This is a genomic window from Limibacillus halophilus (assembly GCF_014191775.1).
GTDB lineage: Bacteria > Pseudomonadota > Alphaproteobacteria > Kiloniellales > CECT-8803 > Limibacillus > Limibacillus halophilus.
Genome location: NZ_JACHXA010000001.1, coordinates 170848 through 283937, shown reverse-complemented (window position 1 = coordinate 283937; position 113090 = coordinate 170848). Strand labels below are relative to the sequence as shown.

The window sequence follows — 113090 nt, the reverse complement described above, 5'->3', positions numbered from 1 at the left end:
CGAGTTCCGCTTCGATAAGGGCGCCGCCGGTCACGGACCCACCGGTCCCGACGACCGTGAGCCAATCCTCGCCCTCTTCCGTCGTAACGCCGCAGGCCTCCAGGCCTCGCGCCATGACAGCCAGGCGGTCGCTTTCCTTGACCCGCAGTTCGCCCAGCCCCTGCATCTCCGTACGCCCCTCGGCGGCAGCGGCGGCAACTGCCAGGATAGGGTACTCGTCAATCATGGACGCGGCCCTTTCGGCAGGAACGCAAATTCCTTGTAGCTTGGAGGCGCGGACCAGCAGGTCGGCCACCGGCTCTCCAGCCGCATCACGCAGATTCTCGATAGTGATGTCGCCGCCCATTTCACGAAGAACCTCGATCAGGCCGATGCGCTGCGGATTCATGCCGACGTTCGGCAGCCGCACTTCCGACCCTGGGAGTAAAAGTGCTGCCACCAAAGGAAAGGCGGCGGAGGAAGGATCCGCAGGCACCGCCACAGAACAGCCTTTCAACTCCGCCTGACCGACGAGCGTGATTCGGGTCCCGTTATCACCTGGCTCAACGGTAAGCTCGGCGCCGAAGGCGCGCAGCATACGCTCGCTGTGATCGCGCGTCGGCGTGGTTTCGATGACGCTGGTGTTACCTGCAGTATTCAGACCCGCGAACAAAATTGCCGATTTGACTTGTGCCGAGGGTACGGGAAGCGTGTATTCCACCGGAATCAAGGCGTCGCTACCGATCACCGTCATCGGCAGTCTGCCGCCTTCGCGCGTTTGGAATTCGCCGCCCATAGCCCGCAGCGGCTCGATGACGCGCCCCATGGGCCGCTTGCAAAGAGAAGCGTCGCCGGTGACGACGGCGGTCAGTGGATGGCTTGCAAGGATGCCGGATAACAACCGCGCCGACGTGCCTGAATTACCGAGATCCAACACACTCGAAGGCTCACGCAGGGATCCCACGCCCCTACCCAGAATGCGCCAGCTACCATCGGCTTGCCGCTCGACAATCGCACCCAGTTCACGCATGGCCGCCGCTGTCGCCATGACGTCCTCGCCTTCGAGCAGGCCTGTCACCGTGGTTTCCCCCAGAGCCAAGCCACCCAGCATTAGCGCCCGGTGTGATATTGATTTGTCACCCGGCACACGTGCGTCACCCTTCAAAGCTCCTGCAGGCGCCGCGTTCAACATCGTCATTTCCCGTCAAGCCTTCCTGGCAGGCGTCCCCGCCGCATTCATGGAAAGGATGGGCCGTCTAAAGCCTTGATTTAAGCGCTACCACGCTCCCGACCTCTGGCCGGCAAGCTGTACCCGGAAAACGCCAATCCGACAAGCTGCCCGCGACAGGTTGTGCGGAAGGATGGATTTATCTTTTGACAGCCGACGGAGATCATGGCAATTGGCCAAACTATCCGGGGCGTAAAACCGCTGGCAGCGATTGCCGGCCAAGCCGTGTCGGGAGCGTTCAAAAGAGACTGAGTTAAGGAGGGTATCCTCGTGGCGAAAGCAGATTGGGGAACCAAGCGAGTGTGTCAGTCGTGTGGCACCAAATACTACGACTTCAGCAAGACGCCAATCGTCTGCCCCAAATGTGAAACGGAGTTTGATCCCGACGCGTTCTTGCGCGCGCGCAGAGTCAAGCCGTCGACACCCCCGAAACCGAAGGTAAAACCGAAGGTGAAGGATCTCGACGACGAAGAATCGGATGAGATCGATGATCTCGAGGATGACGAGGACGAAGGCGACCTTTCTTTGGATGAGCTCGCGGAAGAAGAGCTCGACGACGATATCGCGGACGAGGACGAGGATGATGTCGAGGGCGGCGGTAAGTTGAAACCGACCCTGGACGCCGAAGATCCGGTCGATGACGAAGACGACGAGCTGGATGATGGCGATCTCGACGACGACGACGACCTCTTGGCCGACGCCGACGAGCTCGACGACGGCGACCTCGAAGATGATCTGGACATCGATCTGGATGATGAGAAAGAGGAACGATGAGCCCGCAGACGCTCGCCGGAATTTTTTCGCTTGAAGTGCGGCCTCACGCCCACTAGTTTCCGTTTCTCCCAACCTGCGGACCCCCGGTTCGCAGGCGTGAACCATAGGGGGCTGTAGCTCAGTTGGGAGAGCGCTACAATGGCATTGTAGAGGTCGTCGGTTCGATCCCGTCCAGCTCCACCATCAAAACCCCCGGGCCAAACCCGGGGGTTTTGTTGTCTCTGAAACGCTCCGGGCGCACGGCCGGATTGCTCGGTGGGTTATGGCAATGCCAACTTGCCGGACGTTGGAGGCGTCGAACCTCGCGTATCCCGGCCATCGGATTCTATGATTTCGTCATCACTGCTTTGCTCATCACTCTGATCTGCGGCGCCAGTATCCTGTGACGAGGGCGGTTCAAGTTCTTTGCTCTTGGACAGATGCCGGCTGCGACGAAGCAAAGCCGAGGCTTCGCGTTGACACAGCCCAGCGATCGTCACTGCAAGGATGATCAGGGCGTAGGTGTCGAATGCCGGATAGCCGAACCACTGGATCAGGCTGTCGTTGTTTTCAGCGCGCAGCACGGGATAAGGCATCGCACAAAGTATCCAGGCAAGCAGGATACGCTCTCGCCAGCGCCAATCGCGCGGTCGGCGGGCGCAGGCCTCCAAACCGATACAGAAAGCCGGTAGCAGGAGAACGAAATTATGGAGCCATCCGAGCGGCGACAACAAAAGCGCCAAAGGTAGGCACAGCGCGAAACCCTGGTCGAAGATAGGTACCGCGCGCTCCGTACCAAGTTTCTGTTCGATCGAAGTGACCATGCGACCGAACTTCCACAAGGCCCGAACGGCAAAGATTGTTGCGGCGAGAATCAGTAATGGCGTCAACCAGGCGACCTCAATCAGCGGCGCGTTGGCGGAGTTTCCAAATAGGGGTGCTAGAAAGCCCACCAAGGACCCGTTCCAACCCGCCCCAAACCAATTCACCGCACCGAGTGCCGTAAAATAACCCTGCAGCACGGCGATATCGATGATGACAGCAGGGATAAACAGCCCAACAAGCGTGGCCAGTATCGCGGTTGCCAGGATGCGCAGGCGACCTAGTGAAAGCAGATAGAATGCAAGGACAATGAGTGCGGGCATTAGCGATACGGCTAGACCGAGCGCAAATCCAGCACGCTCGTCGCGGCCATCGCGGGCCCAGCCCCAACCCAGCGTCAAGAACAGCAGGGTGACGAAACCAGTTTGTCCGATGACCAGGGATACCCACGTTGGATAGAAGAAAATCGTCGCCGAGAGCAACAACGCAAAGCGGTGCGGCCCGGCTTGTAGGTTGGTATCGGTATGAAATCCCCCGAGACGCTCTTCAATCAGCAATAAGCTCGCTATGCCCGCCAGAACGGAAATGGCGACCCAGATCAGGAATGCCGTCGCCGCCTCAAGGTGTACGAAAGGCGCTAGGAGCAGGAGCACCGTTGGAGATTCCAAGGTCTCATGCCGACCGGCTGTCGTGCGCGAAATGCTGGTGATTTGTTGGAGGTACTCTGCTTCGGCCAGGGGCGCGCTGTAAGGGTCCTGACCGGCAAGCATCTGTGTGCTGGCCAGGGTAAGGCGCATAAAGTCCGTGGTCCAAGGGGCCTGCAGGCTCGATTGCAGCGACGCGACGTAACCCCAGGCCGCAATTACCGTAAACATACCTACGATCAGGTAAAGAAATGGCCGTCGCGCGGTGGCCACTTCCGCCATCCGGGCTCGCTTACGGCTATCCTGACGTCCAGTAAGCACGATCACGGCTTGTTCTGGCTCCTCCATTTGCCGGCCCCCACCCCCTAATTCTGATGGGTTTTTGCCGATCTATAGAATTAGTCCAAGATTTCTAACAAAAGCTTAACAATGCCAATTTGAGGGCAATCGGATCGGACCTTGACCCGTTTAACCGGCTTCACCATCTCTTATTAGTCACCGCCGGTATGGGGTGACAATCGGTTGCTGCGTAGCGGACGTTGGTGCGTCGCCATAATCGTCAGAGCCGATCGGACCCACATCCTTGCTCATGCGGAGGAGGATTTTAGACTATGTCGCGCTTATCCTTATTTAATAGCCCGTTGTTGCTGGGATTCGACGAGTTCGAGCGCACACTGGACCGCATCAGCAAGGCGGCCGGGGACGGGTATCCGCCCTACAACGTAGAACAGGTTGGCGAACATCGACTTCGCATAACGCTGGCCGTTGCCGGATTCCAGCCGGATGAACTGTCAGTCCAGATAGAGGACAAACAGCTTGTGATCCGTGGAAAGCAATCAGATGACCAGGAGCGCATCTATCTGCATCGCGGAATTGCCGCTAGGCAGTTCCAACGCAATTTTGTTCTGGCCGAGGGGATAGAGGTTACGGGCGCCACGCTCGATAGCGGGTTGTTGCACGTAGAACTGTTGCGCCCATTGAGCGAGCCCGAGGTCAAAACCATCGAAATCAAGTCGAATCCGAAGACCAAGCCGCAGACGATCACCGGCAAGGCAGCGGAATGAGCGAGCGCTCACGAAGACGGCTAAAAAAGGAGCGTGAGATATGAGAATGCAATCGGAAGCCAAGCCAACCATGTCGCAGCACGAGCTTGCCACCCTTGGGCTTGAGTTTATTGCTTACATGAAGCCGGTGGTGGTCGAAGGGCAGCCGTTGGTTGCCATTCACTCCGCCAATGGGGAAATGGTTGGTCTTGTACCCACGCGCGAAGCGGCGTCCTTGGCAATTCGGGAGAACGAACTGGAGCCGGTTAGCGTTCACTGACTGGATCGAGAAAGGATCCCAGTCCGGTAAGCTTCGGCAATCCCAGGCGCTTGTGAAAATAGATTTGCCGCGCCAGCCAAACGAACGGCGGCGTTTCGAGCAGCAGATTCTGCGCCAGATCAGGCGGTGCCCGGTCTGCGATGAGACGCAAAAGGCGTTTGAAGGTAAAATTGGATAGGCGCCGCGCCATTATGCGTGACGGCTCGAGCCCTCCATCTTCGAGGTAATCGGCGACCGCCATTCCGGCTTGCCGCCCGCTGTCTAAGGCGAGATGTATGCCGCCTCCCGTGAGCGGCGACACCCAGCCCGCCGCGTCGCCGATCAGCATGACTTGTTTTGCCGCGAAAGGCGAAATGGGGCCGCCAGTTGGAATGATACCGGCGCGGCGGCCCACGGTCTTGGCTTGTGAAACATCGGCAAGGCTCTCAAGTTTTCTCATGATAAGACCCCAACGGTCTCGCGGCCGTTGCCCCCGTGGATCGCGAAAGGCCATTCCCACTTGCGTGACGCCGCCTACACCAGGTACGGCCCAGGCGATGTATCCTGGTGCTAGCCGGCGGTCCAGAAAGCAATGGAGAGCATCATCACCGATGCCGCTCAGGCCAGAAACATGAAGCTCCATGCCGGTGAGCCAGCGGCGGTTCCGAGCGAGGCCGAAGGCTTTGGCAACCTGCGAGCGGGCGCCGTCGGCCCCCAAAAGATAACGGCAGGTGAGCGGTATCTCGCCTTCAACAAGCAGGCCGCCGCCTTGGTATCGCGCTGTTTCGAACACGCGGCCGGGAATAATATCAACCCCGCCGTCCCGGGTGCGCTGGGCCATCCAGCGTAACAGGGCGCCGGTTTCGGTGGTCAGAAAGTAGTAGCCCGGTGCCGATAGCGCCAGTCGCTTCATGTTGGGGGCATAGAGAAGAACGTCGTGAATCTTATGAACCAGTTGTGCGGGCGGGCACAGCAGTTCAGCGGCCTCCTTCACCAGAATTCCGGTGGTGTGAGGTCGCGCACCCGGTTCTTTCTGCTTTTCGAGAACGGCTACCTGCAGTCCACGTTGAGCCAACGCCCGGGCGGCCGAAAGCCCGGCGAAGCTGGCGCCAACAACAATCACATCATAGTCTCGACGTCTTTTCATGGATAAACCTGCCTCGCGTCCTTTGGAAAGGGCGCAAGGTTGGCAGGTGTGTGTGTCGTCAAGAAGGTCGGCTTATGGCTAAACCGGGACGCGATCTTTTCGTGCTGCTACCGGCGTTGACGAAGCTAGGCGGCTTCGCTGCCTTCGGGCTGTGACAGGATCGCGAAAAGGCCATCACTGGAATCGGCTCCACGCATCTTCTCGCAAGTGCCCCTGTCGCGTAAGATCCGGCTGACCCTGGCGAGGGCCTTCAAGTGATCGGCGCCAGCGGTTTCCGGTGCGAGCAACACACAGATCAGATCGACAGGCTGTTCATCGATCGAATCAAAGTCGATCGGCTGCTCCAATCTGGCGAACAAAGCGTAAAGACGATCGAGATCGGGAAGCTTGCCATGCGGGATGGCAATGCCGTTTCCGACGCCCGTTGTCCCTAAGCGCTCGCGCTCTGTCAAAACTTCAAAAATCGCCCGTTCGGGGCGCCCTGTAAGCTGTGCCGCGCGTTTTGCAAGCTCTTGCAGGGCTTGCTTTTTGCTGCTCACGCGCAGGTTGCAGATTACACTATCGGGGCCAATCAGCTCAGTGAGCTCCATGGTTCGCGCCTTTGCTATAAAGGTTATTTCGAGCCATTTCCCTGTGGGTCGATCCATCCGATGTTTCCGTCTTCACGGCGGTGGACCATATTCAGACCCCCATGGCTGCTGTTGCGGAATAAAAGAGCGCCCAAATCACCCAGATCCAAACGCATTACCGCCTGACTCACGGTCAAGGTCGGAACTTCCGTCGTCATTTCGGCGACAACCAGCGGCAAATCCTCTGCCACCTCGTCGCTACCGTTCGTTCCGATAGACTCCTCGGCCTCGTCGCCAAGAAGAATGTAGTGCTGCGCCTGCAGCGTTTCCGTTGCTTCGCGATCCGTTCGACGATGGTCGCGCAGCCGCCGTTTGTGGCGCCGCAGGCGTTTGGCCAAGTGCTCAGCCGCCGCATCGAAGGCGGCGTAAGGCTGATCAGCCTCGGCCGTACCGATCGCATCGACCTCGTGACCAATATGCGCGGAGATGGTCACCTTGAAGAGGTGTGCCTCGCGGGAGATGGTCACCGCAGCTTCGATTGCGTCACCGAAGTACTTGTCGAGAATAGTGTCTAGCGCCTCCTCGACGTGCTTGCGAAAAGCATCGCTCACATCGACATGACGGCCCTGTACAGAGACTTGCATGACGTTTCCGGATTGTGGTGTTTGGCTCTCAGCAAATGAGGGTTCCAATGCTCCCCCTCCAAACGAGGCCGCGAACATAGGGGCGACCTTTCGATGAGTCAATACTAAGCGCTGACTGACCCCTCTGGTCAAGCCACAGTGCTCGATTCTTTACGATTGAGTTGTTCTCATCCTCTTCTCCCTTCGCCGCTGGGGCGCGCTTGGAATCCGCAGTAACTCTCGATATTTGGCAACGGTACGCCGTGAGATCAAGATACCGTCAGCACACAAGTGCTCGGTGATGGCGGCATCAGAAAGAACGCCATCGGGTCGTTCTTCCTCGACCAATCGCCGTAGCCGCGCCCGGACTGCTGTCGCTGAGATCGTCTCACCCTCGCTTTTTAGCCGTGCGGAGAAAAAGAAGCGGAGATCGAACAATCCCTGCGGTGTCTCAACGGTTTTGTCGGCGACGGAGCGGCTGACGGTTGATTCGTGAAGCGCGAGGACACCGGCAATCTCCTTCAAGGTCAAGGGTTGGAGGACCTCAGGGCCTTGATCCAGGAAGAGGGCTTGCCGTTGGAAGATAGCTTCCGCGACGCGCATCAGCGTCCGCATTCGCTGATCCAGCGCGCGGGTCAGCCATCGGGCATGGCGCAAGCGCTCGGCTAGATAGTCCTTGTCCCGGCGTCGCTGCGCCGCGCTTCTGATCTCGCGTACGTAGCTTTCGTCAAGCAGCACGCGCGGCAATACGGCGTCATTCACCCTGATCTGCCAAACTCCGTTGAGCCGTTCGACCAATAGATCAGGCGGCGGCGTAAAGCGCTGCGGCGGCTCAAAATCACTCAAGGGTTTCGGGTTCAAGCGCCGAAGCGCCGTGATGAGTGGCTTCAGCGCCGAAGTATCGAGGCCGCAAGTTTTTTCCAGGGCCTCGTAATCGCGTTTCGCCAGGAGGGAAAGGTTATCCAGCAATCTATCGGCGGCTGGCGACCAGTCGTCTCGCTCCTGCCATTGAAGGCGTAGGCACTCACCCAGATCGCGCGCGAAAACACCGGTGGGTTCTAGTTTTTGCAGGCGGCTCAATACACTTTCTACGTGCTTTGGCGTGCAAGAAAGATGGGTCGATGTGGCTCGCCAGTCCGGCATCAGGTACCCGCGTTCATCCAGGAGCGTCATAAGGTGAAACGCTATGGCGCTATCCCGTGATTCGCTGAACGAAAGCCTGATCTGTTGGGTCAGGTGGCCGTAGAGCGTAGGCGTGTCGGCAGCATTATCTTGCCAGTTGGAGGTATCTTGCGTCTGCCCGCCCCACGATTCCCGACGTGTGCCGCCGCCGCTTGATCGTTTTGGCAGAGCCTGGCGGAGAAAGGGGTTCCCCTCAACTTGGGCCGCGACAAAACCGGCGATCTCGAGGTTGTTCATGCGCAGCAACTCGACCGATTGGCGCATGCGGGGCGTCATTGCAAGCTGCTGACGCTGGCCTTGGGTGAGTGAAAGGGATTGGCGCGTCGCCATTCCGGTCAGAGGCTGAAGCGGTCACCCAGGTAGACGCGTCGCACATCCTCGTGTGCCACGATCTCCTCGGGCGCGCCTTCCATCAGGACCTGCCCTTCGTGGATGATGTAGGCCCGGTCGACCGTGCCGAGTGTTTCCCGGACATTATGATCGGTAATCAGGACGCCGATACCGCGGTCTTTGAGATGCAGCACAAGCTCTCGTATATCGTTGACCGCGATGGGGTCGATGCCCGCAAGGGGTTCGTCGAGCAGAATGAACTCCGGGTTGGACGCCAGCGCGCGAGCGATCTCAACGCGGCGTCGCTCACCGCCCGAGAGGGCCAGCGCGGAGGTCCGACGCAAATGAGTGATCGAGAATTCGGCAAGCAACTCCTCCAACCTAGCCTCCCGAAGGTCGCGGCTGGGTTCGACGACTTCAAGCACCGACCGGATGTTCTGCTCTACCGTCAGGCCACGGAAAATAGACGCCTCCTGAGGCAGGTAGCCCACGCCTAGCCGGGCGCGGCGATACATCGGCAAGGTGCTGATATCCAAGCCGTCCAACATCACCCAGCCACTGTCCGCCGTGATCAATCCGGTGATGATGTAAAAACATGTTGTCTTGCCGGCGCCGTTTGGGCCCAGCAGGCCAACCGCCTCGCCGCGGCGCAGCGAAACGGAAACGTCGCGTAGAACGGGGCGTTTCTTGTAGCTTTTTCCGATGTTGACGGCTTCGAGGCCGGACCCGACCTCCGATCCAACCCGCGATCCAATCTCTGCGGCGCGCGCTTCTGGTGCCTCCGCGCCGTTGCCGGCCTTGCCTGCGGGACTCTCGTGCCTGTCCGTCATTCGTTATCCCGTTCTTTTTTACCCGGCCCGCCGGGCCAATTTTATAACCTCAAGGGCACAGGCAAGCACAGGGTGCCCGGCCGGCGCTCAGTTTACTGAGTCCCGCTGGGGGCGGAACCCGGAATCAACAGACCCCGAACCTGGCCGGAGCCACTGGCCGAGCCTTTGAGTTTGCTTACCCCGGTTGCCAGATTGACCTCGGCGAAGCCCCCGTTCAACTGGTTGCCGTCGCTGGTAATCCGAACATTCCCCTCGAGTGTGGCAAGCTCATTGCGCGCGTAATATACGCCGCTATCGCCGCGCGCGAAATCCTTCGGTGTAGAGACTCTGACGTCGCCCTCTGCCTCTACACGGTCGATCACCAGATCCTTGCCTTCCTTGCCATGCTCGCTGGCTTCGACCAGGAAAGCCCGTAACAGGTCCGCGGCGACCCGCTGATCTCCCCTCACCACTGTTGCGTCGCCACGAGCAACGGCAATTTTGTTTGCCTCGTCGTATTCCAGGCTCTTCGTGGCCGTGATCAACTCGCTCTCTGTTTTCAGGGAAACGTCCGACCCGGATATGATGATGCTGTCCTTCTTTAGGTCGTAGACGGCTCTGTCGCCCTTGACCTGTTCGCGGTCCGTCGTAATACGCACGTTGCCGCGCGCCTCGATACGATAGATCTGGCTCGCGACCTGAACCGTTTTATCATCGCTCGCTTGATAGTAGGCGATCAGTTCGTCGGCTCGAACCTCGGTGCTGCCTTGCGCCGCGCGCGCGTTGCCGCGGGCGATATACTGCTTTTGGTCGCGATTCCACTCAATGCCTTGATCGGCGGTGATTTCCAGAGGGCCGCTCTGGCCGCCCAGCCCAAAGCTCTGTGCAACGGCATCGCCGGCTGTCAGGAGCAACAGGCCTATCAAAAGTCCCCAGGCAGTCCGAAGTGGGCCAGTCATTTTTTCTCGCTCTCCCCCGTGTCATAGAGAATCACACGGCTCTTCCCCAGCAGGAAAATGCGCGCGCCCTCATCCAGCAGTCTAAACCCCTCTCCCGTCAAGTTACCATCCGGGCCATGGCCTTCCACGGGCGAGTTACTAAAAGCTGTACCAGCTTTGATCCCAACCGACACCTCCTCGGTCGTCATGACGAAATCGTCTTCGTGGTTGAGATTTACCCGGCCTTTGAGATCCATGGTTTGCCGGCTTTGGTTGTAGACACCGCTTTGCGCATCAATGGTGACCCACTTGCCGTTCTCAAGCATCAGCTCCGCTTTGGGATTGTCGAGGTCGACAACCTCGTCGTTATCCGGCTTCTGGGTTGCCAAATCCGCGGTGACACTGAAGGGTCGATTTTCCTTGTCGAAGCCCTGGTACTGCGGATTGATCATCTGGCGGCTATTGAGATCGTCCGCGGTTATCCTTATCGACGGAAGGGTAAAGCGAGAATCGGAATCCCAGAACTGTGGCCAGACAACAATGAGCAAAACCAGGCCGACGGCGACGATCGGCAGGGCCAGCTTCATGAAGATGACGAAAGAGCTGTAACGGTTGCCGGGCGCATGGCGTCGCGGCGCCGAGTGCGCGTCCGACTGGTTCGCGCCAATCCGGCTATTAACAGGAATTCTGTTGGCGGTTTCGGCCAAGTCTCGCTGATGCTCCTTACTATGAACCACCGGGCTTTGAGTGGCGGCTTAGCTGTCAGGCGACGCCTGCGCGCAAGCAGTCATGCATGCGCACGATACCGATGGGACGATCGTCGCCCACCACGAACAGGCTGGTAATCAATCCGCGATTCATCACGCCCAGCGCCTCTGCGGCTAGCGCCTCCTTGCGGATGGTCTTGGGTGCGGCTGTCATCACCGCACCGGCAGCTTGCGATAACAGCGCATCGCCCATATGGCGGCGCAGGTCGCCGTCGGTAATGATACCTGTGAGACGCCCGGCATCGTCGACGACGCCGATACAGCCAAAAGTCTTCGTGGTCATGGTCACGATCGCCTCGCTCATGGGGGTGTCGCGGTTGCAAAGCGGCAACTCTTCGGGACCATGCATGATGTCGACGACACGCACCAACTTACGGCCCAGGCTTCCGCCCGGATGCAGAACATGGAAGTCATCCGCTGAGAAACCCCGTCGGTCAAGTAGCGCGACCGCCAAGGCATCGCCCAGCGCCAGCATCAAGGTTGTCGATGTCGTCGGCGCCAATCCCATCGGGCAGGCTTCGGCTGTCTTGGGAAGCAGCAAACAGGTATCCGACTGTTCGGCAAGCTGGGAATCGGCGCGCGCGGTCATGCCGATTAATGGAATGCCGAACCGTCGCGTAAAGGCGATAATGTCAGTGAGCTCCGCCGTGTTGCCCGAATTGGACAGCGCCAGGACCGCGTCACCCTGGGTTATCATGCCAAGATCGCCGTGGCTGGCTTCGCCGGGGTGTACAAACAGCGCCGGTGTCCCCGTGGAGGCCAGGGTGGCGGCAATCTTGCGTCCGATATGGCCGCTCTTACCCATGCCGGTCACCACCAGGCGACCGCTCAGTTTATGCAGAAGATCCACGGCGTCCGAAAAATGACTATCCAGGGAATCGGCAAGGGCGCGCAGTCCGTCGCATTCCGTGTGTAACACGCGGCGGGCTACTTCCAGATCGCCCTCGCGTGCGGCCGTATCACCGTTGTCCGCTTGATTGTGCGGCTCACTGTTCATGTTGGTTCCGTTCGTCATATTGTTTTTGCGCATTCGGATGTCCGTGACGCCACGTTGCCCGTTGCGCAGTTCTGGCGCCAGCTTACTCCAAGCACGGCGACTAGGCGAGATTTAGGCCGTTGGCCGTAGATTCCAATGCTTGATTGCAAAAACGAGGGGTCGTGAAGTCGGTTTCTCGGTAATCCAATGCCGTTCAAGCGTGCGCAAAAACATCCACGTCGGGCCAACCGGCAAGATCAAGCTCAGCGCGCCAGGGGAGGAAATCGAAGCAGGCTTGCGCGAGCGCCGCGCGGTCGTCGCGCCGCAACATCGCGTCCAGGTGTTCCCGCAAGGCATGCAAATGCAGGACGTCAGAGGCCGCATAGGCGACTTGGGCGTCATTCAGTTCGGCAGCGCCCCAGTCAGATGACTGCTGTTGCTTGGAGATCTCCACGCCAAGAATATCGCGGCAAAGATCGCGCAGGCCATGACGGTCCGTGAAAGTACGCACGAGCTTAGAGGCAACTTTGGTGCAGTAGACCGGTCGGCAGGTCACCCCCAGGTCGCGACGCAGAACGGCAAGATCAAAGCGCGCAAAGTGGAAAATCTTGGTTACGCCGGGGTCGCCCAGCAGTTTTTTGAGATTCGGAGCGTCGTATCGTGGCTCGGGAAAATGCACAAGGTGCGCTGTCCCATCGCCCGAAGACAACTGTACGACACACAGTCTGTCACGATTGAGGTTCAAGCCCAGGGTTTCCGTATCCACCGCCAGGCTGTTTCCGAAGTCTAGCCCTTCCGGGATATCGAAGCTGTGAACAGTGACCGACATGGGCGGGTTTTCCCCTCGACAAAGCCCCAACAAGGTCAAGAGACTAACATTCGCAGCGAGATAGCGAAATGAAAACGCCCCTCAATCGGGCTATCCTGAAGGGGCGTGACGAACTCTTGTAATTGGTGCCCAGGAGAAGACTCGAACTTCCACGACCTTTCGGCCACAGGTACCTGAAACCTGCGCGTCTACCAATTCCGCCACCTGGGCATCTAGCGAGGCAGGAAGATGTTCAAGGGCGGCGCTTCTGTCAAGCCTTGTTTCGGTAAATAAGCGCGCCGCCTCGCCGGTTGCTGCGCCTAGGGCCTTTTCCTAACCCGAACGGCTGTTGTATACCCACCGCACGGAATTGGTTTGCCAGAGACAGCGAACCGAAGGGTTATCCGGGCACTGTTTGGACAGGGAGTACAGGAATGGGCACGCGGCAGGTAACGGTCTTCGGCGGATCGGGCTTCATCGGCCGCTATGTCGTCGAGCGCTTGGCCGACCAGGGTTGGGTTGTCCGGGTTGCCGTACGCAATCCGCGTCGCGCCGATTTCCTGAAGCCTTTGGGAAATGTTGGGCAGATCGTCCCGATGCGGGCTCCTCTTCAAGATGGCAATGCCGTGCAGGCCGCCGTTGAGGGCGCCGACGCCGTCATCAACCTCACAGGCATTCTCTATCAGCAAGGTGCTCAAACCTTTGCGGCCGTGCAGGCTGAAGGTGCAAAGCTCATTGCCGACGCGGCGGTGGCGGCGGGCGTGGGCACTTTCGTCCATGTTTCCGCGATAGGGGCTGATGCGCAATCGGCCTCCGCTTATGCCCGGACCAAGGCGGCGGGCGAGCAGGCGGTGCGGGATGCCTTTCCTGAAGCGACGATTCTACGGCCCTCGATCGTCTATGGCCCAGAGGACGATTTTTTCAACCGCTTCGCTGTGATGGCGCGGTTGTCTCCGGCGCTACCCTTAATCGGCGGCGGCAGAACGCGCTTTCAGCCGGTTTATGTTTGTGATGTGGCAGATGCTGTCGTGACGGCGCTGACGTTGCCGGCGGCGCGGGGAAATCTCTACGAGTTAGGGGGGCCGAAAACCTACAGCTTCAAGGAGCTGTTGGCCTATATTCTGGAGGTTACAGGACGGCGTTGTTGTCTTGTGACCCTGCCGCGCAACATGGCGCTGCTCAAGGCGAGCGTGCTTGAGAGGCTTCCGGGCGCTCCCTTGCTGACCCGGGATCAGGTCAAGCTGCTCGACCACGACAATGTTGTCAGCGAAGGTGCGGCAGGTTTGACGGACCTAGGGATCACGCCGACGGCGCTAGAAGGTATTGTTCCCGAGTATCTCTTGCGCTACCGCAAAGGCGGTCGCCTGACGGCCGACGCCGCCTAGCCTGGCGGTGCTCTACTACACTGGCAATAGCCCGCTGTTGCCATAGACCAGCCAGAACAACAGGCCCGCGAGGCCAAGGCGATACCAGACAAAAGGTGTAAAGCTGAAGCGCTTCAGCCAAGCCATCATCGCCGCAATTGCAATGAGAGCCATAACGAAAGAAAGGCCCGCGGCGATCAAGGCATCGGCGGTTAGTTGCGCATCTTCGGCTTTGGCAAGATCCAGGCCTGCGAGTGTGCCGGCCCCCAAGATTGTCGGGATGGACAGCAAGAGGGAGAAGCGCGCTGCCTCTTGCCGTTCGTAGCCCAGAAATCGTGCGGCGGTCATCGTGATTCCAGATCGGCTGGTCCCGGGAACCAGCGCCAACACCTGCGCGAGTCCGATGATCAGGGCTTGCACTACGGTGATGTGCTCCAACCGCCTGACCGTCAGACCGATGCGGTCGGCGAAGTACAAAAGCAGGCCGAACCCGAAAGTCGTCCAGGCGATGATCTCTATGCTCCGTAGGCTATTGGCAACGAGGTCCTTGGCGACGAAACCGACCACCACGACCGGCAGGGTGCCTATGATAAGCGCCAGCGCCAAACGCGGCATCGGCCCGCGCCCCCCTGCAATCAGCTTGAAGAACCCCGCTATCGCGCCCGATAGGTCGCGCCAGAAGTAAAGGCAAACGGCACCCAGGGTGCCAACGTGGACCGCTATGTCGATGACGAGGCGATGTGCGTCGCTCTGAGACAGTCCGGGAAGGCCTTCGGCATCGAAGACGGCCCAGGCCAGGATTAAATGGCCTGAAGACGATATTGGCAAAAACTCTGTGATTCCTTGAACGAGCGCCAGGATCAGGAGATGCAGAATAGGCAAAAGATCACCTTTCGCTTCCTTGTAAAAATATACCGAGACCGCGGATGAAGCCCCCTTGCTGTCCCCAGGATCGGGCTCCGAGTCGCTATTCGGTCATTCGATTACACCACCTCCAAAGGCTTCGCTAGGCGGAAGAAAGTACCAAAGCGGGACTAATAGGGTAAATTTTCGTCAGTCGACCCGCTGAAGTCGATGATGACGGGGTGCGGCCAACAACAATTAGTCAACAATCATGACCTATTAAGGGATTTCTCCTGGATTTGACCACTTTCTTCCCTTATAGAAAGGCAGAGCGCCTGATTTGAGGCCACAAAGTTACGGATAACTCGAGGGCGGCGAACTCAAGCTCGCAAAGGGCTCAGATGCAGAGTTCGTGATGGCTCCGTTGACGCGCCGACAGCGTGTAGACCACCGCCGACAAAAAGGGGAAGGCCAAGAATGGCAAACAAGATGCTGCGCTTCGTTGATCTCGAAAAATCCATGCCCGACAAGCGCGAGGCCGATAGTCGCAGGCAGGATTTCGATGAAATCTATGAAGATTACATGCCCGCCGCCGCGGCAGAGCAGGCTGCCCGCTGTTCCCAGTGCGGTGTACCTTATTGTCAGGTTCATTGCCCGCTCCACAACAACATTCCCGATTGGTTGAAGTTGACGGCGGAAGGCCGGGTTCAGGAAGCCTACGAACTTAGTCAGCAGACTAACAACTTTCCCGAAATCTGTGGCCGCATATGCCCCCAGGACCGCTTGTGCGAGGGAAATTGCGTGATCGAAAAGGCTGGGCACGGGACGGTCACCATCGGATCAATCGAGAAGTACATTACCGATACGGCTTGGGAAGAAGGTTGGGTCAAACCAGTCCGCCCATTGGCAGAAAAGCCGCAGTCCGTCGGAATCATCGGTGCGGGACCGGCCGGGCTGGCTGCTGCCGAGGAGTTGCGACGCCAGGGTTACAAAGTAGAAGTATATGATCGCTACGACCGCATCGGCGGGTTGATGGTCTACGGCATTCCAAGCTTCAAACTTGAAAAGGATGTGGTCGCCCGCCGCGCGAAGCTGATCGCCGATGCCGGGGTGATCTATCACACAGATTGCGCTGTCGGGGAGACGCTCGCGTTCGAAGAGCTTCGCGAGAAACACGACGCCATTTTGGTAGCAACTGGTGTTTACAAGGCGCGGGACATGAAGGCGCCAGGTATTGGTCTGGACAATATCGTCCCGGCATTGGATTACCTGATCGCCTCGAACCGCAAGGGTTTGGGTGACGCGGTGCAGGCTTTTGATGACGGTAGCCTCAATGCTGCTGGCAAGCGGGTTGTTGTTATCGGCGGTGGCGATACGGCGATGGATTGCGTGCGTACCGCCGTGCGTCAAGGCGCCGAAGCGGTCAGCTGTCTTTACCGACGTGATCGGGCCAACATGCCCGGATCGCAGCGCGAGGTCGCCAATGCTGAGGATGAGGGTATTGATTTCCAGTGGCTGTCGGCACCCGAGGCCTTTCTGGGCGAGAGCGAAGTTTCCGCCGTGCGGGCGCTGAAGGTACGGTTGGGCGCGGCCGACGCGACCGGACGTCAGACTCCGCAGCTTGTTGAAGGGTCACAGTTCACGATCAAGGCGGACCTCGTGATCAAGGCGTTGGGTTTTGACCCGGAGGACCTCCCAAAGATGTTTGACGTTCCCGAATTGCAGGTCACCAAATGGGGCACGCTCAAGGCGGATTTCAGGACTTTCGAAACGAGCCTGGAAGGCGTTTTCGCCGCAGGCGATATTCTTCGCGGGGCATCGCTCGTGGTCTGGGCCGTGCGTGATGGGCGTGATGCGGCGGAACAGATTCAAAAGTTCCTGGAACGGAAGGCCAGCCGTCGCGAAGTGGTTGCGGCGTGAGGAACCAGGAAGGGATGGGATAGCAATGTATCGTCTCTACGACGACCCGATCTCAGGCAACGGTTACAAGGTGCGTCTGGCGCTGGCGCAGTTGCGCATCGACTATCGGTATCACGCTCTGGATGTCCTAAGGGGCGAGACCCGGCAGCCGACATTTTTGACCAAGAACCCGCTCGGCAAAATTCCGGTCCTTGAAACACCCGACGGCCGCTTTCTTTCAGAATCTAACGCGATCCTGTGGTATCTGGCAGGCGCCCATCCAGCCGGCCGGTCATTCGGCCCGGCGACGCCGGATGAAGAATATGAAACGCTGCGCTGGATGTTTTTCGAGCAATACAGCCACGAGCCGAATATCGCCGTTGCCCGCTTCTGGCGTCATCTCCCGGAGATGAGCGAGTTGCAGCGCAAGATGCTGCCCGAGCGTTTGGAAAAGGGCTACCAAGCCCTAGCGGTAATGGAGAAGCACCTAGCCGGCGCGGATTACTTCGTGGGGAACAGATACGGCATCGCAGATATCGCGCTTTATGCCTACAGCCATGTCGCCGAAGAGGGCGGGTTCGACCTTTCAGTCTATCCGGCGCTTGGCGCCTGGCTGAAACGAGTTGCCCGTCAGCCAAACCACGTCGCCATTACAGATGTACCAGCCGCCGCCGGAACCGCGGCTTAGTGTCCGGGAGGGACCAGAAGAGATGGAACAGAGCCAGGAAGTGAACCGGCCGATGGAACAAGGATCGCAGTTTGTCCAGCAATGGAAAAAGAATGCCACGGTATTGTCCGAGCAGGGCCTTTATGACCCTGCCGAGGAGCACGATGCCTGTGGCGTTGGCCTGGTTGCCGCCATTGACGGAAAGCCCCGCCGCGAGGTCGTTCAGGCTGCCATTGATGCGCTGAAGGCCGTTTGGCACCGGGGCGCGGTGGATGCGGACGGCAAGACGGGCGACGGCGCCGGCATTCATATCCAGATTCCGCAAGATTTCTTCCGTGAGCACATTTCCCGGACAGGACACGAGCATCATGGCGAAACCATCGGTGTGGGCATGGTTTTCCTACCGCGCACGGATCAGGCTGCGCAGGAGCGCTGCCGTGTGATCGTGGAGCGTGAAATTCTCAATTACGGCTACAAGATTTACGGCTGGCGTCAGGTGCCGGTGAACACCGATGTGATTGGCGACAAGGCGAATGCCACGCGCCCCGAGATCGAGCAGGTCATGATCTCGAACCGCAAGGGGGCACTGGACAGTCAGTTCGATATCGACCTCTATGTGATTCGGCGCCGGATCGAGCGGGCAATGAGCCATGAATCGATCAAGGAGTGTTATATCTGTTCGCTGTCCTGCCGCTCGATCATCTACAAGGGCATGTTCCTTGCCGAACAACTCGACACCTTCTATCCCGATCTTCGAGATGCCCGGTTCAAATCGAACTTTGCAATATTCCACCAGCGCTATTCGACCAACACTTTCCCGACTTGGTGGCTGGCGCAGCCCTTCCGCGTACTTGCCCACAACGGCGAGATCAACACGCTCAAGGGCAACGTCAACTGGATGAAGGCCCACGAATGCCGCATCGCCGCGCCGGCCTTTGCGGATACCATTGATGACCTGAAACCGGTCGTCCAACCGGGTAGTTCCGATTCAGCCGCGCTGGATGCCGTTTTCGAGTTGATGGTCAGGGCTGGCCGTGACCTGCCGATGGTCAAGACGATGATGATCCCGGAAGCCCTGCGACCGGACGATTCCATGCCGCAGGTGCACAAGGATTTGCTCAGTTACTGCAATGCGGTCATGGAACCATGGGACGGCCCGGCGGCGATCTGCGGATATGGCGGACGGTGGGCGATAGCCGGAATGGACCGCAACGGGTTGCGGCCTTTGCGCTACACGCTCACCGGCGATGGGCTGCTTTTTGCGGGCTCTGAAACCGGTATGGTTCGCATTGACGAGGCGACGGTAATCGAAAAGGGCCGTATTGGGCCCGGCGAGATGCTGGCGATTGATTTGAAACTGGGCAAGCTTTATCGGGAAGGCGACATCAAAGCCTATCTCGCGAGGCAAAGACCCTTCGGCGAGTGGACCAAGAACACGACGGCGCTCGATGACTTGGTGCGCCGCGCCGCAAAGGGTGAAAGTGCGGAATTGAGTCGCGAAGAGCTGCGCCGCCGCCAACTATCCTTCGGTCTCACCATGGAGGACATGGAGTTGATTCTTCATCCCTTGGTGGAGGACGCCAAGGAGGCGGTAGGCTCTATGGGCGACGATACGCCGCTTGCGGTTTTGTCGGATCGTTACAGGGGGCTGCACCACTTCTTCCGGCAGAACTTCAGCCAGGTGACCAACCCACCTATCGATTCTCTGCGCGAGCGGGCGGTGATGACGCTCAAGACCCGGCTTGGCAACCTCGGCAACATCTTGGACGAGGACGAAACCCAGTGTCGGCTGCTGCAGCTCGACACGCCGGTGCTGACCAATGCCGAGTTTGAGGCCATGCGCGGCTACATGGCCGAAACCGCCGCTGAGATCGACTGCACCTTCGACCCGAAAGAGGGCGAACATGCGTTGCCGGACGCCTTGGCGCGCATCCGCAAGGAAGCCGAGGATGCGGTGCGGGCGGGCAAGGAGCATGTCATTCTTTCCGACAAAACGATGAATGCCGAGCGCGCAGCCCTGCCGATGATCCTGGCGACTGGAGCGGTGCATACGCACCTGCTGCGCCAGCAATTGCGCACTTTCACCTCGCTCAATGTGCGTTCGGGCGAGTGCCTTGACGTGCATTACGTCGCCGTCTTGATCGGTGTCGGCGCCACAACGGTGAATGCCTACCTCGCACAAGAGGCGATCGCGGACCGTTTGAGCCGCGGTCTGTTCGGCGAGATGACTCTGAGCGATGCTCTGCAGCGCTATAAGAAGGCGATGGACGAAGGTCTGCTGAAGATCATGTCCAAAATGGGAATATCCGTTCTTTCATCGTATCGCGGCGGCTGTAATTTCGAAGCCGTTGGTCTGTCTCGTACCCTGGCGGACGAATACTTTCCGGGTATGACCAGCCGCATTTCCGGCATCGGCCTGACGGGCATTCAGCAGAAGGTCGCGGAGATGCACGCCCTGGCCTTCCGCAAGGATGTGGTCACGTTGCCGGTGGGAGGCTTCTACCGCTATCGCCGGGGCGGCGAGGCGCACGGCTGGCAGGGAAAGCTGATGCATACCCTGCAAAGCGCGGTGGCGAGCGATTCCTACACCGTCTTCAAGCGTTTCTCGGAGGGTCTGCGGGAACTGCCGCCGACGTCGCTACGCGACTTGCTTGATTTCAAGAATGAAGGTCGTCAACCCGTGCCGCTGGAGGAGGTGGAGTCCGTCACGTCCATTCGCAAGCGTTTCGTTACGCCGGGCATGTCGCTGGGCGCCCTGTCACCCGAGGCGCACGGTGTTTTGAACATTGCGATGAACCGCATCGGGGCGAAGTCCGATTCCGGTGAAGGCGGCGAAGACCCGGCGCGCTTCAAGCCGCACCCTAACGGTGACAACGAAAACTCTGCGATCAAGCAGGTAGCCTCAGGTCGTTTTGGCGTAACTGCCGAGTATCTGAACCAGTGCCGTGAGATCGAGATCAAGGTCGCCCAAGGTGCCAAGCCCGGTGAAGGCGGCCAGCTTCCCGGTTTCAAGGTTACCGAGATGATCGCCAAACTCCGTCATGCGACGCCGGGCGTCATGCTGATTTCGCCACCACCGCACCACGATATCTATTCGATCGAGGATCTGGCGCAGCTTATTTACGATCTGAAGCAGATAAATCCGGATGCGCGGGTCTGCGTAAAACTGGTCGCGCGTTCGGGCATCGGAACGATTGCGGCCGGCGTTGCCAAGGCAAAGGCAGACGTAATCCTCATTTCCGGGCATAACGGCGGCACCGGTGCCAGCCCGCAAACCTCGATCAAGTACGCCGGAATCCCCTGGGAGATGGGGCTTTCGGAGGTACACCAGGTGCTCACACTCAATCGTTTGCGCAATACCGTGCGCCTGCGTACGGACGGTGGCATCAAGACCGGGCGCGATGTCGTTATTGCCGCTTTGTTGGGCGCCGAAGAGTATGGTGTCGGCACGGCTTCCCTGATCGCCATGGGCTGCATCATGGTGCGTCAGTGCCATTCCAACACCTGTCCGGTTGGCGTCTGCACTCAGGATCCGCGCTTGCGCGAACGCTTCAGCGGCTCCCCCGAGAAGGTGGTGAACCTCTTCTCCTTTATCGCCGAGGAAGTGCGCGAAATCCTCTCATCCCTGGGTGCGCGGTCTCTCGACGAGATTGTTGGGCGAACCGATCTGCTCAAGCAGGTGAGCCGGGGCGCGGAGCACCTGGACGATCTGGATCTCAATCCTCTGTTGGTAACGGCGGAATCGCACGATCTGCCGGTGACCTGCACGATGGAGGGCCGCAACGAGGTCCCCGACACCCTGGACGCGCAGATTCTCAACGATGCGCAGCAACTCTTCCGGGATGGCGAGAAGACCCAATTGCAATACAACATCCGCAATGTTCAGCGGGCCATCGGGACCAGGCTTTCCGCCCACATCACCCGCAGGTTCGGCATGACCGGACTGCAACCCGGCCACGTGACACTGCGGCTGCGCGGTTCCGCAGGCCAGTCACTCGGAGCCTGGGCCGTTCAGGGCCTGAAGCTGGAAGTACTCGGCGACGCCAACGATTACGTGGGCAAGGGGTTGTCCGGCGGCACTATCGTAGTGCGACCGTTGGCCTCCAGCCCATTGGAGACCGAGCGCAACACGATCATCGGCAACACGGTTCTTTACGGCGCCTCGGCCGGGGAGCTCTTCGCTGCCGGTCAGGCCGGAGAACGTTTCTGCGTCCGCAACTCCGGCGCGACGGCGGTGATCGAGGGTTGCGGCTCCAACGGCTGCGAATACATGACCGGCGGTATGGCCGTGATCCTGGGTTCGGTCGGCTACAACTTCGCAGCCGGGATGACCGGCGGTATGGCCTTCGTCTATGACCGCGACAACGTCCTGCCGGTCCGCATAAACGATGAGAGTGTCATCATGCAGCGCATCGAGGTTCCGCATTACGAAGCGGTGCTAAAGGGATTGGTCGAACGCCACGCCACCGAAACTCAGTCGCGCTATGCCGAGCGCTTGTTGATAGACTGGGAGGCCGAGGTCGGGCATTTCTGGCAGATCGTGCCTAAGGAAATGCTGTCCCGGTTGGAAAAACCGGTGCGGGCCAGCGAGGTTGGCGAAGCGCGCGCCTGAACAAAAGCGTCCGGTGGTGAACCGCCGGACCTAAGGGAGGTGTTGCCATGAAGCTACAAGGGTCCTGCCACTGCGGCGCGGTGCATTTCCGCCTGCGATCTGCGCATCCCTATCCTTTCAATCGCTGTTATTGCTCGATCTGCCGCAAAACCCAGGGGGGTGGTGGCTATGCGATTAACCTCTCCGGACAGGCGGCCAGCCTAAGGGTCGAGGGTGAAGAGTTCATCTCGGTTTATCAGGCTCAGGTCGGCGTTGCCGCCGATGGGTCACCCGAGATAAGTTCTGCCGAGCGTCGCTTCTGCAAGCGTTGTGGAAGTGGTCTTTGGCTTTGGGACCCGCGGTGGCCGGACCTGATCCATCCCTTTGCTTCGGCCATCGACACCGAGCTGCCCGCCGCGCCGGAACACACACACTTGATGCTGGGCTCCAAGCCGGAATGGGTGCCCCTGGACAGCCGGCCCCAAGACCGCTGTTTCCAGGAGTACCCGGAAGAATCAATTGCCGACTGGCATCGGCGCCTGGGGCTGGAAGTGGAAGTCGGTTCCGGCAGCCAGTAGGTTTCCGAAAGCGGATTTCAGGCCAGTCCTCGCGCCAGGGCATCGGAGAGTCGACGGGCGAACTTCGCCGGATCGGGCAGGCTCTCGCCTTCCAGGATACGCGCTTGGTCGAGCAACAGCCAAGCGGCCTCCTCGACAGCGGCGCCGGCACCTTCGCCGCTGTCGCTGGCCACACGAGCGGCCAGACGCTCAATCACCGGGTGCTTGGCGTTGATCTCCAGAATCCGCTTGCTCACCTGATCCAACTGCTTGTGCTGGCGCAACAAGCGTTCCAAATGCATATCCATATCGCCTTCGTCGGCGACCAGACATACGGCTGACGACTCCAGCCTCTCGGAGGCACGAACGTCCTTAACCGCGTCCTTCAAGGTCAGCTTCAGGAATGCCAGAAGAGCGTCGAAGCCCTCGGGTGTCGCCGATTTTTCATCCGCCTCGTTCTCTTTCTCCTCACCGGCGATGCCGGAGAGGTCCGCACCGCCGCGGGTGACGGATTTTAGCGGCAGGCCCAAAACCTCACCGACGGCGGTCACCCAGAACTCGTCCACCGGGTCAGCCATCAACAGGACCTCCACGTCCTTGGCGGCAAAGCCTTCCAGCTGCGGGCTCTGACGGAGCGTCTCCACCGAATCTCCTGTGATGAAGTAAAAGGCTTTCTGGCCTTCCTTCATACGGGCCTTTACCTCGGCGAGGCTGGTCCAGCCATCGCCCTGGGTCGAGCGGAAGCGGGCGAGGTTCAACAGCCGCTCCCGGTTGGCGTGATCTTCGTAGAGTCCTTCCTTCAGGACGCCGCCGAAGGTCTCCCAGAAAGAGCTGTAGCTATCCGGTTCTTTTTCGGCCTTCTCTTCAAGGGCATCGAGCACACGCTTGGTGACGCTCCCGCGAATCTTGGACAGCACGGGCGAATGTTGAAGCATCTCCCGCGAGATGTTGAGAGGCAGGTCCTCGCAATCAATTATGCCGCGCAGGAAGCGGAGATAAGGTGGCAGCAAAGCCTCGTTATCATCTGTTATGAAGACGCGTTTCACGTAAAGTTTGACGTGCTGGCGGCGTTCGGGATGGAAAAGATCCATTGGCGGTTGGCTGGGAATGAACAGCAATCCGGCGTACGACAGCAGCCCCTCGACCTGGAAATGCAGCTTCATCCAGGGATCGTCGAAGGCGTGCGCGGTGTGGTGGTAGAACTCGCGGTATTGGTCGTCCGTGATTTCACTCTTGGGTCGCGTCCAGAGCGCCGAGGCGCTGTTTAGTTGACGCGGTTCCTCCTTGCCAGGCTCCCGCAAATGGATCGGCACGGCGATGTGATCGGAGTAGGCGCGAACGATGCGCTCCAGACGCAAGGGGTCGAGATACTCCTTTTCCTCGTCTTTCAGGTGCAGTGTGATGGTCGTGCCACGTTCGGGAGACACGTCGCTTTCGGCAACGGTAAAGCCACCCTTGCCGTCGGATTCCCAGCGCCATCCTTGCGCGTCACCGGCCTTTCGGCTCTCCACGACGACACGGTCCGCTACCATGAAGCTGGAATAGAAACCAACGCCGAACTGGCCGATCAGATTGACGGCTCCCTGGCCGTTCTCCTTCTTGGCCTGTTCCAGCCCGGCCATGAAGGCTGCGGTGCCGGAACGCGCGATGGTGCCCAGGTTGGCAACCAGGTCATCATGATTCATGCCGATGCCGTTGTCTGAGATCTTGAGCGAGCCGGCCGCACTGTCGGGATGTATTTCAATAGCCAGCGGATCGCTCCCCGCCGTCAACTCCGGCTGGGTCAGCGCTGCGTAACGCAGACGATCGCAGGCGTCGGAGGCGTTCGAGATCAACTCGCGCAGGAAGATCTCTTTGTTCGAGTAGAGCGCCCCGGCGACAATCTCCAGAAGTCGGGAAACTTCAGCCTGAAAGGCAAGCTTTTCCTCGCTCATGTTTTCCTTTCCCTCAAAGCGTTATGGTTGTCGAGCAATACGGTTGTTGGATAGAGGCTGATATGTGCGGTCTGTGCCGCGCATGCAAGGAGGGAGTTTTGAGATCGGTGGCCTTTTCCCAGCGTCGTGGCGAACGGGAAGCCCTACTGGCCGAGATAGAGGGCGATGTGCGGGAAACCGCCCGACAGACTGGCCTTAGTCGCTTGCCCGATGTTGTGCGCACTGCGATCGCAAGGGTGCCGCGGCACTGTTTTGTTCGGCCGAGCGATGATGCTCACGCCTATGAAAACCGGGCGCTACCCATCGACCACGGTCAAACCATTTCTCAGCCCTATATTGTTGCTGTAATGACAGCGCTCTGCGGCGCGGGGCCCGGCAAGCGTATCCTGGAGATTGGCACGGGCTGCGGCTATCAGGCAGCCGTGTTGGCGGAAACCGGGGCTGTCGTTTATTCGATTGAGGTCGTGCCACCGCTTGCGAGGTCTGCCGCGCAAACGCTCGAAGCGCTTGGCTATGGATCGCCCGATGTTGTGTTAAGGGAGGGCGACGGTCGTCAGGGGTGGCCGGAAGCAGCGCCGTTCGATGCGATCCTCGTCGCCGCCGCGGCGGAAAGAATGCCGTCTGCATTGGGCGAACAGTTGGCTGTTGGGGGGACGCTTGTGTTTCCGATGGGGCCTGCCTACCCGCGGCGGTCTTTTCCGAGCGGTCAGACTCTGTGCGCGGTAGACAAGCAATCGGATGGAAGCTTCCGAACGCGCAAGCTGATTCCGGTCGCGTTCGTTCCTCTCGTAGCGCCGGGACGCATAAGTTGATCTGCCTTACGACAAGGCTTGCGATCTAAGCGAGAAGTCTTGATCCTTTGGGCGTTATGACAGAATCCGAGCCCTCAAACCTTTCCCCAGGCGGTCGCGGTATTACCGCATTGCTTGGCCCCACCAACACCGGAAAGACTCATCTAGCCATCGAACGCATGCTGGCGCATCGATCCGGAATGATTGGGTTTCCTCTGCGTTTGCTGGCGCGGGAGAACTATGATCGCGCGGTCAGGTTGCGTGGGGCGCACCAAGTGGCGTTGATTACGGGTGAGGAGAAGATCTTGCCGCCGGGCGCCCGGTATTTCTTCTGCACCGTCGAATCAATGCCGACGGATCGGCAGGTCGAGTTTCTTGCAGTCGATGAAATCCAACTCTGCGGCGACCCGGAGCGCGGTCACATCTTCACCGAACGTCTGCTTCATGCGCGCGGTATTGCGGAGACGATGTTTCTGGGCGCATCGACGATAAAGCCGTTGCTTCAGCGTTTGGTTCCTGAAGCCGAAGTCGTTTCGCGGCCGCGCTTTTCAACGCTGTCCTATGCGGGTGAGCGCAAGCTGACCCGCCTGCCGCCGCGATCGGCGATCGTCGCCTTTTCGGCCGCCGATGTTTACCAGATTGCCGAACTGATACGCCGCCAGAGGGGTGGTGCGGCTGTGGTGCTCGGCGCCCTTAGTCCGCGCACCCGAAACGCGCAGGTTGCTCTCTTCGAAGCGGGGGAGGTCGACTATCTGGTAGCAACCGATGCGATAGGCATGGGTCTCAATCTGCACCTTGACCACGTCGCCTTTGCCCGGCTTGGTAAGTTCGACGGTCGCGAAATGCGGCGCTTGACACCGGCGGAGATTGGGCAGATTGCCGGCCGCGCCGGCCGCCACATGAGTGACGGCACTTTTGGAACAACGGCTGAGCTGGGCGGCTTGGACCCGGCGCTGGTGGAGGCTGTCGAGAGCCATCGCTTCGACCCATTGCGCTCTTTGGCTTGGCGCAATCGCAGCCTCGATTTTTCCAGTGTGACCAGGCTTTTGAGCAGCCTCGAGGCGCTGCCGGGTCGTGCGGGTCTTTACCGAGCGCGCGAGGCGGAAGATCAATTGCACCTCGCCGCCCTGCTCAAGGACCCGGCGGTTGTCAGCCTGCTTTCCGATGAGGCGACCATAGTGTTGCTGTGGGACGTCTGCCAGATTCCGGATTTCCAGAAAACCCTGACGGATCAGCACAATCGCCTGCTTGCGAGAATCTTTCAGACGCTGCTGAAGGGCGCGGGGCGCCTGCCGGAGGACTGGATCGCGGGCCAGCTCAAGGCGATCGACCGCACGGACGGGGAAATCGATAGCCTAACGGCACGCATTGCCCGGGGACGGGTCTGGACCTTCATTACACACCGGGGCGACTGGCTGGATGATAGTCAGGGTTGGCAGGATCGGGCCCGGGCTGTCGAGGACCGCCTTTCCGACGCCCTTCACCAACGCTTGACCCAACGGTTTGTGGACCGAAAGGGGACGGCTCTGCTGCGGCGTCAAAGGAAGGCGTCGGCGTTACTCGCAGGTGTACGAAAGGATGGCGAGGTCGTTCTAGAAGGGGAAGTGATAGGCCGTCTTGTGGGCTTTACTTTTCAACCGGCTGAGGACCTGGAGCCGGATAACCGTAAGGCTGCTGAATCCGCGGCGCGCCGCGTTTTGGCAGACGAAGTGCCGCGCCGTGTTCAACAGCTCGAGCAGGATGACAATGGTTCATTCCTGCTGGACGGCGAAACGCGCCTCACTTGGCGCGGACATGTGGTCGGCCGTTTGGTCAAAGGCAGGGACAGGCTGCATCCGGCAGTGCAAATCGACGAAGGCGATCTGTTGGATGGGGGTATGCGCGAGCGGATGCGACAGCGGCTGGAAAGCTGGGTTGGGGTGTTCCTGCGGAACCGGCTTGGTCCGCTGTTTGATCTGGCGGAGGCGGATGTGAAGGGGAACGCGCGCGGCCTCGCCTACCAGCTTGTCGAATCGCTGGGTTGCCTGCCGCGCCGCACGGTCGCGTCGCAGGTTCGAAAGCTTGTTCGAGGCGAGCGCCAGACCTTGCAAGCCGCTGGATTGCGCATTGGCGCGGAATCATTGTTCCTACCTGCGCTGTTGAAGCCAGAGTCGCAATCCCTCAAGGCGCTTCTTTGGAGTTTGTGGGGGGGAGTGCCGTTGCCACCACTTCCTGCGCCCTCTGAGATCTTGTCCGACTCGCCGGCGGCCGAATCGCTGCTCTTGGCCTGTGGCTGGCGCAGAATTGCCGGTCGCCGTTGGACTTTGGCCGTGCGTGTGGACGTGCTTGAGCGTCTAAGCGCCGCACTTTACCGAATGAAGCCGGAAGGTTTGTTCTGTCCAACACCAGCGTTGACGGAAATCGTCGGCAATGATCGAGAGGCGCTTTCCCGCCTGCTTCCTGCATTGTCCTTTCAGATGTCTGGGGATCCGTCACGGGGTTTGGAAACGCTGGCCTTCGCCCCCAAAGGGCATCGTGGGGTCAAGCGCAAAGCCCGACAGGCGGGCAAGATAACACCCGCCGCGCCCGGTGCTGGCGGGAACGAAAAGAGTCCCCAGCGATCCAGAAAAAGCGATGGCAGCCAAAGCCTTCGAAAAAGGGATTCAACGCCCAAGGGGTCGCAGCAAGGGATCAATCCGGACTCTCCCTTTGCGAAGCTGGCAGAACTCTACAAACGCTGAGACGTGATCAAATGACGATACAAAGCCAACGCTTGGATAAATGGCTCTGGGGAGCTCGCTTCTTCAAAACCAGAAGTTTGGCGACGAAGCAGTGCCATGCTGGCGGGATGCGCGTCGACGGAACCTTAACTCTAAAAGCGCATCACCTGTTAAGGGGCGGCGAGGTGCTGACCTTCCGTCAGGGCGACCATATTCGGGTGATTAGGGTGCTGGCCTTAGCGGAGCGCCGAGGTCCGGCCAGCGAAGCACAAATGCTTTATGAAGACTTGTCGCCGCCCGAGACTCAAACACGCCTCCCGGCAGACAGGGCCTTGGCCAGTGGCGCACGGGACCGTGGCAGCGGGCGGCCCACAAAGAAAGATCGCCGACAGATCAGCAAACTAAAGGAAGATTTGTAGCGGACCCTAATCTAGGACACTCAGGACGCCGGAAAGGGCTGACTGGAGTTCGGACTTGGAGGCGCCAGCCCGCACCATGCTGCGAAGCCCCAGGAACGCGGCAAGCATCCCGCGCGCAAGCATCGCTGGCTTCTGCTTGTTTCCAATCTCGTTCTTTGCTTGCGCTTCCGAGATTTTCCGAGCCAGAAATTTCTCGGCCTCTTCAAACCCCCGCCGGACCACGGCGGCAACCTCCGGGTCATGCGGCGCCCGTTCAAGCGCCGTGTTGGCCAGGAAACATCCACGGCGGTCCTTGTCGCTGAGGTAGGCATCGATTGCGTGCTGAAACAGCAACTCCACCGCCTTCCGCGGAGAGGGCTCAAGGTCCAGCTGCGCGAGTTGTGCCGACTGGCGTTGTTGGCAGTAACGTTCAAGGGCTAGCAAGAACAACTGCTGTTTATCACCAAAGGCGTTGTAAAGGCTGGTCGCTGTGATACCCAACTCAGCTGTCAGGTCTCGAATCGACGTAGCTTCGAATCCGCGGTTCCAGAACAGACCTACGGCCTGGTCCAGAGCCTCATCCTTGTTGAAGGCCATAGGGCGTGCCATCGGACGACCGTCTCTCCCAATCGGTTTCCGTGTCGCTTACTAACCAGCCTTTTTCCAGGTGCGTTGTGTAAAGGCCGCATCCACCGGAGTTTGGGCTAGATGATTTGCATAGTTGGAGATGGACTTGTGCGCAACGAAAAGTATGATCTCCAGGACTTGTGATTTCTCAAAACCAGCTGCAATGAAGCGTTCAGCCGCATCATCTCCCACCCACCCGCGCGTGGCAACCATCCTTGTGGAAAATTGTCTCAATGCCTCCAGGCGGGGGTCGTCGATCGCGGTTTCATTGCGGATCGCAGCAATGACGTCTTCTTTGACCTTTGCTTTTGCCGCGCCGGTGGAATGTGCCGCCACACAGTAGTGACAATCGTTCGCGCGGCTGATGGTCAACCACAGAATCTGCTGCTCGGCGGGCGAAAAGCTGGAGCCGTCTGCAAGCATCTGACCAAGCGTGAAGTACCCCTTCAGGACAAGCGGCGATTCCGCCATCATGCCGACCAGATTTGGCACAAAGCCGAACCTACCGGCAGCGCCCTCCAGCAGAGGTTTGGCATCGTCAGGCGCTGTTTCTTGCGTATGAACCTTGAACTCGACCATTTGATCCCCGCGATTCGACGGAGTGTACCTGAACGCGTAAGTTTTGGAACAATCGTTAATTTAACGAGTGTCGCTCGCAGGCCGAGCACCGTTAATTCACGTTTTCGTGATCTCGGAGGCGTGGGCGCGCGTGACCAGGGGGCATGGGGCCAGGGACAATGGGTCGAGCGCCCACGAGATTGCTCAGGTTCTGGTGAAAACCAACGAGAGGTTGTTTGCCGGCATCTCAATGACGTCACGCAATTCCAATCCGGCTAGGCTCGCCTTCGAAGTCACGGCCTCCAGATCGCGAACGCCCCAGGCGGCGTTTTCTTCCCGCAGCTGTCGATCGAAGGCGGCATTGCTGGGCGCGGTGTGTTCCCCGCTCCGCTTGAAAGGTCCATAGATAACCAGCAGCCCACCGGGGGACAACGTCCGTGCAGCACCGTTCATCAAGGCTTCACAAGCAGTCCAAGGTGCGATGTGGAGGAGGTTGCAGCAGAACAACGCATCGGCGCGCGATAGCGGCCACAGATCGCTGTGAACCTCCAAGTTCAACGGCGGCATGATGTTCGGGCTATTGGCTTCCTCGCTATGGGCTGCAATGGACGCTCGCATCGCCGGGTCGGCGTCGCTGGGCTGCCACACAAGAGGAAGCAGTTGAGGCGCCATCCAGGCAGCATGCTCGCCGGTGCCGCTGGCCACTTCCAGCAGAATGCCCTCGTGCGGCAGGACCTGGCGCAAAACCTCCAAGATTGCATCCCTGTTCCGCCTCGTGGCGGGCGCGTGCAGCTTCACGTTACCGCTGTCCTCACCTGATCGATCTTGAAAATGTCGAGCCATGAAAACCGACCCTAGGCGGTCCTTTATTGCCGTGCAAGACACTAGAGGCTACCTCTTGGGTCAGAGATGACATGAACAGACATGGCATGAGTAAGCCAAGAGGTGAGATGCACGATGATCCAGAAGCTGAAGAAGATTTTTGCGAGCGCCCCCGTTAGTGAGCCGGAGAATGCGTTTGAGCCGACGGAGCTGGCCTGTGCCTGCTTGTTGACCCATGCGGCCCTGCAGGACGGCACCTTGGAGCCGCAGGAACAGGAGGCCATGGCGCGGCTATTGGGTCAGCGATTCAAGCTGGACAACGTGAAAGCAGAGGCGCTTCTGGAAACCGCGCGGGGACATGTGGCGCAAAGCGTTGAAATGTATGGCATCACCCGCGATATCAAGGATGCGCTCGCCCATGATGAGCGCCTTGGATTGATGGAAATGCTCTGGCAGGTCGTTTATGCCGATGGTGAGTTGCACGACTATGAGGCGAACTTGATGCGCCGCATTGCCGGCCTCATTTATGTATCTGACCGTGAAAGTGGTGAGGCGCGTAAGCGTGCGTTGCGCGCATTGGGCATCTTGGAATAGCCAAGGCAATGTTCTAGAAGGATCAGGTTCTACGGAATGCAAACAGCGGCGTGAGGGTTGATCCCGAACGCTCCAACAGCCGAAACCGAGGGTAAGGGAATGACCTATATCGTCACGGAAGCCTGCATTAAGTGCAAATACATGGATTGCGTCGAGGTTTGTCCCGTCGACTGCTTCTATGAGGGAGCCAATATGCTGGTGATCCACCCCGATGAGTGCATCGACTGCGGCGTCTGTGAGCCCGAATGCCCGCCGGAGGCAATCTTGCCGGATAGCGATCCTGAAGCCGAGAAATGGTTGGAGCTCAACAAGGACTACAGCGAGTCCTGGCCCAACATCACGCGTAAAGGCGAAGTGCCGACGGACGCGGATGACTATCGGGACGCCAAGGATAAGTTCGAGAAGTTTTTCAGCGCCGACCCCGGGCAGGGCAGTTGAAGTAGCCAGCCCCCACGCATCAATCGACATAGCGCTGGGGATTAGTCCCGGCAGGTGCGGAGCCCCAGCCGTCGCGCCATTGGATGCTGCGCCGCAGCATCAGTTGAAATCCGGCGCGTTTACGGGTATGATGGTTTAGTGACAAACCGGAAGTATGGCCCTCCGTCCGTTCGGGCTGGCGAACCGGTCCCTGGGCAGCGCAAGCGCATAGAGGAACAGCGGTTGCGTATCATTCATCGTGTTTATTCGGACCGGCGCCGTCCTTAAATGGGGGGCGCCATAAAGGTCTGGTGACGCGTTAATCGGCAGCAAAAGCCGTTGCGTCATCGCTGTAGGTTGACCGAAACCAATTCGGTCCGGATAGAACTGAGGGACGAAAGAGACCCCGCATTATGAGCAATGAAATGGAATTTTCCGCCGGTGATTACGTGGTTTACCCGACTCACGGCGTCGGTCGGGTTACCTGCGTGCAGACCCAAGAAATTTCAGGCGTTTCGCTTGAACTCATCGTGATCAAGTTCGACAAGGACCGGATGACGCTTCGGGTCCCTGTAACGAAGGCGCAGAACTCTGGCTTGCGTAAGCTTTCCAGCCGCAAGCTGATGGATGCCGCTCTGCAGACCCTGAAGGGCCGCAGCCGCGTGAAGCGGACCATGTGGAGCCGTCGCGCGCAGGAGTATGAAGCCAAGATCAACTCGGGTGATCCGGTGGCCATCGCCGAAGTCGTGCGTGATTTGCACCGTGGCGACGATCAGCCGGAGCAGTCTTATAGCGAACGTCAGATGTATCAGGCTGCAGTCGAGCGTCTTGCCCGCGAATTGGCGGCGCTGGAGAAGATCGACGAGATCAAGGCAGCAGAAAAACTGGAAAAGCTGCTGTCAGCCGCCTAAACGGCGCTTGATCGCAGCGCAAGGGTCCGTAGGCTAGAGGGACCCGATGGATTCGGGCCGGATGGGAGAAAACTCCATCCGGCTCTTTTCGTTCGATCAGGAGCGCTCGTTGGTCGAAGTTAACCCTACAAAGGCTGTAACAACAAACCGGCAGAAGTTTGCCGTGCTCAAGGGCGGTCGCCGCGTGTGGGCGGTCGGTAGCGTCCACGGCGAGGCAACGCGCCTGATGGCACTCCACGACATCCTGGCGGACAAGCTGCAGCCGGGCGATCAGTTGGTTTATCTGGGCAACCTGATCGGCCGCGGATCGCAAGTCAGCGAGACCTTGGACGAAGCGATCTCGTTTCGCCGTCTTTTTCTTTCGCGCCCGGGCGCTTTGGTCTGCGATCTAGCCTATCTGCGCGGCAGTCAGGAGGAGATGTGGCAAAAGATGTTGCAACTCCAATTCGCAACCGACCCCAGGTCGGTGTTGGCATGGATGTTGCAGCAGGGCGTCGGGGCGACCATTGAGGCTTACGCAAGCACGCGCGCCGAAGCCGAACGCGCCGCCAGTGGCGGTGTCATTAGCATCACGCGGTGGTCCGGCCAGCTTCGCCAGCAAATGCAGAAGCACCCGGGGCACTACCAGTTTTTCGCCGCCCTTCGGCGCGCTGCCTTCACCGACGACGGCGCCCTATTATTCGTCCATGCCGGCATTGCGCCCGAGCGTCCGCTGGACGCCCAGAAGGACACCTTCTGGTGGGGCGGTCAGGGTTTTCAGCGCATCTCCGAGCCCTATGGGAATTATCGTCGGGTTGTTCGGGGTTTCGCCGCCGATCATCCGGGCTTATTGCTGGAAGACCATCGCGCAACACTCGATGCGGGCTGCGGCTTTGGCGGGCCGCTCATCGCCGCCTGCCTGGATAGCGAAGGCGCGCTGCAGGATTCCATTGACGTTTGATCGCCGTCTATTATTCGGCGATCAGCTTGATCTTTTGCCCGACGAGAAGTGGCTCGCCCGCGGCTAGACCGTTTAGCACGCGTAACCGGTCTTCCCTGTGGTCTGGAAATGGAAGCGTTGCGGCCAGTCCGGACAGGGTTTCTCCTTTGCTAACCTCATGAATACGGATGCGGTAGGGCTGGATTGCCGCGGCTTCGGCTTCGCTCAACCTGCGGAAGCTGTAGGTCGTTTCTCTTAGGTCATTCGCCAACGCGGCGGTCTGCGCGGTGGGCGTGAAGAAAAGGAACCGGTAAATGCTATCACTGTCCAAGCGGACAGCCAGAAGCCGCAGGTCCCGTGGGCCTTGGCGCGTGTTGATCCGGCTGGTCGCGGTTGCCGCGGCCAGACCGTTTATGGTTATGCGCTCAAAATCCTTCAAATTGAGTTTGGCGGCCCACACCCGGGATAGGTAATTTCCAACCTCGGTGTTCTGCGCTTCCTTCTTTGATGCGTTGTCAAAGGCGATCGCTGCGCCGTCCGGGTGCCTTGCAATTACTGAGGACGGCGTATTGGTCAGCCGGAACCCTGCGGGGACCTCGAAGGCGAAACGTAGCTCCGGGTGGATAAAGCGCTGCCCTCTGACCAGGCCCTGCGCCCGGCTGTCGCCGTAAACCATACCGTCGATCTTTGCGTAATAAATGTCGCGGGCTTGGATCGGGTCTTGAACTTTGATGCCGCCAGCCCTGGCTGCCGCCTCGCGTATCCGGTCGGCGGTGCGCGGATGGGTTTGCAAGAGGTTGAAATTGTCGGCGGCTTCCGGCTTGCCGGACAGCGCGGCCTCCAATCGGTCGTTTGCCTGCAAATTCTCCAAGAATCCCGCCATCGCATCCGGGTCGTAGACCGCGCGCGACATGTAGCGGATACCGAGCTCGTCGGCCTCGGATTCCTGCCCGCGCGAATAGCTGGAGAGCGCGAGTTGGGCTGCCGTGCCGCCGGCGTTGGCGGCGGCGCCGCTGCCGGTCAAGATGCCGACTGCGGCAACGCCCACACTGGCCAGCACCGTCGAGCCATAACGCTCGGCACTGTGTCGGGCCGTGACATGACCGATCTCATGCGCCAGCACACCGGCAAGCTGGGCCTCGTTTTCCGCCAGCCCGACGAGCCCTCGCGTCACATAGACATAACCGCCCGGCAGCGCGAAGGCGTTGACGATCGGCGAATCAAGCAGAGTGAAAGTGAAGGTGGCGTTCGGTGTCTCGGAGGTTTTGACCAGAAGCTGCCCGATGCTGTCGATGTAGGCCTGCAGAGCGGGATCGTCGTAACGCCCGCCGAATGCGCCGACCATCTTCGGATGTTCCTGCGCCCCCAGATTAAGCTCATCTTCCGAGGACATGCCGCCGGTAAAGATGCTGCGACCCGTGCCGGGCGCGGTACTGCAAGCGGCCAGCGTTATCAGCAGCAACCCGGTTGCGAGCAGTTTGGAGAAAGAAGGGCTCATACGGGACATCATCAATCTAGAATCTCCAGCTGTTCAGGGTGGTCAACCTTCAATGACGGGCCATTATAGGCGCTCAACCACCCGCGTACACGCACCAGCTTGCCCGCCAGTGCCGTCAAGTCGATGCCCGCGTCGCGAAAGGCGCGCCGGTCGGCCGAGGCGATGCGAAGACTGAAGTCGCTACGCCAGTCCTCACCAAAATTGATATAGGTCGCCGACTTGGCTTCGTGAACCGCTGCCACGCGGCCCGCGATGATTTGAAAGGAATCGATCAGAGGCCAGAGGGCGTCGTGATCGTTGGCCTTGCGCAACCCGTAAAAAGGGTGGCTCCAGATACCCCGGCCGCTGGCCCGCGCCGCCCGCTCGATGCTTAGCATCTGCGCCACGCCGGCGCGGTTGTCCGAAAAGCTGTAGACCCGGGCCAATCCCATCTCCAGCAAGCGACCCTGAATCCAGAGACCTTCGCGCGTTACCAGATGGGCCAACCTGCGGTCGTGTCGGTCACGTGTGGCTCCGTCGCCTTCAGCCAGCCCGACCTCGCGTCCCAAGGTCAAGACTTCCAGCGCGACCTTTGCTTCGGGCGCCAGCGGCCAGGCGGTGAACCCGCCCCGCCCCAGTGGCAGCTTGGGGGCCTGAATCCCGACCAACCGCACCTGCTTCCCGGTCGCCAGGACCAGGGTATCCCCGTCGATCACCTCGATCACGCGTCCCCATTCAGCGACAGACAGGTCTGATGGAAGTGTGAGTTCATCCTCAGGGTTCTGTGCGGCGCTTTTCATACTGGAAGCCTGTGCCAGGGCGACGACAAACAAAAGGGTCAGCAGCCGTCTTGTCACCAAAGCAGGATTTTTCCAATAGCCTCTCCACTGCAAGGGTGCAAAAGCCCTACGGCCCCGATATGCTTTGCCAACGCTATGAGGCAAGCTTCGATGAGGGATGCAAACAAGGTGCAACAAGACCTCTTTCCGTCGATTGAGCCCTATGACCAGGGATATATGCCGGTCGACACCCACCACTCTATCTACTGGGAAGTTTGCGGCAACCCGAAGGGTAAGCCGGTCATCTTCCTGCATGGGGGCCCGGGGGCCGGTTGCGGGCCCGAACACCGGCGTTTCTTCGACCCGGCACACTACCGGATCGTGCTGTTCGATCAGCGCGGCGCCGGTCGGTCACGACCTTATGCCGAGATCAAGGACAACACGACACAGCACCTGATCGCCGACATCGAGCTGCTGCGCGAGACGCTGGGGATTGAACGCTGGATGGTGTTCGGCGGTTCCTGGGGCTCGACCCTGGCGCTGGCCTACGCCCAGGCGCAGCCCGCGCGGGTGAGCGAACTGGTGCTGCGCGGCATCTTCCTGGGTCGCGCGCCCGAGATCGATTGGTTCCTGACTGGAATCCAGCAGATTTTCCCCGAGGCCTGGGCCGATTTCACGGCCCCCCTGGAAGGGGCTGAGCGGAGCGATATCCTGGCCAGTTACTATCGCCGCCTGAACGACCCTGACCCGGCTGTCCACCTTCCCGCCGCCCGGGCCTGGGCCCAGTACGAGGGGCGCTGCGTCACCTTGCTACCCTCCGCCGATACCGTTACCGCCTTTGCCAGTGCGTCCAAGGCGCTGGCCCTGGCCCGTCTGGAGGCCCACTATTTCATAAATGGCATTTTCCTGGAGCCTAACCAGTTGCTGGACCGGATCGGCGCCATTCGCGATATTCCCGCTGTGATCGTCCAGGGTCGTTACGACATCGTCTGTCCGGCCACCTCGGCCCACGACCTGAAGACCGCCTGGCCCGAGGCGCGGCTGGAGATTATCCACGATGCGGGTCATTCCGCCTTGGAGCCGGGGATCCGCCGCGCGCTGGTCGGCGCGACCGAATCCTTCAAAACCCGGTTGTGAAGGCACCTCGGGTTCAGTAGGGTTTTGAGCGCAACCAATAACAACGAGGAGCCTAGGGGGAAGATGGGACACTTTAAGAATCTGACCATTGCGACGGCCCTGGCGGGCCTGCTGGGTGTAACCGGCCTTGCGGGACCGGCGACGGCGCAGGAGTCCGATCCCTCCCTCCTTGCGCTGGGCGTGGGTTGGTACGACTTCAATCTGGGCGACGACGAGGCGGCCGATTTCCGGATCGAATATCGTCACGGGCAAGGCTTCTTTGACATCTTGAAGCCCTTCGCGGGCCTGGAAGTAACCAGTGACGGTTCGGTGTGGGCGGGCGCCGGTCTGGCGCTTGACTTCAAGCTTGGGAACCATGTGGCGCTTACCTTGAGCTCGGGACCCGGCTATTACAGCGAAGGCGACGGCAAGGACCTCGGCAGCGAGCTTGAGTTCCGCTCCCAGGCCGAGCTTTCCTATATCTTCGACGACAAGGCGCGGTTGGGCGTTGCCGTCAGCCACCTCTCGAACGCCGGTATCGGCGATCGCAATCCTGGCACCGAGGTCCTCAGCCTCTATTACATGGTGCCGCTGCACAGCCTGACCGGCAACTGACGGCGCGGGGCGGCCTGACCTGGGCAATCCATGAGCGGTCGCCGAGGAAGAATGCCGCACCAGAAGGCTCGACGCGGCGGGCCGCCTTCTTGTATAACCGCCGCCATCCGGCTGCTGTCCCCGTAGCTCAGCAGGATAGAGCATCAGATTCCTAATCTGAGGGTCGCAGGTTCGAATCCTGCCGGGGACGCCAATTTTTTCAATGAGTTATAAAGAAACGACCAAAGCCGATTTTAGCTTATGGAAGCAATATGGAAGCACTTGACGGTCGTTAGGTAATTGGGAGTGGCTTCTCAAGCTCATAGATAAGAGGGAAGTTTAGACTTCCATTCGCTCATAAGGATGAGCGTACATTCAACGGCCACACCATCATTTTGAATGAGCTCCAATTCACCTGCCGGTGTTGATTCATCCCAAGCAAAGTTTTCAGAAAGAAATGCCAGAACATTTCGTTTGTAGGCAGTATCTAGATTGTCGAGCTGATCGCCCTTGGTTTCCAGGACCCGGATGCGCTTGGCCTCTCCCTCCCCCTGAACTGCAAAGATGAAATCGGGATAAATTTTGGCTTTTTTCCACCCCTGAATACCGTATTGCGACCGCGCCACATTCCGGTGCCACCATGAGAGAGCTTGTTCCCCGTCCAGATAGACCGCGACATCGCGCTCGTCGCCATTCAACTCGTTCTCATAGACCGGGGTAAAAAGGCTCTTCTCAAGCGCTCCGCCTGATCTACTCAGAAGTTGGCGGGCATTCTCGGGTTCAGTCGTTTCCATAGCAAATGGCATGCGCCAATTGCGTCCGTCCAGGCGCAAGCGAAATTGAATCCGCCCCGCCGTCACTTCTTCCTTGAATAGGGCTTCAGCCCGCACCGCGCGTTCGGAATCGAGCCCTTTGCGCAGCTCTTCGACGATCAGGCTTGCAAGCCTACCAAGTTTGGCGTCATCGAACCCGCGCGACGTCAAGGCGGCCAAGAGGCTACCAACTATTTCCCGCCCGACAAAAGGATTGGGAACTATATCTGATATCATCCTGACGGCATGGGCCGGTTGGAAAGTCAGTGTTTCGGAATTTTCTGAGACCGTTTCGCCGACGAGCAGTTCGTCTCCGTCATCGCCTAATTTGATACGTTGAAGCTGACTCTCGGCGGCCTGCGCATTCTCGGGTATTCTGGCGGCAATAGTCGTCGGATCAAAGCCACGCCAATCTATGCAGGACAAAATATCCGTCTCATAGTCCAATTCGCGCGCGTCGCCGCTGTCCGCGATCATAACCTTGGGCAAATAGATTTCCGTTGAAGCGAAGGCTGGGCGGCGGTCAATATTTCGGGCTACCTTGCCCCCCATCGGCGAATCGCCCTGTGAAACCTGCAAGACAAAGTCGCCAAGACCGTCCTTTTCCAGGCCGTCCTTGATCGCCTCAACTACGGTTGCGGTATCGGCGCGATGTGTAATGACGTGGCATTCATCCAGCGCCGCGATATCCGTCTTGATCGCCCCGGGCTGGCGCAATATGCGCCCGACTAGCTGCGTCATCGCATTCAAATTGGAGTTAGCCGCAAGAGCGCATAGGACATAAGCAAACGGGCAGTCCCAACCTTCTTGAAGCGCCTGCTTGGTGATAATCGCTCGGACGCGGTTTGTCGGAGCGAGAAGGTCGAGATTCTCGGGCTGGTTTAGGTCGTTTTGCTCTGCTGTCTTGATGGCAATTGCCGCTTCATCAAAGCCCGCAGTCAAAAGCCATTCTTTGACGTCATCTGCGTGAATATGACCGCTTTCGCGTTGATCGGCACCTGTGCGCTCAACCTGAATCAGCATGATTGGCCGGATATAGCGCCCTGTATCGGCTTGAAGCTTTTTGGCTTCTTTATCCAGATCAGTAATTTTAGCAACGGCGGCGTTCAAGGTAGCCTTCCAGTCGTTCCCTTGCCGGGGATCGAGATTGAGCGGCATCTTGATCATGCCTTCCCGGTCCAGCTCCCGTCCTGTCACTTCGACCAGGACGTTGGCGTAGCGCCCCTCGCGAGGATTTCTTCCGCCGCGCGGCTGAACGTCCTGCGGGGTGGCGGTAAGTTCCAGAACGAAACAGGGATTGAAGCCATAGAGAGTAGCAAAGGCCAAATCCGACACAGCGCGGTGACCTTCATCCATGACGACGACGGGCCTGATAGTACGCAAGGCATTGCCCAAGGACTCTTTGATCATTGGCCAGGGGGTATCAGCGAAATATGCAGAAAGGTTTGGAATATGGTCCAGTGCAGCTTTATGGGCTTGCTGCTCTCCTTCGGGCGGAAAGAAGCCGTGTACGTCGCCACGATCTTGAAACATCTTCAGCGTATCTTGGTTCTCGCGATTCGACGATTGCAGCATGAGGATCATGATGCACAGATGGGTTTCAACATCTCGGGCATCGAGGCGGTCGGATTTTTCCATAATCCGCACCCGCCCGGCGGCAGCGCGGTCTAGCGCTTGCCGATAAGGGTGTTCCCGGTCTTTCAAGTGTTTCAGGGTCTGGGTGTAAATCGCCTCGTTAGGCACGATCCAGAGAATGAAGCCAGCGTTGCGATCAAGATAGCGGCTCATGATTTTTGAGACAGCGGAGACTGCCAGCCAAGTCTTACCACCACCTGTTGGTACCTTCAGCACCGTATTAGGCACGGGGCGGTTACATCCGTCCATTCGGGGTGAAAATGGAATAGCGGCGCGGGATGCGGGGAGCTTGCCATCTACCTTCAGTGCTTCCCAAGCTTCCTTCGCAAAATCGGGTATGGTCAAGCCAAGATCGGGGTTTTGAATCGCAAGAGCGGCGATCTTGTCCGCTTGAGTCTTCTTTCCCTTTAGAAAATCAAGATAGTCGTCGAGCGTAGTCAGCACGCGATCTTGATAGTCGAGCTGGCGAAACATGGCGCTCAGCTCCGGTCAATGCGATAAAGTGCGAAGGGTAGCGGGACGAATTCCACCGGCACATTCTGCTCTGCCAGCATTTTTTGGCTGACATAGCGAGCGGGAGCGAAAACAAGATGGCGGCTGTCCGGATCGGTCGCAGCAAACGCCTTTGCCCGCGAAAGCGTCAGCGCGGATTCGGGTGTCTTCAGCCAGTCAATATCGGGTTTATAGATCAACCAAACATGCTGCCCTTCGGTATTCCCGAGATAGAAATCATCCGGGCGCATAGCGCTTGGGTCAAAGGCCCGTGCAGTGGCCATGTGGAAGAGAATGGAACCGATACCGTCGAATGACGGCAAAGTTTCACCGCTCAGTATTCTGTCCAGCTCGACCGGCTCACCAAGTGTACAATAGGTGAATGTTCCCCCAAGACCCTCGGCGCGCTCGGCCACGGTTTTTTCTCCCGTCACGATCAGTTCGCTGTCCTTCACTTCTTTCTTGATACGGTCGTACTCGTGGCCGTGAAGGTTTTCAATGGCTTCGACCTTGTGGGCCAACTCCCCGGCATTGCTGATTGTGCGCCAAATCAGCCGCTCCCGAAGTAGCTCGGTTCGTAGCGTGCCCTTGAAGTCATAACCATTAATCACCCGGCGCATGCGCTCCGCCGTCAACCGGTCAGCATAGTCTTCCATTTCTACTAGTATAAAACGGCGGTTGCCCCCGTCGCGCCGGTTGGCTTCAAGCACAGCGTGAGCCGTGGTGCCGGAGCCAGCAAAGGAGTCAAGTATAAGCGCGTCTTTGCTGCTCGCGATTTGTAGAACCCGCAACAATAGTTCAAGTGGCTTTGGAGTCTGAAATACATCATCAAGTTCGGGAAACAATTTCTTTAGGAACTGCTTTGCCCCTTGATTATGACCAACCTCATGATGCCGCCATAAGGTCTGCGGGACTACGCCGTCTTGTACTTCAGAAAGAAATCGTTTGAACCGCGGAACGTCATTCAATCCCGCCTCACCCCACCATACACGACCTTCCGCGACATTCTTCTTGTGTTGAGTGCGAGAGTATCGCCAGACAGCAGTGGGCGAAGGCCAAATCTCTTTTCCATCATAAGGTCGCGTGATCGGGAACCAGCTATTCGGACGCTCATTCTTCGATTTATTGGAGACATAGTTGTCGGAAGCCCAGTCTCCACGTGCGTCCCCATCAGGGTTTGAATACAATTCCAGCTGCTCTCGAGTTCGGGGAATTAGCCCTCGTGCCCAAACCTCCTTTTCTTTGGCGTATACAAGTAAGTAATCATGAGTTGTCGATATAAACTTCTCGTCGTTGGATGGGGAGAAGCGTTTCTGCCAAATGCATGTTGCAACGAAACCATCGAGACCAAAAACCTCATCCAGCAGTTGCTTCGCGCGATGCATTTCATTGTCGTCAAGCGTTATCCAGAGGCTTCCTGTATCGGAAAGAAGCTCGTGCAAGAGCCGCAGCCTGGGCCACATCATGGCGCACCACTTATCATGGCGCAGGCCGTCCTCTATCCCTATCGGATTAGATTCAAGCCATTCTTTGATCATCGGGGCATTGACGTTGTCGTTATAGGCCCAGCCTTCATTGCCGGTGTTGTAGGGTGGATCGATAAAGATGCAATCCACCTTCCCCGCATAGAGGGGCAAGAGTGCCTTCAGGGCATGTAGATTATCACCTTGGATGATCAAGTTACCGTCCAGTGCGACGGGACCTATGCCTTTGCTCTCATCTGGCATTAACGGTCGAAATGGGACAGCTAGGTGATGATTGTAGACGAACTCCTTGCCTTTAAAGTTCAGCTCGGTCACGTCGAATCCTCTAAAAAATGAAAAGCAATGTTTCGTAAGATCATTGCCAGCTTGCAATGCCTAATGTCCAGCCGCAAACCGTAATTCGATTGTAACCCTTTGCATCATTAAACTGATGGTTTGCTGGTTTCACGCACTAAAGCGCAACCGCGCCCTCATCCTACCTATTGCCCTTTCATGGCGGTGTTTGTCCTCATGCAACCGTATCTCCGCCCACTCGGCAGCGAGTGAGGGTAGGTTGGCCTCTATTTCCGCATCATCCATACTCAAGCTAACAGCTAGGCCGAGTGCACCGCTGTAGGCCATTGCTGCGTAGCGCTCCCTGGCAAGGTCTAGCTCATAGGCTTTGACCTGTCCCGGTGTGAGACCGGCGCGCAAGGCCAGTAGATTGCGATTGGCTACCTCCTGGGCTGCGGTCCAGAGCGGGTGTAGGGCTTGCCGCGTCACGTTGCTGTCTGACTGCCAATCATCCAGATAGCGCACCTCATCCAATGAGTTGACGATTACATCGCCTATGGCCGTCTCGAAGTCATGGAAGGTTCGTATCAGGTACTTGTCTTTGAGCTCTTTCTTACCGGCGCGCACCTCGACCCGCCATACTTCCAAGTCCGGGTTATGGCGATCTTCGCCCCAAGCTTTAAACCAGAAGTACTTTTGCTTCTCGGTCGCTTCGCGCCGCTTGTCATAGACGATGATTTGGCGACCTGGCTGTTTGCCTATGGTGACCGATTCCAAACGGCGGCCGCGTAGGACAGCGCTCGGCTGCGAGCGATCCTTGTAGTCTTGCTTCTCTCCCCAATGGGGCGAGACCTTGGTGTGCGAATGGGCGACAAACTGATCTTGATGCAGTTCAAAGCCCTTGGTGCGGAAGTCCATGGCGAAATCGACCCGGTTGATGCTGTGATTGGTGACCTTGGCGCCCATGGCTTCTAGCTCGGCATAGAGCTTATAGCGGGTGCCTTGATAGCCGTGACTGAGGAGCAAAGTTGCGCGGGGAGAGGCAAAAAGGTTCCACTGGTGGGTATCGTTGTTCTTCTTCACCTTCCAGATGATACCAGTGGGGCCAGTGTCCATCACATAGGCATAGCCACCCTTGGAGCCATAGCCTTTGACATGCATGTCGAGCTTACCGGGGCCAAGCGTTAGCAAGCTGTCTTCTTGGCTCTCCTGGGCTTTCAGGTGGGCCTGCTCCAGTTCTTCCAGGGCTTCTATCGGCAGGGCTCCGGCAAAGGCCACATCGAGGGTGTCAAACCCGGCATAGAGAAGATGATACATTTCGTACGCTCCACTACGTTGGAGTAATTGAAGGGAGGGGTGTTACAAGGACCCCTCCTTACAGGCGTCGCCTGTCGTGCTGATCTAGCTTTTTTGGTAAGAGAAGCGCCCTTGCGGGCGCTTTATTTCGACCCTATCGGGTCGAGGTCGCATTAAGTTTTAGGGGTGGGTAGGAAAGGGCGAGGGCGGGTAGGTTCCCGCCCTCGCTTTTGAGTGAGTTTGGATCGGTTGGAGCAAGCTGTACGCCTCTCTTTGCCGGTCCGCTCCCACCCCCAAAATCCCTAGCAGAGCGACCAACCCTGCCAGGGCAAAACAGGTAAGGGCGTTACGCCGCGTCGGTGGTTGTGCGGCACCGGCGCGCATCGGCCCAGGCGATCAGGTCTCGCCGTTGATAACGGATTGCGCGACTGGAGCTGCGGATGAATTCAGGTCCGCCACCGCGAACACGCCAATTCTGCAATGCGCGCACTGTGAAGCCCAAAAATTCTGCCGCTTCTCGCTCTTTCAAGAGCTGATCGTAGTAAGCCTGCGAAGCAACCTGGTTTAGTTCTGTAGGTGTCATTTCTCATACCTCGAATTGTTTACGACCACGCAACCAAATCTGAGAGAGAGCTTGATGAATGACCAGCGATTGGAAGGTCAGAATTACCCCATTCGGTGGGGCTATTTTGGTTTCAGAGCGCGAACAATTCGTTTCCCGAGAGCCGCGTTTGTTGCAGATTTCTCGGGCAAGCCTAAGCGAAGAGCTTCTTCGACTATGCGGAAAAACGACCCGTCATAAAGCCGTGCATGACGGTCATAGGAAATCCCGCTGCGGGCAGGCTCTCCAACAAACCGCTCATAGGCGTTGGCTAACCCTTCGATGAGAGTATCAAGCCCATCGTCGCTTTTTCGACCGGCGCGACCGGCCTTCAACTGATCACCGGACAATAGCCCCTGGATCGCGGTTTGAAGGGTACTCGAGGAGGTAAGGAGGCGACCCATTACGAGAGACATTATCGTGTGCTGCAAAGTGGGGACGTTTTTCTTCATCGGATCGGGCTTTGGCAGAGGGTCTCTGTCGCTTGCATAAGGGGTCTCATAGAGAGCCCGCTCCAAATGCATGATGGATTCTGTGTCGAGGTCTGCAAAGGCTTGTTCAACAGATTGTAGCCGCTTCGATAGCCGAGTGAGTGCCGATCGGATTTCAGCCATTGAAGGCGGTGGGCTCATTCCCGCGTCAAACTGTGCTTCCATCACACAGTGTTCGAGCTCGTCTTCAATCTCATCGAGTGATGCGCCGGACTTCCCGCGAAACATGCGGGCAAGGTGTCTGAGCTCGTCAGCAGCCAGCCCGTCCTGTTTTCCGGTCAGCTCTGGGCGCCATTTCTTCTTGGGTTTTGCTCTAACCACCAGATCATTCCTGCTTCATTCGGTATTACACCAACGCCTATAGCCAATAGCGAACGGCACCTCAATCCAGCGTTTATATACCGGCGCTCTATAATACAGGGTTGTGCGTCGAGTATGGCGGTCAGCGCAGACGGAGAGTAATAGGCTGAGAGTCACTTGTGACCCCCTGGGAGTCGAATGGCAGGGTTCACCTATAATAGCTACTGAGGGAAAGGCGGTTTAATAGCAAACAGTACAGCAGCGCATCATTGCCCTATTGCCGCCGCTCCACCGCTCGCATGGTGTGAGGAAAGAACGAAAGGATTCTGCTATGCAACAACAAATCTCTGTAATCACACTCGGCATCGCAGACCTTGAGAGGTCAAAGCAGTTTTATAGCGATGGCTTTGGCTGGAAGCCAATTTTCGAGAATGAAGAAATTGCATTTTACCAAATGAACGGGTTTGTTTTCGGAACATGGCTTGGCAGTGAGTTGGCGAAAGATACTCAACGCGATTCGCTCAATAGCCCTGCTGCATTCTCGCTCGCCCATAATGTTAGCTCTCGTGAAGACGTAGAGCTTACGATGCAGAGACTTGTTGATGCTGGTGGCAAATTGCTTCGCCCCGCCGATGAGCCGCCACAGGGCGGGTTTAGAGGCTACGTTGCAGACCCAGACGATCACGCATGGGAAATAGCCTATAACCCCACATGGCCGATTGACGAAAATGGACACGTCACATTCGCTGCTTAGGTTATGTCGTAAAACGATGGCCTTAACGACAAACCATGCCCCGATTAGCAAGCTCTATTGAAAAAGACCGAGACCGTATTTAGCAGCAAAAAACGCAACCACTGGACTAACAAAGGCCATCGACGAAAACACATCTGAGCTCCCGTCCATCTTGCCAGTCAATGCCCTTGTTAGGCCGGCCGCCAACAAAGCTAACCCACCGCCAATCACGATGGAGGCGAAAAACATGCCACCAATCACGAGCACGGCATGCGCCCAAATCGGCATGCTTGTTGGGTCAGAAGCAAGCCAGTTGTAATAGGAAAGTCCGGCAAACCATCCGATTATTGCGAGTCCTGCCGAGGAGGAGTTGATTCTTTCGATGTCCATATGCCCACTTCTTTGAAATCCAAGCGACCTTTCGAGTTCAATACATCTGAACTCAAACTATCGCTTTTTCAAAACCAATCCATTGCACGATGTTCCGTTTTAGCATGTACAAAATATAAATGACCTTGAACTTGGTGATACCTAACGGCCCAAAAAGTTTCTCGGCATGTGTTGGGTCTCACTGCGCAACTAAGAGTTTCGCTGCGATCTCGGAAGAGACGCGACTGGCTGCGGCCTTCATTCGGTCGTCTGCCAGGTGCGCGTAGCGCGCTGTGGTTTGCGGCTGGGTGTGTCCTAAAAGCTTCCCTAGCATGGGTAAGCTCTCGCCTATACCAACTGCGCTAGACGCAAAGGAGTGGCGCAGGTCATGGATGCGAACATCTACCAAACCTGCTTTGGCTCGGATACGTCGCCAGGGCTTCTGTAGGTTGATGAGGTGGGAGCCCGGTTTAATCCCTGTAATTACATAAGGGTTGTCAGGTAGCCGTTCGATTTGTTCCAAGACTTCTAACGTTGCTGGGCCAAGGTAGACCTTCTTTGCGCCCGTCTTTGAGTCTGGAAGCCAGATGGCGTCTTCCCGAATATAGTCCCATTGCAGGGTCAAGACTTCTCCCAGGCGACAGCCAGTCAGGATCAAGAGCCGAATGGCATTGATGGAAGCTAACGACTCCTCTCCCGACGCTTCCAGTTCTTGCAGTGTCGCGCCCAGCCTACTCAACTCAGCATCGGTCAAATAGCGTTCCCGCTGTTTCTCCGGATACTTTCGGATATGACGACAAGGGTTGGAGCCATCGGGGCGTAGCCCCCAAAGTTCTGCCCGATTGAACATGACCGATAGTACAGCCAGGTTCCGATTTGCCTGATACGGCCTATCGTGGAACCGTTGATGTAGTTCTGAGACTTGGGCCCGCGTCACTTCTTCAATCTTATATTTGCCAAGAGCGGGTTTGATGAAGCGATCGATGTTGCGTCGATACTCATTTTGGGTGCTCGGTTTGCAGCGATGGGCGACATGCTCGGACATGAAGCGCTCACATAACGCAGCGATATCAGGCGCGATCGCCTTCTTGCGCTTCTCTTCCGCCGGGTTACTTCCCTGTGTTATGGCAGCCAGTTGGGCGCGGGCTTCCGTTCGCGCCTCATCAGCTGTAACCACACCATGCTTGCCGAGCCCCTTGCGGCGGGTACGCCGCCCAGCGTCGCGATACTGAATGAGATAGCTCTTGCGACCCGAAGGCATGACCCGAACCCCGAAGCCAGGGAGTTCACTATCCCATAGAAAGAAGTCCTTCTCAGTTGCCTGCAGGGCATCAACGGTACGCTTAGTGAGCTTCGGCATATTGCGTCCTTAAATCGAATCTGGAAGCAATATGGAAGCAACTGACAGCGAAATGCAAGAGTCTTACGGGTTGGATTGGCGTAAGAGAAAAATATGTTCTATCAATGAAAACAATCTAATACAGGGTATCAGCGTAAACTATGCGGCTTTGTTCATAACCTCAGAATAAAATTCCTAATCTGAGGGTCGCAGGTTCGAATCCTGCCGGGGACGCCAATCTTCATTCCTGCTGGCCTGCCTTTAAGCGCCATATCGCACAGACTTCCTCCAGAGTAGAATGCTCTCACTACTGGCGGAGGGTGCGATGCAGGACTTTCTGCTCTTCGTCGCGGTCGGTTTCTTGGCCCAGCTCGTGGACGGCGCCATCGGCATGGCCTATGGCCTGACCAGTATGAGCGTGCTGCTGGGTCTGGGGGTGGGACCAGCCACGGCCAGCGCCAGCGTCCATGTGGCAGAGGTATTCACCACTAGCGCTTCCGCTCTCTCACACTGGCGGCTCGGCAACATCCGTCCGCGCCTTGTTGCTGCACTCGCCTTCTCTGGCATGCTTGGCGGCGCGACCGGGGCCTACGTCCTTGTGATATCTCCCGGTGACGTGATCATGCTGACGGTTAGTGCCTACCTTCTGGTGATGGGCTGCATTATCCTGATCAAAGCGCTGCGGCCACGTCGGAGCGACAGTGGGCAGCCGATGCGTCACATGGTTTTTTTGGGTGCTATCGGCGGGTTCCTGGATGCGGCTGGTGGCGGCGGATGGGGGCCGATCGTCACTTCAACACTGGTCGGGCGGGGACTAACACCGCGCCTTGCCATAGGTTCCTCCAACGCGGCCGAGTTTTTCGTCGCATCCGTTGTTTCGGTCACGTTCCTTGGTACCATAGGTCTACAGCCCTGGCCGATCATCGGAGGTCTCATTGTGGGCGGTGTCCTGGCCGCTCCGGTCGCTGCCTATGCCGCCCGGTATCTGCCAGAGCGCTTGATCATGACCCTGGTCGGCGGCGTCATCGTTCTCTTGAGTTTCCGTCAGGTCGTCACGACATCTTCTTGGCCCTGATACAGGGTGTAAGCCGTCTCATCGAGCGTGCGCTACAGAGCGGAAGATTTCCAAGGGAGGATTCTTTGGTTTGGCTGGAACTGACGGCGGGCCTATTGCTGCTCCTGGGCGGCGGCGAAGCCTTGGTGAAGGGAGCCGTTGAGGCGGCGCAACGGCTCAACGTCTCGCCCCTTCTGATCGGGCTGACACTCGTCGGTTTCGGAACTTCAACCCCGGAACTCGTAGCCAGCCTGGAGGCCGCTTTCATCGGTGCCCCGGGAATCGCGGTCGGCAACATCGTCGGCAGCAACATCGCCAACATTCTGCTGATCCTGGGAGTCTCCGCCGTAATCCTGCCGCTCTCGATAACACCGGCGGCGTTCCATCGTGACGGCACGGTGCTGGTCGGGGCGAGCCTACTGCTCGTGGCGGTCAGCATTCTGGGCACGCTGTCCAGCCTAATTGGGATTGTCTTCCTCGGCCTGCTAGCGGCTTACACGGTTTGGACCTTCTTGGCGGAACGCAGGCGAGAGGACGCCTCCGCCCGCATGCATTTGGCCGAGGGAGAGGTTTTGGCGCCACGAAAACCGGGAGGCATGGCTCTGCCTTTTGCCCTACTGGTCGCCTTTGGGGGAATTGCGGCCGTAGTGGTGGGTGCCAACCTACTGGTCGGTTCCGCTGTTGTTTTGTCACGGGAATTCGGCGTGTCGGAGAGCGTAATCGGCCTGACTCTCGTCGCCGTGGGCACCTCCTTGCCGGAATTGGCGGTTTCGGTGCTAGCGGCCATCCGCCGCCAGGGCGATGTGGCGCTCGGTAACATCGTCGGCAGCAATATCTTCAACATCCTTGGAATCGCAGGCGTGACGGCAACCGTCGCATCGGTTCCCGTGCCGCCGGAGATCAAGGCCTTCGACATCTGGGTCATGCTGGCGACCGCCCTGCTGCTGGTGTGCTTTGCCGTCACGGGCTGGCGTATTAGCCGCCTCGAAGGCGCCACCTTCTTGGCTGGCTATGGGATCTATCTCTGGATCCTGATCTAGGCGGCCGGGTAATGATGTCCCCGACTTCCCGGCAGTTGATTGAGGGTCAGGACAAATTTCTTGAATCCAAGGATGGTTCGCTAAACTCACATAGCGAGCCCCGATGGTTAATTGCAGAGCATCGAAAATTCGTTGTTAGAGCCCTGGTAACCTTCGCCGCCTTTTCTGCAGAACGATGATCCGCTTTTTGCGTTAGTGGCAGTGTACGATGCCGACTTTCCGGTCCATGTGGCAGCATTTTCCGGGCGGCGAGCTTTTCCGACATCCCCCGCCATGTTCTAGAACTTTGCTCTGAAGCACGGGCGTTGACATCTTGCCTGCGTTGACGTGGTTCGGCCCAAGGCTGAAGACCGCAACTAAGGCCGCAAACAGAATCCCTCTCATACAACCCTCCTTGCCTTGAAATCAGAACAATGCTGGTACTATAAGTTGTGCAATTTAGGAAGAAAATATCGTTATGAGAAAGAGATAAAAGGGCAACTGAAAACACCTTGACCACTTCTCATCCCTCACCCCCCGCAATACATTCCGGCTAGCGAATTGACAGAGGAGCGGCATTTCATCCAAGGCGGGGCTTTCCCTACCTTTGCTCATCAGGTTGCCCGCGTCGTTTTTCAGGCCGCGCGCGTGGCGGTGACGAGGAAGGTTTCGCAGGGGATAGCGTACCCGCCCGGCACTTTGAAATCTTTGAGGTCTCCGGCGACCTGATTGACGAGAGCGGCTTTCTTGTCGGCGGCAATTGCCGCCACTTCGCCTGCGTAGGGCATGCCTGCGATGTCGGCTAGAATTGACTCCTCGGCCGGTCCCATCCGCCTCAGAATCGTAAAGCATTCCGACTTCACGTCCATGAATCCCGCCTGACCCGCCAGGACGGCAATTTCGTCCGTCTCATCGAATGAAAAGGGCGCCAGAGCGCGCTCTCCTGCGCGGCGGCTGACAAATCTGGTGAGAGCCCTCGAAAGCGCCGCGCCATAGGGACTGACTGACTTCCAGACGGTTAGCGCCAGGCGGCCACGAGGAGTCAGCACACGCGCCATCTCGCGCAATGCCCCGGCCCTGTCCGGAAAAAACTGTAATCCCTGTTGGCAAAAGACCAGATCGAAGCTTGCGGACGCGAAGGGCATGGCGCAGACATCGCATTGCCGCCAGTCTATGACCAATCCCGTTTGTTCGGCCACCGCCGCAGCAACGCGGAGCATCCCCGCGTTCTGGTCGATACCGGCGACGATACTGCCCGGCGGCATTGCCGCAGCGGCAAGACGGGCCACAATCCCCGTTCCACAAGCGACGTCGAGCACGCGCGCACCAGCAGTGACACCAGCGCGTTCGAGCGTCGCTTCGGCAAGCGCCGTGAAGATTGCGGGAACCTTTTCAGCCTCGTAGAGGCGCGGCGCATCGCCCTCCAGCTGGAAGTTTTCCTCTTTGGCCATCATTCACATCCTCCCAAACATGCCGCCCTGGCGAGAGGGCCCTGTCTTTTTTCTTCCCACCATACATTCCGGTTATCGAAATGACAGGGGAACGGCATTTCACGCGAGGCGGAGCCTTCCCTACCTTTGCTCATCAGGTTGCCCGCGTCCGGCGCAACCGGCTTTGAGCAAAGGAGTTTACTGCCATGACCCACTTCGCTATCGGCCGCGGTTCGCGGTTTCTTGTCGCCGGGCTGCTGCTCGGCGCGACGGCCCTGCTTTCGCCCGGCGCTTCCGCCGGAGAATGTCCGGCCGACCAGGTTAAACAGGGCGTTCGCCAGTCCGGCGAGACCGAACCCAAGGGCGTTTCCGACACGGTGCTGAGCCATATCGACCTGGCGACCCAGGCGGTAAAACTGGAAGACACGCAGTTCCGTATGCGCCGTCTGGTTGTCGAGCCCGGCGGTGTCGTGCCTTGGCATTCGCACGGCGAGCGTCCGGCGCTGATCTACATCGTGTCCGGCGCCATCACTGAATACTCCAGCAACTGTGCGGTGCCGATCGAGCACAAGGCCGGCGACGCGGCCAAGGAGTCCGTCGGGCTGGCGCACTGGTGGAAGAACAACAGCAACGAACCTGTGGTGCTGATCTCCAGTGACATCCTTCACGTCAAGAAGGACGACGCGAAGGTCATGTAATCGGTGGTGACATCAGGACCGCGACTCAGCCGTCGCCTCGGGTTCCTGCGTCATCCCCATCTAATCGTCCGTTGTTTAGCGTCCGTGGCGCTCTTGGTCCTAGCAACTTCGGTTCTTGCGACTGGGCGCCACGCCGCTTCTTGTTGCAAGGAATTGCGCCATGTCCAGCATAACCCCCGTTTCCACGCTTCCCCCGACCGTCAGAGGCAGCCAAGCGACTGCACGCCGCATCCGGGCGCTTGTGATCGGCGTAATCAGTTTCTTGACCTTGATCGATCTTTTCGCCGCCCAGGCAATCCTGCCGAGCCTGGCGGCGGCCTACGATGCGACGCCGGCGGAGATGGGGGTCGCCGTCAACGCCAGCACGTTCGGTATGGCGGTCTCCGGGTTGCTGGTGGCGCTCTTTAGCCGCCGCATCAATCGCCGCAAGGGTATCTGGGTGAGCCTTTCGCTCCTGGCGGTCCCGACGCTGCTGCTGGCCACCATGCCCGATCTGGCGACCTTCACGGTTCTTCGTGTCCTGCAGGGCGTCTTCATGTCGGCCTCCTTCACGCTGACGGTCGCCTATCTGGCGGAGCAATGCAGCGCCGAGGAGAAAGCGGGCGCCCTGGCCGCCTATGTGACCGGCAACGTCGCCAGTAACTTCCTGGGTCGATTGATGTCGGCGGCCATTGCCGATCATCTTGGGCTTTCAGCCAACTTCGCGATCCTTGCGGGACTTAATCTGGCGGGTGCTCTGCTGGTCTTCTATAGCCTGCGTGGAGTCACCCCTATGATGGCGGATGCCGGACCGCGCCCGCCGATTTTCGCGGCCTGGGCCGAGCATCTGCGCAACCCTCTGTTGCGCCCGGCCTTTCTGCTGGGATTCTTGATCCTGTTCGTTTTCATCGGCGCCTTCACCTATGTAAATTTCCTGCTGGTCGCCGAACCGCTGGCGCTCGATGCCATGCAGCTTGGGTTTGTCTACTTCGTCTTTCTACCCTCTATCATAACCACCCCCCTGGCCGGTCGCGCCGTACAGCGTTTCGGGTCGCGGCCGACCTTCCTGGGTGCGCTGGCGCTGGCGCTTTTCAGCTTGCCGCTTTTGCTCTTGCCAAGCTTATCTGCGGTCCTGTTGGGGCTTGTGCTGGTCGCCGTCGGCACCTTCTTCGCCCAGGCGGCTGCAACCGGATACGTCAGCAGCGCCGCAACCGGTGACCGCGGGGCGGCTAGCGGGCTCTATCTGGCGTCCTATTACTGCGGAGGTCTTTTCGGTAGCGCTGTCCTGGGTCAGCTCTTCAGTTTGTTCGGCTGGCCGGCAACCGTTGCGGGATTGGTTGTCGCGTTGCTGCTGGCGCTGGTATGCGCGACGCGGCTGGCAACGCCCCGCGGTCACCGTTGAGGGTTATCGATTCGGATTCAAGCGGCGCTTAGCCGCGCGCCACTCGCGGGCGGCGCCCACTTATAGGATTTGACCGCCTGCACGAAGGCGGCGACCGCAGGCGAGAAACGGCGCCCGGAAACGGTCACCAGCGAAATTTCCCGCCAGACATCCGGCTCGACGACGGGGCGCGTCTTGATGCCAGGGAGGACGGCGCTGTACTCGGGGATGAAACAGATTCCCAGACCGCCGGCGACCATGTTCTGAATCCAGTCCTCACGCTCGCTGGCGTAAGCCAGATGCAAGCCCACATGCTGCACCTGGCAGAGCGAAAGCAGGTTGTCGCGGTACTCGCAATTCAATCGCCGAAGGTAATTCTCGCCGTGGATTGCGGCGACCGGGATCTCGCTCATGGCTGCAAAACGGTGTCCGAAGGGAAAGGCCAGAACGAAGCGTTCCCTGTAAAGGGTATGGCTGTTGAAACGCTCGGGAAAGCCGTCTGGGTCGCTCATGATCGCGACGTCCAGCTCGCCTGCGCCAAGCTGCTCGCAGAGCGCCCCAGGCATTCCCTCGATCAACTTCAACTCTATACCGGGATGCCGGGCCTGAAAGTCGGCCAGCAGGCCGGTGAAACGGGTAGGGCCGACGGTACACATGATACCCAAAGTCACACTTGCCTGCTCCAAGGTCAGGAAACGCTTAGCATCGTGTTTCGCGCCTTCGGCGCTTTCCAGGATCTGTGCCAATCGCGGCCGGAGCAGCGCGCCGAGGTCGGTAATGTGAGTGAGACCCCTTTCGCGGCGCAGAAGCAGGCCGCCGATCTCGTCTTCGAGCTGTTGAATGGCGCGGCTGAGCGCCGGTTGAGTAACGTTGCACTTCTCCGCAGCCCGCGTGAAATTCAATGTTTCGCAGACCGCGAGGAAGTATCGGATGTGATGCATCTCCATGGCGCTAAGTCCTTTCGAGGTGCCATTTTCACCGCAACTTTCCAATCTTGGACCAACGAGCCAATCTTTATCCAATACTCCCTGGCTATCGAAATCATATCACGGCGGCATTTCACCAGCGAGCCGGATAAGCGCATCGTCCTCCTATCGGCCTGCCCCTTCAGACAGGCATACAGTTTTCAAAGGAGGTAAAAAATGTACGACACCAGTTTCGCCACTCGCCCCTCCGCACGCCGCCGGCGCGCTCTGGAAGGCCGGGTTGCGATCGTGACCGGTTCCACCAGCGGCATTGGGCTAGGCATAGCGCGAACGCTTGCAGAGAACGGTGCCGCAGTGTTGCTGAACGGCTTCGGCGACGCCGAGGAGATTGAGCGGATTCGCGGCGAGCTCTCCCTGCAGAATGATGTCGACGTGGCATACGACGGCGCCGACATGTCCAGTCCTGAACAGATCGCGCGCATGGTCGCGCACGCCAACGATGCCCTCGGGCCGGTCGATATTCTGGTCAACAACGCAGGTATTCAGCACGTATCGCCCGTCGAGAGCTTCCCGCCGCACAAGTGGGATGCGGTCATCGCCATCAACCTGTCCTCGGCTTTCCATATGACCCGGTTGGTCTTCGCCGGCATGAAACAACGTGGCTGGGGGCGGATCGTGAATGTTTCCTCCGCTCACGGGTTGATCGCCTCACCGTTCAAAGCAGCCTACGTGGCGGCCAAGCACGGCATTATCGGCTTGACCAAATGCGTCGCTCTTGAAGGCGCGGAGGCGGGCGTCACCTGCAATGCCATTTGTCCCGGTTACGTCTGGACTCCTCTGGTGGAAAAGCAGATCGAGGACCAAGCCAAGAATCACGGCATTCCGCGCGAGGAGGTTATTCGTCAGATCCTCCTGGCTCAGCAGCCCAACAAGCGTTTTGCGACCGTCGAGGAAATCGGCGCGCTTGCCGCATTCCTTTGCGCCGATGGCGGCGCGTCGATCACCGGCGCGGCCCTGCCGGTCGACGGCGGCTGGACGGCGCATTAACCCCCGATGCCGAGAGGCCGGAGAAGGAGAAAAGCGATGAACGTTCAGACATCCAGATCGCCGCAATCCGGGACCAAAATGCCGGACCACGGTGTTTGCGGCTGCGTTCCTGGAACCAAGACCTTGAACCTGGCTCTTCAGGGCGGCGGAGCCCATGGAGCGTTCACGTGGGGCGTACTCGACCGTTTGCTGGAAGATGACCGCCTCTCATTCGAAGGCATTGCCGCCACCAGCGCCGGCGCCATGAACGCCGTTGTTCTGGCCTATGGTTTGGCCGCGGGCGGGCGGGAAGGCGCGAAGAAGGCGCTTGCGAACTTCTGGCGTCGGATCAGCCACGCGGCGGCCTTCGGTATACTACAGCCATCGGAGTTTGACCGCGCGATGAAGGATTGGTCGCTGGACCATTCCCCCATGTTTCTCTGGTTCGACGTGGTCTCGCGATTGTTTTCGCCCTACCAGTTCAACCCCTACAACGTGAACCCGTTGCGCCGGGTGCTGGAGCAGTCGGTCGATTTCGACGTGCTTCGGAATGCCGCCTGTCCAGTACAGGTGTTCCTGGGGGCCACGAACGTACGTACAGGTAAGATCAAGGTGTTCGACAATGCCCAGCTAACAAGCGATGCCGTGCTGGCCTCCGCCTGTCTTCCGTTCTTGTTCCAGGCGGTCGAGATCGACGGCGAGTCCTACTGGGATGGTGGCTATATGGGGAATCCGGTGATCTTCCCCCTGATCTATAGCTGTGCGACCAGGGATGTTCTGATCGTGCATATCAACCCGCTGGAAAGAAAAGAAGTGCCCCGCACTTCGAGCGAGATAATGAGTCGCATCAACGAAATCAGCTTCAACTCGTCGCTCATGCGCGAAATGAGGGCGATCGCCTTCGTCAGCGACCTGATCGATAAGGATGTTGATAACAAGCTTGATTTGAAGCGCATGCTGATACACGGGATCGCTGCCGACGATGTGATGCTGGAACTGGGCGCCCGCAGCAAACTCAACGCCGACTGGGCTTTTCTCACCATGCTGCGTGATACGGGCCGCGAGCGGGCCGGGCTCTGGCTCCAGGAAAACTTTGAGAACATCGGCAAGGAAACCACGATCGATATCCAGGCGCGGTTCCTCTAGCCCACAAGCTATTCACGTCCCTCCCTGCACCTTTCGGACTGTTTGCCGGAGCCTCCCGAGAAATCGGGAGGTTTTTTTTCATCGCCTTCGATGCCCGATACGTCAGCTCTATCGAAACCATCACTGATTGGCATTTCAGATTCAAACGGCAGCGGACGACATTGGTTGCAGGGCAGGCAACCGCCTTGCCTCCGATGAACCTACGCAATGCGCAACCTTTAATGAGGAGACTTCCAATGATCAACACGAAGCACCTGGTTCTTTCCGCCGTCGCCGCCGCCGCCACTTTGGCGGCAGCTACCGCCAGCGCTCAGACCGGTCCGGCGCCGAAGCCGGATTTCAAGTTCGAGAAGTGCTACGGCGTCGTCAGCGCAGGCAAGAACGACTGCCAGACGGCAAACAGCTCCTGTGCCGGCACGTCCAAGACCGACCAGCAGGCCGATGCCTGGATTTATCTGCCAGCCGGAGCGTGCGGCAAAATTGCGGGCGGCTCAACCGAACCCAAGAACAGCTGAGCCTGCAAGCAAGTAATGCCGAAGATCCGCCACGCCGACCGATGGAGACTATAATGACCGCATTCGCTCAAGTATCTTGCCTCCCCGCCAACGCGGGCATAGGCCTGCGTCACCCCCACATCGCGGAGATGCTTGAGCGGCGGCCATCGGTCGGCTGGCTGGAGGTTCATGCAGAGAACTTCATGAATGACAGCGCCGCCGCCGATGATCTGGAGACGCTTCGGAGCGCCTACCCGATTTCCCTTCATGGTGTCGGGCTTTCACTTGGTTCTGCCGAGGGTATTTGCGAGACGCATCTATCGCGCTTGCAGGCCGTGGTCGAACGCTATCAGCCTGCCCAGGTATCCGAGCACCTTTCCTGGTCGGTCCATGACGGCGCATACCTCAACAACCTGCTACCCTTGCCGCTTACCGAAGAAGCGCTCTCGGTTGTCGCACGGAATGTCGAGCGCTTGCAGGAACGGCTTCAGCGTCGAGTTCTGATCGAGAATCCCTCCGCCTATCTGGATTTCAAACACGCGACAATGAGTGAGCCTGAGTTCCTGTCCGCCTTGGTTCGGCGCACCGGTTGCGGTCTGCTTCTCGACGTCAACAACGTTTATGTTACGGCCCACAATCTCGGTTTGGACGCTCTGGCATACCTCCGGGCATTGCCCGCCACCGCTGTTGGCGAAATACACTTGGCCGGTCATCGCCGGATCGACGGCGAAGGTGGCCCCCTGCTCATTGACGATCACGGATCTCGCGTGGACCGCCCGGTTTGGGCGCTCTACCGTGCGGCCCTGCACATGGCCGGGCCGCAGCCGACCTTGATTGAATGGGATTCCGCTCTTCCGCCCTTGACGGTTCTGCTGGAAGAGGCAGCGCGGGCCGATCTGCTTGCGGACAGCGTGGCGTCAAGCAACGCAGCCGATCGGGATGAAACGACCCCGGCACGGACACCGGCGAACTGCACCACCGAATGTGACAGAAGTGTACGTTCATCCCCTAGGACCCAAACAACACAACCGCACGTACAAGCGCTCAATCTGAAGGAGGTTCGCGATGTCTTCGCTTGATTGCATTCAAGGGCGCTTGAGCGATGTCGTCCTCGGCCGCAAAGAACCTGCGGGATTAACCGAAACCATTCAGGATGATGCGGTGATCGGCAATAAGGCGATCCAGGATCGGATTGCCGTTTATCGGGACACCACGTTGTTGACGCTGACAGCTGCTTTGAAGGCGACCTTCCCTGTCACGGTCAGGTTGGTGGACGACCGCTTCTTTGCCTATCTCGCCGATGGTTTCATTCGTTCAAATCCGCCGAGCGAGCCTCGGCTTACCCACTACGGCGCGGCGCTTCCGGACTACATCGCTCGTTTCCCGGCGTGCCGGGAGTATCGCTATTTAGCGGATGTCGCGCGCCTGGAGTGGGCTTTTGCGCAAGCGGCGCTGGAACGCGCGTGCGGCGCGCTGGAACCGCAGGTGCTGTTCAAGCTTCTGAAGGAGGGCGCGGATGTCCGTCTGCTTTTGCAGCCGTCGCTTCAATTCCTCGTTTTGCGCTGGTCGGTCTTGCCATTGTGGGAAGAGCTTCGAGAGCCTGCCGATCCCAGCGCGCCGCCGGTGCCGCTCCGCGAAACGACCTACAACATTCTCAAGCGGGATGCGCGGAATGTCCGCCTCCAGAAACAGGGCCGTGCAACCTTCGCCTTTCGCCACGCTCTGGCCCATGGGTACAGCATCGAGCAGTCCGCCCGGGTCGCGCTGAACCGTGATCGGTTCTTCGATCTGGCGGTCGAGCTTTTGGATCTTTTCGGAGAGGGGCTCGTCACCGGCATATCCCTCAATGCCAACCATCAATAGGAAAGGAAGTGTGTTATGAACTCACAAACTCTATCCCTTCGGTCCATCGCCGATATGGCGGCCCCTCGTGCGCTACGACGGGTCGTCGAGGCGGTTGAACGCGTACCGTTGTCGCTCGTCCAAGTCATGGGTCGGGTGGCGCTGGCCAGTCTGTTCTGGAAATCGGCGCAGTCGAAGCTCGCGAGTTGGGAGATCACCCAGCAGCTTTTTGCCTATGAATATCAGGTTCCCCTGCTGTCGCCGGAGCTTGCCGCCGTGCTTGGCACGGCTGCCGAGCTGGGCGGCGCGGTCCTGTTGTTCTTTGGCTTGATGACCCGGTTTGGGGCCCTGGCCCTGCTTGGGGTAACGGCGACGATCCAGCTTTTCGTCTTCCCAGGTAACTGGGGCGAGCATCTGCTCTGGGCGTCGCTTCTCATTCTCTTGATCGCGCGAGGCGGCGGGGTTCTCTCCTGTGATTATCTGCTGACTCGTTTACTGACCGCAGGGAGGTAGGATCGTGGCTGTGTCTGGCAGCAAGGAAAACGGCGGTCGATTGCCGGAAGTGGTGATTATTGGTGCTGGCTTCGGGGGTCTTTCGGCCGCAAGGGCTCTTGCAGGGCTTCCGCTGCGAGTCACGGTGATCGACCGGCGCAACTATCACCTGTTTCAACCGCTGCTCTATCAGGTTGCGACAGCGGGCCTGTCACCGGCGCAAATAGCAGCGCCAATCCGGCGAATTCTGCGCGGGCAGAAGAACACACGCTCCGTCATGGACCGTGTTGTCGGCATCGACCGCGACCGCCGCGTGGTGACGACGGAAACGCAGACCTTCGCGTTCGACTACCTCATTGTGGCCACGGGAGCGCGGCACAACTATTACGGCAACGACCAGTGGGAGGAAACGGCGCCCGGCCTCAAGAAGATTGACGACGCAACCTTGATCCGCCGTCGCGTGTTGCTCGCGTTTGAGCAAGCGGAGAACGCCACCAGTGACGCGGAGGTGCAGCGGTTGCTGACTTTCGTCGTAGTGGGCGGCGGCCCGACGGGCGTCGAGATGGCGGGCGCCATCGCCGAGTTGGCCCGCAAGGCATTGGCCGAGGACTTCCGCCGAATCGATCCGGGCACCGCCCGCGTGATCCTTGTGGAGGCCGGTCCGCGTTTGCTGCCAACCTTCTCCGAGCCGTCGTCGCTTGCTGCACGCAAGCAGCTTGAAGCACTGGGGGTCGAGGTTATCGCCGGCGTTGCAGTGGCCGCTTTTGATGCCGGGGTCGTCAAGCTTGCCGACGGAAGTACGATCGAAAGCAACTGTGCTGTTTGGAGCGCCGGCGTCATGGCGTCTCCTGCCGCGCGCTGGCTTAACAGCAACCGGGATGCCGCAGGAAGAGTGCTGGTTTCCGGAACCCTGACCTTGCCTGACGATCCGCGCATTTATGTCGTTGGAGATACGGCGTCGCTTGTCGATGCGCGGTCCGTGGCCGTGCCGGGAGTGGCGCCTGCGGCGAAGCAGATGGGCCGCTACGCAGCACGATCGATCGCACGCCATATTCATACCCAGTCTCCACTGCCGCCGTTTCGCTACCGCAACTACGGCAACCTAGCGACGCTCGGCCGCAAAGCCGCGGTTGCCGAGTTTGGGCCTCTGCGATTGAGCGGATTTCCCGCGTGGCTGCTGTGGAGCTTGATCCACATTTACTTTTTGATTGGCCACAGGAACCGGCTGGGGGTGATCTTAGACTGGGCTTGGGCCTATGCTACCTACGATCGCGGCGCTCGCTTGATCACAGGATCGAGCGAGTAATCGCCGAGTTCCTCCTCTTAAGCAAGGCATAGGCACGTCTTTGCGGTATCAGCCATGAGCTTCGCTACGCCAGCCCCAACGGGCCTGCCAGGCTTTGATGGGGCTGAAGGGGCGAACGACATAGGATTGGGAGAGTCGTAGGGCGGCCTGCCATTCTCGAAAAGCAAGCGAGGCCTCCTCTCGCGTCAGCAGCCGCGTCGAAAGATCGGCATGGGAAATGTGTTTTGCGAGGGGGGAACGAACAAGGCCCTCCTCGATACCAATCACCCGCCAGCCTTCTCCCTCGGGTTGCAGGCGCAGGATCCCGGTCCGTCCATCACTGTCACGATACAAGGCGAAGTCGCGGTCCATGACACCTCCTTGGACCCCGCAGACCGGCGGAGTCCCTCCGCTAGCAGCCTTCCCCTTCAATAATACATCATTCAACAGCAAATTCCTTAATAGAGCCTTATTAAGGGTGCAAACAATCTATTACAAACAGCTAATAAGAGTAAAATTGAGTCTATCAATGCGCATTGATTGGGCGTCTCCGCCTGTCTAACCTGTTTGAAGTTGGGGGGCGATGGGTATGGATCTGAAAGAAGAAGAAATACTGGGCGCAGCCATTGTTGACCATTGGTACTACCGGTCCAAGGGAGCCGCGCTCCGTTCTTTGCTGAAGGGATTGCCTGCACGACGTCTCGTGGATGTAGGCGCCGGGTCCGGGATTTTTTCCAAACAGCTCTTGGAACATGGCTTGGCAGCCGAAGCTTACTGCATCGACCCTTACTACAGCGAGGAACGGGATGAAACGCACGCTGGGCGGCCACTGAGCTTTCGGCGCGTGCTGGAGCCCTCCGGCCGCGCCGACTTGGTCTTGATGATGGATGTACTGGAGCACGTGGACGATGATCTGGCGCTTTTGACCCAGTACAGCAATGATTTAGCACCCGGTGCCCGCGTTGCTATTACAGTGCCAGCCTTCACATTTCTTTGGTCTGGCCACGATGTCTTCCTGGAGCATAGGCGGCGGTACAGCCTGGCCGAGTTGGAAGATCTCGTCCGGCGCGCAGGCTTGGAGATCGAGCGAGGCCGGTACTTCTTCGGCCTTATCTTCCCTTTGGTCGCGGTTCTTCGGCTACTTGAGAGTAGACGGGTAAAGCGCGGGGACCTGCAACCGGCAAGTTCCCTCAGAAAAGCTCCGGAACCCTTGAATAGCCTCCTTGTGGCAGCTCATGCCCTGGAGCGAATCCTCCTGTTTCCAATAAATCGCATGGCTGGTCTGACGGCCTTTTGCCTTGCCAGAAAGCCCTGAGCGGCGTCATTCTCCGCAGCGTTCCGTTTGAAAGCGGAGCGCGCAAGCGCTTACGGGTTCAAAGGTTAGGTACCCATGCCATCCTTAAGACCGACCTTCTTCGTGCTGGGTATACTGCTCCTGGCATTGGCAATGGCCATGCTGTTGCCGCTTGTAGCCGACCTGACGGTCAATAATCCAGACTGGAGTTCCTTTGCGCTGGCCGGTGCCTTCACGACCTTCGTCGGCGGCCTTTTGGCGCTGTCGAACCGACCAGGCGAGCGCTTCTCACTTGGCCTGCGCGAAGCCTTCCTCCTGACAACTCTTTCCTGGTTGGTCCTGCCGTTGTTTGCGGCATTCCCCTTTCTTTTCTTTTCAGACCGGCTCGACCTTGCCGATGCTTTTTTTGAAGCGGCTTCCGGGCTCACCACCACGGGCTCGACGGTTCTCGTAGGTTTGGACGCAATGCCTCCGGGGATCCTTCTATGGCGCTCGGCTTTGCAGTGGATGGGGGGTGTCGGGATCGTCGTCATGGCAATTATTATCCTGCCGTTCCTGCGGGTCGGTGGGATGCAGTTGTTTCATGCGGAAAGCTCCGACAGATCCGAGAAAATAGTGGCACGGCCGGCGGAGTTGGTCGGTTTCATCGTGTCTATCTATGGCGTTTTGACCCTGGCCTGTTTTCTTGCTTACAGAGTTGCCGGTATGAACGCGTTCGACGCCTTGAACCATGCCATGACAACCCTCTCGACGGGCGGATACTCGACGCACGATGCGTCTATGGCGCACTTTCAACAGCCTGCGATCCACTGGATTGCCACAGTCTTCATGCTGGCAGGCGCATTACCTTTCGTGGCTTACGTGAAAGCCCTGCGGGGAGACCGGTCGGCGCTTTGGAAGGATAGCCAGATCATCACGCTTTTGTCGCTGGTGGCGCTTGTTGCCCTGTCGCTTGGCGTCTGGCTTTCAATGGCGCGCGCCATGCCTGTGGCGGAGGCTATGCGGCACGCCTTCTTCAACGTGGCCTCAATAGTAACGACGACCGGTTTTGCTAGCGATGACTACAGCCTGTGGGGGACGTTTGCCGTGGGAATATTCTTTTTCCTGACTTTTGTCGGTGGTTGCACCGGCTCGACAAGCGGCGCGATCAAGATCTTTCGGTTCCAAATCCTTTTGCTTGTCGCGCGCCGCCAATTGCGGAGCCTTTATGCTCCACACGCGGTGGTGCGCATGACCTACAACGGCCGCCCGGTGCCTGAGGATGTGCCGCAGTCCGTTCTCGCTTTCCTGGCTTTTTTCGGCCTCGCGTTTGCTTGCGTCACGCTTGCTTTGACAGCTTTGGGGCTCGACCTCGTGACGGCGATCAGCGGGGCGGCTCAGGCGATATCGAACGTCGGTCCGGGATTGGGTGATATCATTGGCCCGTCGGGTAATTTCTCCGGTCTTGGGGATGCTGAAAAAATGGTCCTCAGCGGGGCAATGATACTTGGCCGCCTGGAGCTATTCACCTTACTGGTGTTGCTGGATAGTGGGTTCTGGCGCTGGTAGCCGCTAGCCTTGTTGCTGCTCGGCGTTGCCGGTCTCCAACGTCCAGATCACCAATTCCTTCAAGACCTGATTGAGCGCTTCATCGTAGGCCTCGATGATGGCTCCAATCTTATCTTCAGCCGCCGCTACCTTGGCGCCGAAGAGGCGACCCTGCAGAATTCGTCGATCCAGGGCACGCACCAGCTTGGCGTTGATGCGCACATGCGCGATCGGCACTCCACCATCGAAATACTCGACTTGGAACTCGCGCAGCTCGGTCTTTAGAAGGAAGTCCGCACGCAGCCCCAGCGCCTCCGGCCCCACCGCGCCGATGGCGTTTGTATTCTCGAAAGATTCCGAAATCAGCCCTTGCACCATGCGTGTCGCGCGGTCTGTCCAGGCCGCCTTGGCGTAGTACTCCAACGTGACCGGTGAGCGCATCAATGCGATGCGTGGCACGTCGATACCGGCCCCTGATGTCGGCCTGTCGATCAGCAGCGCCCAGGACACTTGTGGCAAGTCTTTGCGAAAGGTTGATTTCGGCGTCAGGCGATAGAGTTGCGGCGGCTCGCCGCGCGGGCCTACCAGTCCCGCGCAACCGCTGAGAATGGGCAGGGCTAAAGTGAGCGCCAGGCCTCCTGTCCCCTGGACCAGGGTGCGGCGCGTTCGATCAATCCGGGGTGCCAGCGTCATAACCCTCCGAGCGGTTGCCAAAAATGAAGTTGCCGGGATCGCGTTCGATTTGCCCCAGCAACCTGTTCACGTTAGTCACGAGGTCTCGAGCCTCACTGAAAAAGGCGACAACCTCGAAAAGACCGCTGGAGGTGAATTCCGCGAGTTGCCCCCGGTTCTCCTCCAGAATCTTGTTCATTGTACCACCCAGCACCTCGAAGCGCTCCGCCGAAGCACGGATCGCCTGCAGGCTACCGCGCAGATCGCCCCCGAGGTTGTCCGCGCTTCCCTCGACCGAGCGGGCGGTGTCCTCGAAGGCCTTGAGCGTTGCGCCGGCTTGACTCGCCAGCTGTTTCGACTCGCTCTCGAAACCAGCTATCAGTTCCTGAAAGGATTGTGTGGTCGTGCCGACAGTCTTTGCGGTTCGACCGATCTCCTCGATGGTCACGCGCGATGTATCCATCAACTCCGGCAAACCGGTTGCTCCCTCCTTAAGTGTTGCGAGCAGCTGCGACAAGTTGATGAGCGCCTGTTCAAACTCCTTACGGTTTTCGGGCCGCAGGAGGTCATTGGCGCGTTTGAGGACTAGATTGGCCTCGGAAAGAACCGACGGCGCGCTATCCAACAGCTCCTGCAGGCCGGAAGCTTTTGAGGCGATTACGGCCGCCCTCTGTCCCGGCTGCGGGACCAGGGGCGCCGCCGACTGACTGCCGCCGGAAAGCAACACATAACTACCGCCCGCCAAACCCTGAATCGCCAATGTCGCAACGGTATCGCTGCGGATCGGTGTGTCAGCGCGCACCTCGATCGTGACAACAATCCGTTCAAGGTTTTCGGGATCTATGCGAATGGCCTTAACTTCGCCGACGTTGATGCCGCGATAGCTGACACTGGCGCCTTCACGCAAGCCCGATACGCTATCCTCGAAGTGAATCTCATAGGAGGTGATGCTGGCATCGACATTGACCTTGGCGAGCCAGACGACAAAGCCGATCCCGCCGACGAACAGCGAGATCACGAACAACCCGACCAGAAGATAGTTCGCACGGGTTTCCATAATTCCTGGCCTAGCCCTCTCCCATGGCGGCGCGTGCGCGCGGCCCGTTGAAGTATTCCTGAATCCAGGGATGCGGGTCGCGCCGCAATCGATCCAACGTGTCCACCTTAACACGCTTGTCGACAAGCACGGCAATGCGATCGGCAACGGCGACCAGGGAATCCAGATCATGGGTAACCATGATGACCGTCAGGCCGAGCGCGCCTTGCAACGTGCGCAGCAGCGTATCGAAATTGCTCGCACCGATAGGATCCAGGCCTGCTGTCGGCTCATCCAGAAGCAAGATGTCCGGGTCCAAGGCCAAGGCCCGCGCAAGACCGGCGCGTTTTCGCATGCCGCCGGATAGTTCGGAGGGGTACTTGTCGGCAGCGCCCGGCGGCAGCCCCGTCATGGCGATCTTCAACAAGGCTATCTCCCGGCGCAACGCCGGTTTCAGACGCAGGTGCTCGCGCAGCGGTACTTCGATGTTCTGCGCGACCGTCAGCGACGAAAACAGCGCGCCGTCTTGAAACAGCATCCCCCAGTGGCGCTTGAAGCTGTGGCGTTCGACCGGCGTCATGCCCGTCATGTCCCGCCCCAGAACCTCGACCTCTCCCGCGGCGGGGGTCATCAGGCCGATAATGTTGCGCAGCAACACCGATTTTCCAGTACCTGAGCCGCCGACCAGCGCCAGAATCTCGCCGCGCCGCACAGTTAGGTCGACACCATCATGGATGACATTCCTACCGAAGCGGGTAACCAAGCCTTTGACCTCGATAGCGCTTTTTGCGGTTTCCGGCATGGCACTAGATCCCGACGATGGAAAAGAAGATGGAGAAGATGGCGTCCAGAACGATCACGATGAAAATCGATTGCACAACCGCTCGTGTGGTTTGTTGGCCCACCGATTCGGCGCTGCGGGAAACCCGCATTCCCTGGAAACAGCCGACCAGGGCAATCACAAAAGCAAAGATCGGCGCTTTGCCGATACCGACGAAAAAATTGTCGATGGGCACGGCGCCGTGGAACTGCGTGATAAACTGCGAAGGCGTAATATCCAAGGCGATCATGGACATCACCGCGCCACCCAGCACACCCATGATATCGGCGTAGAAAGTCAGCAACGGCAAGACCAGGATAAGGGCAATTACGCGGGGCAGGACCAGCACGTCCACCGGGTCCAGGCCGATTGTTTCAAGGGCATCGATCTCCTCGTTCACTTGCATGGTGCCGATCTGAGCCGTAAAGGCGGATCCGGACCGCCCCGCGACGATGATGGCGGTGATCAATATGCCCATCTCGCGAAGGACGCCGATGCCAACCAGATTGACGGTGAAAATCTCAGCCCCGAAACGGCGCAGTTGGTCTGCGCCCTGGTAGGCCAGTACGACACCGATTAGGAAGGATAGCAGGCCGACGATCGGCAAAGCGTCAAAACCGGTGCGTTCCATGTGAGTGAAGATGGCCGCGAAACGCAGCCGGCGGGGCCGCAGTATCGCCCGAGTCATCGCGATGACCGTCATCCCCATGAAATTGATCAGATCGCGGGCCTGAAGCAGAAACCATATCGACGCGCGGCCACAACGTTCTATCAAGGCAATCAGCAGCGTTGGGCGCGCTTCCCGGGGCGGCTCCAGATCGCCTAAAGCGCCAACATTGTCGAGCAGCGCCTGCTTATCGTCACTGATACCGGTAAACTGAACGGTCACGCCTTCGGACTGCCACCGGGCTACATGGCGGCAAAGTTGCCAAGCGGCGGCGCTATCCAGGCGCCCGACGGTTTCCAGACTTACTTCCAGGGAGAGGGGGCTCTCCGGCTTCAGCGCAGTGAGTTGCTGGGCAAGCTGCTCAAGATTGGCGGTGACCCAATCTCCGCCGCAATGCAAGATGGCGGCCTCGGGCGCCGCGCCTTGTTGATGCTCCAGCTTTACGCTCGCCGGGGTGCCTTCCCAAGACGCCATCGTGCGTTCCCTCGTCAGCCCGAATGATCAATCCAAGGTGACGGCATGCCGTGCCACTGGCAAGCCCTTTGGCAATTTACCCCAGTAGGCAAGTCAGGGTCGGCGAGTCAGGGTCGTTGTACGAGGTTGAGATATCTAAAGCAGACAATCACCTTCGCCCCAATAGGCGCAGGCCATTTCCACCTCTTCCTGATGATACTCGATCGCAGCGGTTCCGTGGTCCGGGCCATCGTAGAGGCCCAACTCGGAGATGAGCTGAAAAAACCCCTTGCCGGGAAGCCCTGGCTGGGATCGGCTAACGACGAGCGCCGCCAACAAAGGCCGTCCGGCGGCGGCGTCCTCCCGGATCATCTGCTCCAAGGCGACGGTGATGCTGTGGATAGCGCAGGGCGACGGAACATTCGCGACAATAGCCAGGTCGCGGTACGTGATCGTGCGACGGCAGCGGGCCAGCCCCATCAAAGTTTCGCGTAGTGAAGTGTTCAACCCGTCACGTGGCATTTTGTCACCTATTGGTCTCCGAACCATAAAAAGGTGTGCTTTGCCAAGATTGCAAGGGCGGCCTCGACGGACAGGTGCAATTGCGTTATGACCAAGTTGAAATTTCCAGGGATATTTGTAAGGAGAAAAGTTCGATGGCGACGAAGATCCACCATTTCATCGGTGGCGTGAGAGTTGAGAGCAATAGCACGCGGTTTTCCCCGGTATTTGACCCTTCTACCGGAGAGCAGGCCGCCGAGGTTGCGCTGGCGACGATTGGTGAGGTGGATGCCGCTATCGAGTCCTCCCGACAGGCGCTAGCAACCTGGTCCGCGACCACGCCGTTGAACCGCGCTCGAGTGCTTTTCAAGTACAAGGAGCTTCTGGAGAACAACCGTGAAGCGCTTGCAACCCTGATCTCCAAGGAGCATGGCAAGGTTCTGAGTGACGCCATGGGAGAAGTTACGCGCGGCATTGAGGTGGTGGAGTTCGCCACGGGCATTCCGCATCTTCTCAAAGGCGAGTTCAGCGAGAACGTCGGAACCAACGTCGATAGCCATTCAATGCGTCAGCCGCTTGGTGTGGTTGCCGGAATCACGCCCTTCAACTTCCCGGCCATGGTGCCGATGTGGATGTTCCCGGTCGCGCTCGCCTGTGGAAACACTTTTGTCCTCAAGCCTTCTGAGAAAGACCCTTCCGCGCCATTACTGCTTGCCGAATTGATGATGGAGGCAGGCGCGCCTGCAGGCGTTTTGAACGTCGTGAACGGCGACAAGGAGGCGGTAGACCGCATTCTGTCGCATCCCGATATCGCCGCTGTCAGTTTTGTAGGTTCGACACCGATTGCCGAGTACGTCTATCACACCGGCACGGCCCACAATAAGCGTGTTCAAGCGCTGGGCGGTGCCAAGAATCACATGGTGATCATGCCGGATGCGGATATGGATCTAGCAACCGACGCCTTGATGGGCGCGGGGTATGGTTCGGCCGGCGAACGATGCATGGCGATTTCTGTGGCAGTCGCCGTCGGGGACGCAGGCGATGCTCTGCTTGAGCGTCTGGAGCCGCGTGTCCGCGGTATGAAGATCGGCCCCTGGAACGATCCGGAAGCGGAAATGGGCCCGCTGGTCAGCAAGCAACACCTGGACAAGGTCCGCAGCTATGTGGATCTGGGCGTTCAGGAGGGGGCGAAGTTGGTCGTCGATGGCCGCGATACCAGCCTGCAGGGATACGAAAACGGTTACTTCCTGGGCGGCTGTCTGTTCGACGAAGTTCAGCCAGACATGCGTATTTGCAAAGAGGAGATCTTTGGTCCGGTTCTTTCCGTCGTCCGCGTACCCGACTATGCGAAGGCTGTTGAGATGATCGACGCCCATGAGTATGGAAACGGAACCGCTATCTTCACCCGTGACGGAGACGCGGCGCGCAACTTCGCAAGCCGTATTCAGGTGGGCATGGTAGGGATCAACGTACCGATTCCCGTCCCCATGGCCTTTCATTCCTTTGGCGGCTGGAAGCGTTCCCTGTTCGGCGACCATCATATGCATGGCCCCGAGGGTGTGCGCTTTTACACCAAAATGAAGACGATCACCTCGCGTTGGCCGACAGGTATCCGGGCAGGGGCCGAGTTTGTCATGCCGACGATGAAATAGGCTGCGCCGTTAGCCCGTTTGATCCGAGAGATGCGAACGGAGCGCCTGAGTCACATGAACGGCTTGGGCTTCCGTTCGTAGCGACCCGTTCATGGAAAGCGGCGGGCCGATTAACTGCGGAACGGTAAAAGCGCCGCGCCGATGATCGGTCCGGTTTCGTTGCTTTGCAGGAGCACCGCGCAGCCGTCGCGCCCGTCGGCGATCGCCGCTTCCATGTTGAGGTCCATCGTTACCGCGGCCCCATTCCATTCGCCGATTTTCACCAGTTTTCGGACTACATGCGCGTTGGTTATCTTGCGGCCGTTGTTCTCTCCCGCGCGAACCTCGGTCTCATGCTTCTGATCGAAAAAGGCCATCCAGATCGTCGCACCGCCATCTGGTGCATGCCCTGCTGGAATGGTAAGGCGCTGCTGTTCCAGTATGATCGGAATCTTTGGCGTTCCTCGGGCCTTCTCAATAGCTTCCAGCACCTGATTCCGGCGCGATCCGACCACATCCCAACGTCCGTCGACGATAATCTGCGGCGTGTAGATGAAACGGTTTGATAAGCTTGCCAGGTACGCGCGCTGTCGATCGGTGTAGAGCGGATCGGAGAAGGGGTCCTGCCATCCGATGTAATCCCAATAATCCACGTGCAGGGAGAGTGCCACGATCGTTTCGTCGGTTGCCAGTTCAGCCAGCAATTGATCGGCAGGCGGGCAAGAACTGCACCCTTGAGATGTGTACAACTCGACGACAACGGGTGTTTTCGCGGCCGGATCCGCTGCGTTTACCGGATGCCCTCCGCCAAGCAGATACGCGCCTAGAACAAGAGTGAAAACCCAAACGGCGAGAAGTCTGGTGGTCATGGTGGGGTCGGCGGTGGTGCGTACTGTTCTCATGCCGTCAATGTAAGGCCAGCGTCTCATCACCGGCCAATCACTTACGGGTGAAGGCCGGTCGCCGGTTCTGCGGGCCACGGCACCGTTCTGCGATCGGTGTGTGGTGAGCCTCAGCCGCGACCGCCTCTCGATTTCGGTGCGCGCGCCGTCAGTTCAAACAACGCGCGCGAAGTGATCATCTCGGAGGGAGCGCCGGTCCTCTTACAGTCCATCTCCGCATCTAACAGCCGGTTGATCGCGGTTCCCAGGGCCACGGCGCCCCAGCGGCCGAGCTGCCGTTTGAACCGGTCTTTCGTTTTGAAAAAAACCGGCGGCCGAAGTTTCGCAACGGCCTGATCGGATGACTGTCCCTGATCAAGATGGCCCCGCGCGGTCTGGAGGCGAATGAAATGCCCGGACACGGCGCGCAACAAAGGCACTGCATGCAGACCTTCGGCAAAGGCTTTGGTAAGCGACCTTTCGACCTGAGCCAAGTCACCGTCGCCAACAGCGAAGCTCAGATCATCAAGTGTCAGGTGGGCGCTGTCTCCGACGCAGGCGAGGACATCATCCATATCAATGCTGGAATGCCCATCTTCAACGGGACCCTTGTAAAGCATCAGCTTTTCAAGTTCCTGACGGGTCATAAGGCGATTGGTTCCCAAATGATCGCGGAGGAAAGCAATGGCCTCCGGGGTCGCGCGATAACCCGCCTGCGCGAAGGTCTCGCGGATCAAGGATTCCAGCGTGCCTTCCTCGTCCCGGTAGCACGGCAAGGCAGCGCTTGATTTCTCCTTTTCGAAGAGCCCGCGCAGCTTGGATCTTGGCGGCAGGTCACCGGCTTCCAAGACCACTAGAGTATCGCCACCGGGGGGGTCGGCCAGGAAGGACGCAAAAAGCGGCGCCAGGGAGTCCTCCGAACTGCGCAGCCGGACAACCCGGCGGCCGCCGCCAAAGGCCATGGCGGCGACTTCGTCGATCAGACGCGCGGGATCGTCCTTGAGAGCTCCAACACTCAACTCGGCGACTCGGAACGGGTCACGAGGGTCTTCAACGACACTCGCCGTCAGCGTGTCCGCTCGTTCTTTGACCAAGCCATCATCGGGGCCGTAGACAAGGACCGCGCGGATATCCGGGTAAGGTTTTGCGGCAAATCGGTCGGCAGAGCGGGCATCGATCTTCATGATTGCCTTCCGATTACTTTCCGTCCGGGGTTACTATCACCCCTCGTCGCGTGACAGGAACACTGCCAAGCGTTGGGAAATTTCGTCGGCGACAACCGTGAGCGCCCGCCGTCGAGCATCACGCTCGGCCACGAGGGTGCCATACTCTTCCTCTAGGGCCAGAATGCTGTAGCCGCTGGTTGCTTGGCTGTTCCCGCGGTAAATGACATTGCGTCCGGATTTGTCATAGAGGGCAAAGCGAGCGCGGACGATCAGGTTGGCGCGACGGGCCGTTTCGTCTTTCCGCAGGGCTAGCTCTTGAGTCGATTCACGCAGATCGACGCGCAGGATGTACTCGGGGTCGCCGGGTTGTCCCTGAGGATTAATGCGATCGCGCAGGAAATTGTGCAGCATTTGGCCGTTGCGGTCGCTCAGCGGATCTATGCCCACTGATGCCAGACGGTCGTTGACGCTGGATCCGTCTGAGCCACGCTTGGCGTGGAGCGGCGTGAAACCGCAAGCCGACAAAAGCGGGAGCGCGGCGAGCGCCCCTATCGTCAGGATCGCACCACGCCTGGATCGCTTAACCAAACTCCTCGGCCCAGTTTTCTCAGACAACAACATTCACCACCCTGTTGGGCACCACGATGACTTTCCTCGGCGCCTTGCCCTCCAATGCCCGCACAACACCATCGGCACTCAGTGCGGTTTTTTCCGCCAGACCCTTGTCGCAGTCCTTAGGCAAAAGGATCGTGGCCTTGAGCTTACCATTAACCTGAATTGCAACGGTAACTTCGTTTTCATGCAACAGGTCGGACTCCGGTTCCGGCCAGGCCTGGTTTGCCAGCAAACCCTCTCGCCCGAGGCGCTGCCACAATTCTTCTGCCAAATGCGGCATCATGGGGCCGATCAAACGGGTCAGGATCTCAAGCGTCTCGCGCAGCACCCAGGCGTCCGAATCGGCGCCGGGTTTAAAGCTCTGCAAGTCGTTTGACAATTCATAGACCCGCGCGACCGCCTTGTTGAAGCGGAACTGTTCGACATCTTCGGACACATCCCGCACGGCACGGTGCGCCCGGCGCCTGAGCGCAATCCCTTGATCGCTGAAGCTGGCAGGCTTTGCGGTCTCGACGGGCGGTAAGGTCTCTATCGCCTCGTTCGCCTGCCGCCAAAGGCGTTGAGTGAAGCGCCAGGCTCCGGCGATACCGGCATCGGTCCATTCCATATCACGGTCGGGCGGGCTGTCGGACAACATGAACCAGCGCGCCGTATCGGCGCCGTAGTCGCGGATGATGATCTCCGGATCGACAGTGTTGCGCTTGGACTTGCTCATCTTCTCGACACGGCCGATCGTGACGGGCTTACCGTCGGGCCCGACGGGCCGATCACCGTCGCGAGACACCTCGTCCGGGGAAAGCCAGTCACCGTCGGCGTTGCGGTAGGTCTCGTGCCCGATCATGCCTTGGGTAAAAAGACCGGCAAAGGGCTCCTTAATGTCCAGGTAGCCGCAATCCTTGAGCGCACGGGTGAAAAAACGCGCGTAGAGCAAGTGAAGAACGGCATGCTCGATTCCACCGATATACTGGTCGACGGGCAACCAGTAATCGACGTCCTCTCGGGTCATCGGCAGGTCGGCGCGCGGGCTGCAAAAACGCGCAAAATACCAGGAGGAATCGACAAAGGTATCCATCGTGTCGGTATCGCGCCTGGCGGCTGCTCCGCAGGACGGGCAGGGCACAGCCTTCCAGGTTGGGTGCCGCTCCAAAGGATTGCCGGGTTGACCAAACTCGATGTCCTCGGGCAGTTGCACCGGCAGCTGGTCCTCGGGCACCGCGACAGGGCCGCAAGAATCGCAGTGGATAATTGGGATCGGGCAGCCCCAATAGCGCTGTCGGGAAACGCCCCAATCGCGCAGGCGGTATTGAATCACGCCCTCCGCACAGCCAAGCGATTCCAAGTGGTCGATCGCTTTTTCGACCGCCTCTACTGGTGTAACCTTCGGGTCGGTGAGGAACGAAGCGCGCGTGTAGAACACCCTCTCATCGGCGGATTTATCCGCAAAGGCCGTCTTGCTGATATGGAAAATCAGCGCCTTGCCGCTCGGCCCGGAGACTGCCAGGAGCGGGTTCTCTGCCAACTTCGATGCAAACGCCTCGAACTCAGCCCCGGTCGGGTCGCGAGCGTCGAGCGGTCGATAGGTCTCGATGACCGGAAGGCCGTACTTGTTTGCAAAATCAATGTCGCGTTGATCGTGGGCCGGGCAACCGAATATCGCCCCGGTTCCGTAGTCCATGAGCACGAAATTGGCGACGTAGATCGGAAGTTCACGATCACCAAGATGGCCAAGCGTTCCTTTCAGCCCGGTGTCGTAGCCCAGCTTCTCCGCCGCTTCAATTGCCGCTTCGCTAGTACCCAAGTGGTCGCACTTGGCGATAAAGGCGCGCAGGCCAGCATCCTTCTCCGCCAGCTCCTGGGTCAGGGGGTGGTGTGGTGAAACCGCCAGGAAGGAAGCGCCCTCGATGGTGTCGGGACGGGTCGTAAAGACTTCAAGAGGTTCGCTGCGACCTTGAACGGAAAAGCGGACCCGGGCACCACGAGACCGGCCAATCCAATTTTCCTGCATCAACCGAACCTTATCGGGCCAGCGATCCAGGCTCTCCAGGCCTTCGAGCAAATCGTCGGCATAACTGGTGATCTTAAAGAACCACTGCGGCAGCTTACGTCGCTCCACAGGAGCGCCGGAACGCCAACCGCAGCCGTCGATAACCTGTTCGTTGGCGAGCACCGTGTGATCCACGGGGTCCCAGTTCACCCAGGACTCCTTACGGTAGACCAGAGCGTTCTTGAAGAAATCCAGGAACAGCCGCTGTTGATGCCGGTAGTAACCCGGGTGACAGGTCGCCACCTCCCGGCTCCAATCGATGGAAAGGCCCATCGATTGCAATTGCTCGCGCATTGTCGCGATGTTCTCGAAGGTCCAGCGCGACGGGTGCACACCCTTCTGCATCGCGGCGTTCTCGGCCGGCAGGCCAAAAGCATCCCAACCCATCGGATGCAGGACATTGAAACCGCGGGCGCGCTTGTAGCGTGCGATCACGTCCCCAATCGTGTAGTTACGGACGTGGCCCATATGAATCCGCCCCGAAGGGTAGGGAAACATTTCGAGCACATAGTATTTGGGTTTGGTTTTATCGTCCCGAACCGCAAAACACTGGGATTCCGTCCAGGCTTTCTGCCATTTGATTTCGGTCGATTTGGAATTGTAACGGCTCATGGACGTCCTGAACTCTTAGCTGTGCCGCGGCAACCCCCCGATTGCCGGTCAGATCCTGTTAGCGCATGCCCCTAAGCCGCAGCCCAATCAGCAAACCGCAGACCGCTGCGCTCGATGCGCGCTGGCTTTACTGAATGGATGCGATCCGTAACTGGCGCGCGCGCGTGAGAATTGCATTCTCAAGGTCGACCGCCGTCTGCTTCTCCACCGCAGCATCCGTCCACACGCCGTTCTGCAGATTTTGCTTGAAGACGGAAGCCCGCAAGCCATCCGCACGAAGCTGCCGGGTAAGGATGAAGACGTTCACCTTGAAACGCTCACCGGGCGAATCGCTCGGCTGATACCAGTCAGTGATGATAACGCCGCCAAAGGGGTCGGCCGAAGCAAGCGGCATGAAGGAGACAGTATCCAGAGAGGCCCGCCACAGGAAGGTGTTGACCGCTATGCCAGAGCCACTCTCGAGTTGAGTCTCCTTGTCCGAACCGCCAAAGAGCACGAGGCCGTCTTGACCGAATATGCTTTCCTGCTCTTCGTAACCCGGCTTCGAACCCTGCCGTTTGCCCGGGTATACGGCCTCGGTGTTCTGCCCGCCGCAAGCCGCCAAGAAGGCCAGCAACAGCGTAGAAATCACCAAACGGCTTGCGAAGAAGCTGTCTCTGTTTTGACCCATAATCTTCATGCTTCCCGTCTCAAGAAGTCCCACCTATCAGGCGTCACGACCCCGGACGCCGCGCGGCGTATTTCGCGCTCTTTAGACCACGGTGGCGCACCGGAGGTCAAGAAAGCAAGCGTTCCACTTGTCAGCTATGTCACTCTTGTAATGTCGTTTGACCTTCCGCGCGCCTTATTAACCGAACAGTTAATTGTAATTATTCTTTGAAAACGCATGGGTTCAGTCGGAAACAGGGGGTTTCTTCAGTTCATTTCCGCATTACTGTTTGTAAGCCTTTGAGAATCCAACGACGTTAACGAACTGTGTCCTTGATGCAACAGTATGGTGCGAAGGTCACAAAAAACATTCAATTACGTTGACCGGCGCGGCGCTCTGCATAAAGTGTTGATGCTGCTCGGGGGCGAGGAATCCGGGCAATAAAAGTACGGGGGGCGCCCAGCGCTCCATTTGCGAGGAATGATGAACCGGTTTCTTAAATTACCGGTTCGCAATAGAAAGGGTGAAAACCATGAAAAAAGTGCTTCTCGGCACGACCGCCCTTGCCGTTGCCAGCTTCGTCGGGGCCCAGCAGGCCAAGGCGCAGTTCGAGGTTACGGTTGGCGGTTACACGGAGCAGAAGTTCGGCTATTCGAGCGTTGACATCGACGGCACGACGGCCGACTTCGACGGCTTCGACCTGAAGTCCGACTCGGAAATCCACTTCAAGGCGAAGCAGACTCTCGAGAACGGCCTGACCTTCGGCGTTCAGATCGAACTCGAAGGTGAGACCAACACGGGCGACCAGATCGACGAGTCCTATGTCTTCATCCAGGGCTCCTTCGGTCAGTTGCTGCTCGGCTCCGAGAACTCGGCTGGTTACAAGATGACCTATGCCGCTCCGGACGTCAGCTTCGCGAACGTCAACTCGGGCGACCAGACCAACTGGCTGCCTTCCTTCGGTCTCGGTTCCACGCAGGCTGGCTACTTCCGCCGCGTGCTCGGCACGACCTACCTTGAGTTGGACGGCGTCAACGACTCCCAGCGCGTGACCTACTTCACGCCGCGTTGGAGCGGTTTCCAGCTTGGTGTTTCCTACACGCCCGATGGCGCGCAGGACAACAACTCGCAGCTGACCGAAACCCGCGCCTTCAAGAACGCCTTCGACATCGCGGCCAACTACGTCAACTCCTTCGATGGCTTTGACGTTGCTCTGTCCGGTCGTTATGGCTTCGCTGAAGACGAAGTGAACGCCAACAGCGATCCGGAAGTCTGGAGCGTCGGTCTGAACCTCGGTTATGGTGGTTTCACCATCGGTGGTTCTTATGCCGATGCCAACGACCAGGGTGCCAACACGGGTGAGGCCTACGATGCTGGCGTGTCCTACACGACCGGTCCTTGGGGCGCTTCCTTCACCTACTTCCACGGTGAAGCAGAAGGTTCAGTCCTCGCCGGTGACGAAGAGCAGGATGCATTCCAGTTCGCCGTCTCCTACGCGATGGGCCCGGGCGTGACGCTCGAAGGCAACATCACCCACGTCAAGTTCGAAGACGACGACGGTGGCGCCAACTTCGACGACAAGGCGACTTACGGCATTCTCGGCGTGAAGCTGAGCTTCTAAGCTCAAGCATCACGGCATCTGCCGAATTGGGAAGGGGGCGGTTTACCGCCCCCTTTTCTTTTGTCTCTTCATGGCCTTTCGTTGTCTGCACCGCCCGATGTTTGGCTAGAGAACAGGGCGCTCATCTCTCCCGGCCTCACAACCGCTTTCCTCGCGACCCCAATGCCGCAGCCTGCCGCCTGTGATCAATATGCAACAGTCGTTACATTATTGTAGCGATCTGGCGGACCTCATCTTGTGCCCAAAGAGTAATAAAGTACTGTTCGTTACAGAACGAATCCACAAGTGCGTGGACCGTTCGTTCCTGGGGCATAGGGCAATTCCTCTCCCAGCCTACATTTGAACCAGGAACCGTGGGGCAATATCTCGATAGCGGGAGGCCCCATGGTTCGCGACAGAAAGGGTAGTATCATGAAGAAGGTGCTTCTCGGCACGACCGCCCTTGCCGTTGCCAGCTTCGTCGGGGCCCAGCAGGCCAAGGCGCAGTTCGAGGTGACGGTTGGCGGTTACACAGAGCAGAAGTTTGGTTACGCCAGCGTTGACGTTGACGGCAACAATGGTGACTTCGACGGCTTCGATGTGAAGTCCGACTCTGAAATTCATTTCAAGGCCGCACAGACGCTTGAGAATGGCCTGACCTTCGGTTTCGAAGTCCAGCTTGAAGCGGAAAGCAACACCGGCGACCAGATCGATGAATCCTTCCTCTTCGTTCAGGGGTCCTTCGGTCAGCTTCTCGTCGGCTCGGAAAACACCGCCGGTTACAAGATGACCTACGCCGCGCCCGACGTAGGCTTCGTTAACGTCAACTCCGGCGACCAGACCAACTGGCAGCCCTTCATTGGTCTGAATGCCGGCTTCTTCCGTCGCGTATTCGGCACGACCTTCATCGAATTGGACGGCAACAACGATGCCCAGCGGTTGACCTACTTCACGCCGCGTTGGAACGGTCTGCAGATCGGCGCTTCCTACACGCCGGACAGTGCGCAGGACAACCAAAGCCAGTTCGCTGAAACCCGCGATTTCAAGAACGGCTTCGACATCGGCGCCAACTACGTCAACACCTTCAGTGGTGTCGATGTAGCAATCTCTGGCCGTTATGGCATTGCCGATGACGACAGCTCTAGTGGTGCGGCGACCGTGCCCGGCTCGCCCGGCGACGTGGACACCGATTCCCCAGAGTTGTGGTCGGTGGGTCTGAACCTTGGCTACGCTGGCGTCACCATCGGTGGCTCCTACGCCGAGGCTGATGCCCAGGGCGTCAACACAGGTCGCTCCTATGACGCGGGTATCTCTTACGAAACCGGCCCTTGGGGTGCCTCCTTCACCTATTTCCACGGTGAAGCGAGGGGCAGCTTGGTCAATCCGGGTGATGACGAGCAGGACTCCTACCAGTTCTCCGTCACCTACGCGATGGGCCCGGGCGTCCTGATCGAAGGTAACGTGACTCGTAGTGAGTTCGACGACGATGGCGGCATCGACGAGGATGTCACCTACGGTCTAGTGGGCGTTAAGCTGAGCTTCTAAGGCTCTGCCAACCTCACGGCGAAGACGGGAAGGGGGCGGTTTCCGCCCCCTTTTTGTATATCTGGGCGCCTGTCGCAGGGGCTACTCACTGTTGCGGTTTTGCAACAGGTGTCACAAACGTATAGTCCAAAACAGAAACACGTCTTGATTGAAAGGTGGCTTGCCATAGGCTGCGCATCGGATCGATTCAGATAAAACAAACGCGAATCGACCACCTAGGGGGCCCCGGGACAACCTGTCCCGGCTCATAAAAACAAGGAACCGCCGCAAGGTTTCCCGCAAAGGACCAAAAGCGGTTCGCGAATGAAAGGGTGATTACCATGAAGAAAGTGCTTCTTGGCACGACGGCGCTTGCCGTTGCCAGCTTCGTCGGGGCCCAGCAGGCCAAGGCGCAGTTCGAGGTGACGGTTGGCGGTTATATGGAGCAGAAGTTCGGTTACTCGAGCGTTGACATCGACGGCACGACGGCTGATTTCGACGGCTTTGATGTCAAACCGGACTCGGAAATTCACTTTAAGGCCAAGCAGACTCTGGAAAACGGCCTGACTTTCGGCGTCGATGTTCAGCTCGAGGCGGAAACCAACACCTTTGACCAGATCGACGAATCCTACCTCTTCATCCAGGGTTCCTTCGGTCAGATCCTGCTCGGTTCCGAGAACTCGGCCGGCTACAAGATGACCTATGCCGCGCCGGACGTCAGCTTCGCCAACGTCAACTCGGGCGACCAGACTAACTGGCTGCCCTCCTTCGGTCTCGCCACCACTGCGGCTGGTTATTTCCGCCGCGTGCTCGGCACGACCTATCTTGAACTGGACGGTGTCAACGATTCCAACCGCGTCACCTACTTCACACCGCGTTGGAATGGTCTGCAGCTTGGTGCTTCCTTCACGCCGGACGGCGCGCAGGACAGCCTGACCCAGTTCTCCGAAACCCGCGCCTTCAAGAACGGCTTCGACATTGCGGCCAACTACGTCAACTCCTTCGACGGATTTGATGTTGCTGTGTCCGGCCGCTACGGCTTCGCCGACGATGATTCCGGGGCAACCGACAGCAGTCCGGAATTGTGGAGCGTTGGTCTGAACCTCGGTTATGGTGGTTTCACCATCGGTGGTTCTTACGCCGAAGCCAACGACCAGGGCGTGAACACGGGTGAGTCCTACGATGCCGGCGTGTCCTACACGACCGGTCCTTGGGGTGCGTCCTTCACCTACTTCCACGGCGAAGCAGAAGGGACTGTCGGTCTTGCCGGTGACGAAGAGCAGGATGCGTTCCAGTTCGCCGTCTCCTATGCGATGGGCCCGGGCGTGACGCTCGAAGGCAACATCACCCACGTCGAGTTCGACGACGATGACGGTGGCGCCGGCTTCGATGACCACGCGACTTACGGCATTCTCGGTGTGAAGCTGAGCTTCTAAGCTCAAGGCATCACGGCGTTTGCCAATATGAGAAGGGGGCGGTTTACCGCCCCCTTTTTGTCGCGAGGTCGGCTACCCCTTCAATCGGCTCGGCAAACAGGCTATTCATGCCTGCCATGAAGAAGAACCTCGTTTGGCTGGCCTCCTACATAAAATCCGGGAATACCTGGATGCGCTTCCTGCTGGTGAACTATCTGCTGGATAGGGAAGAGCCGTTGCCGATCAGCGAGATCGGCCGTTATACCTATGGCGATATGGCCGCGCGCGCGTTTCAGCGGGTTGCCGGGCGTCCCTTGACTGACCTCAGCTTGCGGGAGATCCATGACCTCCGCCCCGCGGTGCAGCGACTTTATGCTGAAGCCCGCGATGATATCGTGCTGGTGAAAACCCATTCGTTGGCGGGAACGATCTATGGAACGGCGACGGTGCAACCGGCGCTTACGCGCTGTTCCCTCTACATCGTCCGCAATCCTCTCGACGTCGCCGTGTCGCGGATTCACCATCTGGGTCAGGATACCGAGGAATCCGTCGCGGCCATGGGCGATCCCTCCAACATGTTCATGGGCGACAACAAGGCAACCGTGTTTCAACCGGCGGGCACCTGGAGCCAGCACGTGCTGAGTTGGATCGACTCCAAACCCTTGAAAACATTGATGGTGCGGTACGAGGACTTGTTGGAGGACGCGGAACGCGAGCTCACGCGCGCGCTGCAGCATATGGGCATGCCTGTGGATTCCGGGCGTGTGCGCAAGGCCGTGGCCTTCAGCAGTTTTGATGAGTTATCTCGGCAGGAAAAGGAAAGTGGATTTCAAGAGGCCTCGCCCAAGAGCGCAGCGTTTTTCCGACGCGGCAGCAGCGGCGAAGGCGGGACGCGCTTGACGCAAGAGTCCCTCGCGCGTCTATATCGGGACCACAAGGCTGTCATAGAGCGGTTGGGCTATGCTAAGAGCTTTCATGACCTTGGCCTGCGTTAGTAGGACCGGCCCAAAAGGCGGTAAAGCAGAAGAGGAATGAAATGACGACCGGATTGAGCTTTCGCGCACTTCTTGCGTCGGAGACCCCCGAGGAGTTCCTCGCCAAAACCTACACACGCAAGCCGCTCTTCATTAAGGGTGATGCGGCAAAGGCCGAAGCCGTATTCTCCTGGGGACAGCTCAACGAGATGCTTCAGGTTGCCAACCTTTGGAGCGAGGCCTCGATGGACCTTGCACTGAACGGCAAGCTGATACCGCCGCAGAAGTTTTGCTATGCCTCGGTAGACCGGGAAGGCCGACCCTGCCAGCGACCTGACCCGCGCAGCGTGCAGCAGGCTTTGAAGCAGGGTGCCACCCTGGCGCTGGCTTTTGCGGACACGCTCTCTCCAGGAGTCAGGGCGACCTCTTTGGCAGTTGGGGCCAACGTTTCGGCGCCGGTGAACACCTCGATTTTCGCCTCCCACAAAGGCATTCAGGGTTACAACGAGCACTTCGATACGCAGAATGTCTTTGCGCTCCAGATTTCCGGCGAGAAAACCTGGCGCGTCTACGAGAACAGGATACCCTCGGTTGCTGCAATACCGGGATTTGATAGCGAAAGCCTGACGCCCGACCAGGTGAAGGAACGGATGGGCAAGGTCCTGTTGGAAGTGACGGCCAAACCGGGCGACTTGCTCTACATTCCGCATGGTTTCGTCCATGCCGCGACAGCCTCTAGCGAGGATTGCCTGCACGTATCGTTCGGCGCCTGTCACTTTGTCCTGCAGGATTACATGAACCTGCTGATGCGCGAGTTGCCGCAGGAAGTGCTGTTCCGGCAGTATCTGCCGCACTTTGAGGACAAGAAGAGCTACGAGACACTGCTTCAAGAGGCGGCGGCAAAGCTCACGGAGATCATGAAGCGTCCGAACCAGGCGCAGGCGATGGCGGACTACGTGCGGCAGAAGACGTTCGAGATTTATGCTTCCTACAATCTGCCGCTCCGCGAGTCCATGGACCTGTTCCGGGTTCGCAATCTAGGCGTGAAGCTGGTGCGGCGCGGTAGCGGCTTTCAGGTCAAGCGGGGTGACCAGAAGCTTGATTTGGATGAGACGCAGAGCCGCGTTGCCGAATGGCTCCTGGATCGGGACTTCGCCGCACGCCACGAGATCGAAGGAGCGTTCCAGGATATCGAGAAGCCGAGAATGCACGGCGTATTGCAAGGATTGTTGGCCGCTGGCGTCCTGGAAGCACTCTAGGCGAGGAGGGACCGGTGCGCAGGAATCTCGTCTGGCTCGCGTCCTTCCTAAAATCGGGAAACACCTGGCTGCGATTTCTTTTGGTTAACTACCTGCTGAACCGTGACAAGCCGGTAGGGCTGGACGAAATCGGCCGCTACAGCTTTTCCGATACTGGCGTGCGCGCTTTCACCAAGGTCGCGGGACGGCCTGCCGGCACTCTAAGCGATGCCGAGATCATGGCTTTGAGGCCATCGGTTCAGCGCTTTTACGCGCAAAATCCGGCCGACGTCGTCTTCGTCAAGACCCATAGCATGGTGGCCGACGTCGAGGGCACGCCCACCATTGATTCTGCGGTTACCAGAAACACCTTGCATGTCGTGCGCAATCCGATGGATGTCGCGGTGTCCTTCGCCAATCATTACGGCTGTTCATTGGACAAGGCCGTCGAGTCACTCTGCCGCGATACGCTTGTGCTGCGCGGCAATCCCAAGCGAAACCTGCTCAGCGTGGTGGGAAGCTGGAGCGCGAACAATGCAAGCTGGATCAACAGCAAGGCGCTAAAGGTGCTGACTTTGCGATATGAGGATATGCAGGCCGACACGACAGCCGCACTGGACAAGGCCTTGGTTCATATCGGTCTCGAACCAGATGCGAGCCGTATCGCGGCTGCTGTAGGATTCTCCAGTTTTGAGCGGCTCTCCCGACAGGAGGCTGAGACAGGGTTCTCCGAGGCCGCGCGTGACGGCGGCCGTTTCTTTCGAGCAGGCAAATGTGGCGAAGGCGCGCGCAAGCTGGGGCCGGACCTGATAGCCCGCCTGTGGGATAAACATGAAGCGATGATCACCCACTTTGGTTACAAACCAGATTTTGAGCGGGCCCTGAAAGCGGGCGTGAGAAGCGACCCCGAAGCGTCGGGAGTGCAACGTGGGTAAGAATCTGTTCTGGCTGGCCTCTTATCCTAAGTCCGGAAACACCTGGGTGCGGCTTTTCCTTGCCAACTATCTGGCCCGGACAGAGCAACCCTTTCCGATCAATCAGCTGGGAAAGATGGGATACGGCGACGTGATCGGCGAGGCTTATGGCAAGATCGCAGGAAGACCGCACACGACCCTGACCGAAGCCGCTGTGAATCGTTTGCGACCGGCGTTGCAACGCGCTCTGGCGCGCAATCCCTCCGATGTTCTGTTTGTTAAAACCCATAACGCCAACATCCGACGTGACGGCGAGAGGCTGATTTCGCCCGAAGTAACCCGCGGCGCGCTCTATATTGTGCGCAACCCTTTGGACATGGTTCCTTCCTATGCGGATCACTACGGAATTACGCCGGAAGCCGCTTCAATTGCCATCGGTCAAAAGACCAACCAGATTCTCGCCAATCAAACCAATGTCGCCCAGTACATCGGAAGCTGGAGCGACCACGTGCTCTCGTGGGCCGATGACCGCAAGCTCGGTGTGCTGGTTCTGCGCTATGAAGACCTGCAGGCCGACCCGCGGACGGCTTTTGTCAAACTGTTGCGGCACATCGGCCTGGAGCCGGAGGACGGGCGGCTGAAGAAGGCCATAGAGTTCTCCAGCTTCAAGGAAGCCCGCCGACAGGAAGACGAGCACACCTTTGTCGAGCGCTCGCGCAACTCGAAATCCTTCTTTCGCTCCGGCAAGGTCGGCGCGGGTCGCGCAGAGCTATCGCCGCTTATTCAGCAACGAATTACGGCCGACCATGGAGATGTCATGCGCCGCTTTGGTTATCTGGAGGACTGAAGCATGGGACGCATCATATGGCTGGCCTCTTATCCGAAGTCGGGGAACACTTGGCTCCGGGCTTTTCTGGCCAATCTGGTGCTTGATCGAAAGGAGCCCTTGCCGATCAACGATCTAAAAGCCTTCACCCTTTCAGATACGCGGCCGCGCTTTTATGCAGCGGCCTCGGGGCAGGCCCTTGAGGCCTTGGACCTCAACGATGCCGAGGTCGTTGCGTTGCGACCGAAGGTTCAGGAGATGATCGCCGCCGAACGTCCGCACGATCATTTCGTCAAGACCCATAGCATTTATGGAAAGGTCGGCGGCCATCCGCTTTTTGCACCGACGCTTTCCGCTGGCGTGGTTTACGTCGCTCGCAATCCGCTGGATGTCATCCCTTCCTATGCGGCACATTTCAATCTGAGCTTGGACCAGGCGATCCTGGCGCTTGAAAGCCGTGAAAACTGCAGCCCGACAGCGGGAGCTTCCATCGGCTACGTCATGGGGCGCTGGTGTGACCACGTGGAAAGCTGGATGTCGAACAAGCAGATTCCCTGCATTGTCTTGCGTTATGAAGATCTGGCGACAAGGCCTTTGCAGGTTTTCGGGCATCTGGCCAAGACACTCGGCATTGCAGGCGATCCAGAGCGTTTGCAGCGCGCGATCGATTTTTCTTCTTTCAAGGAGCTGTCGCGCCAGGAACGGGAATCGGACTTCAGCGAACGGCCGCCCCATGCGGATCGCTTTTTCCGATCCGGCAAGGTTGGCGCTGGAGCCGATCTCTTGAGCGCGGCCCAACGTGACCGGGTGATAAAAGTACAGGGACCAATGATGCGGCGATTGGGGTATCTCGACGACGCAGGAAAGTTGACCAAACAGGTGACGGCATGAGCAGAGAAGACAGTGTTGCCAAAACGGCATCCGAGCGTTTGCAGATGGTTCGAGACGCTATTGGTGTCGCGGCGCGGGAGGCCGGGCGGTCGCCGGATGCGGTAACGCTCGTGGCGGTCAGCAAGACCCATGACGCCGCTGCAGTGGTCGAACTTTTGGGCTGTGGTCATCGCGTGTTTGGAGAGAATCGGGTCCAGGAGGCTCAGGGAAAGTTTCCCGATCTGAAGGTTTCTTACGCCGACCTCGAACTGCATCTCATCGGGCCGCTGCAGACCAACAAGGCGGGTGACGCGGTCGCGCTGTTCGATGTCATCCAGACTGTGGATCGCCCCAAGCTGGCGCGCAGCCTTGCTAAGGAGATGGATAAGCAGGGTCGACGACCCCGCTGCTTCATCCAGGTCAATACCGGTGAGGAGGCGCAAAAGGGAGGCGTGTTGCCGGCGGATCTCGAGGCGCTGGTGACGCTTGCCCGCGACCTCGACCTGCCGCTCGAGGGATTGATGTGCATACCGCCGGTCGAGGAAGATCCGGCGATTCACTTCGCCTTTCTACGGGAGTTGGCGCGCCGTCACGGTTTGTCGGAGCTCTCTATGGGAATGAGCGGGGACTTCGACGTGGCCGTCACGTTCGGAGCGACCTTCGTTCGCGTCGGCACCGCACTCTTTGGGGCACGCGACTACAGCCAACAGGGTTAAGCTGCGGGCCCGGGTGCCAGCACCTCGATAACGTCGCCCTGCCCGATCAGTGGCAGGAGCGCCAGCAGATCGGTCTTACTCAACGCGACACAGCCCTCGGTGGGGGCATAGTTTTCGCGCGCGACATGAAAGAAGATGGCGCTTCCTTTCCCGGCAACCGGAGGTGCGTCATTGTAGCCCATGGGGATGATGAGGTCATAAACGCCGTCGTCACGCCAAAGCGTTTCATGCCCGGCGGCGTAGGGCAGAAGCACCGGCTTGTTATAGGCTGAATCGGTTGGATCGTCGCACCATCCGTCATTCGGCCGCAAGGCTCTGGCGGGAAGACCGCAGGCCGGCAAATTCAGACGATCCGGTCGATAGAGCAGTTCTCGAAGGGGCCAAAGCCCGATGGGTGTGGCGCCGTCACCTTCCAGTTTGTCGTGCTTTAGACCGCCTCTGCCGACGGCGCAGCGCCAACGGCGACCGCCCAACCGCAACCAGAACTGCGGTCCGTCCTGTTCCACCAGGAAGCGTTTGCCGGTCATGGCATTCCTTTCCGGTCAGTTGCTTGCCCTTCCGGCCTCGTCGGGCTATAGCCGAGTCTGCAAGGTATTATGCAGTGAGTCGCGAAGGAAAGGTAAGTCGATGGCCGTCATTCTGTATCACAACCCGCGTTGTAGTAAATCCCGCCAGACGCTGGCGATTTTGCAGGATAGGGGCGTTGAGCCCCAGGTCATCGAGTATTTGAAGATGCCGCCGGATGCAGCCACTCTGTCGGACATTCTGGATAAGTTGAGCATGGCGCCGCGCGATCTCATGCGCCGCAAAGAGGCTGTGTATGGCGAGTTGGGGTTGGATAATCCGGAACTCGGTCGAGACGCCTTGATACAAGCAATGGTCGAGAACCCAATTCTCATCGAGCGTCCGATTCTCGTAGTAGATGGCCGAAAAGCCGCCCTTGGCCGTCCGCCGGAGCAAGTCCTCGGTATCCTTTGAACCGACAAGTCGAATTCACTCGGTCCGACTTAGAAGAGGTGTCCGAACTTGCGGACCTTGGTATCAAGATAGGCTTCGTTGTGGCGGTTCGAGGGAAAGGCATGCGGCACACGGGAGATGACTTCGATCCCGCAACGCTCCAAGGCTTCGACTTTTTCCGGATTGTTTGTCAGCAGGTTGACCTGATGAAAACCGAGATCGCGTAACATCGCCGCCGCCGGCAAATAAACGCGCTCGTCGGCGTCAAACCCGAGCTGTTCGTTGGCTTCAAGAGTGTCGGCGCCGCGGTCCTGCAGGCTGTAAGCACGCAGTTTGTTGACCAAGCCAATGCCACGGCCTTCTTGCGCCAGATACAGCAGGACACCGGCGCCGAGCGCGCCGATCGCTTGGATGGCGCCCCGAAGCTGATCGCCGCAATCGCACCGCAAAGACCCTAGCAGGTCGCCGGTGAAGCACTCTGAATGTAAGCGGGCAAGGAGCGGGCTGTCGGCCTTTGGCTCGCCAATCACAATGGCTAGGTGCTCAACGCCACCATCGGGAGGGCGGTAAGCGATGACGCGCGCGTTTTCCGCGCCCTCCAAAGGCACCTTCGCTTCGCCGACCCGCGACAAGGTACGCGATGCCGCAAGCCTGTAGGCCGTCACCTCCTCGGTTTCCAGAAGCAGCAAATCATCATTTTCAAGGAGCTCGGCGCTTTCTCCATCGACCATCGCCAACAATGCCGCTGGCAGCAACCGCGCCAGCTTCATCAAGTCGACGGACGCCGGGGCCAGATCGGCCGGCGCATCGGCGACAAGCGGGCGCTCCACACTGCGCGCACGTGGCAGGCTTGGGTCGGTCAGTTCAAGCACCCGCGTCGCGGAGCGGTCAAGCAGCCGGAGCGCCACGGGATCGGCACCCTTGCGGGCGCTCTTGCCTTCTTCCAAACCAAGCGCCAAGGCCCGCCTGGCGGTGATGATCAGAAGGGGTTCTGCTTTGGCCTTCTTGCGCAGAATTGCCAAGCAGGGATCATCCACCGTCTCGGCACTGAGCACCAACGCGACACGTCCGTCCGGCGCCCGCAGGAGCACGGGCGTACCGCGCCGCAACTCACCGAGTACACGGTCAACGTGGCGCAGAGCGGGTTCCGCTTTCATTTCAACAGAGGCGAGTTTCTCGTGCATTCCAGTTCCCAGGCCGGGCCTTTCTTCTTGAGCGACCGTTCTTATGTAGGTTGGGGTGTCGTCGTTTTCATCTTCAAGGTCCCGACGCATGCCCTGCCAGCGGCAATAAAGCACGGGCTGCGGTCTCTTTCCAGTCTGCAGGTCTGCGGCTAATCTTGCAGCGTTGAAAGTAGAGGAGAATTCATGAGCGCCATCGTTCACCGTAGCTATACACGCGAGCAACTGGATGCCCAGCTAAACAACCGGCTGTTGGTTCCCGACCATCCGGAATACTTCCGACGCTGGTCGGAAGACAGCCAGGCCGCAGTGAAGACGTACGCATGTCGCCAGAATTTGGCCTATGGGTCGTCCCAGGGCGAGCGGTTGGACCTGTTTCCCATTTCTCACGGCGCCGCAGAGCGCGCACCGCTTCTCGCGTTCATACATGGCGGTTGGTGGCAGTCACTCGACAAGTCTGACTTCAACTACCTAGCCCCACCGTATCTGGAGGCAGGCGTGGCTTTTGCCTCAATCAACTATGATCTCGCGCCCAAAGCCACGATCCCGCAGATCACGGATCAGGTGCGCCGGGCCATCGCCTGGTTGCATGACAACGCACAACGCTACGGAATTGACGAACGCCAGATCTACGTTGCCGGGCATTCGGCAGGCGGGCATCTTGCCGCAATGTGTTTTGGGACCGACTGGTCAGCCTATGGAGTTGAGCAGAATCCCATCGCGGGTGGTGTTTCTGTTTCCGGCGTCTATGACTTGTCACCGCTGATACACAGCTATCAGCAACCGGTCTTGCGCTTGACCGAGCAGGCAATCCAAAGTTACAGCCCTTTGGCACTACGGCCATTGAGCCAGCAACCGCTCATATGCGCGGTCGGTGCGGATGAAAGTCAGGAATTCCTTGATCAGCAGGAGGATTTTCTGGCGGCCTGGATACCGCAAGGAGCAAACCTTAAGACGATTGATTTGCCGGGTTGCAACCATTTCTCGGCTGTAGATTGCCTTGGCAAGCCGGGTCATCCTCTTTTGCGGGCGACGCTTGATCTCATCAAGGCTGCGTGAACAGGAGCGCGAGGGGCTACTGTTGAGCGGATTAGTTATATATCTAGGCAGTGACGATCGTATAGGCTCTAGGGATAAGACCCACGGCTTTTGGGTAAGAGAGCGCGATCAGGGTGAAGTATTTCGGGAGAGGTCGCTTTCAGATCATGAATAAAAACGCCACGGGTAAGAAAGTATTGCTCGTCGACGACGACGAGGCTCTGCGCACATCCTTGAGCGAACAGCTTCAACTGCATGAGGAGTTTCTCACAGTCGAAGCCGGGAGCGCGAAGGAAGCGCTGGAGCTCGCCAAAGGCGAGTATTATGACGCCATACTGCTAGATGTCGGGCTTCCCGACGGCGATGGGCGTGACCTCTGCAGGGTCATGCGACGCAATGGCGTTAAGGCACCGATCATCATGCTGACGGCGCATGAATCCGACGCAGATCAGATTCTGGGCCTGGATGCAGGGGCAAATGACTATGTGGCCAAACCCTTCAAGCTTGGCGTGCTGCTGGCGCGCCTGCGGGCGCAGCTGCGTACCCACGAACAGAGTGAAGATGCAGTTTTTACCATTGGGCCCTACACCTTCCGTCCCAGTGCGAAGATGCTGATTCACAACGACAGCCAGCAAAAGGTCCGACTCACCGAGAAGGAGACTGCGATCCTGAAGTACCTCTACCGCAGCGGCGAAAAGACCATTGGCCGGGAAACGCTGTTGGGCGAGGTATGGGGCTATAACGCGGGGGTCACGACCCACACGCTGGAAACGCACGTTTACCGTCTGCGGCAGAAGATCGAACCCGACCCTGCCAACGTGCAAATTCTTGTCACGGAGCCGGGCGGTTACAAACTGGTCCCGTAGGATCAGCGAGCCGCACGCTCGCGGTTGCGCCGCATCAGCATTACGACAAGGAGGCCGAGCCCGAAGGCAACGATAACGATTGTGCCAAAGGTCGGCGCCGCCCCTTGCCAGTCCCCGGAGCGCGCCAGCAGCCAGGGCAGGAGCATCGGTCCGACGAGAACGCCGACATTACGGCCCGTCATGATGATTCCGAAAGCATTGCCCGAAGCGCGCATCTGCCCGACCAGCAAGGCCGGCAGCGCCCACAGAACGGTGGGCACGACGCCGGCGGTGGCACCGTAGATGATCAGGGAAAGGACTCCTGTCCAGTCGGCCCCGATCCACGGCAGAGTCCACCAGCACAATGCCTGCAGCAGCAAGCCCCCCAGAAACAGCGGCGGCAAGGGCACGCCTGCCTTGAGCAGGCTTCCCGTTACGGCATTGAAAACGATGAGCGTGACGACCGGGAGGGCATAACCGAGCATGGCATTGTCAAAAGATAGCCCCATTGCCTCTACCAGAAACTGCGGCAGCCAGGTCATGTAGGCGAAGTACTGGCCCGACCAAAGCAGAAAAATGGCGCTCACCAGCACGAGCGATGCTATCTCCATTTGGGCCAAAGGCGCGCCTTCGTCCACATGGCTGGAATGTCTTGGGCCCGGCAACAATCCCGGCCGTCTGCGCTCAAGTGTGAGCATCCAGATATACAGCACGACGGTCAGTGCGAGCGCCATGTACCAGAGCCAATGCCAGTCGCCATAACGAAGCGCCGGTTGCGCCGTGACGATGGCGACCAACTGCCCGATGGGCACCCAAGAGGCCATGGCGCCCGCGATCAGGGGCATGTGGCGCGCGCTTGCGTAACGGGTAGCGAGCATCTGACCGACAAGGGCGCAAGCGGCGAAGGCAATTCCCTCCAGGCCGCGACCGATCAGCACGACCAGACCGTCAGAGGGCCAAGCGAGAATCAATAGATTGCCCGCCAGAGAGACGAGAAGCGCCAAAGTCAGGGCACGGCGCACGCCCTGTCCATCCACCAACCGGCCGATTGCGAACGAGAGAAGCAAGCCGACGAAGGCATAAACCGACATGAAACCGCCAGCCAACAGCTTCTCGTACGCGTACAAATCGAGCAGCCGCGGCATGACCGGTGGCAGTTTAAACTGTTGATAGGCCGCGTAGGAAGAAAGACTGAGGCCGAATAGAACCGCAGCCCAGATGGTTTTTTCCCGCGCCGTCATGTGGCCAGTCTCTTTCTCATTGTCTATGTTCTGCCGTGAGGTGGTTATCACCACCGTTCGAGAAACAGCGGCGCAGCATGACGGGCAAGTGCGTCTGCGGCAACCTGAAACAAGTGCTAGATTTCTTTTGCTCCCGCGACCGCTGGCGTCCAACATAGGGCAAGAGCAATTCCTTGCCGGGGAGAAGTGCGCGTGGCGCAAGGTAAGCTGACGGTGAAGTTCTGGGGCGTGCGAGGCTCTATCGCCTGCTCGGGCCCACAGTACGTCAAGTATGGCGGTAACACCTCCTGTCTGGAGATTGAGTACGGCCAGGGCGGTTTGGCGATTCTGGACGCGGGCACCGGGCTTCGCGAGCTTGGTGCGCGGTTGTGTGAGCAGGGTTTACAAGATGCCGATATCTTTTTGACCCACACACATATGGACCACATAGCCGGCATCCCTTTCTTCCAGCCTTTCTTTCGTAAGGGCAGTACCTTTCGCCTGCATGCCGGGCACCTCTTGCCGGACCAAACCCTGGAAGCAGTCATCTGCCATTTCATGAAGGCCCCGTTGTTTCCCATACCGCCTGCCATTTTCAACGCCGATCTCGCCTTCGTCGATTTCAAGGCCGGGGAAACACTGAGGACAAAAGATGGGCTTACGCTGAAGACCGCGCCATTGAACCATCCCAATGGGGCGACCGGTTACAGGATCGAGTATGCCGGAAAATCCATCTGCTACGTTACCGACACGGAGCACACCCCGGGCAGGCGCGATCAAACGATCATCGATTTGGTTCGGGGTGCCGACATCATGATCTACGATTGCAGTTATACCGACGACGAGTATCCGCGGTTCAGTTCATGGGGGCATTCGACTTGGCAGGAAGGCGTGCGTCTTTGTGAGGCCGCTGATGTGGGGCAACTCGCGATCTTCCACCATGACCCCAGCCACGATGATGCCTTCATGGACAGGATCGCCAAGGAGGCGGAGGCCCTGCGCCCGGGGACGATCGTCGCTCGAGAAGGCATGGTGCTGACGCCGTGAGTGCCACGAGGGCGCGGTTGCGCCGCCTGGCCTTCGGTTTGCGGACACTCCTGGGCTTAGGTCGGCGTGGTTACTTCATTCCCTATCGGTATGCCGAAACGGTGCCGCAGTCTGGTGACTTGCCGACTTATGGCGCACTGGAGAAGCTTTTCGATCAGGCGCGCCCGGAGATGTTGGATGTCCTCGCGCGCATTGCGGCACGGCTGCCCGCTTTGCAGGCGATTGACGTGGACGCCTTGCCACCGCAACCGCGCTGGAATCAAAGTTGGTACCCAGGCCTTGATGCCGCCGCCGCTTATACTCTGGTTTGCGAGACCAAACCGGCTCGTATTCTGGAAGTAGGGTCCGGCCATTCTACGCGTTTCCTGGCGCGCGCGGTTGCCGACAGCGGGTTGGATTGTCAGGTGACAGCCATTGATCCGGCGCCGCGCGCGGATTTGGGCAATCTTCCCGTGGAATTGCTCCGAATGACACTGCAAGAAGCAGGCACGGCACCCTTCGCTGCACTTCGAGGCGGCGATATCATGCTAATCGACTCCAGCCACATTTTGATGCCCGGAAGCGACGTCGATTTTCTCCTTGGGCGTGTCTTGCCAGACCTGCCGATAGGAACCAGGGTCGCATTCCATGATATCTTTCTACCTGACGACTACCCGGCGTCGTGGTCATGGCGCGGTTACAACGAGCAGCAGGGTCTCATGGGTCTGTTGCAGGGCGGCGGCTGGCGTATTCTGTTTTCCAGCCATTTTGCCAGAACCAGGTTAGCGGATAAGGTTTCCAAGAGCGCGGTGGATTCACTTATGTGTCCTGGCGAGGCTCACGAAACCGTGCTCTGGATACAACGCGTTTCACGGGAATATGACGTGGGGTGATTGGTTCTTCGCCTAATATGTGCGGGGACTTTTGCGGGCCACTCCGGGCTGCGCTTTAAGGAAGCGACGCGATGGAAAAGAAGCCGTTCCTACCTGATTTAAAGCAATGGATTGCCAAAGGCCCTTCGGAGGCGGAGTTGCCTCAGCGCGTCAGAAGCGCCATAAGCAAGCAGCAGGATCAGGCGGAAATGATGGTCGGTTGGATCCAGCTTTCCGTGGTGCTGATATTTGGCACGCTTTATCTAATATCCCCCAAGACCTTCAACGAGGATGCCAGCTTCGAGCCGGTTCCCTGGGCATTGTCGATCTACTTCGTGCTTACGGTGATCCGCTTGATCTGGGGGCATCTGCGACGGTTGCCGGACTGGTCGCTGGTCATATCGATTTGTTTCGATATGGGCTTGCTGATGGTGCTGATCTGGTCTTTCCATATTCAGTATGGGCAACCGCCTTCCTTCTACCTCAAGGCGCCCACGCTACTTTATGTGTTCATTTTCATCGCCATGCGGGCCTTGCGGTTTGAGTCCTGGTTGGTCATGGCGGCAGGAGGGATTGCTGCCGCGGGTTGGGGAACAATGATCCTCTACGTGATCACCGCCGATCCGTTGAACACCATGATCACCCGGGATTACGTGACCTACATGACCTCCAACGCCATTCTCCTCGGCGCGGAGTTCGACAAGATCATATCGATCCTGTTGGTAACGGGAATCATGGCCTTGGCATTGCGGCGCGGGCGCGCACTTTTGGTGCGCTCGGTTATCGAGCAACAGGCCGCCCAGCGGTTGTCCCGATTTTTTGATAAAGGGGTCGCGAGGCAGATCGCGGGCGGTGAGGAGCACCTCGTCGCCGGTCAGGGCCAATCGCGCGAAGCCGCGATACTCAATCTCGACATGCGGGGCTTCACGCGGTTGGCCGAACAGCGCGACCCCGACGAAGTGATGGAACTGCTTGCGGAATACCAGCAGCGGATGGTTCCGGTGCTGCAGCGCCACGGCGGTTCGATCGACAAATTCATGGGTGATGGAATTATGGCCACGTTCGGCGCGGCGCAACCTTCGCAAAGCTATGCTGCCGATGCTCTGGCGGCCTTGTGCGAAGCGTTAGGCGAAGCGGACGTCTGGAGCCGGGAACGGCAAGAGCGCGGTCTGGATACACCGCAGGTGAATGGCGCGGTTACCCATGGGCGCATTGTCTTCGGTGCTGTCGGCGATGAAAACCGCCTGGAGATCACCGTGATCGGCGATGCCGTCAATCTCTCGGCGAAGTTGGAGAAACACAACAAGAATGAAGGCGCCAGAGGCTTGGCGCTGGCTTCTACCTACGAGATAGCCTGCCAACAGGGCTTTGCACCCGAGGCCGAGATCGTCAAGTTGCAAAACCGACAGGTGGCAGGCGTCGCCGGAACGACCGACCTTGTAAAACTCGCCTGAAGAGTAGTCCTACTTGTAAGGGTCGGCGGCGTCGCGGAGCCCATCGCCCAGGAAGTTGAAGGCCAGCACCACCAGAATCACAGGAATGACTGGGACCATGAGCCAGGGATAAAGCTCCACCGCGTTGATGTTCTGCGCTTCCGATAGAAGTACGCCCCACGAGGTGATCGGGGGCCTGAGACCGAGTCCCAGGAAGGATAATGCCGTTTCGCCGAGGATCATCGTTGGGACGGCCAGTGTGATGGAGGCGATCAAGTGGCTTGCGAAGCTCGGCAAGAGGTGGCGGAAAATGATGCGCGGCGGAGATGCGCCCATCAACTGCGCCGCCACCGTGAAATCTTCCTCACGTAGGCTCAAGAGTTTCGAACGAACTGCACGGGCGAGGCCGGGCCAGTCTAGCAGCCCCAAGATGATCGTTATTCCGAAATAGACCCACAAGGGGCTCCAGGTAACCGGCAGGATCGCGGCCAGTGCCATCCACAGGGGCAGTTCGGGGAAGGAGCGGAAGATCTCGATCAGACGCTGTACGGCGGCATCGACCCATCCGCCGTAGTATCCCGCAACGCCGCCGATCGAGACGCCGAGAAGAAACGATATCGCAATACCGATCAAACCGATGGTTAGGGAAATACGAGCGCCGTAGATCACGCGGCTGAATATGTCGCGCCCCAGGCGGTCGGTTCCAAGCAGAAAAAAGGTTCCGGATTCCGCTGGACAAACCAGATGCGCACGCGCTTCAAAAGCACCCCAAAACCTGTATTTATCACCTTGGCAAAAGAACCGCAGTTTCTCGATCTTGGCCGGGTTGGGCGTGTACTCTCGCTTGAGGTTTTCCATGTTTAGCTTGTAGTCGTACCCATAGACGAAGGGCCCGACATAGCTGCCCTGGTCAAAGAAGTGCACGCTTTGCGGCGGCGCATAGATGTAATCGGTATGCCGGGCATGCAGATCGTAGGGCGCGATAAGCTCGCTGACGAGGATCGAAAGGTAGAGCAGCAGCAGGAACAGGCCCGATATGACGGCAACCCGGTGGCGCCTGAATTTCATCCAGATGAGCTTCCACTGCGGCGCGCGATAGTAGGCTTCTTGCTCCGGCGTGAGTTGCTCGATCGAATAAGGATCGAAGGGTTCTTGATCGACGTAATGCTGGGTCATTTCGTGACCCCTCCACCGAGCCGTATCCGTGGATCAAGCGCAGCCAACGCCAGATCGGACAGGAACATGCCGACGACAGTCAACATGGATAGGAACATGAGAAACGACCCGGCGAGATACATGTCCTGGGCCTGTAGAGCACGAATTAACATCGGTCCGGTGGTTGGCAATCCCAATACTATAGAAACGATCGCCGCGCCCGACACGATCTGGGGCAAAGTACTCCCAATATCGGCGATGAAGGGATTGAGGGCTATGCGCAAGGGGTACTTGACCAGCGCGCGTCCCGAGGACAATCCCTTCGCGCGGGCGGTGACCAGATACTGCTTTTGCAGCTCGTCGAGCAGGTTGGCCCGAAGACGGCGAATCATCCCGGCGGTGCCCGACGTGCCAATCACGACGACGGGGACCCAGAGATGTTCCAAGACATTGACGAACTTACCCAATGTCCAGGGCGCATCGATGTAGTCGTCGTCCATCAAACCGCCGATCTGGGTGCCGAAGTAATTGTTCGCCAGATAGAGCAGAATCAAGGCCAGGAGAAAGTTCGGGGTCGCAAGGCCCAGAAAGCCGATGAAACTGGCGATGTAGTCTCCCGCACTATACTGCCGGACCGCGGAATACACGCCGATCGGAAAAGATACGATCCAGGTGAAGATAATAGTCGAAAACGAGACCAGCATTGTCAGGTAGAGCCGATCGCCCACCACGTCGCGCACGGGGAGCTGATACTCGAACGAGTAACCGTAGTCGCCCTGTAGCAAGCCCGCCGCCCAGACCACGTACTGTTCCATGAAGGGCCTGTCCAGGCCGTACTGCTGTCGCAGAAATTCTATTTTCTGCGGATCGATGGCTTCGCCCTGGGCTTGTAGTTCCGCGATGTAGGTCTCCAGGTAATCACCCGGTGGCAGCTGGATGATCACGAAGATTATGAAGGATATGACCGCGAGCGTGGGAACCATGATCATGATGCGGCGGGCAATATAGATCAGCATCGTTTCAAACCTCCGCCATCATACGCGTCGTCGACAGCAGTTGGGACGCGCTGGTCCGGTTTGGGTTTGCGCGTACCATATGGCCGTCCCCGAGGTCGATCAGACTGGATGTTTCCCCCTCGGCAAGCTGAAATGCGTCCGGCCAGTCCTCGGGTCCGCTCGATTTGTTGGCGTGCAGATGTTCGAAGTCGAGGAGCCTGGAGAGGTCGGGCTCCGGTACGGCTTTTAGGAGCGTTTGCGTGTATGGGTGCACCGGCCCCTCAAACAACCGGCGATTCGGGGCAAGCTCGACGATGCGACCGCGATACATGACCGCAATGCGATCGGCCACATAGTTGACCACCGCCAGATTATGACTGATGAACAAGTAGGTGAGACCCAATGCGGCGCGCAGATCGCGCAATAGGTTGAGCACCTGCGCCTGAATTGAGACATCGAGCGCGGACACCGGCTCGTCCAGGATCAACAATTCCGGGTCCAGCGCTAACGCACGCGCTATGCCTATACGCTGCCGTTGGCCGCCGGAAAAACTATGGGGATAACGCTGTAGGTGTCGCCGCCCCAACCCTACGAGCTCCAGCAGTTCTTCGACCCTGGCGTTCCGCTCTTCCGGCTTGCCGATACGGTGAATGTCCAGGGGCTCGCAAAGAATCTCGCCAACGCGCATACGCGGATTCAAGGACGAAAAGGGATCTTGGAACACATACTGTACACGTCGCCGGAAGGCGTTGAGTTCGACCCCTTTGAGCCCAAGAATGTCGATGTTGCCGCCTTTGGCATGGTAATTGATTTGGCCGCTATCCGGCGTCACCGCCCGCATGATGACTTTAGACAGGGTAGATTTGCCACAGCCGCTTTCACCGACCAGCCCCAGGCATTCGCCGTGCCTGATTGACAGGGTGATACCGTCTAGCGCACGAACCTTGTCGCTTTTGGAACCGATCCAACCCGACTTGCGAATGCGGAAGCTTTTTGAAACATCCATCATGGACAGTAGATGCTCGCCCGAGGCGGCATCGCCCTTGTGGCCCATTTTCTGGCTCAGGGCTTCGGCCTTTTCCTTGGCGCCGATCTCGCGCAAGGGTTCCAGGCGCTCTCCGGCATCCATGTTGAACCGGGGGACGGCGTGCAGGAGTGCTTTCAGGTATGGGTGCTGGGGGTTATGGAAGATTTCCTCCAGGTTCCCGCTTTCCATGATTTGGCCGTGGTACATGACGACGACGTCCTCGGCCACATTGGCGACGACACCGAGATCGTGTGTGATCATCAGGACGGCCATGCCCAACTCGGCCTGTAGGTCCTTGATAAGCTTTAAGATTTGGGCCTGAATTGTGACATCCAAGGCCGTCGTTGGTTCATCGGCAATCAAGAGGGCTGGTCGGCAAACCAGCGCCATGGCGATCATGGCGCGTTGACGCAGTCCGCCCGAAAGTTCGAAGGGATAGGTCTTTAGCGCTCGGGCAGGGTCTGGAAAACCCGTCAGCCGAAGCATTTCCTCGACCAAACGAAGCCCTTCAGCCTTGCTTACCGGGCTGTGTAGCGCAAGCGCCTCGCCGACTTGATCTCCGACGGTATGTACGGGCGATAACGAGGTCATGGGTTCCTGAAAAATGATCGACATACGGCCGCCGCGCAGATCCCGATAACGGCTGCTCTCGGGATTCAGTTGGGCCAGATTGATTGCCTGATCGGAATTCTTGGGGTCGCGGAACAGAATCTCTCCGCCACTGATCCGAGCGACACGGGGGAGAATTCCCATGATCGCCTGACTGATGACCGATTTGCCGGAGCCGCTCTCACCGACCAGCGCCACCGTGCCGCCCCGCGCAATCGAAAAGGAAGCGCCTCGGACCGCTTCAAGCACGCCCTCCGGAAGTTGGAAGGAAACCCGGAGATCCTTAATCTCCAGAAGTGGGTTGACGAGCGTGCTCTGTTGCTGCGCTACTGTCATGATTCCTAATGTTCCTCTGCTTGAACGGCTGCGATTGGCTGGGCGGCCTCTATACCCAGATCAAGCAGGTACTCTTGCGAGGCGGCATCGATTTCAAGGTGCTTCGCCTGGGCGGCCGCAGCGGCACGTTCGACAATATCGCTGAACCCCTCGAGGCTGGATTCAAGGGCGATCTTACTTCCAGGGCCGGCCAGAGTGAGGACCATGAAACCGCCTTGTTTGTTGCGGTGCTCGCGGCGCGTTCCATAAAAGCGCAGCTTGAGCGATGCCAAATCGTCCCAGGAGATTCGCTTTTCGGTAATGTCCCTGCAGGCGATGCCATCCGATATCAACGCGATTTCCGTACGGCTGCGTCGAATGGTGCGCCAGAGGAACCAGCCGAACAGAACGATGAAAAACAGGCTGATCACAACAACGACGCTGGAAGACGGCGCCAGGACGAGTCCAGCCAAACCGGCGGCCAGCCCCCCGCCTGAGCGCAAAAAATCACCAATGAGGCTGCTTCGCGGATAGCGAAAAATCGGCATGTTTACGGCTCGTCTCCCCTTTTGGTTTCGCAGAATAGCGGTATTGCCCCCTTCCAGGAAACAACCTCGTGCTGTTCCAGGTGCGAAAAGAGAGACTTTAGGAACCGCCAACTCTCGGGATCATGCGCTTGATGATGCGTCAAGATGCCGCAAGGTTCTTCAGAGCCCGGTGTATCTTCCAGGCGTCGTGTCCTCAGGGCGGTCGTAAGTTGGGTGAGCAAGGCCGCCTCCCCAAGAAAGTGGGCGGCCGGTTTCCATTGCAGGATGTCCAGATGACTGTTGACCACGGTCAGCCCCATGAAGGCGTCGCGTCTGCGCCCGTGGATCGAAAGCCCCTGAAATCCCAAAGCCGCTAAATGCGGAACGATCCGATCTTCGATTCGGTTCCACGGGGGCACTAGGACGGGAAGCCAACCTCGTCCGAACACGGCCTCTCCAATACTCTTGCCGGCCTCCAGAGCCGCTAGGATTTCTTCCGTGGAACGGGTGCCGCCCAATTCGATCTTCTTCATCCCGGGCGTTGCGTGGTTTTCATGCCGATACCCATGCTGCAACAGTGAAAGGCCTTGGCGATCGCCTAGGGCCTTTTCCAGGCTGTCTTCCACCAGGCCGGGTACCACAGCCAAGGAAAGCGGCAGATCCGATGCCGCGCGCAGTTCCAACAAAAGTGAGAGACCATCGCTTGCCCGCGCAGCATCGTCGTCGCGCCACCAGAATACCGGCTTTCGGCCCGCTTCCTGCCAGGCTGCCAGTTCCTCGTCCAAATTACGCCAAGTTGTCATCGGTCGGGTTGCTGCCTTTTTGCGTCCAAAGCCTGCCGGATTAGGCTGGCGCTATGGGCGGCGCCTTCCAAATCAAGATCGAATGCTGTTTCGATTCGCGGGCGCCTTAGCTCCATCTCGATACCAGCGGCCAGCGTGGTCCCGCTCAAGCCGCGCTCCTCGACGACTGTGAGCAGGCCCTGCTTCGCCAATAACGCGGCGCGCAGGCTCTGTTCACCCTCCTCCCCTGCGGCATAGGGGACAAGCACTGCCCGGGGCCCTGCGGCGAGAACCTCGAGCGTGGTGTTATAACCGGCCTGACTGATGGAGAGCAGACAGTTGGCCAGCAGTTGTTGAAAATCGGGTCTGGCGCGCTCCAGGATCACGCCGCCTGCAGTTTTCAGCGCCTGCTTACGCAGTCTTTGAAATGATTCCTCCGGAAAATTGCGGCCCGCCAACAGCCGCCATGGTGCCGAGGCAATAGAAGTCAGCGGTCGCGCCGCCAACGCAGCTTCTAGCAGCGGCCCGGCGACCGCGCCGCCGCCGGTCGAAACCAACACCTCGCCTCGCCCGGCTCCGGTTGGCGAGCCAGCCGCCGTCGTTGTTGTCACATAGCCGGTATAGAGAAGCTTCGATTCCAGAAGGTGGGTTGCCGGGAAGGTCGCGTCGAAGGGAATGAAAGAGCGGTCGCCGTGCACGAGGACGCCGTCAAAGTACTTGCCGAGGACATCCACAATCCACGTCTGCCGCTCAGGGCTGGGTATCTTCGAGAGGATGTCGCGGACCGAACAGAACACAAGGGGGGATGGGTCTTGTTCCCGGGCCGCTTCCAGCAGCGGCAACAGTTCAAAGCGCATCTGTCGGCGCCCAAAGGGGAAAAGCTCCACCAACAAGGCATCGGGCCGGGCTTCTTGCAGAATCGAAAGCAAATGATCGCGGCGCCGCTGTTGCCAGTCGGCGCTGACCGGCTGACCGGTTTCGTCGAGCAATTGGAAACTCTCGTCGCGCACATGACAGGGCGCAAGCTGTATTGGTTCCGCGGCTCCGAGATCCAGACCGCTGTGGGGTTCGCCTCCAGAGACGAAGACAACGTGGAACCCCGCATCCGTCATGCCGCGGGCCAGCAGAGCGGCGCGCTTTAGGTGGCCGATGCCCAAAAGGTGCTGTACGTAAAGAAGGACCTTTGGCTTCATATCCTGACCTCCCCGCCGCGCAGACTCTCATTCATGCGGACGACCGCTGGGATGCCTTCGTTGGAAATGGCAAAGCGATGCAAGCAGGCTTCTTTCAGCCGATCCGGCGGTTTGCCGGTCATGTCCCATCCGCTCGCTAAGGCGTAAAGGGCACGGATCACGCCGCGATGGCAGACCGCCGCCGTGGGCCTGCGCTCTTGGCCGATCTCTTCTAACAGCGGTTTCAAGCGCTCTTGCAGATCACGCGGGCTCTCGCCGTCGGGGGGTTGAAAATCCAGACCCTTCGCTTCGTTCCGGGTCATAGCCGTTCCCAAGGCGAGCCTGAGGTCGGCGATGCGCTGCCCTTCCCACTCGCCCCAATTCATCTCGATCAGCCGCGGTTCGATCCGGGCCTGCTCCAACCCGAGTATCCTGGCCGTTTCTCGCGCGCGTTCCAGGGGGCTGACCAACCAATTGTAGTCTTGTAGGTCCGGCGGCAAGTGCCAGCTTGCAACCTCGGCGCGGCCCTTGCGCGACAGAGGGATATCGCTTCGTCCTTGTAAGCGGCGATCCCGGTTCCACTCCGTGGGACCGTGGCGCAGCAACACGAAGGGCGTCGCATATGATCCCGTTTCGGTCATGGCGTTCTGCATCGCTCCAGAAAGGTGGTGATCTTACGTGCCGAGATATCCAGATTCTGGGTTCGAGAAACCCGCTCGGCGGCCTTTCGGCCCATCTCCCCACGCAGATCGGGATCCGCAATAAGTCGCGACACCGCCGCGGCAAAGGCACGACAGTCGCCCGGCGGGGTCAGGAGGCCACTTGCTTGGTCGTCGACCACGGCTGGGACACCTCCTTCGCGCCCGGCCACCACAGCAAGCCCGCCAGCTTGGGCTTCGAGCAAGGCCATACCATACGCCTCGCGAATGGCGGGCCAGACAAAGAGGTCGGCTGCGGCATAGATTGTCGGCAGCATTTCGCCCGGCAGCGCTCCGGCCCAGCGCAAGGGCATTTGATCGTTCGCAAACCCCTGGAAAGCCTCACGCACTTCGCCTGATGCGGTACCGTCGCCGACCACCAATATTTCCCAATCTGTCGTGGCCAATGTTTTCAAGGCCTCTGCGAGCAGGCGATAGCTCGCCAGTTTGTCGCCCGGCCGCATCATGGCGACGGTAAGCAGCCAGGTTTTTTCGGTGTCCATGCCGAACCGATCGGCCACGGTCTTGCGATGGGCCGATCGCATGCCGCGAGCGGCCTCGTAGGGCTGCGGATCTAGGAACGGCGGCAGCATCAATTGCGGCAAAGCAGGGTCGAGACAGCCAGCATCCGCCGGGTTGAGCGTGATTGCGCCCTTCGCTGCGCCTAGAGCGCTCAATACAGCTCTGTGCCCCAGGTCCCAAGGACCGCCAGCGCGCTTTGGGGCCACTGAGGCCTCGGCCACCACATAAGGAATACCCAAAGCCTTGGATACTTTGGGGCCAAGGTGGTCGGGCGCCTTATAGTAGAGATGATAGGTCAGCCAGAGTTCGGGCAGCTGGTCTCGCGGCGCCCGGGCATAGCGCCGCAAAAGGCGCTCTGCCAGTTCGCTTCCCAGTCGCTGCAGGCGCGCTTGCCGAAGGGCGTCTCCTCGACCGTCGCGACTAACCAGACGGCTTGCCAGGGTTACGTCGTGACCGCTTCTTTCCAGCGCGGAAATCAATAGGCGAGCCATATGGCGGTCGCCGGAAGGCACTGGGTGGTCAGGTGGCTTCATCGGTGCGTAGAAGGCGACCTTCATTACGCCGCCTCCCTCGCCTTCACACCCAACAGGCCCAAGAGCGTTCCGATATTCTGCTCCAATCCAAACTCTGCCCGCAGTCGCGCTTCGCCAGCTTTGCCAAGCCGCAGCCGCTGCTGCGGATCACGGATCAGCCTTTCCAGTGCCTCTGTCAGGGCCGGGACGTCATCAGGGGGCACCAACAAGCCGGTTACCCCCGGTAGAATGAGCTCCGGTATGGCCGAAATTTCGGTTGAAATGCAAGCCAGCCTCTGACTTTGGGCCTCCATCAGTACGTTTGGCAAACCGTCTCGATCACCGTTCTTGGTAATGCGGCTGGGCAATACGAAGATATCGGACTCCTTCAATGCCTTCAGTACCCGTTCTTGAGGCTCCGCACCGCGCCAATCGATGCGGTTCGCCAGACCCAAATCCCGCGCTTTTCCTGCCAAGGTATTCATTAAATCGCCGCCGCCGATATGCGTGAACCGCCAATGGAGATCCGGTGGGAGTGCGGCAAGCGCGGCGATCAGAAGATCATACCCTTTCTTCTCGACGAGTCTGCCGACAGACAAAATTTCCACCGCGGCGGAGGCGCTGCGCCCATCGCCGGAAATCTGCCGGTCAGGCGGTGCGGGAAAACGCCGAAAGTCCAACCCATGGTAAACCAGATGTACGCGGGAAGGGTCCCCGGCCAGGGATTTCAGGTGATCGCGTCCGCTGCCGGTACAGGTGACCAACCAGTCGAGGTCCGCCAGTTTCTCGCGCTTTTCCCAGTCCGGCGTCGTCCAGATGTCTTTGGCGTGCGCGGAGCAACTCCACGGCAGTGTGCGGATCAGGGCGGCATAGCGGGCAACGGATGCCGGGGTGTGAAGGAAATGGGCGTAAATGCGGGTGGTTTCCGGTGCCATCTCCGCCGCCAGGACGCAAGCCTGGCCAAAGCGCCTAATTCGATTGCGGGTTAGATCCCGCCGCAAGTCCCGCAGGAATGCAGCGAAGGCCGCTTTGTACCCCGGTAGCTGTCGGGCCCGCCACCAAGCCTTGATAACTCGGGCTGGCTGATCGTGCAGATACTCAGGCAGGTAATTGACCGGTGCCGTAATCTCGCGGTGGATCGGGTGAATTTCCCGATCCGTGGGATGCCTGAGGGATTGCAAGGTGATGTTCATGCCACGCTGCTGCAGTGCCAGCAGTTCCTGGGCAATAAAAGTCTCCGAGAGGCGCGGGTAGCCTTTCAGGACAATGGCCAGATGTTCGATTCCGGCGTCACTTATGAGGGGTTCCTTCATGCTTGACCTTGACGCCTCAACCCAAGATTTCGCGGAACTTCTTTACCACGTTGCCGCATCGCGCGTCGCCGCCGCCAGTTTCACTGTTGTTGCTGGGCGGCGAGGGAAAGCTGCGGGCGGCCGGTTCTGGCAAACCACTGCCGGGCCAGCTTCGTGACGTTCTCCGGCCCATCGAGCAGGCCGGGGATGACGCTCTCCGACGGAAGCGGCTGCTGGGGCAAGTTTCGAATGGCCGTCGCCATATCTGCGGCATCGCGCGCGCCGTCGTCGAGCAGCATGCGTGACAAACCCAAATCCTGCGCTCGCTTGGCGCGGATGTACTGCTCAAGCCGTGGTTCTGTGCGTGGTACGATGACGGCGCGTTTATCAAAGGAAAGTAGTTCGCAAAAGGTATTGTAGCCGCCCATGCAAATCACGCCGGCAGCTTCGGCCATCAGACTTTCCATGTGCGCATCGAAGGTGATCACTTCGACCTTGTCCAAACGCCCCGCGCGCTGCTGAAACTCATTCTGGTGTTCGCCGCCCATGAAGGGCCCCAGCACCAGCAGCGAGGGGTAGGGGATCGTTGCATCCTGCTCGTAGGCGCGCAGCACCCAGTCGATGATCGCTTCGCCATCACCGCCGCCACCGACCGTCACCAGAATGTATGGAGAGGGTATCGCCTCGGGCAATGCACTGCTGGCGACCTGGGGCAAGGTCCGGCGGAGATATCCGGTAAAAGTGATTCTCTTGACCACGGAATCCGGTAGATCAATCCCTTCCAGCGGGTTGCAGATCTGCGGCAGGCCGTAGACCCAAATTTGATCGTAGTAAGATTCGAGAGCGGGGACGGCTTGCTTCCGCAGCCATTCCGCCGCAAGCAGTTCAGGGCCATCCATGACATCGCGCAGGCCCAGAATGCAAGGTACGCCCTTCTCGCTCAGATAACGCAAGGTACCTTCCACCTCGCCACGCAGCCCAAGCGGCTCCTTGTCGACCAGAAAGATGTCAGGTTCAAAAATCTCCGCGGTGTGTTCAATGATCGAGGCGCGGAGCGCTACCGTCTGCTCCACGGCGATCGGCAGGTTGAGTGACGTGTACTCACCATTGCGCAGCTTGATCACACCTGGAATGCGGATGAAATCGACGCGGCTCCGAAAATCGAAGGACCCTATAATAGGCGAGCCGGAGATTATAAGAACCGAAAGGTCGCTCTCCCCCTGCACCAAATGGTGCGCAATCTCTCGGCATCGACGTAAGTGACCCAGGCCAAAACTGTCATGGCTATAGATCAGAACGCGGGTGTCCCGCTGTCGTGCACCGGCCATCCTTTAGAGACTCCCCTGGCCGGCTCCCGTCTCTACCCTGCGGTCGAGCGGCCTCTTCCTGCAAGAACAGGGGGAACTGTGCCACAGCAATCAATCAACGGAAAGGCTTGAATAACCAACACGGTGACCAGTAGCCAAAGCAACCATGTTGAATTAAACACTTGGTCACTACAGAAAAATATACAGGCATGCAGCCTTTGTGCGACGTGATTGATGACGGCAGTCGCGGCGATGGTTACTCTGCAGCACTGGAAAGCCTTCCTGGGGGATGTGGCACAGCCGATGGATCAAAACCTGTTTCGCTATATCTGGCGGCACAGCAAGCACTATCAGATTAGGGTGCTTTGCCTCGTGCTGTTGTCGATGCCCTTCTATTACGTCTCGCTTGATCTTCCCAAGCAGATCGTGAACCAGGGCATCGAGGGTCAAGGCTTCACCGGCCCGGATGATACGCAGCCCTATTTCAGTATTCACATTCCATACAGCCAGGAGATTTTCGGCCAGACCGTCACGATGTTCGACGGGCTGGAACTGGGGCAGATGGACGCGCTGCTTGTGCTTTCGTTTGTTTTTCTGGGCCTTGTGATCGTCAACGGCTACTTCAAGTATGTCATCAATACCCGGAAGGGGCAGATGGGCGAGCGTATGCTGCGCCGTCTGCGTTACCAGTTAAGCGACCGCTTGTTGCGCTTCCCTTTGCCCTACATGCGCAAGGTCAAGCAGGCCGAAGTCGCCACCATGATCAAGGACGAGGTTGAGCCGCTCGGCGGCTTCATTGGCGAAGCCTTCGTGAACCCGGTGTTCCTGGGCGGACAGGCCTTGACAGCGATGGCCTTCATTTTGGCCCAAAGCTGGATTCTGGGCAGTGTTGCGGCTGCCGTTGTAATTTTCCAGGCGGCGCTGATTCCGAAGTTGCGTATTCCGATCCTCAGGCTCGGTCGTCAGCGTCAACTGACAGCCCGAGAGCTAGCGGGGCGTCTGGGCGAGACCATTGCCGGTGCTACCGAGGTGCATGCTCATGATACCTCGAACTACGAGCGGGCCGAACTGGTTAGCCGTCTGGCGCGCATATACGATATCCGATACGAGATTTATCGCCGGAAGTTTTTTGTCAAATTTCTCAACAACTTCCTGGCTCAGGTCACACCTTTTATTTTCTATGTTGTGGGCGGCGTACTAGCGATAGCCGGTGAGCTCGACATCGGCGCGCTGGTGGCGGTAATCGCCGCCTACAAAGATTTGCCTTCGCCGATCAAGGAACTAATTGACTGGGACCAGCGCCGCCAGGATGTCCAGATCAAGTACGAGCAGGTGATCGAGCAGTTTGCACCGCCGGTGTTGATCGACCCGCAGCGCCAGGACCCCGACGCCGAGGGGCCGGCGAAACTGGAGGGCCAGATCGAGCTGCGTGGGGTGGCGGTGGTCGACGACAGCGATCGCAGGCTGCTCGATGCGATTTCCTTTACCGCTGCCCTTACCGAGCACGTGGCAGTCGTCGGTCCGGGTGGCGGCGGGAAGGAATATCTGCCGCTTGTTGTGGCAGGTTTGGAGCCGATCAGTACGGGCCATGCCTCGATTGGCGGCCACGAACTTGGTGCGTTACCGCAGGCGGTAACCGGGAGACGTTTGGGCTACGTGGCCGCCGACGCGCATTTCTTTGCAGGCTCGCTGCGCAGAAATCTGCTGTACGGCCTGCTGCACAAGCCCTTGCGCCCGCCTGAGCGTGAACCGGCGGCTCAGCGAGCCGCAGAGGCAGATCGCCTTGAAGCCCAACGCGCGGGTAATCCTTATTTTGACTTTGAGGCCGACTGGGTGGACTACGAGGCGGCGGGCGCGCGCGACGCACAAGAGCTCGATCAGCGGTTGCTTGAGGCGATCCAGACGGTGGAATTGGAAGAAGACCTGTACCGTTTCGGTTTGTTGGCCAGGTTTAACCCCGAGGAGCACACCGACCTTGCCGATCAAATCCTCTCCGCACGGCAGGCGCTGGCCGAGAGTCTCCACGCGGATGGGCATGATGATTTGATTGTGCGTTTCGACCCCGGTTCCTTCAATCCGAACGCGTCGCTAGCCGAAAACCTGTTGTTCGGCTCGCCGCTCGATGCGCGCTTTGAACCGGATCAACTGCTCGCCCAAGCGAGCATGAAAGAAGCGGTCGAGGCCGAGGCCTTGGAGGGTGATCTAGAGGCGGTTGGGTTGGAGATTGCCCGGACTATGGTGGAAATCTTCGCCGATTTGCCGCCGGGCCACCCGTTCTTCGAACAGTTCAGTTTCATTGATGCCGAGGAGTTGCCGGAGTTCCGCAGCTTGGTCGGGCGCCAGGAGAAAGGCGGCATGGGAGGCCTTACCCCTGAGGATCGTGGGCGATTGATGCGCATTGCTCTCGATTACGTAGAGGCGCGGCATCGCCTGGGGTTGATATCGCCGGAGCGGGCGGAACGAATCGTGCGCACGCGCAAGCGGTTTGCCGATTTGCTTGCGAAGGACAACGGCCTGGGCGTCGCATTCTATGAGCCCGGCACCTATAACCCGGCGGCGACGTTGCAGGACAATGTCCTGTTTGGACGCCTGGCCTTCGGACAGGCGCAAGGCGAAGAGACTGTTCAGGATGCGATCATCAAGGTCCTTGATGATCAGGGTTTGCGCGAGCGCGTCATCGAACTGGGAATGACCTATGACGTCGGCGTCGCGGGCAAGCGCCTGAACAATGGGCAAAAACAGAAGGCCGCCTTGGCGCGTTCACTTGTCAAGCGCCCGGACTTGCTGGTTCTCAACGAGGCCCTGGCAGCCCTGGACAGCGCCTCGCAACGCCGAATTCTTGAACGCGTCTTGGAAACCCGGAAGGGCCAGGGTGTTTTCTGGAGCCTCTATCGACCGGATTTTGCTGATGCCTTTGATAAAATCCTGGTTCTGGAAGAGGGACGATTGGTTGAACAGGGGTCGTTCGCAGACTTGAACAAGGACGGACAAAAATTGCGCCTGCTCCTTGAAACATCGGGCGCAGCATAAGAAATCTAAGAGCAAGGAGATTGTCATGAGCCTGGATCAGGAAGTGGAGGCCCTTCGCAAGGTTCCCTTCTTTGCAAACATTGATCCCGCCCGGTTGAAGTTGATGGCTTTCGCGAGCGAGCGATTGACCTTTAAGCCCGGCCAAATGCTTTGCAAGCAAGGTGATGTCGGTGATTCCGCCTACATTATTCTCGAAGGTGATGCCGAGGTTTTCTTCAACGGCGGCGAGAAACGGGTCATAGCCAGACTTGGCGTCAACGACATCGTCGGTGAGATCGCCATCCTTTGCGACGTGCCGCGGACCGCCAATGTCGAGGCCGGTGCGAAAGGTGCCGTTGCCTTGAAGCTGACCAAGGAGTTGTTCTTACGCATGGCTCACGAATTCCCGGATATGGCGCTGGAGGTGATGCGTGTTCTGGCTCACCGCATGGAAGGAATGATTAAGGCCATGCGCGATGTCCAGGGCGCCAAGCAGTGAGCCGGCTTGATAGTGCGATTCGTCGGCTTGAGGCCCAGCGGTCCTGTCTTGACGCAGCCGTCACTCTGATAGAGGCCGAGTCCGTGGCCGGGCCGGTCATGGAACTCGGCTTGGGGAATGGCCGGACCTACGACCATATTCGTGAGGCTTTGCCGGAACGGGAGATTTTTGTGTTCGAGCGCAAGGTTGCGGCGCACCCGGATTGCATACCCGATCAAGAGCATCTTTTCTTGGGCGATGTGTTCGAGACGCTACCTCTGGCGTTGGCCAGATTCGACGGCATGGCCGCGCTTATTCACGCGGATATCGGTAGCGGTGATGAGGCCGCCAACGCCAAGCTCGCGGCCGGCTTGGCCCCTTACCTTGGACGGTTGCTGGCCCCCGGTGGAATTTTGGTATCAGACCAGAACATTCCAATAGCAGGCGCTATTGACCTCGCTTTGCCGGAATCCGTTCGCCCTGGTCGTTATCACATGCGGCGCCGTCCCCGTCTGTAGGAAGGCGCCGCACGTCGTGGGTCAATCGGGCTTTCGGGCCACACCAACACGCGCGGGCCGCAGCAGACGGTCACCCAGCCGATAACCGACTTCTACGACCTGAACCACGGTCCCGACCTCTTGCGTTGGATCAGGAACCTCGAAGAGAGCTTCGTGCCAATGAGGATCAAGCTTCTGTCCCATCGGCTCAATAGCTTCTATGCCGTTTTTCCCAAAGGCCTGCATTAGCTCCTTTGCGGTCAGATCCAATCCCGAAATCAAACCTTCGGCGCGGGCGTCGCTGCGTAAGTCATCGGGAATGGCCTCCAGCGCGCGCCGCAGATTGTCCGCCACCGGCAATAGCGCCTTGGCCAGAGGTGCAGGGGCATAACGCACGGCATCTTCCTTCTCGCGCTGAGCGCGGCGGCGCAGGTTCTCGGTCTCAGCCACCGCACGGAGTAGCTGGTCCTTCAACTGTGCGACCTCGGCTTCGAGCGCTGCGGCCGCATCAACGGCGGGCTCGGCAGCGTCAGCTTCAGCCTGCTCGGCGGCGTCTGTTGCAGCGGGCTCGGCTGCATCAGCTTCAGCGGGATTGGCTTCCTCGGGTGTTTCAGCCCTCTCGACGTCCTCAACCGCTATCTGCGGTTCGTCGATTGAGTCCTCAGCCTTCTTGGCTTTTTTGCGCTCCTCGGTGTTCATCACTGGGATGCTTCCTTCTGTATTTCGATTCAAGGGATCAAGCGCACTTTATGGGGAGGCGTGGGGCGGAATTCAACCGATCAAACGACCGATCACCTTTGCAGTGTAGTCCACCAAAGGGATGATGCGCCCATAGTCCATCCGCGATGGACCTATCACACCGATTGCGCCGACGATCTGTTGCTGACTGTTCTGATAGGGGGCCACAACCATCGAGCAACCGGCCACGCCGAAGAGTTCGTTCTCCGCACCGATAAAGATCTGTACGCCTTCGGCCATCTCCGTGAGATCGAGCAGCTTGAGCAGAGTTTCACGGGCCTCGAGAGCAGCAAAAAGCTGTCGAACCCGCTCCAGATCTTCGATCGCGGTGATCTCGTCGAGAAGCTGTGCCTGCCCGCGGACGATCAGGGCGCCACCACGCGCGTTAGGGCTCCAGGTGGCCAATCCCGCTTCAACCAAGCGCGTTGTGATTTCGTCCAGTTGTGCCTGTTGCTCTTCCAGTTCCTGCTTCACGGTTTTCTGCGCTTCGCCGAGCGTGCGACCGACAAGTCGCGCAGTCAGGAAGTTTGAGGCCTGGACCAGCGACGACGGCGGCAGACCTATCGGCACGTCGATCACACGATTCTCGACCTTGCCGGAATTAGTGACCATGACCACCAAGGCTCGCCCCGGTCCCAAGGACACGAATTCGATATGTTTAAGCGCCTCATCGACTTTCGGTGCGACCACGAGACCGGCACAGCGTGATAGCTGCGATAGGGTGGCGCCCGCCTCCTCCAGCGCCTCGCTGTAGCTGCGCCCTTGCGCGTGGCATTGGGCCTCTATTCGCTGGCGTTCTTCGATCCCAATATTGCCGTGCTCAAGCAGCCCGTGGACGAACATACTCAGGCCAAGGTCGGTCGGCAGGCGCCCGGCCGACGTGTGAGGTGCAAACAGCAAGCCTAACTCTTCCAGGTCGGCCATTACGTTGCGGATGGTGGCTGGCGACAGGTCCAGTCCCAGGCGTCGGGACAAGGTGCGTGAACCGATCGGCGCGCCGGTTTCCACGTAAGCCTCGACGATATGACGGAATATCTCGCGTGATCGCTCGTTGAGATCATCGAGCAACGGGCGTTTCAATCCCTTGAATGAAAGTGGCTGCGCCATCCTTGTTTAGAATCCGCTCCTCTATGGGACCTTGAATCTAGTGAGGCCTGCCCTGCTGGTCAACGCCGGGCACTATTTCGTACCGGTCCTACTGACCAGCGGGGTCCGCCGAGAATCCGTGCTGTGGCTGGACCTGATTGCTGGCTTGCGTTAGCGTGCGCGCCGCGTCTGCGCCGTCGTTTGTCTTAAAGGCTTGCGATGCCGGGCGGAAGAACAAGCTTTGAACCGAGAAAAAGAAGGAAACCTCATGCGCCACTCAGGCCGTGCCGCCAATGAACTGCGCCCCATCACACTGGAAACCGACGTAAACCGCTACGCCGAGGGATCATGCCTTGCCAAGTTCGGGAACACCCACGTTCTCTGCACGGCAACCATCGAAGAGTCGGTGCCCGGTTGGATGAAGGGCAGCGGTCGCGGTTGGATTACGGCGGAGTATGGCATGTTGCCGCGGTCGACCCAAAGCCGGATGGGACGGGAAGCAGCCCGTGGAAAGCAATCGGGCAGGACTCAGGAAATTCAGCGTTTGATTGGCCGTTCGCTTCGCGCGGTGATCGACCTGCAAGGATTCGGCGAACGGCAGATACGCATAGACTGCGACGTTTTGCAGGCTGATGGGGGAACCCGCACAGCAGCTATTACGGGGTCCTATGTTGCGCTCTATCAGGCGTTTCAGTTGATGCAGGAAATGAAAGCCATCGAAACCATACCTTTTGTTCGGCAGGTGGCGGCCATATCCTGTGGTATTCATAAGGGGCAGGCGATCATTGATCTGGATTATGAAGAGGATTCGGCGGCTGAAACCGACGCCAACTTCGTTCTGACTGATGATGGCCAAGTGGTGGAAGTGCAGGCTACGGCCGAGGAAAAGCCTTTCTCCCGAGTTGAATTCGACGCGCTCATGGACCTTGCAATACAGGGTGTCAGCGAATTGGCGATTGCTCAGCGCAATGCACTGGGTTTGGAGGATTAGGACGAGGTATGTCACTGCCGCCTTTGGGGGACAAGATCGTTATCGCCAGCCACAACAATGGCAAGGTTGGTGAAATCGGGGCGCTGTTGGCGCCCTGGGGAATTATGGTTCGCTCCGCAGCTCAGCTAGGGCTTGTGGAACCCGAGGAAACCGCATCGACCTTTGCCGGGAACGCCGAATTGAAGGCGCGCGCGGCGGCGCGCGCGACCGGTTTGCCGGCACTGGCCGACGATTCAGGCTTGGCGGTGACGGCGCTGGGCGGCAATCCCGGAATTTACTCGGCGCGTTGGGCAGGACCCGAGAAAGACTTTGGCTTGGCGATGGAAAAGGTGAACGCCGCGCTGGGCAAGTCATCGGATCGGTCGGCGGTATTTATCTGCGTGCTGTGTCTTGCCTGGCCCGACGGCAACACCGCCTGTTTTGAGGGTCGCGTGGCGGGTAATCTTGTCTGGCCGCCACGTGGGAAACGAGGTTTCGGCTACGACCCCATGTTCGTGCCGAAAGGCCATGAGTTGAGCTTTGGGGAGATGGAACCCGCGCGTAAGCACGCGATGAGTCACCGGGCCCAAGCGTTCTCTAAATTGGTCGCCGCGATTGCGCCGAACGGGGGGAAGGCGAAGAGAGAGGAAACGGATGATGCTATCCGCCGCACCCATCCCGAGCGATGATTCCGCGGCACTGACGCAGGATCCGGGATTTGGTCTCTATGTTCACTGGCCCTTTTGTCTGGCTAAGTGTCCCTACTGCGATTTCAACAGCCATGTCCGCGAAGCGGTCGACCAGAATCGCTGGCGCAAGGCCCTGCTTGCCGAGATGGAGCACTATGCGGCGCAAACTGCAGGGCGGCATCTGACATCCATTTTTTTGGGCGGCGGAACGCCTTCTCTCATGGCGCCGGAGACTGTCTCAGCGGTTGTTGGGCAGGCCAAGCGCCTATGGCCGACTGATTCTGATCTTGAGGTGACGTTGGAGGCCAACCCAACCTCGTCTGAAGGCGCAAAGTTCGAAGCTTTCGCCGCAGCAGGCGTCAACCGCTTGTCGATTGGTGTGCAGTCACTGGACGACACGGCGCTGGCATTCCTGGGGCGCAAGCACAGTGCGGCGGAAGCCTTGACGGCGATCGATCTTGCGCGACGTTGCCTGCCGCGCTTCTCGTTCGATCTTATCTACGCGCGACCAGACCAGAAGCTCTCCGATTGGGAGCGTGAATTGGAGCAAGCACTGGGTGAAGGACCTGAACACATCTCGCTCTATCAGCTGACGATCGAGGAAAACACGGTCTTCCACGGTGCCTGGCGGCGGGGTGAGTTGCGTGTTCCGGACGAGAATACGGCAGGGCGGTTCTACGAGCGAACCCAGGAAATCCTCACGGAGAACGGCCTCCCAGCCTATGAGATATCAAACCACGCTCGGCCTGGATCGGCTTGCCGGCACAACCTCACCTACTGGCGTTACGGCGATTACATCGGCATCGGTCCGGGTGCGCATGGTCGCCTGACCCTGGGGGGCACCAAGTTAGCGACCCGCCAGCACCGGGCGCCGGAAGCCTGGTTGACCGCGGTCGAGAGTGCGGGGCACGCAACGCGAACCCGCACGGAGTTGAGCGGGCAAGAGCGCCTGGAAGAGATGCTCATGATGGGTTTGCGTCTGACGGAAGGGATAACCCGCGCCGCCTTTAGGCGCGAATTGGGGGCCGAGCCGGAAAGCTTGCTCTCGCTGGCACGGCTTGAGGCGGCCAGCCGTGAAGGCTTGGTGACCCTAAACGGCGAGCGCATCCGCGCCACCGACGAAGGCCGTCAGCGGTTGAATGCTCTACTCGGTTATCTCCTTACCTGAAATCAGCGATCTCAGAAGGTTGCAATCTGGAAGGATTGCGGCGCGGCCTCGATTATCTGGAACCCTTCCGGCGAAACCTCAATAATCGCAAGGCCGCGTTCGACGCTGCCATCCTCTCGCAAACGGAAGATACCGTTCACGCCAAAGAAACCCTGAGCCTGCGTCAGAGCTGCAGGGCCGAATGCTTCCGCCTGTTGGAACGCTTGCGGTTGCAGATCGCGGGCCAGGACCGTGGCGACGGCTGCCGCGTCGTATCCAAGCGACGCAACGCGCGGGGGTTGCTTGCCGAAGAGC

General features: G+C 58.9%; 108 protein-coding genes and 3 tRNA genes (2 of these 111 only partly in view). 56 read left to right on the top strand and 55 right to left on the bottom strand.

What is annotated here, in order from left to right:
• A protein-coding gene (aroA, locus tag FHR98_RS01320; protein WP_437126608.1) for a 3-phosphoshikimate 1-carboxyvinyltransferase crosses the window boundary here: on the bottom strand, positions 1-1171 show its 5' portion. 152 nt of this gene lie to the left of the window's left edge; the window shows 1171 of its 1323 coding nt (coding positions 1-1171); its start codon is at positions 1169-1171; its stop codon lies beyond the left edge, outside the window.
• Positions 1172-1477: 306 nt separating this feature from the next.
• On the opposite strand from aroA, the gene FHR98_RS01315 reads away from it, so the two are divergent.
• Together FHR98_RS01315 and FHR98_RS01310 are read left to right on the top strand one after the other, a co-directional pair.
• Complete coding sequence (locus FHR98_RS01315) at positions 1478-1981, top strand: TIGR02300 family protein (protein ID WP_183414820.1); 504 nt, start codon at positions 1478-1480, stop codon at positions 1979-1981.
• A gap of 107 nt (positions 1982-2088) precedes the next feature.
• Positions 2089-2164 (top strand) — tRNA-Ala (locus tag FHR98_RS01310).
• 77 nt (positions 2165-2241) lie between these two features.
• Here the strand turns inward: FHR98_RS01310 and FHR98_RS01305 are convergent.
• On the bottom strand, positions 2242-3774 hold the full coding sequence (locus FHR98_RS01305; RefSeq protein ID WP_183414819.1) for a glycosyltransferase family 87 protein: 1533 nt from the start codon (positions 3772-3774) through the stop codon (positions 2242-2244).
• A gap of 263 nt (positions 3775-4037) precedes the next feature.
• On the opposite strand from FHR98_RS01305, the gene FHR98_RS01300 reads away from it, so the two are divergent.
• Together FHR98_RS01300 and FHR98_RS01295 are read left to right on the top strand one after the other, a co-directional pair.
• Positions 4038-4490 (top strand): Hsp20 family protein, encoded by a 453-nt coding sequence (locus FHR98_RS01300; RefSeq protein ID WP_183414818.1) that lies wholly within the window; start codon positions 4038-4040, stop codon positions 4488-4490.
• A 40-nt stretch (positions 4491-4530) separates the two neighbouring features.
• Positions 4531-4749, top strand: coding sequence for a DUF1150 family protein (locus FHR98_RS01295; protein WP_183414817.1), 219 nt, complete (start codon positions 4531-4533; stop codon positions 4747-4749).
• Here the strand turns inward: FHR98_RS01295 and FHR98_RS01290 are convergent.
• The 10 genes from FHR98_RS01290 to FHR98_RS01245 all read right to left on the bottom strand — a co-directional run bounded on the left by FHR98_RS01290 (position 4736) and on the right by FHR98_RS01245 (position 13108).
• A complete protein-coding gene (locus FHR98_RS01290) occupies positions 4736-5875 on the bottom strand; it encodes an NAD(P)/FAD-dependent oxidoreductase (protein WP_183414816.1) in 1140 nt (379 codons plus the stop codon). The genes FHR98_RS01295 and FHR98_RS01290 overlap by 14 nt on opposite strands.
• A 125-nt stretch (positions 5876-6000) precedes the next feature.
• The gene (ptsN, locus tag FHR98_RS01285) at positions 6001-6465 is read right to left on the bottom strand and encodes a PTS IIA-like nitrogen regulatory protein PtsN (RefSeq protein WP_183414815.1); all 465 of its coding nucleotides are present in this window, start codon (positions 6463-6465) and stop codon (positions 6001-6003) included.
• Positions 6466-6488: 23 nt separating this feature from the next.
• The gene (hpf, locus tag FHR98_RS01280) at positions 6489-7088 is read right to left on the bottom strand and encodes a ribosome hibernation-promoting factor, HPF/YfiA family (RefSeq protein WP_183414814.1); all 600 of its coding nucleotides are present in this window, start codon (positions 7086-7088) and stop codon (positions 6489-6491) included.
• 150 nt (positions 7089-7238) lie between these two features.
• Positions 7239-8579, bottom strand: coding sequence for an RNA polymerase factor sigma-54 (rpoN, locus tag FHR98_RS01275; RefSeq protein WP_183414813.1), 1341 nt, complete (start codon positions 8577-8579; stop codon positions 7239-7241).
• A 5-nt stretch (positions 8580-8584) separates the two neighbouring features.
• On the bottom strand, positions 8585-9409 hold the full coding sequence (lptB, locus tag FHR98_RS01270; RefSeq protein WP_183414812.1) for an LPS export ABC transporter ATP-binding protein: 825 nt from the start codon (positions 9407-9409) through the stop codon (positions 8585-8587).
• Between the two features lie 92 nt (positions 9410-9501).
• Positions 9502-10347 (bottom strand): LptA/OstA family protein, encoded by an 846-nt coding sequence (locus tag FHR98_RS01265; RefSeq protein WP_183414811.1) that lies wholly within the window; start codon positions 10345-10347, stop codon positions 9502-9504.
• Complete coding sequence (gene lptC / locus FHR98_RS01260) at positions 10344-11033, bottom strand: LPS export ABC transporter periplasmic protein LptC (protein ID WP_183414810.1); 690 nt, start codon at positions 11031-11033, stop codon at positions 10344-10346. The genes FHR98_RS01265 and lptC overlap by 4 nt, the downstream gene beginning before the upstream one ends.
• Before the next feature lie 55 nt (positions 11034-11088).
• Complete coding sequence (locus FHR98_RS01255; protein WP_221205696.1) at positions 11089-12090, bottom strand: KpsF/GutQ family sugar-phosphate isomerase; 1002 nt, start codon at positions 12088-12090, stop codon at positions 11089-11091.
• A gap of 193 nt (positions 12091-12283) precedes the next feature.
• Positions 12284-12898, bottom strand: a complete 615-nt coding sequence (locus FHR98_RS01250; RefSeq protein ID WP_183414808.1) for a ribonuclease D — start codon at positions 12896-12898, stop codon at positions 12284-12286.
• Between the two features lie 123 nt (positions 12899-13021).
• A tRNA-Leu gene (locus tag FHR98_RS01245) sits at positions 13022-13108 on the bottom strand.
• Positions 13109-13311: 203 nt separating this feature from the next.
• Here FHR98_RS01245 and FHR98_RS01240 point away from each other — a divergent pair.
• Positions 13312-14262, top strand: a complete 951-nt coding sequence (locus tag FHR98_RS01240; RefSeq protein WP_183414806.1) for a complex I NDUFA9 subunit family protein — start codon at positions 13312-13314, stop codon at positions 14260-14262.
• 15 nt (positions 14263-14277) lie between these two features.
• On the opposite strand, the gene FHR98_RS01235 is transcribed toward FHR98_RS01240, so the two are convergent.
• Positions 14278-15123, bottom strand: a complete 846-nt coding sequence (locus FHR98_RS01235; RefSeq protein ID WP_183414804.1) for an undecaprenyl-diphosphate phosphatase — start codon at positions 15121-15123, stop codon at positions 14278-14280.
• A gap of 438 nt (positions 15124-15561) precedes the next feature.
• On the opposite strand from FHR98_RS01235, the gene FHR98_RS01230 reads away from it, so the two are divergent.
• The 4 genes from FHR98_RS01230 to FHR98_RS01215 are packed head-to-tail and all read left to right on the top strand — an operon-like array spanning position 15562 to position 22819.
• Positions 15562-17004: an NAD(P)-dependent oxidoreductase gene (locus FHR98_RS01230; RefSeq protein ID WP_183414803.1), complete on the top strand. Its 1443-nt coding sequence runs from the start codon at positions 15562-15564 to the stop codon at positions 17002-17004.
• Positions 17005-17029: 25 nt separating this feature from the next.
• Positions 17030-17671, top strand: a complete 642-nt coding sequence (locus FHR98_RS01225) for a glutathione S-transferase family protein (protein WP_183414801.1) — start codon at positions 17030-17032, stop codon at positions 17669-17671.
• A gap of 22 nt (positions 17672-17693) precedes the next feature.
• On the top strand, positions 17694-22262 hold the full coding sequence (gene gltB, locus FHR98_RS01220; RefSeq protein WP_183414799.1) for a glutamate synthase large subunit: 4569 nt from the start codon (positions 17694-17696) through the stop codon (positions 22260-22262).
• Between the two features lie 47 nt (positions 22263-22309).
• Positions 22310-22819 (top strand): GFA family protein, encoded by a 510-nt coding sequence (locus FHR98_RS01215; protein WP_183414798.1) that lies wholly within the window; start codon positions 22310-22312, stop codon positions 22817-22819.
• A 17-nt stretch (positions 22820-22836) separates the two neighbouring features.
• Here FHR98_RS01215 and htpG read toward each other — a convergent pair whose 3' ends face one another.
• On the bottom strand, positions 22837-24732 hold the full coding sequence (htpG, locus tag FHR98_RS01210) for a molecular chaperone HtpG (protein ID WP_183414796.1): 1896 nt from the start codon (positions 24730-24732) through the stop codon (positions 22837-22839).
• 107 nt (positions 24733-24839) lie between these two features.
• Here htpG and FHR98_RS01205 point away from each other — a divergent pair, with 107 nt between their 5' ends.
• From FHR98_RS01205 to FHR98_RS01195, 3 genes are read left to right on the top strand one after another with little or no spacing between them, the layout of a single operon-like run.
• Positions 24840-25544, top strand: a complete 705-nt coding sequence (locus FHR98_RS01205) for a protein-L-isoaspartate(D-aspartate) O-methyltransferase (protein ID WP_221205665.1) — start codon at positions 24840-24842, stop codon at positions 25542-25544.
• A gap of 56 nt (positions 25545-25600) precedes the next feature.
• Positions 25601-28243, top strand: a complete 2643-nt coding sequence (locus FHR98_RS01200) for a helicase-related protein (RefSeq protein ID WP_183414793.1) — start codon at positions 25601-25603, stop codon at positions 28241-28243.
• A gap of 11 nt (positions 28244-28254) precedes the next feature.
• Positions 28255-28641 carry an RNA-binding S4 domain-containing protein gene (locus FHR98_RS01195; protein ID WP_183414791.1) on the top strand — a complete coding sequence of 129 codons (387 nt, stop codon included), beginning with the start codon at positions 28255-28257 and terminating at the stop codon, positions 28639-28641.
• Between the two features lie 6 nt (positions 28642-28647).
• Here FHR98_RS01195 and FHR98_RS01190 read toward each other — a convergent pair whose 3' ends face one another.
• The 3 genes from FHR98_RS01190 to FHR98_RS01180 form a co-directional block, all read right to left on the bottom strand.
• The gene (locus FHR98_RS01190) at positions 28648-29229 is read right to left on the bottom strand and encodes a TetR/AcrR family transcriptional regulator (protein ID WP_183414789.1); all 582 of its coding nucleotides are present in this window, start codon (positions 29227-29229) and stop codon (positions 28648-28650) included.
• Between the two features lie 39 nt (positions 29230-29268).
• Positions 29269-29826: a carboxymuconolactone decarboxylase family protein gene (locus FHR98_RS01185; RefSeq protein ID WP_183414787.1), complete on the bottom strand. Its 558-nt coding sequence runs from the start codon at positions 29824-29826 to the stop codon at positions 29269-29271.
• Positions 29827-30009: 183 nt separating this feature from the next.
• Positions 30010-30648 (bottom strand): DUF938 domain-containing protein, encoded by a 639-nt coding sequence (locus FHR98_RS01180; protein ID WP_183414785.1) that lies wholly within the window; start codon positions 30646-30648, stop codon positions 30010-30012.
• A 114-nt stretch (positions 30649-30762) separates the two neighbouring features.
• Here FHR98_RS01180 and FHR98_RS01175 point away from each other — a divergent pair, with 114 nt between their 5' ends.
• The 4 genes from FHR98_RS01175 to FHR98_RS01160 all read left to right on the top strand — a co-directional run bounded on the left by FHR98_RS01175 (position 30763) and on the right by FHR98_RS01160 (position 33489).
• Positions 30763-31221, top strand: a complete 459-nt coding sequence (locus tag FHR98_RS01175) for a tellurite resistance TerB family protein (RefSeq protein ID WP_183414784.1) — start codon at positions 30763-30765, stop codon at positions 31219-31221.
• A 99-nt stretch (positions 31222-31320) separates the two neighbouring features.
• Positions 31321-31659 carry a ferredoxin FdxA gene (fdxA, locus tag FHR98_RS01170; protein ID WP_183414782.1) on the top strand — a complete coding sequence of 113 codons (339 nt, stop codon included), beginning with the start codon at positions 31321-31323 and terminating at the stop codon, positions 31657-31659.
• 392 nt (positions 31660-32051) lie between these two features.
• Positions 32052-32549, top strand: a complete 498-nt coding sequence (locus FHR98_RS01165; protein ID WP_183414780.1) for a CarD family transcriptional regulator — start codon at positions 32052-32054, stop codon at positions 32547-32549.
• A 46-nt stretch (positions 32550-32595) separates the two neighbouring features.
• A complete protein-coding gene (locus tag FHR98_RS01160) occupies positions 32596-33489 on the top strand; it encodes a metallophosphoesterase family protein (RefSeq protein ID WP_221205664.1) in 894 nt (297 codons plus the stop codon).
• A 10-nt stretch (positions 33490-33499) separates the two neighbouring features.
• Here the strand turns inward: FHR98_RS01160 and FHR98_RS01155 are convergent, their stop codons facing one another.
• Positions 33500-34978, bottom strand: a complete 1479-nt coding sequence (locus FHR98_RS01155) for a M48 family metalloprotease (protein ID WP_183414778.1) — start codon at positions 34976-34978, stop codon at positions 33500-33502.
• The gene (locus FHR98_RS01150) at positions 34978-35802 is read right to left on the bottom strand and encodes a thermonuclease family protein (RefSeq protein WP_221205663.1); all 825 of its coding nucleotides are present in this window, start codon (positions 35800-35802) and stop codon (positions 34978-34980) included. The genes FHR98_RS01155 and FHR98_RS01150 overlap by 1 nt, the downstream gene beginning before the upstream one ends.
• A gap of 93 nt (positions 35803-35895) precedes the next feature.
• Between FHR98_RS01150 and pip the strand changes: the two genes are divergently transcribed.
• From pip to FHR98_RS01135, 3 genes are all read left to right on the top strand, one after another.
• Entirely contained in the window at positions 35896-36861 is a 966-nt protein-coding gene (gene pip / locus FHR98_RS01145; protein WP_183414776.1) for a prolyl aminopeptidase, read from the top strand.
• Positions 36862-36924: 63 nt separating this feature from the next.
• Entirely contained in the window at positions 36925-37455 is a 531-nt protein-coding gene (locus tag FHR98_RS01140) for an acyloxyacyl hydrolase (protein ID WP_183414775.1), read from the top strand.
• A gap of 116 nt (positions 37456-37571) precedes the next feature.
• Positions 37572-37648, top strand: a tRNA-Arg gene (locus FHR98_RS01135).
• Between the two features lie 106 nt (positions 37649-37754).
• Here FHR98_RS01135 and FHR98_RS01130 read toward each other — a convergent pair.
• The 5 genes from FHR98_RS01130 to FHR98_RS01110 form a co-directional block, all read right to left on the bottom strand.
• The gene (locus FHR98_RS01130; RefSeq protein WP_183414774.1) at positions 37755-40355 is read right to left on the bottom strand and encodes a DEAD/DEAH box helicase; all 2601 of its coding nucleotides are present in this window, start codon (positions 40353-40355) and stop codon (positions 37755-37757) included.
• Between the two features lie 5 nt (positions 40356-40360).
• A complete protein-coding gene (locus FHR98_RS01125) occupies positions 40361-42172 on the bottom strand; it encodes a site-specific DNA-methyltransferase (protein ID WP_183414772.1) in 1812 nt (603 codons plus the stop codon).
• 129 nt (positions 42173-42301) lie between these two features.
• Complete coding sequence (locus FHR98_RS01120) at positions 42302-43447, bottom strand: hypothetical protein (protein ID WP_183414770.1); 1146 nt, start codon at positions 43445-43447, stop codon at positions 42302-42304.
• 325 nt (positions 43448-43772) lie between these two features.
• Positions 43773-44009: a helix-turn-helix transcriptional regulator gene (locus tag FHR98_RS01115; RefSeq protein WP_183414769.1), complete on the bottom strand. Its 237-nt coding sequence runs from the start codon at positions 44007-44009 to the stop codon at positions 43773-43775.
• A gap of 101 nt (positions 44010-44110) precedes the next feature.
• Positions 44111-44839 (bottom strand): hypothetical protein, encoded by a 729-nt coding sequence (locus tag FHR98_RS01110; protein WP_183414767.1) that lies wholly within the window; start codon positions 44837-44839, stop codon positions 44111-44113.
• 310 nt (positions 44840-45149) lie between these two features.
• On the opposite strand from FHR98_RS01110, the gene FHR98_RS01105 reads away from it, so the two are divergent.
• On the top strand, positions 45150-45572 hold the full coding sequence (locus FHR98_RS01105) for a VOC family protein (RefSeq protein ID WP_183414765.1): 423 nt from the start codon (positions 45150-45152) through the stop codon (positions 45570-45572).
• A 54-nt stretch (positions 45573-45626) separates the two neighbouring features.
• Here FHR98_RS01105 and FHR98_RS01100 read toward each other — a convergent pair whose 3' ends face one another.
• Both FHR98_RS01100 and FHR98_RS01095 read right to left on the bottom strand, forming a co-directional pair.
• Complete coding sequence (locus tag FHR98_RS01100; RefSeq protein ID WP_183414764.1) at positions 45627-45941, bottom strand: hypothetical protein; 315 nt, start codon at positions 45939-45941, stop codon at positions 45627-45629.
• Between the two features lie 178 nt (positions 45942-46119).
• A complete protein-coding gene (locus FHR98_RS01095; RefSeq protein WP_183414762.1) occupies positions 46120-47280 on the bottom strand; it encodes a tyrosine-type recombinase/integrase in 1161 nt (386 codons plus the stop codon).
• A 304-nt stretch (positions 47281-47584) separates the two neighbouring features.
• On the opposite strand from FHR98_RS01095, the gene FHR98_RS01090 reads away from it, so the two are divergent.
• Both FHR98_RS01090 and FHR98_RS01085 read left to right on the top strand, forming a co-directional pair.
• Complete coding sequence (locus FHR98_RS01090) at positions 47585-48334, top strand: sulfite exporter TauE/SafE family protein (protein ID WP_183414761.1); 750 nt, start codon at positions 47585-47587, stop codon at positions 48332-48334.
• A 65-nt stretch (positions 48335-48399) separates the two neighbouring features.
• Positions 48400-49353 (top strand): calcium/sodium antiporter, encoded by a 954-nt coding sequence (locus tag FHR98_RS01085; RefSeq protein WP_183414760.1) that lies wholly within the window; start codon positions 48400-48402, stop codon positions 49351-49353.
• 614 nt (positions 49354-49967) lie between these two features.
• Here the strand turns inward: FHR98_RS01085 and FHR98_RS01080 are convergent.
• Complete coding sequence (locus FHR98_RS01080) at positions 49968-50786, bottom strand: class I SAM-dependent methyltransferase (RefSeq protein WP_183414759.1); 819 nt, start codon at positions 50784-50786, stop codon at positions 49968-49970.
• Between the two features lie 182 nt (positions 50787-50968).
• Between FHR98_RS01080 and FHR98_RS01075 the strand changes: the two genes are divergently transcribed.
• Positions 50969-51460 carry a cupin domain-containing protein gene (locus FHR98_RS01075; protein ID WP_183414758.1) on the top strand — a complete coding sequence of 164 codons (492 nt, stop codon included), beginning with the start codon at positions 50969-50971 and terminating at the stop codon, positions 51458-51460.
• Between the two features lie 160 nt (positions 51461-51620).
• Positions 51621-52841: an MFS transporter gene (locus tag FHR98_RS01070; protein WP_183414757.1), complete on the top strand. Its 1221-nt coding sequence runs from the start codon at positions 51621-51623 to the stop codon at positions 52839-52841.
• Positions 52842-52858: 17 nt separating this feature from the next.
• Here FHR98_RS01070 and FHR98_RS01065 read toward each other — a convergent pair whose 3' ends face one another.
• Positions 52859-53767, bottom strand: a complete 909-nt coding sequence (locus FHR98_RS01065) for a LysR family transcriptional regulator (RefSeq protein ID WP_183414756.1) — start codon at positions 53765-53767, stop codon at positions 52859-52861.
• 195 nt (positions 53768-53962) lie between these two features.
• Between FHR98_RS01065 and FHR98_RS01060 the strand changes: the two genes are divergently transcribed.
• The 7 genes from FHR98_RS01060 (at position 53963) to FHR98_RS01030 (ending at position 60052) form a co-directional block, all read left to right on the top strand.
• Positions 53963-54793, top strand: coding sequence for a 3-hydroxybutyrate dehydrogenase (locus FHR98_RS01060; RefSeq protein ID WP_183414755.1), 831 nt, complete (start codon positions 53963-53965; stop codon positions 54791-54793).
• A 36-nt stretch (positions 54794-54829) separates the two neighbouring features.
• A complete protein-coding gene (locus FHR98_RS01055; protein WP_322091199.1) occupies positions 54830-55918 on the top strand; it encodes a patatin-like phospholipase family protein in 1089 nt (362 codons plus the stop codon).
• Between the two features lie 236 nt (positions 55919-56154).
• The gene (locus FHR98_RS01050; RefSeq protein ID WP_183414754.1) at positions 56155-56433 is read left to right on the top strand and encodes a BufA1 family periplasmic bufferin-type metallophore; all 279 of its coding nucleotides are present in this window, start codon (positions 56155-56157) and stop codon (positions 56431-56433) included.
• A gap of 53 nt (positions 56434-56486) precedes the next feature.
• Complete coding sequence (bufB, locus tag FHR98_RS01045; protein WP_183414753.1) at positions 56487-57491, top strand: MNIO family bufferin maturase; 1005 nt, start codon at positions 56487-56489, stop codon at positions 57489-57491.
• The gene (locus tag FHR98_RS01040; RefSeq protein ID WP_183414752.1) at positions 57478-58275 is read left to right on the top strand and encodes an HvfC/BufC N-terminal domain-containing protein; all 798 of its coding nucleotides are present in this window, start codon (positions 57478-57480) and stop codon (positions 58273-58275) included. Before bufB ends, FHR98_RS01040 begins: the two co-directional genes overlap by 14 nt.
• A 15-nt stretch (positions 58276-58290) precedes the next feature.
• Positions 58291-58767, top strand: coding sequence for a DoxX family protein (locus FHR98_RS01035; RefSeq protein ID WP_183414751.1), 477 nt, complete (start codon positions 58291-58293; stop codon positions 58765-58767).
• Between the two features lie 4 nt (positions 58768-58771).
• On the top strand, positions 58772-60052 hold the full coding sequence (locus FHR98_RS01030; protein WP_322091198.1) for an NAD(P)/FAD-dependent oxidoreductase: 1281 nt from the start codon (positions 58772-58774) through the stop codon (positions 60050-60052).
• A 48-nt stretch (positions 60053-60100) separates the two neighbouring features.
• Here the strand turns inward: FHR98_RS01030 and FHR98_RS01025 are convergent, their stop codons facing one another.
• Entirely contained in the window at positions 60101-60403 is a 303-nt protein-coding gene (locus FHR98_RS01025; protein ID WP_183414750.1) for a hypothetical protein, read from the bottom strand.
• Positions 60404-60620: 217 nt separating this feature from the next.
• Here FHR98_RS01025 and FHR98_RS01020 point away from each other — a divergent pair, with 217 nt between their 5' ends.
• A complete protein-coding gene (locus FHR98_RS01020; RefSeq protein WP_183414749.1) occupies positions 60621-61346 on the top strand; it encodes a class I SAM-dependent methyltransferase in 726 nt (241 codons plus the stop codon).
• A 75-nt stretch (positions 61347-61421) separates the two neighbouring features.
• On the top strand, positions 61422-62873 hold the full coding sequence (locus FHR98_RS01015) for a TrkH family potassium uptake protein (protein WP_183414748.1): 1452 nt from the start codon (positions 61422-61424) through the stop codon (positions 62871-62873).
• Positions 62874-62876: 3 nt separating this feature from the next.
• Here the strand turns inward: FHR98_RS01015 and FHR98_RS01010 are convergent, their stop codons facing one another.
• The 5 genes from FHR98_RS01010 to FHR98_RS00990 all read right to left on the bottom strand — a co-directional run bounded on the left by FHR98_RS01010 (position 62877) and on the right by FHR98_RS00990 (position 67022).
• The gene (locus tag FHR98_RS01010) at positions 62877-63545 is read right to left on the bottom strand and encodes an ABC-type transport auxiliary lipoprotein family protein (RefSeq protein ID WP_183414747.1); all 669 of its coding nucleotides are present in this window, start codon (positions 63543-63545) and stop codon (positions 62877-62879) included.
• Positions 63523-64581: an MlaD family protein gene (locus FHR98_RS01005; RefSeq protein WP_183414746.1), complete on the bottom strand. Its 1059-nt coding sequence runs from the start codon at positions 64579-64581 to the stop codon at positions 63523-63525. The genes FHR98_RS01010 and FHR98_RS01005 overlap by 23 nt, the downstream gene beginning before the upstream one ends.
• A 10-nt stretch (positions 64582-64591) precedes the next feature.
• Positions 64592-65362, bottom strand: coding sequence for an ABC transporter ATP-binding protein (locus FHR98_RS01000; RefSeq protein ID WP_183414745.1), 771 nt, complete (start codon positions 65360-65362; stop codon positions 64592-64594).
• A gap of 4 nt (positions 65363-65366) precedes the next feature.
• On the bottom strand, positions 65367-66521 hold the full coding sequence (locus FHR98_RS00995; protein WP_183414744.1) for an ABC transporter permease: 1155 nt from the start codon (positions 66519-66521) through the stop codon (positions 65367-65369).
• A gap of 135 nt (positions 66522-66656) precedes the next feature.
• The gene (locus FHR98_RS00990) at positions 66657-67022 is read right to left on the bottom strand and encodes a hypothetical protein (protein ID WP_183414743.1); all 366 of its coding nucleotides are present in this window, start codon (positions 67020-67022) and stop codon (positions 66657-66659) included.
• 134 nt (positions 67023-67156) lie between these two features.
• On the opposite strand from FHR98_RS00990, the gene FHR98_RS00985 reads away from it, so the two are divergent.
• The gene (locus tag FHR98_RS00985) at positions 67157-68653 is read left to right on the top strand and encodes a CoA-acylating methylmalonate-semialdehyde dehydrogenase (RefSeq protein ID WP_183414742.1); all 1497 of its coding nucleotides are present in this window, start codon (positions 67157-67159) and stop codon (positions 68651-68653) included.
• Positions 68654-68763: 110 nt separating this feature from the next.
• Here FHR98_RS00985 and FHR98_RS00980 read toward each other — a convergent pair whose 3' ends face one another.
• The 5 genes from FHR98_RS00980 to FHR98_RS00960 form a co-directional block, all read right to left on the bottom strand.
• Positions 68764-69561 carry a DUF1223 domain-containing protein gene (locus FHR98_RS00980; protein WP_183414741.1) on the bottom strand — a complete coding sequence of 266 codons (798 nt, stop codon included), beginning with the start codon at positions 69559-69561 and terminating at the stop codon, positions 68764-68766.
• Positions 69562-69644: 83 nt separating this feature from the next.
• A complete protein-coding gene (gene holA, locus FHR98_RS00975; RefSeq protein WP_183414740.1) occupies positions 69645-70697 on the bottom strand; it encodes a DNA polymerase III subunit delta in 1053 nt (350 codons plus the stop codon).
• A 36-nt stretch (positions 70698-70733) separates the two neighbouring features.
• Positions 70734-71267 carry an LPS assembly lipoprotein LptE gene (gene lptE / locus FHR98_RS00970; protein ID WP_183414739.1) on the bottom strand — a complete coding sequence of 178 codons (534 nt, stop codon included), beginning with the start codon at positions 71265-71267 and terminating at the stop codon, positions 70734-70736.
• A gap of 19 nt (positions 71268-71286) precedes the next feature.
• Positions 71287-73950, bottom strand: a complete 2664-nt coding sequence (gene leuS, locus FHR98_RS00965; RefSeq protein ID WP_183414738.1) for a leucine--tRNA ligase — start codon at positions 73948-73950, stop codon at positions 71287-71289.
• Positions 73951-74077: 127 nt separating this feature from the next.
• Positions 74078-74620, bottom strand: a complete 543-nt coding sequence (locus FHR98_RS00960) for a DUF3576 domain-containing protein (protein WP_183414737.1) — start codon at positions 74618-74620, stop codon at positions 74078-74080.
• A gap of 511 nt (positions 74621-75131) precedes the next feature.
• Between FHR98_RS00960 and FHR98_RS00955 the strand changes: the two genes are divergently transcribed.
• The 9 genes from FHR98_RS00955 to FHR98_RS00915 all read left to right on the top strand — a co-directional run bounded on the left by FHR98_RS00955 (position 75132) and on the right by FHR98_RS00915 (position 84676).
• A complete protein-coding gene (locus tag FHR98_RS00955; RefSeq protein ID WP_183414736.1) occupies positions 75132-76220 on the top strand; it encodes a porin in 1089 nt (362 codons plus the stop codon).
• Positions 76221-76604: 384 nt separating this feature from the next.
• Positions 76605-77744 carry a porin gene (locus FHR98_RS00950; RefSeq protein ID WP_183414735.1) on the top strand — a complete coding sequence of 380 codons (1140 nt, stop codon included), beginning with the start codon at positions 76605-76607 and terminating at the stop codon, positions 77742-77744.
• A gap of 320 nt (positions 77745-78064) precedes the next feature.
• Positions 78065-79159, top strand: a complete 1095-nt coding sequence (locus FHR98_RS00945; protein ID WP_183414734.1) for a porin — start codon at positions 78065-78067, stop codon at positions 79157-79159.
• Between the two features lie 116 nt (positions 79160-79275).
• The gene (locus FHR98_RS00940) at positions 79276-80133 is read left to right on the top strand and encodes a sulfotransferase domain-containing protein (protein WP_183414733.1); all 858 of its coding nucleotides are present in this window, start codon (positions 79276-79278) and stop codon (positions 80131-80133) included.
• Positions 80134-80174: 41 nt separating this feature from the next.
• Entirely contained in the window at positions 80175-81371 is a 1197-nt protein-coding gene (locus tag FHR98_RS00935) for a JmjC domain-containing protein (protein WP_183414732.1), read from the top strand.
• Positions 81372-81385: 14 nt separating this feature from the next.
• Entirely contained in the window at positions 81386-82285 is a 900-nt protein-coding gene (locus FHR98_RS00930) for a sulfotransferase domain-containing protein (protein WP_183414731.1), read from the top strand.
• Entirely contained in the window at positions 82278-83111 is an 834-nt protein-coding gene (locus FHR98_RS00925) for a sulfotransferase domain-containing protein (RefSeq protein WP_183414730.1), read from the top strand. Before FHR98_RS00930 ends, FHR98_RS00925 begins: the two co-directional genes overlap by 8 nt.
• Positions 83112-83114: 3 nt before the next feature.
• Positions 83115-83981: a sulfotransferase domain-containing protein gene (locus FHR98_RS00920; RefSeq protein WP_183414729.1), complete on the top strand. Its 867-nt coding sequence runs from the start codon at positions 83115-83117 to the stop codon at positions 83979-83981.
• On the top strand, positions 83978-84676 hold the full coding sequence (locus tag FHR98_RS00915; protein ID WP_183414728.1) for a YggS family pyridoxal phosphate-dependent enzyme: 699 nt from the start codon (positions 83978-83980) through the stop codon (positions 84674-84676). Before FHR98_RS00920 ends, FHR98_RS00915 begins: the two co-directional genes overlap by 4 nt.
• Here FHR98_RS00915 and FHR98_RS00910 read toward each other — a convergent pair.
• A complete protein-coding gene (locus tag FHR98_RS00910; RefSeq protein ID WP_183414727.1) occupies positions 84673-85203 on the bottom strand; it encodes a L,D-transpeptidase family protein in 531 nt (176 codons plus the stop codon). The two genes, FHR98_RS00915 and FHR98_RS00910, sit on opposite strands and share 4 nt — an antisense overlap.
• A 100-nt stretch (positions 85204-85303) precedes the next feature.
• On the opposite strand from FHR98_RS00910, the gene arsC reads away from it, so the two are divergent.
• Positions 85304-85654 carry an arsenate reductase (glutaredoxin) gene (gene arsC, locus FHR98_RS00905; RefSeq protein WP_183414726.1) on the top strand — a complete coding sequence of 117 codons (351 nt, stop codon included), beginning with the start codon at positions 85304-85306 and terminating at the stop codon, positions 85652-85654.
• Between the two features lie 29 nt (positions 85655-85683).
• Here arsC and ribA read toward each other — a convergent pair whose 3' ends face one another.
• Positions 85684-86817, bottom strand: a complete 1134-nt coding sequence (ribA, locus tag FHR98_RS00900) for a GTP cyclohydrolase II (protein ID WP_183414725.1) — start codon at positions 86815-86817, stop codon at positions 85684-85686.
• Between ribA and FHR98_RS00895 the strand changes: the two genes are divergently transcribed.
• The 3 genes from FHR98_RS00895 to FHR98_RS00885 all read left to right on the top strand — a co-directional run bounded on the left by FHR98_RS00895 (position 86812) and on the right by FHR98_RS00885 (position 88718).
• Positions 86812-86970, top strand: a complete 159-nt coding sequence (locus FHR98_RS00895) for a hypothetical protein (RefSeq protein WP_183414724.1) — start codon at positions 86812-86814, stop codon at positions 86968-86970. The genes ribA and FHR98_RS00895 overlap by 6 nt on opposite strands.
• A 30-nt stretch (positions 86971-87000) precedes the next feature.
• Positions 87001-87873 (top strand): alpha/beta hydrolase, encoded by an 873-nt coding sequence (locus FHR98_RS00890; protein ID WP_183414723.1) that lies wholly within the window; start codon positions 87001-87003, stop codon positions 87871-87873.
• Positions 87874-88019: 146 nt separating this feature from the next.
• Entirely contained in the window at positions 88020-88718 is a 699-nt protein-coding gene (locus FHR98_RS00885) for a response regulator transcription factor (RefSeq protein WP_183414722.1), read from the top strand.
• Positions 88719-88720: 2 nt separating this feature from the next.
• Here FHR98_RS00885 and FHR98_RS00880 read toward each other — a convergent pair whose 3' ends face one another.
• Positions 88721-89938 carry an MFS transporter gene (locus FHR98_RS00880; protein WP_183414721.1) on the bottom strand — a complete coding sequence of 406 codons (1218 nt, stop codon included), beginning with the start codon at positions 89936-89938 and terminating at the stop codon, positions 88721-88723.
• A gap of 192 nt (positions 89939-90130) precedes the next feature.
• On the opposite strand from FHR98_RS00880, the gene FHR98_RS00875 reads away from it, so the two are divergent.
• The 3 genes from FHR98_RS00875 (at position 90131) to FHR98_RS00865 (ending at position 93269) form a co-directional block, all read left to right on the top strand.
• The gene (locus FHR98_RS00875; protein WP_322091197.1) at positions 90131-90964 is read left to right on the top strand and encodes an MBL fold metallo-hydrolase; all 834 of its coding nucleotides are present in this window, start codon (positions 90131-90133) and stop codon (positions 90962-90964) included.
• Complete coding sequence (locus FHR98_RS00870) at positions 90961-91836, top strand: class I SAM-dependent methyltransferase (protein ID WP_183414720.1); 876 nt, start codon at positions 90961-90963, stop codon at positions 91834-91836. The genes FHR98_RS00875 and FHR98_RS00870 overlap by 4 nt, the downstream gene beginning before the upstream one ends.
• A gap of 71 nt (positions 91837-91907) precedes the next feature.
• The gene (locus FHR98_RS00865) at positions 91908-93269 is read left to right on the top strand and encodes an adenylate/guanylate cyclase domain-containing protein (protein ID WP_183414719.1); all 1362 of its coding nucleotides are present in this window, start codon (positions 91908-91910) and stop codon (positions 93267-93269) included.
• A gap of 9 nt (positions 93270-93278) precedes the next feature.
• Here the strand turns inward: FHR98_RS00865 and FHR98_RS00860 are convergent, their stop codons facing one another.
• The 10 genes from FHR98_RS00860 to FHR98_RS00815 all read right to left on the bottom strand — a co-directional run bounded on the left by FHR98_RS00860 (position 93279) and on the right by FHR98_RS00815 (position 104182).
• Positions 93279-94424, bottom strand: coding sequence for an ABC transporter permease (locus FHR98_RS00860; protein ID WP_183414718.1), 1146 nt, complete (start codon positions 94422-94424; stop codon positions 93279-93281).
• Positions 94421-95419: an ABC transporter permease gene (locus tag FHR98_RS00855; protein WP_183414717.1), complete on the bottom strand. Its 999-nt coding sequence runs from the start codon at positions 95417-95419 to the stop codon at positions 94421-94423. Before FHR98_RS00855 ends, FHR98_RS00860 begins: the two co-directional genes overlap by 4 nt.
• 4 nt (positions 95420-95423) lie before the next feature.
• The gene (locus FHR98_RS00850) at positions 95424-97370 is read right to left on the bottom strand and encodes an ABC transporter ATP-binding protein (protein WP_183414716.1); all 1947 of its coding nucleotides are present in this window, start codon (positions 97368-97370) and stop codon (positions 95424-95426) included.
• 5 nt (positions 97371-97375) lie between these two features.
• Positions 97376-97897: a hypothetical protein gene (locus FHR98_RS00845; protein WP_183414715.1), complete on the bottom strand. Its 522-nt coding sequence runs from the start codon at positions 97895-97897 to the stop codon at positions 97376-97378.
• A 2-nt stretch (positions 97898-97899) separates the two neighbouring features.
• Positions 97900-98679, bottom strand: a complete 780-nt coding sequence (locus FHR98_RS00840; RefSeq protein ID WP_183414714.1) for a polysaccharide deacetylase family protein — start codon at positions 98677-98679, stop codon at positions 97900-97902.
• Positions 98676-99851, bottom strand: coding sequence for a glycosyltransferase family protein (locus FHR98_RS00835; protein WP_183414713.1), 1176 nt, complete (start codon positions 99849-99851; stop codon positions 98676-98678). The genes FHR98_RS00840 and FHR98_RS00835 overlap by 4 nt, the downstream gene beginning before the upstream one ends.
• Positions 99848-100471 carry a histidine phosphatase family protein gene (locus tag FHR98_RS00830; protein WP_183414712.1) on the bottom strand — a complete coding sequence of 208 codons (624 nt, stop codon included), beginning with the start codon at positions 100469-100471 and terminating at the stop codon, positions 99848-99850. The genes FHR98_RS00835 and FHR98_RS00830 overlap by 4 nt, the downstream gene beginning before the upstream one ends.
• On the bottom strand, positions 100468-101607 hold the full coding sequence (locus FHR98_RS00825; protein WP_183414711.1) for a glycosyltransferase family 4 protein: 1140 nt from the start codon (positions 101605-101607) through the stop codon (positions 100468-100470). The genes FHR98_RS00830 and FHR98_RS00825 overlap by 4 nt, the downstream gene beginning before the upstream one ends.
• Positions 101607-102875 carry a glycosyltransferase family 4 protein gene (locus FHR98_RS00820; RefSeq protein ID WP_183414710.1) on the bottom strand — a complete coding sequence of 423 codons (1269 nt, stop codon included), beginning with the start codon at positions 102873-102875 and terminating at the stop codon, positions 101607-101609. The genes FHR98_RS00825 and FHR98_RS00820 overlap by 1 nt, the downstream gene beginning before the upstream one ends.
• Before the next feature lie 80 nt (positions 102876-102955).
• The gene (locus FHR98_RS00815; RefSeq protein ID WP_183414709.1) at positions 102956-104182 is read right to left on the bottom strand and encodes a glycosyltransferase family protein; all 1227 of its coding nucleotides are present in this window, start codon (positions 104180-104182) and stop codon (positions 102956-102958) included.
• Positions 104183-104395: 213 nt separating this feature from the next.
• Between FHR98_RS00815 and FHR98_RS00810 the strand changes: the two genes are divergently transcribed.
• The 3 genes from FHR98_RS00810 to FHR98_RS00800 are packed head-to-tail and all read left to right on the top strand — an operon-like array spanning position 104396 to position 108166.
• Entirely contained in the window at positions 104396-107191 is a 2796-nt protein-coding gene (locus tag FHR98_RS00810) for an ABC transporter transmembrane domain-containing protein (RefSeq protein ID WP_183414708.1), read from the top strand.
• A gap of 25 nt (positions 107192-107216) precedes the next feature.
• Positions 107217-107669, top strand: coding sequence for a Crp/Fnr family transcriptional regulator (locus FHR98_RS00805; RefSeq protein WP_183414707.1), 453 nt, complete (start codon positions 107217-107219; stop codon positions 107667-107669).
• Positions 107666-108166 carry a class I SAM-dependent methyltransferase gene (locus FHR98_RS00800; RefSeq protein WP_183414706.1) on the top strand — a complete coding sequence of 167 codons (501 nt, stop codon included), beginning with the start codon at positions 107666-107668 and terminating at the stop codon, positions 108164-108166. The genes FHR98_RS00805 and FHR98_RS00800 overlap by 4 nt, the downstream gene beginning before the upstream one ends.
• 21 nt (positions 108167-108187) lie before the next feature.
• Here FHR98_RS00800 and grpE read toward each other — a convergent pair whose 3' ends face one another.
• Positions 108188-108844 carry a nucleotide exchange factor GrpE gene (gene grpE / locus FHR98_RS00795; protein ID WP_183414705.1) on the bottom strand — a complete coding sequence of 219 codons (657 nt, stop codon included), beginning with the start codon at positions 108842-108844 and terminating at the stop codon, positions 108188-108190.
• 72 nt (positions 108845-108916) lie between these two features.
• A complete protein-coding gene (gene hrcA, locus FHR98_RS00790) occupies positions 108917-109990 on the bottom strand; it encodes a heat-inducible transcriptional repressor HrcA (RefSeq protein WP_183414704.1) in 1074 nt (357 codons plus the stop codon).
• A gap of 247 nt (positions 109991-110237) precedes the next feature.
• Between hrcA and rph the strand changes: the two genes are divergently transcribed.
• The 3 genes from rph to hemW are packed head-to-tail and all read left to right on the top strand — an operon-like array spanning position 110238 to position 112796.
• Positions 110238-110960 carry a ribonuclease PH gene (gene rph / locus FHR98_RS00785; RefSeq protein WP_183414703.1) on the top strand — a complete coding sequence of 241 codons (723 nt, stop codon included), beginning with the start codon at positions 110238-110240 and terminating at the stop codon, positions 110958-110960.
• 8 nt (positions 110961-110968) lie between these two features.
• Positions 110969-111628: an RdgB/HAM1 family non-canonical purine NTP pyrophosphatase gene (gene rdgB, locus FHR98_RS00780; protein ID WP_183414702.1), complete on the top strand. Its 660-nt coding sequence runs from the start codon at positions 110969-110971 to the stop codon at positions 111626-111628.
• Positions 111594-112796, top strand: coding sequence for a radical SAM family heme chaperone HemW (gene hemW, locus FHR98_RS00775; RefSeq protein ID WP_183414701.1), 1203 nt, complete (start codon positions 111594-111596; stop codon positions 112794-112796). Before rdgB ends, hemW begins: the two co-directional genes overlap by 35 nt.
• 11 nt (positions 112797-112807) lie before the next feature.
• On the opposite strand, the gene FHR98_RS00770 is transcribed toward hemW, so the two are convergent.
• Positions 112808-113090 carry the 3' portion of a penicillin-binding protein activator gene (locus FHR98_RS00770; protein WP_183414700.1) on the bottom strand. The gene runs 995 nt beyond the window's last position, so 283 of the gene's 1278 nt are visible here — the last part of the coding sequence; its start codon lies off the right edge, out of view; the stop codon is at positions 112808-112810.

What these genes read in the sequence shown, in the direction of transcription:
- leuS (WP_183414738.1), bottom strand. Translation starts at nt 73,950, where the DNA reads ATGAGCCGTTACAATTCCAAATCGACCGAAATCAAATGGCAGAAAGCC.
- FHR98_RS01065 (WP_183414756.1), bottom strand. Translation starts at nt 53,767, where the DNA reads ATGGAGATGCATCACATCCGATACTTCCTCGCGGTCTGCGAAACATTG.
- FHR98_RS01005 (WP_183414746.1), bottom strand. Translation starts at nt 64,581, where the DNA reads ATGGAAACCCGTGCGAACTATCTTCTGGTCGGGTTGTTCGTGATCTCG.
- ptsN (WP_183414815.1), bottom strand. Translation starts at nt 6,465, where the DNA reads ATGGAGCTCACTGAGCTGATTGGCCCCGATAGTGTAATCTGCAACCTG.
- FHR98_RS00820 (WP_183414710.1), bottom strand. Translation starts at nt 102,875, where the DNA reads ATGAAGGAACCCCTCATAAGTGACGCCGGAATCGAACATCTGGCCATT.
- FHR98_RS01050 (WP_183414754.1), top strand. Translation starts at nt 56,155, where the DNA reads ATGATCAACACGAAGCACCTGGTTCTTTCCGCCGTCGCCGCCGCCGCC.
- FHR98_RS00845 (WP_183414715.1), bottom strand. Translation starts at nt 97,897, where the DNA reads ATGCCGATTTTTCGCTATCCGCGAAGCAGCCTCATTGGTGATTTTTTG.
- FHR98_RS01240 (WP_183414806.1), top strand. Translation starts at nt 13,312, where the DNA reads ATGGGCACGCGGCAGGTAACGGTCTTCGGCGGATCGGGCTTCATCGGC.
- FHR98_RS00960 (WP_183414737.1), bottom strand. Translation starts at nt 74,620, where the DNA reads ATGGGTCAAAACAGAGACAGCTTCTTCGCAAGCCGTTTGGTGATTTCT.
- FHR98_RS01290 (WP_183414816.1), bottom strand. Translation starts at nt 5,875, where the DNA reads ATGAAAAGACGTCGAGACTATGATGTGATTGTTGTTGGCGCCAGCTTC.
- FHR98_RS00840 (WP_183414714.1), bottom strand. Translation starts at nt 98,679, where the DNA reads ATGACAACTTGGCGTAATTTGGACGAGGAACTGGCAGCCTGGCAGGAA.
- FHR98_RS01200 (WP_183414793.1), top strand. Translation starts at nt 25,601, where the DNA reads ATGACAGAATCCGAGCCCTCAAACCTTTCCCCAGGCGGTCGCGGTATT.
- FHR98_RS00890 (WP_183414723.1), top strand. Translation starts at nt 87,001, where the DNA reads ATGAGCGCCATCGTTCACCGTAGCTATACACGCGAGCAACTGGATGCC.
- FHR98_RS00920 (WP_183414729.1), top strand. Translation starts at nt 83,115, where the DNA reads ATGGGACGCATCATATGGCTGGCCTCTTATCCGAAGTCGGGGAACACT.
- grpE (WP_183414705.1), bottom strand. Translation starts at nt 108,844, where the DNA reads ATGAACACCGAGGAGCGCAAAAAAGCCAAGAAGGCTGAGGACTCAATC.
- htpG (WP_183414796.1), bottom strand. Translation starts at nt 24,732, where the DNA reads ATGAGCGAGGAAAAGCTTGCCTTTCAGGCTGAAGTTTCCCGACTTCTG.
- FHR98_RS00850 (WP_183414716.1), bottom strand. Translation starts at nt 97,370, where the DNA reads ATGACAGTAGCGCAGCAACAGAGCACGCTCGTCAACCCACTTCTGGAG.
- FHR98_RS01155 (WP_183414778.1), bottom strand. Translation starts at nt 34,978, where the DNA reads ATGATGTCCCGTATGAGCCCTTCTTTCTCCAAACTGCTCGCAACCGGG.
- FHR98_RS00810 (WP_183414708.1), top strand. Translation starts at nt 104,396, where the DNA reads ATGACGGCAGTCGCGGCGATGGTTACTCTGCAGCACTGGAAAGCCTTC.
- FHR98_RS01000 (WP_183414745.1), bottom strand. Translation starts at nt 65,362, where the DNA reads ATGCCGGAAACCGCAAAAAGCGCTATCGAGGTCAAAGGCTTGGTTACC.
- FHR98_RS00830 (WP_183414712.1), bottom strand. Translation starts at nt 100,471, where the DNA reads ATGACCGAAACGGGATCATATGCGACGCCCTTCGTGTTGCTGCGCCAC.
- fdxA (WP_183414782.1), top strand. Translation starts at nt 31,321, where the DNA reads ATGACCTATATCGTCACGGAAGCCTGCATTAAGTGCAAATACATGGAT.
- FHR98_RS01025 (WP_183414750.1), bottom strand. Translation starts at nt 60,403, where the DNA reads ATGGACCGCGACTTCGCCTTGTATCGTGACAGTGATGGACGGACCGGG.
- FHR98_RS01040 (WP_183414752.1), top strand. Translation starts at nt 57,478, where the DNA reads ATGTCTTCGCTTGATTGCATTCAAGGGCGCTTGAGCGATGTCGTCCTC.
- rpoN (WP_183414813.1), bottom strand. Translation starts at nt 8,579, where the DNA reads ATGGCGACGCGCCAATCCCTTTCACTCACCCAAGGCCAGCGTCAGCAG.
- FHR98_RS01070 (WP_183414757.1), top strand. Translation starts at nt 51,621, where the DNA reads ATGTCCAGCATAACCCCCGTTTCCACGCTTCCCCCGACCGTCAGAGGC.
- FHR98_RS01255 (WP_221205696.1), bottom strand. Translation starts at nt 12,090, where the DNA reads ATGAACAGTGAGCCGCACAATCAAGCGGACAACGGTGATACGGCCGCA.
- FHR98_RS01035 (WP_183414751.1), top strand. Translation starts at nt 58,291, where the DNA reads ATGAACTCACAAACTCTATCCCTTCGGTCCATCGCCGATATGGCGGCC.
- FHR98_RS00935 (WP_183414732.1), top strand. Translation starts at nt 80,175, where the DNA reads ATGACGACCGGATTGAGCTTTCGCGCACTTCTTGCGTCGGAGACCCCC.
- FHR98_RS01160 (WP_221205664.1), top strand. Translation starts at nt 32,596, where the DNA reads ATGGATTCGGGCCGGATGGGAGAAAACTCCATCCGGCTCTTTTCGTTC.
- FHR98_RS01080 (WP_183414759.1), bottom strand. Translation starts at nt 50,786, where the DNA reads ATGATGGCCAAAGAGGAAAACTTCCAGCTGGAGGGCGATGCGCCGCGC.
- FHR98_RS01090 (WP_183414761.1), top strand. Translation starts at nt 47,585, where the DNA reads ATGCAGGACTTTCTGCTCTTCGTCGCGGTCGGTTTCTTGGCCCAGCTC.
- FHR98_RS00855 (WP_183414717.1), bottom strand. Translation starts at nt 95,419, where the DNA reads ATGCTGATCTATATTGCCCGCCGCATCATGATCATGGTTCCCACGCTC.
- rph (WP_183414703.1), top strand. Translation starts at nt 110,238, where the DNA reads ATGCGCCACTCAGGCCGTGCCGCCAATGAACTGCGCCCCATCACACTG.
- FHR98_RS01055 (WP_322091199.1), top strand. Translation starts at nt 54,830, where the DNA reads ATGAACGTTCAGACATCCAGATCGCCGCAATCCGGGACCAAAATGCCG.
- holA (WP_183414740.1), bottom strand. Translation starts at nt 70,697, where the DNA reads ATGAAGATCGATGCCCGCTCTGCCGACCGATTTGCCGCAAAACCTTAC.
- bufB (WP_183414753.1), top strand. Translation starts at nt 56,487, where the DNA reads ATGACCGCATTCGCTCAAGTATCTTGCCTCCCCGCCAACGCGGGCATA.
- FHR98_RS00995 (WP_183414744.1), bottom strand. Translation starts at nt 66,521, where the DNA reads ATGGCGTCTTGGGAAGGCACCCCGGCGAGCGTAAAGCTGGAGCATCAA.
- FHR98_RS01185 (WP_183414787.1), bottom strand. Translation starts at nt 29,826, where the DNA reads ATGGTCGAGTTCAAGGTTCATACGCAAGAAACAGCGCCTGACGATGCC.
- hrcA (WP_183414704.1), bottom strand. Translation starts at nt 109,990, where the DNA reads ATGGCGCAGCCACTTTCATTCAAGGGATTGAAACGCCCGTTGCTCGAT.
- FHR98_RS01215 (WP_183414798.1), top strand. Translation starts at nt 22,310, where the DNA reads ATGAAGCTACAAGGGTCCTGCCACTGCGGCGCGGTGCATTTCCGCCTG.
- FHR98_RS00880 (WP_183414721.1), bottom strand. Translation starts at nt 89,938, where the DNA reads ATGACGGCGCGGGAAAAAACCATCTGGGCTGCGGTTCTATTCGGCCTC.
- FHR98_RS00860 (WP_183414718.1), bottom strand. Translation starts at nt 94,424, where the DNA reads ATGACCCAGCATTACGTCGATCAAGAACCCTTCGATCCTTATTCGATC.
- FHR98_RS01305 (WP_183414819.1), bottom strand. Translation starts at nt 3,774, where the DNA reads ATGGAGGAGCCAGAACAAGCCGTGATCGTGCTTACTGGACGTCAGGAT.
- FHR98_RS01265 (WP_183414811.1), bottom strand. Translation starts at nt 10,347, where the DNA reads ATGACTGGCCCACTTCGGACTGCCTGGGGACTTTTGATAGGCCTGTTG.
- FHR98_RS00910 (WP_183414727.1), bottom strand. Translation starts at nt 85,203, where the DNA reads ATGACCGGCAAACGCTTCCTGGTGGAACAGGACGGACCGCAGTTCTGG.
- hemW (WP_183414701.1), top strand. Translation starts at nt 111,594, where the DNA reads ATGATGCTATCCGCCGCACCCATCCCGAGCGATGATTCCGCGGCACTG.
- FHR98_RS00940 (WP_183414733.1), top strand. Translation starts at nt 79,276, where the DNA reads ATGAAGAAGAACCTCGTTTGGCTGGCCTCCTACATAAAATCCGGGAAT.
- FHR98_RS00985 (WP_183414742.1), top strand. Translation starts at nt 67,157, where the DNA reads ATGGCGACGAAGATCCACCATTTCATCGGTGGCGTGAGAGTTGAGAGC.
- FHR98_RS00825 (WP_183414711.1), bottom strand. Translation starts at nt 101,607, where the DNA reads ATGAAGGTCGCCTTCTACGCACCGATGAAGCCACCTGACCACCCAGTG.
- FHR98_RS01295 (WP_183414817.1), top strand. Translation starts at nt 4,531, where the DNA reads ATGAGAATGCAATCGGAAGCCAAGCCAACCATGTCGCAGCACGAGCTT.
- FHR98_RS01180 (WP_183414785.1), bottom strand. Translation starts at nt 30,648, where the DNA reads ATGGCTCGACATTTTCAAGATCGATCAGGTGAGGACAGCGGTAACGTG.
- FHR98_RS01250 (WP_183414808.1), bottom strand. Translation starts at nt 12,898, where the DNA reads ATGTCGGTCACTGTTCACAGCTTCGATATCCCGGAAGGGCTAGACTTC.
- FHR98_RS00980 (WP_183414741.1), bottom strand. Translation starts at nt 69,561, where the DNA reads ATGAGACGCTGGCCTTACATTGACGGCATGAGAACAGTACGCACCACC.
- FHR98_RS00950 (WP_183414735.1), top strand. Translation starts at nt 76,605, where the DNA reads ATGGTTCGCGACAGAAAGGGTAGTATCATGAAGAAGGTGCTTCTCGGC.
- FHR98_RS01300 (WP_183414818.1), top strand. Translation starts at nt 4,038, where the DNA reads ATGTCGCGCTTATCCTTATTTAATAGCCCGTTGTTGCTGGGATTCGAC.
- FHR98_RS01020 (WP_183414749.1), top strand. Translation starts at nt 60,621, where the DNA reads ATGGATCTGAAAGAAGAAGAAATACTGGGCGCAGCCATTGTTGACCAT.
- FHR98_RS01015 (WP_183414748.1), top strand. Translation starts at nt 61,422, where the DNA reads ATGCCATCCTTAAGACCGACCTTCTTCGTGCTGGGTATACTGCTCCTG.
- hpf (WP_183414814.1), bottom strand. Translation starts at nt 7,088, where the DNA reads ATGCAAGTCTCTGTACAGGGCCGTCATGTCGATGTGAGCGATGCTTTT.
- FHR98_RS00815 (WP_183414709.1), bottom strand. Translation starts at nt 104,182, where the DNA reads ATGGCCGGTGCACGACAGCGGGACACCCGCGTTCTGATCTATAGCCAT.
- FHR98_RS01100 (WP_183414764.1), bottom strand. Translation starts at nt 45,941, where the DNA reads ATGGACATCGAAAGAATCAACTCCTCCTCGGCAGGACTCGCAATAATC.
- FHR98_RS00955 (WP_183414736.1), top strand. Translation starts at nt 75,132, where the DNA reads ATGAAAAAAGTGCTTCTCGGCACGACCGCCCTTGCCGTTGCCAGCTTC.
- FHR98_RS01130 (WP_183414774.1), bottom strand. Translation starts at nt 40,355, where the DNA reads ATGTTTCGCCAGCTCGACTATCAAGATCGCGTGCTGACTACGCTCGAC.
- FHR98_RS01165 (WP_183414780.1), top strand. Translation starts at nt 32,052, where the DNA reads ATGAGCAATGAAATGGAATTTTCCGCCGGTGATTACGTGGTTTACCCG.
- FHR98_RS01175 (WP_183414784.1), top strand. Translation starts at nt 30,763, where the DNA reads ATGATCCAGAAGCTGAAGAAGATTTTTGCGAGCGCCCCCGTTAGTGAG.
- FHR98_RS01230 (WP_183414803.1), top strand. Translation starts at nt 15,562, where the DNA reads ATGGCAAACAAGATGCTGCGCTTCGTTGATCTCGAAAAATCCATGCCC.
- ribA (WP_183414725.1), bottom strand. Translation starts at nt 86,817, where the DNA reads ATGCACGAGAAACTCGCCTCTGTTGAAATGAAAGCGGAACCCGCTCTG.
- pip (WP_183414776.1), top strand. Translation starts at nt 35,896, where the DNA reads ATGAGGGATGCAAACAAGGTGCAACAAGACCTCTTTCCGTCGATTGAG.
- FHR98_RS00835 (WP_183414713.1), bottom strand. Translation starts at nt 99,851, where the DNA reads ATGAAGCCAAAGGTCCTTCTTTACGTACAGCACCTTTTGGGCATCGGC.
- FHR98_RS00915 (WP_183414728.1), top strand. Translation starts at nt 83,978, where the DNA reads ATGAGCAGAGAAGACAGTGTTGCCAAAACGGCATCCGAGCGTTTGCAG.
- lptB (WP_183414812.1), bottom strand. Translation starts at nt 9,409, where the DNA reads ATGACGGACAGGCACGAGAGTCCCGCAGGCAAGGCCGGCAACGGCGCG.
- FHR98_RS01115 (WP_183414769.1), bottom strand. Translation starts at nt 44,009, where the DNA reads ATGACACCTACAGAACTAAACCAGGTTGCTTCGCAGGCTTACTACGAT.
- gltB (WP_183414799.1), top strand. Translation starts at nt 17,694, where the DNA reads ATGGAACAGAGCCAGGAAGTGAACCGGCCGATGGAACAAGGATCGCAG.
- FHR98_RS01075 (WP_183414758.1), top strand. Translation starts at nt 50,969, where the DNA reads ATGACCCACTTCGCTATCGGCCGCGGTTCGCGGTTTCTTGTCGCCGGG.
- FHR98_RS01190 (WP_183414789.1), bottom strand. Translation starts at nt 29,229, where the DNA reads ATGGCACGCCCTATGGCCTTCAACAAGGATGAGGCTCTGGACCAGGCC.
- FHR98_RS01060 (WP_183414755.1), top strand. Translation starts at nt 53,963, where the DNA reads ATGTACGACACCAGTTTCGCCACTCGCCCCTCCGCACGCCGCCGGCGC.
- FHR98_RS01120 (WP_183414770.1), bottom strand. Translation starts at nt 43,447, where the DNA reads ATGTATCATCTTCTCTATGCCGGGTTTGACACCCTCGATGTGGCCTTT.
- FHR98_RS01195 (WP_183414791.1), top strand. Translation starts at nt 28,255, where the DNA reads ATGACGATACAAAGCCAACGCTTGGATAAATGGCTCTGGGGAGCTCGC.
- FHR98_RS01140 (WP_183414775.1), top strand. Translation starts at nt 36,925, where the DNA reads ATGGGACACTTTAAGAATCTGACCATTGCGACGGCCCTGGCGGGCCTG.
- FHR98_RS00865 (WP_183414719.1), top strand. Translation starts at nt 91,908, where the DNA reads ATGGAAAAGAAGCCGTTCCTACCTGATTTAAAGCAATGGATTGCCAAA.
- FHR98_RS01010 (WP_183414747.1), bottom strand. Translation starts at nt 63,545, where the DNA reads ATGACGCTGGCACCCCGGATTGATCGAACGCGCCGCACCCTGGTCCAG.
- FHR98_RS00885 (WP_183414722.1), top strand. Translation starts at nt 88,020, where the DNA reads ATGAATAAAAACGCCACGGGTAAGAAAGTATTGCTCGTCGACGACGAC.
- arsC (WP_183414726.1), top strand. Translation starts at nt 85,304, where the DNA reads ATGGCCGTCATTCTGTATCACAACCCGCGTTGTAGTAAATCCCGCCAG.
- rdgB (WP_183414702.1), top strand. Translation starts at nt 110,969, where the DNA reads ATGTCACTGCCGCCTTTGGGGGACAAGATCGTTATCGCCAGCCACAAC.
- FHR98_RS01095 (WP_183414762.1), bottom strand. Translation starts at nt 47,280, where the DNA reads ATGCCGAAGCTCACTAAGCGTACCGTTGATGCCCTGCAGGCAACTGAG.
- FHR98_RS00945 (WP_183414734.1), top strand. Translation starts at nt 78,065, where the DNA reads ATGAAGAAAGTGCTTCTTGGCACGACGGCGCTTGCCGTTGCCAGCTTC.
- FHR98_RS00990 (WP_183414743.1), bottom strand. Translation starts at nt 67,022, where the DNA reads ATGCCACGTGACGGGTTGAACACTTCACTACGCGAAACTTTGATGGGG.
- FHR98_RS01225 (WP_183414801.1), top strand. Translation starts at nt 17,030, where the DNA reads ATGTATCGTCTCTACGACGACCCGATCTCAGGCAACGGTTACAAGGTG.
- FHR98_RS00805 (WP_183414707.1), top strand. Translation starts at nt 107,217, where the DNA reads ATGAGCCTGGATCAGGAAGTGGAGGCCCTTCGCAAGGTTCCCTTCTTT.
- FHR98_RS01105 (WP_183414765.1), top strand. Translation starts at nt 45,150, where the DNA reads ATGCAACAACAAATCTCTGTAATCACACTCGGCATCGCAGACCTTGAG.